This is a genomic window from Lysinibacillus sp. FSL R5-0849 (assembly GCF_038595075.1).
Taxonomy (GTDB): domain Bacteria; phylum Bacillota; class Bacilli; order Bacillales_A; family Planococcaceae; genus Lysinibacillus; species Lysinibacillus fusiformis.
This window is the reverse complement of sequence record NZ_CP152004.1, coordinates 3743396-3858738: the sequence shown is the minus strand read 5'-3', so window position 1 is coordinate 3858738 and position 115343 is coordinate 3743396. Positions and strand designations below refer to the sequence as shown.

111 protein-coding genes, 1 tRNA gene and 1 other RNA gene (2 of these 113 running past the window's edge) are annotated in these 115343 nt (G+C 36.6%); 85 read left to right on the top strand and 28 right to left on the bottom strand.

Going from position 1 to position 115343, the window contains the following annotated elements; translation table 11 throughout:
- The 15 genes from MKY80_RS19080 to MKY80_RS19010 form a co-directional block, all read left to right on the top strand.
- Positions 1–446 carry the 3' end of a lipoate--protein ligase gene (locus tag MKY80_RS19080; RefSeq protein ID WP_342530721.1) on the top strand. It extends 547 nt beyond the left edge of the window, so 446 of the gene's 993 nt are visible here — the last part of the coding sequence; the start codon falls outside the window, past its left edge; the stop codon is at positions 444–446.
- Positions 447–546: 100 nt separating this feature from the next.
- Positions 547–1251 (top strand): response regulator transcription factor, encoded by a 705-nt coding sequence (locus MKY80_RS19075; protein ID WP_008173292.1) that lies wholly within the window; start codon positions 547–549, stop codon positions 1249–1251.
- Positions 1251–2234 (top strand): sensor histidine kinase, encoded by a 984-nt coding sequence (locus MKY80_RS19070; protein WP_008173291.1) that lies wholly within the window; start codon positions 1251–1253, stop codon positions 2232–2234. The genes MKY80_RS19075 and MKY80_RS19070 overlap by 1 nt, the downstream gene beginning before the upstream one ends.
- 11 nt (positions 2235–2245) lie before the next feature.
- Positions 2246–2671, top strand: a complete 426-nt coding sequence (locus MKY80_RS19065; protein ID WP_342530718.1) for a hypothetical protein — start codon at positions 2246–2248, stop codon at positions 2669–2671.
- A gap of 12 nt (positions 2672–2683) precedes the next feature.
- Positions 2684–3460 (top strand): ABC transporter ATP-binding protein, encoded by a 777-nt coding sequence (locus MKY80_RS19060; RefSeq protein WP_008173288.1) that lies wholly within the window; start codon positions 2684–2686, stop codon positions 3458–3460.
- On the top strand, positions 3432–5366 hold the full coding sequence (locus MKY80_RS19055) for an ABC transporter permease (RefSeq protein WP_342530717.1): 1935 nt from the start codon (positions 3432–3434) through the stop codon (positions 5364–5366). Before MKY80_RS19060 ends, MKY80_RS19055 begins: the two co-directional genes overlap by 29 nt.
- Positions 5367–5508: 142 nt before the next feature.
- On the top strand, positions 5509–7056 hold the full coding sequence (locus MKY80_RS19050) for a fatty acid--CoA ligase family protein (protein ID WP_342530715.1): 1548 nt from the start codon (positions 5509–5511) through the stop codon (positions 7054–7056).
- Between the two features lie 255 nt (positions 7057–7311).
- Positions 7312–7956 carry a VTT domain-containing protein gene (locus MKY80_RS19045; RefSeq protein ID WP_225316111.1) on the top strand — a complete coding sequence of 215 codons (645 nt, stop codon included), beginning with the start codon at positions 7312–7314 and terminating at the stop codon, positions 7954–7956.
- 171 nt (positions 7957–8127) lie between these two features.
- Positions 8128–9357, top strand: a complete 1230-nt coding sequence (locus tag MKY80_RS19040) for an HDOD domain-containing protein (protein WP_043989566.1) — start codon at positions 8128–8130, stop codon at positions 9355–9357.
- A 172-nt stretch (positions 9358–9529) separates the two neighbouring features.
- Positions 9530–10372, top strand: coding sequence for a YitT family protein (locus tag MKY80_RS19035; protein WP_036120271.1), 843 nt, complete (start codon positions 9530–9532; stop codon positions 10370–10372).
- 51 nt (positions 10373–10423) lie between these two features.
- Positions 10424–10741, top strand: coding sequence for a cytochrome c551 (cccB, locus tag MKY80_RS19030; RefSeq protein ID WP_008173280.1), 318 nt, complete (start codon positions 10424–10426; stop codon positions 10739–10741).
- Positions 10742–10863: 122 nt separating this feature from the next.
- On the top strand, positions 10864–11799 hold the full coding sequence (gene hprK / locus MKY80_RS19025; RefSeq protein ID WP_025116542.1) for an HPr(Ser) kinase/phosphatase: 936 nt from the start codon (positions 10864–10866) through the stop codon (positions 11797–11799).
- A 45-nt stretch (positions 11800–11844) separates the two neighbouring features.
- Positions 11845–12666 (top strand): prolipoprotein diacylglyceryl transferase, encoded by an 822-nt coding sequence (gene lgt, locus MKY80_RS19020; protein ID WP_008173278.1) that lies wholly within the window; start codon positions 11845–11847, stop codon positions 12664–12666.
- Positions 12667–12679: 13 nt separating this feature from the next.
- Complete coding sequence (ppaX, locus tag MKY80_RS19015; RefSeq protein WP_008173275.1) at positions 12680–13321, top strand: pyrophosphatase PpaX; 642 nt, start codon at positions 12680–12682, stop codon at positions 13319–13321.
- Positions 13322–13326: 5 nt separating this feature from the next.
- Positions 13327–13872 (top strand): DapH/DapD/GlmU-related protein, encoded by a 546-nt coding sequence (locus MKY80_RS19010; RefSeq protein WP_008173273.1) that lies wholly within the window; start codon positions 13327–13329, stop codon positions 13870–13872.
- Positions 13873–13947: 75 nt separating this feature from the next.
- On the opposite strand, the gene MKY80_RS19005 is transcribed toward MKY80_RS19010, so the two are convergent.
- Positions 13948–14154, bottom strand: a complete 207-nt coding sequence (locus MKY80_RS19005) for a hypothetical protein (protein WP_008173271.1) — start codon at positions 14152–14154, stop codon at positions 13948–13950.
- A 523-nt stretch (positions 14155–14677) separates the two neighbouring features.
- Here MKY80_RS19005 and MKY80_RS19000 point away from each other — a divergent pair.
- From MKY80_RS19000 to MKY80_RS18935, 14 genes are all read left to right on the top strand, one after another.
- A complete protein-coding gene (locus tag MKY80_RS19000; RefSeq protein ID WP_096364814.1) occupies positions 14678–15850 on the top strand; it encodes an ATP phosphoribosyltransferase regulatory subunit in 1173 nt (390 codons plus the stop codon).
- Complete coding sequence (gene hisG, locus MKY80_RS18995) at positions 15843–16472, top strand: ATP phosphoribosyltransferase (RefSeq protein ID WP_036120252.1); 630 nt, start codon at positions 15843–15845, stop codon at positions 16470–16472. The genes MKY80_RS19000 and hisG overlap by 8 nt, the downstream gene beginning before the upstream one ends.
- A gap of 47 nt (positions 16473–16519) precedes the next feature.
- Positions 16520–17794, top strand: coding sequence for a histidinol dehydrogenase (gene hisD, locus MKY80_RS18990; protein ID WP_090003045.1), 1275 nt, complete (start codon positions 16520–16522; stop codon positions 17792–17794).
- 4 nt (positions 17795–17798) lie between these two features.
- Complete coding sequence (gene hisB, locus MKY80_RS18985; protein ID WP_008173261.1) at positions 17799–18398, top strand: imidazoleglycerol-phosphate dehydratase HisB; 600 nt, start codon at positions 17799–17801, stop codon at positions 18396–18398.
- Positions 18395–19027: an imidazole glycerol phosphate synthase subunit HisH gene (gene hisH / locus MKY80_RS18980; RefSeq protein WP_090003047.1), complete on the top strand. Its 633-nt coding sequence runs from the start codon at positions 18395–18397 to the stop codon at positions 19025–19027. Before hisB ends, hisH begins: the two co-directional genes overlap by 4 nt.
- On the top strand, positions 19021–19782 hold the full coding sequence (gene hisF / locus MKY80_RS18975) for an imidazole glycerol phosphate synthase subunit HisF (RefSeq protein WP_342530702.1): 762 nt from the start codon (positions 19021–19023) through the stop codon (positions 19780–19782). Before hisH ends, hisF begins: the two co-directional genes overlap by 7 nt.
- A complete protein-coding gene (gene hisIE / locus MKY80_RS18970) occupies positions 19779–20396 on the top strand; it encodes a bifunctional phosphoribosyl-AMP cyclohydrolase/phosphoribosyl-ATP diphosphatase HisIE (protein WP_089986254.1) in 618 nt (205 codons plus the stop codon). The genes hisF and hisIE overlap by 4 nt, the downstream gene beginning before the upstream one ends.
- A 90-nt stretch (positions 20397–20486) precedes the next feature.
- Positions 20487–22010, top strand: coding sequence for a tetratricopeptide repeat protein (locus MKY80_RS18965; protein WP_008173255.1), 1524 nt, complete (start codon positions 20487–20489; stop codon positions 22008–22010).
- Positions 22011–22241: 231 nt separating this feature from the next.
- On the top strand, positions 22242–23186 hold the full coding sequence (gene trxB / locus MKY80_RS18960) for a thioredoxin-disulfide reductase (RefSeq protein ID WP_008173253.1): 945 nt from the start codon (positions 22242–22244) through the stop codon (positions 23184–23186).
- Between the two features lie 328 nt (positions 23187–23514).
- Positions 23515–23982: an 8-oxo-dGTP diphosphatase gene (locus MKY80_RS18955; protein WP_008173251.1), complete on the top strand. Its 468-nt coding sequence runs from the start codon at positions 23515–23517 to the stop codon at positions 23980–23982.
- Between the two features lie 9 nt (positions 23983–23991).
- Entirely contained in the window at positions 23992–24885 is an 894-nt protein-coding gene (gene rapZ / locus MKY80_RS18950; RefSeq protein ID WP_008173248.1) for an RNase adapter RapZ, read from the top strand.
- Between the two features lie 4 nt (positions 24886–24889).
- Positions 24890–25858 (top strand): YvcK family protein, encoded by a 969-nt coding sequence (locus MKY80_RS18945; protein WP_008173246.1) that lies wholly within the window; start codon positions 24890–24892, stop codon positions 25856–25858.
- 88 nt (positions 25859–25946) lie between these two features.
- Positions 25947–26894, top strand: coding sequence for a DNA-binding protein WhiA (whiA, locus tag MKY80_RS18940; protein ID WP_008173244.1), 948 nt, complete (start codon positions 25947–25949; stop codon positions 26892–26894).
- A gap of 113 nt (positions 26895–27007) precedes the next feature.
- Positions 27008–27265: an HPr family phosphocarrier protein gene (locus MKY80_RS18935; RefSeq protein ID WP_008173242.1), complete on the top strand. Its 258-nt coding sequence runs from the start codon at positions 27008–27010 to the stop codon at positions 27263–27265.
- Between the two features lie 51 nt (positions 27266–27316).
- Here the strand turns inward: MKY80_RS18935 and clpP are convergent, their stop codons facing one another.
- Positions 27317–27910 carry an ATP-dependent Clp endopeptidase proteolytic subunit ClpP gene (gene clpP, locus MKY80_RS18930; RefSeq protein ID WP_008173241.1) on the bottom strand — a complete coding sequence of 198 codons (594 nt, stop codon included), beginning with the start codon at positions 27908–27910 and terminating at the stop codon, positions 27317–27319.
- A 317-nt stretch (positions 27911–28227) separates the two neighbouring features.
- On the opposite strand from clpP, the gene MKY80_RS18925 reads away from it, so the two are divergent.
- The 4 genes from MKY80_RS18925 to MKY80_RS18910 all read left to right on the top strand — a co-directional run bounded on the left by MKY80_RS18925 (position 28228) and on the right by MKY80_RS18910 (position 31100).
- A tRNA-Arg gene (locus MKY80_RS18925) sits at positions 28228–28302 on the top strand.
- Positions 28303–28801: 499 nt separating this feature from the next.
- Positions 28802–29596, top strand: a complete 795-nt coding sequence (locus MKY80_RS18920) for a basic amino acid ABC transporter substrate-binding protein (protein ID WP_089986253.1) — start codon at positions 28802–28804, stop codon at positions 29594–29596.
- A gap of 80 nt (positions 29597–29676) precedes the next feature.
- Positions 29677–30381, top strand: a complete 705-nt coding sequence (locus MKY80_RS18915) for an amino acid ABC transporter permease (protein ID WP_036120219.1) — start codon at positions 29677–29679, stop codon at positions 30379–30381.
- Complete coding sequence (locus tag MKY80_RS18910) at positions 30378–31100, top strand: amino acid ABC transporter ATP-binding protein (RefSeq protein ID WP_008173232.1); 723 nt, start codon at positions 30378–30380, stop codon at positions 31098–31100. The genes MKY80_RS18915 and MKY80_RS18910 overlap by 4 nt, the downstream gene beginning before the upstream one ends.
- A gap of 54 nt (positions 31101–31154) precedes the next feature.
- Here MKY80_RS18910 and MKY80_RS18905 read toward each other — a convergent pair whose 3' ends face one another.
- A complete protein-coding gene (locus MKY80_RS18905) occupies positions 31155–31772 on the bottom strand; it encodes a spore coat protein (RefSeq protein WP_008173231.1) in 618 nt (205 codons plus the stop codon).
- A 132-nt stretch (positions 31773–31904) separates the two neighbouring features.
- On the opposite strand from MKY80_RS18905, the gene MKY80_RS18900 reads away from it, so the two are divergent.
- The 13 genes from MKY80_RS18900 (at position 31905) to MKY80_RS18840 (ending at position 45351) form a co-directional block, all read left to right on the top strand.
- Positions 31905–32486, top strand: a complete 582-nt coding sequence (locus MKY80_RS18900; protein ID WP_089986252.1) for a LemA family protein — start codon at positions 31905–31907, stop codon at positions 32484–32486.
- A 53-nt stretch (positions 32487–32539) separates the two neighbouring features.
- Positions 32540–33235, top strand: a complete 696-nt coding sequence (locus MKY80_RS18895; protein ID WP_342530695.1) for a TPM domain-containing protein — start codon at positions 32540–32542, stop codon at positions 33233–33235.
- 130 nt (positions 33236–33365) lie between these two features.
- The gene (locus MKY80_RS18890) at positions 33366–35636 is read left to right on the top strand and encodes a S9 family peptidase (protein WP_342530693.1); all 2271 of its coding nucleotides are present in this window, start codon (positions 33366–33368) and stop codon (positions 35634–35636) included.
- Between the two features lie 161 nt (positions 35637–35797).
- Positions 35798–36031, top strand: a complete 234-nt coding sequence (locus MKY80_RS18885; RefSeq protein ID WP_008173221.1) for a glutaredoxin family protein — start codon at positions 35798–35800, stop codon at positions 36029–36031.
- A 256-nt stretch (positions 36032–36287) separates the two neighbouring features.
- A complete protein-coding gene (locus tag MKY80_RS18880) occupies positions 36288–36410 on the top strand; it encodes a hypothetical protein (RefSeq protein WP_255250346.1) in 123 nt (40 codons plus the stop codon).
- A 175-nt stretch (positions 36411–36585) separates the two neighbouring features.
- Positions 36586–37632 (top strand): sugar-binding domain-containing protein, encoded by a 1047-nt coding sequence (locus MKY80_RS18875; RefSeq protein WP_089986249.1) that lies wholly within the window; start codon positions 36586–36588, stop codon positions 37630–37632.
- Between the two features lie 128 nt (positions 37633–37760).
- Positions 37761–38777 carry a type I glyceraldehyde-3-phosphate dehydrogenase gene (gene gap, locus MKY80_RS18870; RefSeq protein WP_090003053.1) on the top strand — a complete coding sequence of 339 codons (1017 nt, stop codon included), beginning with the start codon at positions 37761–37763 and terminating at the stop codon, positions 38775–38777.
- A gap of 510 nt (positions 38778–39287) precedes the next feature.
- Positions 39288–40472 (top strand): phosphoglycerate kinase, encoded by a 1185-nt coding sequence (locus MKY80_RS18865; RefSeq protein WP_342530688.1) that lies wholly within the window; start codon positions 39288–39290, stop codon positions 40470–40472.
- Between the two features lie 27 nt (positions 40473–40499).
- A complete protein-coding gene (gene tpiA / locus MKY80_RS18860; RefSeq protein WP_036120195.1) occupies positions 40500–41261 on the top strand; it encodes a triose-phosphate isomerase in 762 nt (253 codons plus the stop codon).
- Positions 41254–42795 carry a 2,3-bisphosphoglycerate-independent phosphoglycerate mutase gene (gene gpmI / locus MKY80_RS18855; RefSeq protein ID WP_342530685.1) on the top strand — a complete coding sequence of 514 codons (1542 nt, stop codon included), beginning with the start codon at positions 41254–41256 and terminating at the stop codon, positions 42793–42795. Before tpiA ends, gpmI begins: the two co-directional genes overlap by 8 nt.
- Positions 42796–42797: 2 nt before the next feature.
- Positions 42798–44090, top strand: coding sequence for a phosphopyruvate hydratase (gene eno, locus MKY80_RS18850; protein WP_069482559.1), 1293 nt, complete (start codon positions 42798–42800; stop codon positions 44088–44090).
- 147 nt (positions 44091–44237) lie between these two features.
- Positions 44238–44849, top strand: coding sequence for a GNAT family protein (locus MKY80_RS18845; RefSeq protein WP_089986245.1), 612 nt, complete (start codon positions 44238–44240; stop codon positions 44847–44849).
- Positions 44836–45351: a GNAT family N-acetyltransferase gene (locus tag MKY80_RS18840; protein WP_008173208.1), complete on the top strand. Its 516-nt coding sequence runs from the start codon at positions 44836–44838 to the stop codon at positions 45349–45351. Before MKY80_RS18845 ends, MKY80_RS18840 begins: the two co-directional genes overlap by 14 nt.
- A 65-nt stretch (positions 45352–45416) precedes the next feature.
- Here the strand turns inward: MKY80_RS18840 and dltD are convergent, their stop codons facing one another.
- The 7 genes from dltD to MKY80_RS18805 all read right to left on the bottom strand — a co-directional run bounded on the left by dltD (position 45417) and on the right by MKY80_RS18805 (position 53034).
- The gene (dltD, locus tag MKY80_RS18835; protein ID WP_089986244.1) at positions 45417–46592 is read right to left on the bottom strand and encodes a D-alanyl-lipoteichoic acid biosynthesis protein DltD; all 1176 of its coding nucleotides are present in this window, start codon (positions 46590–46592) and stop codon (positions 45417–45419) included.
- Complete coding sequence (gene dltC, locus MKY80_RS18830; protein WP_008173205.1) at positions 46589–46822, bottom strand: D-alanine--poly(phosphoribitol) ligase subunit 2; 234 nt, start codon at positions 46820–46822, stop codon at positions 46589–46591. The genes dltD and dltC overlap by 4 nt, the downstream gene beginning before the upstream one ends.
- A 48-nt stretch (positions 46823–46870) precedes the next feature.
- Positions 46871–48034: a D-alanyl-lipoteichoic acid biosynthesis protein DltB gene (gene dltB, locus MKY80_RS18825; protein WP_036221103.1), complete on the bottom strand. Its 1164-nt coding sequence runs from the start codon at positions 48032–48034 to the stop codon at positions 46871–46873.
- Positions 48031–49506 (bottom strand): D-alanine--poly(phosphoribitol) ligase subunit DltA, encoded by a 1476-nt coding sequence (gene dltA, locus MKY80_RS18820; protein ID WP_089986243.1) that lies wholly within the window; start codon positions 49504–49506, stop codon positions 48031–48033. Before dltA ends, dltB begins: the two co-directional genes overlap by 4 nt.
- Before the next feature lie 17 nt (positions 49507–49523).
- Positions 49524–49661: a teichoic acid D-Ala incorporation-associated protein DltX gene (locus tag MKY80_RS18815; RefSeq protein WP_025116578.1), complete on the bottom strand. Its 138-nt coding sequence runs from the start codon at positions 49659–49661 to the stop codon at positions 49524–49526.
- A 280-nt stretch (positions 49662–49941) separates the two neighbouring features.
- A complete protein-coding gene (locus MKY80_RS18810; protein ID WP_342530676.1) occupies positions 49942–51588 on the bottom strand; it encodes an alkaline phosphatase in 1647 nt (548 codons plus the stop codon).
- A 186-nt stretch (positions 51589–51774) separates the two neighbouring features.
- Positions 51775–53034, bottom strand: a complete 1260-nt coding sequence (locus tag MKY80_RS18805; RefSeq protein ID WP_342530674.1) for a DUF5050 domain-containing protein — start codon at positions 53032–53034, stop codon at positions 51775–51777.
- Positions 53035–53242: 208 nt separating this feature from the next.
- Here MKY80_RS18805 and secG point away from each other — a divergent pair, with 208 nt between their 5' ends.
- The 7 genes from secG to MKY80_RS18770 all read left to right on the top strand — a co-directional run bounded on the left by secG (position 53243) and on the right by MKY80_RS18770 (position 60780).
- Positions 53243–53470 carry a preprotein translocase subunit SecG gene (gene secG / locus MKY80_RS18800; protein WP_008173196.1) on the top strand — a complete coding sequence of 76 codons (228 nt, stop codon included), beginning with the start codon at positions 53243–53245 and terminating at the stop codon, positions 53468–53470.
- 189 nt (positions 53471–53659) lie between these two features.
- Positions 53660–54406: a carboxylesterase gene (locus MKY80_RS18795; protein WP_036120159.1), complete on the top strand. Its 747-nt coding sequence runs from the start codon at positions 53660–53662 to the stop codon at positions 54404–54406.
- A gap of 39 nt (positions 54407–54445) precedes the next feature.
- Complete coding sequence (rnr, locus tag MKY80_RS18790) at positions 54446–56917, top strand: ribonuclease R (protein WP_096364832.1); 2472 nt, start codon at positions 54446–54448, stop codon at positions 56915–56917.
- Between the two features lie 70 nt (positions 56918–56987).
- Positions 56988–57455, top strand: coding sequence for an SsrA-binding protein SmpB (smpB, locus tag MKY80_RS18785; protein ID WP_008181258.1), 468 nt, complete (start codon positions 56988–56990; stop codon positions 57453–57455).
- A 361-nt stretch (positions 57456–57816) separates the two neighbouring features.
- Positions 57817–58172: a transfer-messenger RNA gene (gene ssrA / locus MKY80_RS18780) on the top strand.
- A gap of 162 nt (positions 58173–58334) precedes the next feature.
- On the top strand, positions 58335–59309 hold the full coding sequence (locus MKY80_RS18775) for a site-specific integrase (RefSeq protein WP_342530668.1): 975 nt from the start codon (positions 58335–58337) through the stop codon (positions 59307–59309).
- Between the two features lie 58 nt (positions 59310–59367).
- Entirely contained in the window at positions 59368–60780 is a 1413-nt protein-coding gene (locus MKY80_RS18770; protein WP_342530666.1) for a hypothetical protein, read from the top strand.
- A 528-nt stretch (positions 60781–61308) separates the two neighbouring features.
- Here MKY80_RS18770 and MKY80_RS18765 read toward each other — a convergent pair.
- Complete coding sequence (locus tag MKY80_RS18765) at positions 61309–61476, bottom strand: hypothetical protein (RefSeq protein ID WP_342530664.1); 168 nt, start codon at positions 61474–61476, stop codon at positions 61309–61311.
- Complete coding sequence (locus MKY80_RS18760) at positions 61473–61640, bottom strand: helix-turn-helix domain-containing protein (protein WP_342530662.1); 168 nt, start codon at positions 61638–61640, stop codon at positions 61473–61475. The genes MKY80_RS18765 and MKY80_RS18760 overlap by 4 nt, the downstream gene beginning before the upstream one ends.
- 456 nt (positions 61641–62096) lie before the next feature.
- Here MKY80_RS18760 and MKY80_RS18755 point away from each other — a divergent pair, with 456 nt between their 5' ends.
- Positions 62097–63857 (top strand): hypothetical protein, encoded by a 1761-nt coding sequence (locus tag MKY80_RS18755; RefSeq protein WP_342530660.1) that lies wholly within the window; start codon positions 62097–62099, stop codon positions 63855–63857.
- Positions 63858–64260: 403 nt separating this feature from the next.
- Here MKY80_RS18755 and MKY80_RS18750 read toward each other — a convergent pair whose 3' ends face one another.
- Entirely contained in the window at positions 64261–64824 is a 564-nt protein-coding gene (locus tag MKY80_RS18750; RefSeq protein WP_342530658.1) for a site-specific integrase, read from the bottom strand.
- A gap of 261 nt (positions 64825–65085) precedes the next feature.
- Between MKY80_RS18750 and MKY80_RS18745 the strand changes: the two genes are divergently transcribed.
- Positions 65086–66723 (top strand): DUF2075 domain-containing protein, encoded by a 1638-nt coding sequence (locus tag MKY80_RS18745; RefSeq protein ID WP_342530656.1) that lies wholly within the window; start codon positions 65086–65088, stop codon positions 66721–66723.
- Position 66724: 1 nt separating this feature from the next.
- Positions 66725–67063, top strand: a complete 339-nt coding sequence (locus MKY80_RS18740; RefSeq protein WP_342530654.1) for a nucleotide pyrophosphohydrolase — start codon at positions 66725–66727, stop codon at positions 67061–67063.
- Positions 67064–67144: 81 nt separating this feature from the next.
- Here MKY80_RS18740 and MKY80_RS18735 read toward each other — a convergent pair whose 3' ends face one another.
- A complete protein-coding gene (locus MKY80_RS18735) occupies positions 67145–67498 on the bottom strand; it encodes a helix-turn-helix transcriptional regulator (RefSeq protein ID WP_342530652.1) in 354 nt (117 codons plus the stop codon).
- Positions 67499–67914: 416 nt separating this feature from the next.
- On the opposite strand from MKY80_RS18735, the gene MKY80_RS18730 reads away from it, so the two are divergent.
- Together MKY80_RS18730 and MKY80_RS18725 are read left to right on the top strand one after the other, a co-directional pair.
- Positions 67915–68214: a hypothetical protein gene (locus MKY80_RS18730; protein WP_342530649.1), complete on the top strand. Its 300-nt coding sequence runs from the start codon at positions 67915–67917 to the stop codon at positions 68212–68214.
- A gap of 112 nt (positions 68215–68326) precedes the next feature.
- Positions 68327–69307 carry a hypothetical protein gene (locus MKY80_RS18725; RefSeq protein ID WP_342530647.1) on the top strand — a complete coding sequence of 327 codons (981 nt, stop codon included), beginning with the start codon at positions 68327–68329 and terminating at the stop codon, positions 69305–69307.
- A gap of 163 nt (positions 69308–69470) precedes the next feature.
- Here MKY80_RS18725 and MKY80_RS18720 read toward each other — a convergent pair whose 3' ends face one another.
- From MKY80_RS18720 to MKY80_RS18710, 3 genes are all read right to left on the bottom strand, one after another.
- On the bottom strand, positions 69471–69824 hold the full coding sequence (locus MKY80_RS18720) for a hypothetical protein (protein WP_342530645.1): 354 nt from the start codon (positions 69822–69824) through the stop codon (positions 69471–69473).
- Positions 69825–69887: 63 nt separating this feature from the next.
- The gene (locus tag MKY80_RS18715; RefSeq protein WP_342530644.1) at positions 69888–70292 is read right to left on the bottom strand and encodes a tyrosine-type recombinase/integrase; all 405 of its coding nucleotides are present in this window, start codon (positions 70290–70292) and stop codon (positions 69888–69890) included.
- Complete coding sequence (locus MKY80_RS18710) at positions 70252–70887, bottom strand: site-specific integrase (protein ID WP_342530641.1); 636 nt, start codon at positions 70885–70887, stop codon at positions 70252–70254. The genes MKY80_RS18715 and MKY80_RS18710 overlap by 41 nt, the downstream gene beginning before the upstream one ends.
- A 1295-nt stretch (positions 70888–72182) precedes the next feature.
- On the opposite strand from MKY80_RS18710, the gene MKY80_RS18705 reads away from it, so the two are divergent.
- From MKY80_RS18705 to MKY80_RS18675, 7 genes are all read left to right on the top strand, one after another.
- Positions 72183–74384 (top strand): DEAD/DEAH box helicase family protein, encoded by a 2202-nt coding sequence (locus tag MKY80_RS18705; RefSeq protein ID WP_342530639.1) that lies wholly within the window; start codon positions 72183–72185, stop codon positions 74382–74384.
- Positions 74381–74533, top strand: a complete 153-nt coding sequence (locus MKY80_RS18700) for a hypothetical protein (RefSeq protein ID WP_342530637.1) — start codon at positions 74381–74383, stop codon at positions 74531–74533. The genes MKY80_RS18705 and MKY80_RS18700 overlap by 4 nt, the downstream gene beginning before the upstream one ends.
- On the top strand, positions 74523–76550 hold the full coding sequence (locus MKY80_RS18695; protein ID WP_342530636.1) for an AAA family ATPase: 2028 nt from the start codon (positions 74523–74525) through the stop codon (positions 76548–76550). Before MKY80_RS18700 ends, MKY80_RS18695 begins: the two co-directional genes overlap by 11 nt.
- A 1-nt stretch (position 76551) precedes the next feature.
- Complete coding sequence (locus MKY80_RS18690; protein ID WP_342530634.1) at positions 76552–77073, top strand: hypothetical protein; 522 nt, start codon at positions 76552–76554, stop codon at positions 77071–77073.
- A gap of 196 nt (positions 77074–77269) precedes the next feature.
- A complete protein-coding gene (locus MKY80_RS18685) occupies positions 77270–78169 on the top strand; it encodes a DUF4007 family protein (RefSeq protein ID WP_342530632.1) in 900 nt (299 codons plus the stop codon).
- Entirely contained in the window at positions 78159–81641 is a 3483-nt protein-coding gene (locus tag MKY80_RS18680; RefSeq protein WP_342530630.1) for a hypothetical protein, read from the top strand. Before MKY80_RS18685 ends, MKY80_RS18680 begins: the two co-directional genes overlap by 11 nt.
- Before the next feature lie 17 nt (positions 81642–81658).
- Positions 81659–83185, top strand: coding sequence for a hypothetical protein (locus MKY80_RS18675; RefSeq protein ID WP_342530628.1), 1527 nt, complete (start codon positions 81659–81661; stop codon positions 83183–83185).
- Between the two features lie 862 nt (positions 83186–84047).
- Here the strand turns inward: MKY80_RS18675 and MKY80_RS18670 are convergent.
- Both MKY80_RS18670 and MKY80_RS18665 read right to left on the bottom strand, forming a co-directional pair.
- Entirely contained in the window at positions 84048–84626 is a 579-nt protein-coding gene (locus tag MKY80_RS18670; protein ID WP_342530626.1) for a hypothetical protein, read from the bottom strand.
- A gap of 716 nt (positions 84627–85342) precedes the next feature.
- Entirely contained in the window at positions 85343–87091 is a 1749-nt protein-coding gene (locus tag MKY80_RS18665) for a methyl-accepting chemotaxis protein (protein WP_342530625.1), read from the bottom strand.
- Between the two features lie 430 nt (positions 87092–87521).
- Between MKY80_RS18665 and MKY80_RS18660 the strand changes: the two genes are divergently transcribed.
- Both MKY80_RS18660 and MKY80_RS18655 read left to right on the top strand, forming a co-directional pair.
- Positions 87522–87671 (top strand): hypothetical protein, encoded by a 150-nt coding sequence (locus MKY80_RS18660; RefSeq protein WP_025116598.1) that lies wholly within the window; start codon positions 87522–87524, stop codon positions 87669–87671.
- A 289-nt stretch (positions 87672–87960) separates the two neighbouring features.
- Positions 87961–88902: an alpha/beta hydrolase gene (locus tag MKY80_RS18655; RefSeq protein ID WP_170844121.1), complete on the top strand. Its 942-nt coding sequence runs from the start codon at positions 87961–87963 to the stop codon at positions 88900–88902.
- A 76-nt stretch (positions 88903–88978) separates the two neighbouring features.
- Here MKY80_RS18655 and deoC read toward each other — a convergent pair whose 3' ends face one another.
- Positions 88979–89623: a deoxyribose-phosphate aldolase gene (gene deoC / locus MKY80_RS18650; RefSeq protein WP_089986206.1), complete on the bottom strand. Its 645-nt coding sequence runs from the start codon at positions 89621–89623 to the stop codon at positions 88979–88981.
- Positions 89624–89896: 273 nt separating this feature from the next.
- Between deoC and MKY80_RS18645 the strand changes: the two genes are divergently transcribed.
- The 3 genes from MKY80_RS18645 (at position 89897) to MKY80_RS18635 (ending at position 94065) form a co-directional block, all read left to right on the top strand.
- A complete protein-coding gene (locus MKY80_RS18645) occupies positions 89897–90157 on the top strand; it encodes an amidase family protein (protein WP_338061747.1) in 261 nt (86 codons plus the stop codon).
- A gap of 150 nt (positions 90158–90307) precedes the next feature.
- Positions 90308–91567, top strand: coding sequence for an MFS transporter (locus MKY80_RS18640; protein WP_089986205.1), 1260 nt, complete (start codon positions 90308–90310; stop codon positions 91565–91567).
- Positions 91568–91818: 251 nt separating this feature from the next.
- On the top strand, positions 91819–94065 hold the full coding sequence (locus tag MKY80_RS18635; RefSeq protein ID WP_258954945.1) for a 5'-nucleotidase C-terminal domain-containing protein: 2247 nt from the start codon (positions 91819–91821) through the stop codon (positions 94063–94065).
- A 219-nt stretch (positions 94066–94284) separates the two neighbouring features.
- Here the strand turns inward: MKY80_RS18635 and MKY80_RS18630 are convergent, their stop codons facing one another.
- Entirely contained in the window at positions 94285–94725 is a 441-nt protein-coding gene (locus MKY80_RS18630) for a cell wall hydrolase (RefSeq protein ID WP_025116607.1), read from the bottom strand.
- A gap of 140 nt (positions 94726–94865) precedes the next feature.
- On the bottom strand, positions 94866–95417 hold the full coding sequence (locus tag MKY80_RS18625) for an ECF transporter S component (protein ID WP_089986204.1): 552 nt from the start codon (positions 95415–95417) through the stop codon (positions 94866–94868).
- Between the two features lie 175 nt (positions 95418–95592).
- On the opposite strand from MKY80_RS18625, the gene MKY80_RS18620 reads away from it, so the two are divergent.
- Together MKY80_RS18620 and MKY80_RS18615 are read left to right on the top strand one after the other, a co-directional pair.
- Positions 95593–96441 carry a pyridoxamine kinase gene (locus MKY80_RS18620; protein WP_170844120.1) on the top strand — a complete coding sequence of 283 codons (849 nt, stop codon included), beginning with the start codon at positions 95593–95595 and terminating at the stop codon, positions 96439–96441.
- A gap of 60 nt (positions 96442–96501) precedes the next feature.
- Complete coding sequence (locus MKY80_RS18615; protein WP_008179994.1) at positions 96502–97011, top strand: GNAT family N-acetyltransferase; 510 nt, start codon at positions 96502–96504, stop codon at positions 97009–97011.
- Between the two features lie 29 nt (positions 97012–97040).
- Here the strand turns inward: MKY80_RS18615 and MKY80_RS18610 are convergent, their stop codons facing one another.
- Both MKY80_RS18610 and MKY80_RS18605 read right to left on the bottom strand, forming a co-directional pair.
- Entirely contained in the window at positions 97041–97304 is a 264-nt protein-coding gene (locus MKY80_RS18610) for a hypothetical protein (protein ID WP_237068861.1), read from the bottom strand.
- A gap of 106 nt (positions 97305–97410) precedes the next feature.
- On the bottom strand, positions 97411–97566 hold the full coding sequence (locus MKY80_RS18605; protein WP_081936992.1) for a YvrJ family protein: 156 nt from the start codon (positions 97564–97566) through the stop codon (positions 97411–97413).
- 217 nt (positions 97567–97783) lie between these two features.
- Here MKY80_RS18605 and MKY80_RS18600 point away from each other — a divergent pair, with 217 nt between their 5' ends.
- Both MKY80_RS18600 and MKY80_RS18595 read left to right on the top strand, forming a co-directional pair.
- Positions 97784–98290, top strand: a complete 507-nt coding sequence (locus MKY80_RS18600) for a sigma-70 family RNA polymerase sigma factor (protein WP_052301748.1) — start codon at positions 97784–97786, stop codon at positions 98288–98290.
- Positions 98291–98293: 3 nt separating this feature from the next.
- Positions 98294–98491: a hypothetical protein gene (locus MKY80_RS18595; RefSeq protein WP_008179990.1), complete on the top strand. Its 198-nt coding sequence runs from the start codon at positions 98294–98296 to the stop codon at positions 98489–98491.
- A 50-nt stretch (positions 98492–98541) separates the two neighbouring features.
- Here the strand turns inward: MKY80_RS18595 and MKY80_RS18590 are convergent, their stop codons facing one another.
- Together MKY80_RS18590 and MKY80_RS18585 are read right to left on the bottom strand one after the other, a co-directional pair.
- Positions 98542–99441, bottom strand: a complete 900-nt coding sequence (locus MKY80_RS18590) for a 3-hydroxyacyl-CoA dehydrogenase (protein ID WP_089986201.1) — start codon at positions 99439–99441, stop codon at positions 98542–98544.
- A gap of 227 nt (positions 99442–99668) precedes the next feature.
- Positions 99669–100565 (bottom strand): copper oxidase, encoded by an 897-nt coding sequence (locus MKY80_RS18585; protein WP_107922451.1) that lies wholly within the window; start codon positions 100563–100565, stop codon positions 99669–99671.
- 334 nt (positions 100566–100899) lie between these two features.
- Between MKY80_RS18585 and MKY80_RS18580 the strand changes: the two genes are divergently transcribed.
- Positions 100900–101961 carry an S-layer homology domain-containing protein gene (locus tag MKY80_RS18580; protein ID WP_089986199.1) on the top strand — a complete coding sequence of 354 codons (1062 nt, stop codon included), beginning with the start codon at positions 100900–100902 and terminating at the stop codon, positions 101959–101961.
- 71 nt (positions 101962–102032) lie between these two features.
- Here the strand turns inward: MKY80_RS18580 and MKY80_RS18575 are convergent, their stop codons facing one another.
- Positions 102033–102719, bottom strand: a complete 687-nt coding sequence (locus MKY80_RS18575; RefSeq protein ID WP_233301568.1) for a zinc transporter family protein — start codon at positions 102717–102719, stop codon at positions 102033–102035.
- A 228-nt stretch (positions 102720–102947) separates the two neighbouring features.
- Between MKY80_RS18575 and MKY80_RS18570 the strand changes: the two genes are divergently transcribed.
- Together MKY80_RS18570 and MKY80_RS18565 are read left to right on the top strand one after the other, a co-directional pair.
- Positions 102948–104636 carry an FAD-dependent oxidoreductase gene (locus tag MKY80_RS18570; protein ID WP_107922452.1) on the top strand — a complete coding sequence of 563 codons (1689 nt, stop codon included), beginning with the start codon at positions 102948–102950 and terminating at the stop codon, positions 104634–104636.
- A 148-nt stretch (positions 104637–104784) separates the two neighbouring features.
- A complete protein-coding gene (locus MKY80_RS18565) occupies positions 104785–106398 on the top strand; it encodes a GNAT family N-acetyltransferase (RefSeq protein WP_342530611.1) in 1614 nt (537 codons plus the stop codon).
- A gap of 60 nt (positions 106399–106458) precedes the next feature.
- Here the strand turns inward: MKY80_RS18565 and MKY80_RS18560 are convergent, their stop codons facing one another.
- Positions 106459–107139, bottom strand: coding sequence for a 3-ketosteroid-delta-1-dehydrogenase (locus MKY80_RS18560; protein ID WP_089986196.1), 681 nt, complete (start codon positions 107137–107139; stop codon positions 106459–106461).
- 276 nt (positions 107140–107415) lie between these two features.
- Here MKY80_RS18560 and MKY80_RS18555 point away from each other — a divergent pair, with 276 nt between their 5' ends.
- The 8 genes from MKY80_RS18555 to MKY80_RS18520 all read left to right on the top strand — a co-directional run.
- Positions 107416–107865: an SACOL1771 family peroxiredoxin gene (locus MKY80_RS18555; RefSeq protein WP_008179981.1), complete on the top strand. Its 450-nt coding sequence runs from the start codon at positions 107416–107418 to the stop codon at positions 107863–107865.
- A gap of 141 nt (positions 107866–108006) precedes the next feature.
- Positions 108007–108642, top strand: coding sequence for a sugar transferase (locus MKY80_RS18550; protein ID WP_008179979.1), 636 nt, complete (start codon positions 108007–108009; stop codon positions 108640–108642).
- A 10-nt stretch (positions 108643–108652) separates the two neighbouring features.
- Positions 108653–109783 carry a glycosyltransferase family 4 protein gene (locus MKY80_RS18545; RefSeq protein ID WP_008179977.1) on the top strand — a complete coding sequence of 377 codons (1131 nt, stop codon included), beginning with the start codon at positions 108653–108655 and terminating at the stop codon, positions 109781–109783.
- Position 109784: 1 nt separating this feature from the next.
- The gene (locus MKY80_RS18540) at positions 109785–111458 is read left to right on the top strand and encodes a GNAT family N-acetyltransferase (protein WP_342530607.1); all 1674 of its coding nucleotides are present in this window, start codon (positions 109785–109787) and stop codon (positions 111456–111458) included.
- Positions 111439–112185, top strand: a complete 747-nt coding sequence (locus MKY80_RS18535) for a hypothetical protein (RefSeq protein ID WP_237068862.1) — start codon at positions 111439–111441, stop codon at positions 112183–112185. Before MKY80_RS18540 ends, MKY80_RS18535 begins: the two co-directional genes overlap by 20 nt.
- 4 nt (positions 112186–112189) lie before the next feature.
- The gene (locus MKY80_RS18530) at positions 112190–113182 is read left to right on the top strand and encodes a polysaccharide deacetylase family protein (protein ID WP_089986193.1); all 993 of its coding nucleotides are present in this window, start codon (positions 112190–112192) and stop codon (positions 113180–113182) included.
- Between the two features lie 230 nt (positions 113183–113412).
- Positions 113413–114399: an agmatinase family protein gene (locus MKY80_RS18525; protein ID WP_107922456.1), complete on the top strand. Its 987-nt coding sequence runs from the start codon at positions 113413–113415 to the stop codon at positions 114397–114399.
- A gap of 111 nt (positions 114400–114510) precedes the next feature.
- Positions 114511–115343, top strand: the 5' portion of a protein-coding gene (locus tag MKY80_RS18520) for a 5'-3' exonuclease (protein WP_008179968.1). Its footprint extends 55 nt past the window's final position; only the first 833 of its 888 coding nucleotides appear in the window; its start codon is at positions 114511–114513; the stop codon falls past the right edge of the window.

Genomic DNA, 115343 nt, shown 5'->3' with positions numbered 1-115343 from the left:
TAGCAAACATTTCTGAGTTTTTAAAAGAGAAGATGACGATAGAAGAATTTCGTCTTGAAATTTTAAAATCCATTTTCGGTGGCGAAGCAAACATTCGTTATTATGAACTGACGGATCAAGATTGGGAAAATATTCATAAGCTTTCAGCAGAACGTTATCAAACATGGGAATGGAATTATGGTAAATCACCGCGCTTTAATATTCAAAAGACGCACCGTTTCCCAACAGGAGGCATTGATATTCGCCTTGAAGTTAATCATGGTGTCATCGAAGAGGCACATATTTTTGGTGATTTCTTTGGTGTAGGGGATATGACTGATATAGAACAACGCCTAGTTGGGACAAACCATGATAGAACGGCTATAGCAGAAGCATTAGCAGATATTGATATTCCTACATATTTTGGTGGAATTTCAACAGAAGACTTTTTACAATTAATTTATTAAGAAAAGTTCGATTTCATGTAATGATTTAGCCTAAAGGTTCGCTGACAATTATGTCGTCGAACCTTTTTTTGATACAATATAGTTAGAAAGGAGTGTTGATATGGAAAAGCATCGAATATTCATAGTTGAAGATGATGTGAAGATTGCATCATTACTAGCGGAAACGCTTAGAAAATATCAATACGAGGTTGAAACCATTCAAGAATTTGATCATCTTATAGAAGAATTTACAGCATTTAATCCACATATGGTGCTGCTTGATATAAATTTACCTTCATATGATGGCTACTATTGGTGCCGTCAGCTACGTCAACATACAACGTGTCCAATTATTTTTATTTCTGCTCGCTCAGGGGAAATGGACCAAATTTTTGCACTTGAAAATGGGGGCGATGATTTTATTACAAAGCCCTTTAATTATGAAATTGTCTTGGCTAAAATTCGTAGTCATTTGCGTCGTACATATGGGGAGTATGCTACAAGGCAAGAGGAGCGGACAATTAAGCAAGGGCAGCTTATTCTTCATTTAGAGAGGATGGAGCTGCATAAAAATGAATTAGAAATCCCACTCCAGAAAAAAGAGTGCATTATTTTAGAATTGCTTATGGGGAATGCCCCGAAAGTAGTAACACGGGAGCAACTATTAGAGGAACTCTGGGATGATCAAGCATTTGTCGATGAAAATACGTTGAATGTTAATATGACTCGCGTCCGTAAAAAATTAGCGGATTATCAAATTGCATCAACTATTGAAACTGTGCGTGGCGCAGGCTATCGATTCATATTGAGTGCGGGTGAATTATAGTGGGCTGGAAATTATTTTTACGTGATTATGCATCATTTATTGTATTTCAGCTCTTATTAGTTGGCTTCATCATGGTCTTATATGGACTAGATGGATTCAGAAATATCGATACAGCTATATATTCCTTCTGTATCAGTCTTGTACTGCTCTGTTCATTTTTACTTGTTCGCTATTTAATGCGGCAACGTTATTTGTTGAAAATATCCCAGCTACCAACAGCAATGGAGGATGTGTTACAAAAAAACGCCAAAACGCCAGAAGCAATGCAAACAGAGAAATATATGCATGAGCTATATCGACTCTATCAACATGAGCTGCATTCATTATACGCTAGTCAAAAACGTCATGATCAATTTATGAATCAGTGGGTGCATCAGATGAAAACACCCATATCTGTCATTGAGTTATTGCTGCAGGATGATCGTCCGCTGGATAAGAAAAATGTGCAGGAGGAAATTGATCGTTTACGTAGAGGCTTAGACATGGTGCTTGTAAATGCACGATTAGAAAACTTCGAAGATGATATGCAAGTAGAACAGGTTGCATTAAAGTCCATAGTGACTGCAACTGTTAATGAGAATAAACGTTTATTTATTACGAAAAGAGTATTCCCTGAAATTCATATTGAAGATGATCTTATTGTGGCGAGTGATTCGAAATGGCTTCGCTTCATTCTCGGTCAGTTTGTAACCAATGCAGTGAAATACACATTTGAAGCCAATAAAAAAATAGTCATTTCTGCTATTAAAAAGGATGATTATGTACAGCTAGCCATTTGCGATGAGGGAATCGGTATTCCAGCTTCTGACCTTTCACGTGTTACGAAGGCCTTTTTTACTGGTGAAAATGGACGGAAAACAGGGGAGTCTACTGGGATGGGCCTTTATTTAGCCAAGGAAATTTGCGAGAAGCTTGGACATGAATTGGCTATTTCATCAGAGGTAGGAAAAGGGACGATTGTTACAGTGACTTTTACAAATTAGGGGGAGCTAGGATGACAGAAGTAAGCATTGAAGGTTGGCTATTAAATATCGATAAAGAGAAAACAAAGTCTCTTTTTATGACACATTTGCAAGAGGGCGATCAAGTATCTTATCAAAATTTCGTCATGGCAAATGAAGTGCTAAATGAAGAACTACTGCATTTTTCAAATATCCTTGGGTTAAACTTACAACAACCAACATTATTAAATGCGTTTCCTGTCGATGGTCAACAGATTATGTATAGTGGACATTACACTGTATATGGTGAAATTCTAGAGGGAGAAATGGATGCCTGGGATGTCATTATAGGAGAGCATTGTTTTAGTTTGGTAGCGGAAGAGTCCGTTTTAGAATTAACAGAGCCCCATTTTCAAATCGGCTTTGAAATTGTATTACAGTGGCTTTTACCGCAATCATTAGAATTAATGAAGAAATAAGGTGAATTTAGCATGCCTATATTACAAATTAAAGATGTGACAAAAGTTTATGAAGGCAAGGTCACACATCGTGCCTTAAATCAATTGAGCTTTGACGTGGAAGAAGGCGAATTTTTAGCAGTTATGGGCCCTTCCGGAAGTGGTAAAACAACATTATTGAATATTATTTCTACTATTGATGAACCAACAAGTGGAGAGATAATTTTAGATGGCATGAACCCTCATAAGCTTAATGCAACAGAGCTTGCCTACTTTAGAAGAAGGCAGCTAGGCTTTGTCTTTCAGGACTTCAATCTTCTGCATATGCTAACAGTTGAGGAGAATATTGTGTTGCCGTTAACATTGGACCAGCAACCGTTAGAGGTAATGGAGGAACGGCTGGCTAATATTGTCGATAAGTTAGATTTGACGCCCTTCTTACATAAGCGTCCAAATGAAATTTCGGGTGGACAAGCACAGAGAACCGCCATAGGTCGAGCACTTATTCATAATCCGAGTCTCATTTTAGCAGATGAGCCAACAGGTAATTTAGATTCGAATTCTTCACGAGATGTACTTGAACTTTTAACGAAAGTAAATAAAGATAAACGCACGACGATTGTGATGGTAACGCATGATCCAATTGCAGCAAGTTACTGTGATCGAGTGCTATTCATAAAAGATGGCGAATTTTTCAATGAAATTTATCGAGATGACCGTCGTCAAATGTTTTTCCAACGTATATTAAATGTTTTGAGCTTACTAGGAGGAGGGCAAGTAGGTGACCTTTCGACAATTCGCTTACCGTAATGTCGTACGGAACAGCCGGATATATGGTGCCTTTTTCATGGCGAGCTTTTTTTCTGTGGCTGTATTTTTTATCTATTCAATGCTGATGTTTCATCCTGATATTGAACGCGGAATATTAGGAGAAGTATCACTTATTGGCATGGTGGGTGCTGAAATTGTACTCGTCCTTTTTACATTATTCTTTTTATATTATTCTATGAGTGCCTTTTTAGAGGCTAGATCACATGAATTTGCGATGTTATTGCATCTAGGAATGGAAAAGCGTCAGATGAATAAACTTGTCTTTCTTGAGACAATGATTATTGGGGCAGGCTCCATCATTGTAGGAATTGTTTTTGGCTTTTCTTTTTCAAAATTCTTTTTCATGATTGTGCGAGAAATTTTACATTTGGATGAATTACCATTGTATGTTTCCTGGCAGCCATTCCTACTCACAATAGGCGTATTCACAAGTGCCTTTGTCGTCATTTCTTTTATTAGTGTATATTTTACACGAGAGAGGAAATTACGAGATCTAATTAAAGGTAGCGATTATTTAAATAGTTTAACAACTTATTCCAAAATTCGGGCTATATACGGTATTACTTTAATTTTAGGGACTTATATTCTCGCGTTTGTTGTAGGACATACGTCTTTAATAGGACTAACGCTATTAATACCATTTTCAGCAACATTTGGTACTTATTATTTTTTCAGCGATTCTGTCCCGTGTTTTTTAGACTTAGCACGTGGTAAACGTAAATTTCATTGGCAACGCTATCGTCTGCTCTCACTAGCTGAGCAAACTCATATTATGATGGATAATGTGAAAATGTTTTTTGTCGTTACTATGGTGTCCACACTCGCATTTTTATCTGTAGGTGTATTAGCGACAATGTCTTCTTACACAACCCAATATGATCGTTTAAATCCATTGGGCTTAGTTTATAAGGGGGATATTGATAATCCTTTTGAGCGAGAGCATATAAATTCTTTGCGTCTGCAATTAGAAGAGAAGGGGTTATCCTATCAGCTGTCCCGCTTTGTTGTTGTTAAGCAAACATCTTCTTTCACGCAAAATGAAGTAGAGGTTTTTCGTGAGTCCGATATGAATGTCTTGCTATCTTCCTATAGTTATCCACTTCTAAATCTTGGTCCCGGTGAAGCGGTATTTATTCCTTATTCAGAGGATTCACTAAAAAAATTAAAAAATAGAGTTGTGCATACAGTGCTTGAAGAAAATTCGATACCAATTACAATTGATAGTGTTTATCCTAAGATTGTGTTTCCTGGTTCAATTGTAAGCGTAAACTCGATCGTTATTAGTGATGAGGATTTTGCAAAGCTTATTCTTCCTATTTCTGAGAAAAACATTATTCAACCAAGCTATCATTTATTTACATTTGTTATTCCACAGTGGATGGAAACGAAGGAAGTCGGTAAGGACATCGATTATTTAGAATCCAATTTATATTTTCTTAAAAAGGATAAATTCAGTCCATTCTACTTTGAAAATGCCGGTTTAAATTATTCTTATATATTAGCTACCTACTCATTATTTACATTAGTGGGAGTTCTAGTAGCTACCGTATTCTTACTGGCTGCAGGAAGCTTTATCTATTTCAAATTGCATACATCACTAGAGAGAGAAAAGCGTAAATTTGATGTTTTAATGCGTATGGGTTTAACGGAGATAGAGTTAAAGAAGCTTGTTAACCGCCATTTATTTCCTCAATTTTTCTTGCCATGGGGCGTTGCTATGATGCACAGTGCCTTTGCGTTTCTAATGGTACAGGGCATTTTGAAAGATATCGCGAATATTTCTATTGTAAAAGAAGTATTCTTTGCTTTTGGCTTTTTTGTATTAATTCAAGTAGTGTATTTTTATTTAATTCGTTGGCGATACATTTCTCATATTCGTTCGTAATGTATTTGTTTAAAAGAGAAAAAAATGAATTATTTAACGTAATTTATGACATGAAATAAAAAGACTGATTGTTTTTTACATATATTTCTTATATAATATTACTGAATAACGATTCATTTTATACGATAAGGGGATGGTGTAATTGAATTTAGTTTCACGTGTTCGTCAACAGGCAACAGAACAGCCGGAAAAAGTTGCGTATCATTTTATGGGGAAAGATACGACATACGGAGAATTCGAGCAAACAGTTGGTCGTTTTGCAAAGGGATTACAAGATTTGGGTGTTGAAAAAGGGGATCATGTGGCGTTTTTACTCGGCAATACACCACATTATTTAATTGCTTTGTATGCAACAATGCGTTTAGGGGCAACGGCAATTCCTGTTAACCCTATTTATACACCAGATGAAATTTCTTATATTTTGCATAATGGCGATGTAAAAGCAGTTATTGCGCTGGATCTTTTACTACCATTGGTGGAGAAAGGTGTACAAGCATTTCCGCAGGTTAAAGCATTTGTAGTTTGTGAAACAACGGCAGATATAGCGGAAAAAGTAGCAGCTTTATCACCAAGTGCGCAAGAAAAAACTCATTTATTTACACAAATCATCGCGAATACTTCTCAATCTTTACAACCTGTTAAAGTGGCAGATGATGACAATGCTATTATTTTATATACTTCGGGCACTACTGGCACTCCAAAAGGAGCGATGCTTACGCATGAAAATGTCTATTCAAATGCGCGTGATGTTGCCCATTATTTAGATATCCAAGAAAAGGATCGTGTCATTGCCACATTACCTGTATTCCATGTCTTTGCTTTAACAGTTGTTGTAAACGCGCCATTATTAAGTGGAGCAACAGTTTTACTAGCACCTAGATTTAGCCCTACAGAAATTTTTGCTTTAGCGCGAGAGCAAAAAGCAACAGTCTTTGCTGGGGTACCAACTATGTATAATTTCTTATACCAATTACCTGAAGGCAATCCTGAAGATTTTTCGACAATTCGTTTAGCTATTTCAGGAGGAGCATCTTTACCAGTTGCACTATTACATAATTTCGAGCAGAAATTTAATGTGCGTGTATCAGAAGGATATGGCTTATCAGAGGCATCACCTGTGACGTGTTTTAATCCTTTGGATCGTGACCGTAAAGCTGGATCTATTGGTACATCGATTAGCAATGTGGAAAATAGAGTTGTCGATGTAAACGGTCAGGAAGTACCTGTTGGGGAGGTTGGAGAGTTAATAGTACGTGGCCCTAACGTAATGAAGGGGTATTATAAAATGCCAGAGGAAACGGCAATGACAATCCGTGATGGCTGGCTCTATACAGGCGATTTAGCAAGAGTGGATGACGAAGGCTATTTTTATATTGTCGATCGTAAAAAGGATATGATCATTGTAGGAGGCTTTAATGTCTATCCTAGAGAGGTCGAGGAAGTATTGTTTGCCCATAATAACATTGTAGAGGCAGCGGTAGTTGGATTCCCTGATCCTAACTTAGGAGAGGCAGTTCATGCATATGTGGTATTAAAAGAAGTGGCGGCCACTACGACGGAAGATCTTCTATCGTATTGTGGTAAGCATATGGTGAAATATAAGGTGCCTAAGGTCATTGAAATTATGGATGAATTACCTAAAAATACGACTGGAAAAATACTTCGCCGTTCCTTAAAAGAAAAAGTATAAAGCGAAAAAAGCTACTATTGAAAAATGGTAGCTCTTTTTTTGTGTACATTATTCGTATAATAGTAAAATCAGTTGAGGTAAGTTATCTGTAAGTGATAAAATCAAACTTGTGAAATCTTCTACATACTTTTCAATAGCTTGTCATATAGTGAGGAAGTAATGTAAAAAGACGTACAAAACTGGAACCCTTTGATGTAAGGCTACGTCAAAGCTTTTAGGTAAAAATACTATTGAAAGAGAGCATACAAAAACATGATAGAACTCATTCAGGAGTTAATAAGCTTTATTGTGCATATCGATGTGCATTTAGAAGAAATCATTCGTGATTTTGGTAATTGGAGTTATCTTATTTTATTTGCCATTGTTTTTGTAGAAACAGGCGTCGTTATTTTCCCATTCTTACCAGGTGATTCATTACTATTCGCAAGTGGTACATTGGCTGCTGCAATGGGAGCCTTTGATATGTGGATATTAATACCAGTATTTTTAGCAGCGGCCATTTTAGGTGATACAATGAATTATCATATTGGTCATAAAGTTGGAACGTCGATTCCTCCAAAGAGCCTTCTCGGAAGAGTTGTAAAAAAAGAACGTATGGAAGCAGCTGAAAAATTCTTCAATACACATGGTGGAAAAACAATTGTAATAGCCCGTTTTATGCCGTTTATTCGTACATTTATCCCATTCGTAGCGGGAGCAAGTAAAATGAATTATAGCTACTTCTTACTTTATAATATTTTAGGTGCTATTTTATGGGTATTCAGCTGTACATTACTTGGTTATTTCTTTGGTAATATTCCTATTATTAAAGATAACTTCTCAGTTGTGCTTATATTGATTATTTTTATCTCTGTCGTTCCAGCAGTAATTGGTGCGATAAAAGCCAAAGTTAGCAAATAATTTGGACAGTCCTAACGTGATGCCACATCACTGGGACTGTCTTTTTTTAGGTAGAAAAAAGAACTAGTAAATCTATAATGATGATGATAAATTATATTGAAGTATAAGCATCAGGTCGTAAAAAATGCTATACTATTAATTACTAGAATGTGGAGAAATGGGGGCAACGAAATGGAAGTATTTATTGGCAGGCAGCCTATTTTTAATCTTCACGAACAGGTCGTTGCATATGAATTATTATATCGTGGCAAAAACGTTAATGCCTTTCCAATGGTTGATTCAGATGCAGCAACTATTGATGTACTGGTGAACTCATTTCTTTCAATTGGTTTTGAAGAAGTAACAAAAGGTAAGCCAGGTTTTGTTAATTTTACTGATAACTTATTAATGAGCTCCATTCATGAATTTTTAAATCCTTCACAAGTTGTCATTGAAATTTTAGAGGATGTTCCACTGACATCACAATTAGTGAAACGGGTGGTGGAGCTAAAAAAATATGGATTTCAAATTGCGTTAGATGATTTTATTATGGATGAACATGTTGAAATCTATGATGAATTATTTGAACAAGTTGATTATATAAAAGTAGATTTTCTAGCAACATCGATGGTTAAAAGAATGGAGATTGAAAATAAAGTAAAGGGAAATTATCCACATATTCAATTGCTCGCTGAAAAAGTAGAGACTCGTCATCAATTTGAAGTGGCTAAGTCTTCTGGATACGTCTTATTTCAAGGCTATTTCTTTGAACAACCTCAAATTATAAAAGCAACAGATATACCTGCTAATACGATTCAGTATATTCATATCATCTCCTTGCTAAAAGAAGAAGAACCAAATATTCAATTATTAGCAGAAAATATCGAACGAGATATTTCTTTGACGTATAAATTATTACAAATGATCAATAATTCTTCTAAGCGTTCAAAATCTAAAGTACGCTCCATTAAACAAGCAATCGTGTTATTAGGTATATCCAATTTACGAAAATGGATTTATCTATTAGCGATGCGAGAAATTGATATTGATGCGGATTCAGATCTTTTCAAAGAAGTGATGTGTATGTCCTTGTTTCGAGCAAAAGTTTGTGAGAAGTTAGCGAAGCTGTCTTACAAAAAGAATTTTTCGGAATATTTCCTTGTAGGTATGTTTTCGCTCATTGACACATTACTGCAAAGACCTATGAGCAGCATATTACATCAGCTACCATTTTCAGAAGATATTACAAATACAATTTTAGGGCATGAAACAGAGATGACACCATTTCTAGAATTTAGTATCGCTCTAGGCAAATTGGATTGGCCCCGATTAGAGGAGCTAGGTGCTCAATTAAATATCCCGCTTAATGATATGGATCTTCTATATTATGAGGCAATGGAATGGGCAGAAAAATCATTTTAAGTAAGTGCCAATATTTCGTACAAAAAGCTATCTTACATTCGTATAAGATAGCTTATTTTTATCCTCTACAATAGCTAATCTCTTCATCAAGATGAAGTTCTCAATGTATAAAGTATTTGCTATAATCATCTCGTCTTAAAAAAATTCTGATAGTTGAAGTGGGCGTGGGGAAATGAAACATGATGTTAGGGAAAACATTGTGGACTATGTGTATGTTATTGTAGGAGCAGCAGTAATTGCTATTGGTTTTAATGTCTTTTTATTACCAAATCAGGTTGCCTCCGGAGGGGTAAGTGGAATTAGTACGATTTTGCATGGGTTATTTGGCTGGAATCCGGGTATTGTACAATATGCCTTTAATATTCCACTATTTATTGCTGGTGTTTTATTACTCGGCAAAAAATTTGGCATTAAATCATTTATTGGTACGATTACATTACCGTTTATTGTCTTGCTAACAAATAGCTGGGAGCCATGGACGGACAATCCTTTGCTTGGAGCTCTTTTTGGCGGAATTGTAGTGGGATTAGGAATAGGACTGGTCTTTAAAGGGAATGCTTCTACTGGTGGCACTGATTTACTAGCGCAAATCATTACGAAGTATACTGGATTAACGCTTGGTACAAGTGTACTGTTAATAGATGGAATCATAGCGATTAGTGCAGCAGTTGTTTTTGATTTAGAGAAAGGTTTGTATGCCCTAATTGGACTTTATGTAACAACCAAAACGATTGATATTATTCAGCTAGGTTTTAGCCAATCCAAAATGGTCTATATTATTACGTTGAAACAAGATGAAGTACGTGAAGCCATTTATGCAGAAGTCAATCGGGGTGTAACTAAGTTACAAGCATTTGGGGGCTATACAGGAGAGGCACGACCAGTTCTTATGGTTGTTGTTTATCAGACAGAATTCACAAAGCTGAAACAACTCATTAAAAGCGTTGACCCATCAGCGTTTGTCATCGTTTCGGATGCCTATGAGGTATTAGGAGAAGGTTTCAAACGTGCATAATTTTGGTATAATGGCGGCGTAAGGTATTATCTATTATGAGGAGGGGTACTAATGAAAAAAGCAATGTTAACATTAGTGTTCGGTTCAGCAATTTTCTTAGCAGCTTGTGGAGGCGGAGATAAAGAGGCAACTAACAATGAAGGTGCCACTGCTCCAGATGGAGAAGCTATCGCAATGAAATCATGTGTGACATGTCATGGTGGCGAGCTACAAGGTGCCAATGGACCAGCATTAAACGATGTAGGTTCTCGTTTATCAGAATCGGAAATTTTAGATATTATTAATAATGGTAAAGGTGGCATGCCTGGAGGAATTGTAAAAGGCGCAGATGCTGAAGCAGTTGCTAAATGGTTAGCTACTAAAAAATAATACTTCAAAAACTAGCGGACTGGAGAGCCGCTAGTTTTTTTTGTGAAGAGTAAATACATTTCTTTTATACATAGACATGCTAAAATAAGGAGAACCTTATCCATTGATTGGAGGCTTTTTCATTGGTCGTAGTATTAACGAGAGATGTTATGGAGAAATTTAAGTTAGAGTTATTAGCAGGTGAGGAAGGAATCGGCAGAACAATTGTGACAAGTGATATTTCAAGACCAGGACTTGAAATGGCAGGGTATTTTACACATTATCCAGCCAATAGAGTACAATTGCTTGGCAAAACAGAGCTGTCGTTTTTTGAAATGTTACCAACAGATATCAAGCTTGAGCGGATGCGCTTACTTTGTTCTCAGGATACACCTGCAATTATAATTTCTCGGGATTTAGAAGTACCTGAGGAGCTGATTCAAGCTTCCAACGAAAAGCATGTTCCAGTTTTTAAAACACATATGACAACAACCAAGTTTTCAAGTAGATTGACGAACTATTTAGAGGGTCGTTTAGCACCAATGACAGCTGCACATGGTGTCCTTGTTGATGTGTATGGCATTGGTATACTGATTATTGGTAAAAGTGGCGTAGGTAAAAGTGAAACAGCTCTTGAGCTTGTCAAAAAAGGTCACCGTTTAGTAGCCGACGATTGTGTTGAGATTCGACAAGAATCAGAAAATTTATTAATTGGTAGTCCACCTCCTCTTTTAGAGCATTTACTGGAAATACGAGGCATCGGCATTATTGATATTATGACACTATTTGGTGCAAGTGCAGTCCGCCCGTATAAACGTATTACACTTATTATTGAGCTGGAAATTTGGGACCCTCAAAAAGTGTATGATCGATTAGGCTTAGAAGAAGAAAAGATGAAAATCATTGATACGGAATTGACGAAATTAACAATTCCTGTAAGGCCAGGACGAAATGTATCTGTAATTATCGAAGTGGCAGCGATGAATTATCGATTGAAGAAAATGGGTGTAAATGCGGCTGAAGAATTTTCAAGACGTTTAGATGAAGTTATTTCGTCAAACGATGTATTAGATGATTAAAAGTTAACCGTTCTTTGGTAACAGATAGTTGGAGAGGAGCAAAAGATGGATTTATTACTTTTACAAATTAACCCGATTGCCTTTCACTTAGGGCCAATTCCAGTCCGTTGGTATGGATTGCTCATCGTATCGGGTATTATTTTAGCGTATGTGGTGGGCCAACGAGAGGCTGTAAAACGAGGATTGCCTGAAGATTTTTTGGCAGACTTATTATTGTGGGCGGTTCCGATTTCCATCATTTGTGCGCGCATTTATTATGTATCAATGCGCTGGGATTACTATAGTGAAAATCCAGGTAAAATCATTGAGATATGGAATGGCGGTATTGCTATACACGGTGCGTTAATAGGTGCATTTGTGACGGCTTACATATTTACTCGTATTAAAAATGTAAGCTTTTTACGAGTAGCGGATATTGCAGCGCCTAGTATTTTAATTGGACAAATTATCGGTCGCTGGGGCAACTTTATGAATCAAGAGGCTTATGGTGGTCCTGTATCAAAGGAATTTTTAGAAAATTTAATGTTACCAGATTGGATTATCAATCAAATGTATATTGAAGAATTAGGTACTTATGTACATCCTACGTTTTTGTATGAATCCGTGTGGAATCTAATAGGGCTCATTATCTTACTAGTATTACGTAAGGTAAATTTAAATCGTGGGGAAATTTTCTTCAGTTATTTAATTTGGTATTCTATTGGTCGTTTCTTCATTGAAGGCATGCGTACAGATAGTCTTTACCTAGTTGGTGATTTACGCTCAGCACAGATTGTATCTATTATAAGTATTGTAGTAGGTCTTGGGGCCATTATTTATCGTAGAATAAAGGTTAAACCAGCCATGAAATACTTAGATAATAAATAAGGGGATGTAACATATGGCTGTAAAGGCACTACTATTTGATTTTGATGGAACTTTACTGAATACAAATGAATTAATCATTCAAACATTTATGCATGTTTTAAATGAGAGATTTCCCGGGCAATTTTCGCCAAAAGATTGCTTGAAATTCATTGGTCCATCCCTCAAGCAGACATTTAATGACATTGCACCAGGTGAAGAGGAAGCTTTAATAGCCAAATATCGAGCTTGGAATTTAGAGCATCATGATGAACTTGTTAGTCAATACCCTGATGTTGTTTCGACATTAGAGCAATTAAAAGCGCAAGGAATATTATTGGCGATTGTTTCGACAAAACGGAATGATACGATTGATCGCGGGCTATCTATCCTTGGAGCAACTCACCTATTTGATGTGCGTATTGGAACAGATAATGTGAAAAATGTGAAACCCGATCCTGAACCAGTATTACTTGCATTGGAACGTCTAGGTGTCGACAAAGCTGATGCCATTATGATTGGAGATAATTCGCATGATATAGAAGCCGGACATCGTGCAGGAGTCAGAGCAGCTGGTGTCGCTTGGGCGATTAAAGGCGAGGCGTACTTACAGCAGTATCAACCGGAATTTATTTTGCATCATATGACGGATTTATTGGATATTGTGAAAGAGGGGTAAGTTAGATGGCGCGTAAAACAGAACGTTACCGTGTCGAAGGGGCGAATTCTCTTTGGAAAATCTACGATACGGTGTCCTTTTGGAAGGTGATGAAGTGTTTCATTATCATTCAAATTGGACGCTTCACACCATTTTTACGTGTGAAAAACTGGCTTTATCGAACATTTTTAAGAATGACCATTGGTGAAAAAACATCATTAGCCTTAATGGTTATGCCAGACACTATGTATCCTGAACGTATTTTTATTGGAGATAATACAGTGATTGGCTTTAATACGACCATTTTAGCCCATGAATATTTAATAGAGGAATATCGTTTAGGGGATGTTCATATTGGTCATGAAGTAATGGTTGGTGCGAATTCTACCATTTTACCTGGTGTGACAATTGGAGATGGCGCCATTGTTTCGGCCGCTACTCTTGTACATAAGGATGTGCCGGCTGGTTGCCTAGCAGGAGGAAACCCGATGCAAATTATTTATACAGCAGAGCAAATGGCAGAGCGTAAGCGTCATGAAATTGTGCAATGGTGTACACCTAAAAAACAATAAACGTTCAATAAGTTTAAAAAGCTACTCCCAACAATTTTTGGGAGTAGCTTTTGTTTTTAGTATTATGAAGCCGATTTATGCGTGTACAGCATCATATTCTGATTTGAATTCACAATTACTATGATCGCCTAAGCAAGTTGATTCAACGAAAGTTGATTTGATTGCAGTACCATCAATATCTTCTGTTGTATGCAGTGTAATTTTATCACCAGGATAAAAATCTCCCTTACAAATACTAACGATCATTTGCTCACTAAGTTGTACGAATGGACATGCCATCATAAATCCCTCCAATGTGTATTATAACTGTTGTTTTATTTATTAATGCTATTCTATATGAAGGATTTTGAATTGTAAAAGTAAAAGTAGAATGAGAGTAATAATCATCGTAAATACTGATAGTATAGTAATTTTATTGATAATGAGATTGAGAATCATTTTAATTTTACATGGCTATTAAGTTATATTGATATAATTTTATAATGGGTCGTATTGAGAATAGATGATGGAGTTGTCGATATTTCAGTCCACTCGAGAATCATTATCAATTTTTTACAGACAAGTTAACAGCGTCCATGATTTGCTTGTCACATTTTAGACATATTCTCATTCTCAATCTTTAAGTTTGTAGATTTTCTTCAACTTGCCTCTTGCCTCTCTATATTATTCAAATGAAAAGTAAATTAAAGATTTAGATAATTAAGGGGAATTGCGTTGACTGTTGAAAAGAAATAAGTTAGAATTCTTTCATAATCTAATTCTCTAATACTCTAGTGAATTAAAGTGAATGTGAGGAAGTGTTCATATGTCGTCAATAAAAATGTTTGAAAAACCACTTGGAATGCGTGATACATTTCCGCAGATCTTTGAAAAAGTTGAAGCAGTAAGACAGACTGGCAAAGATTTCTTATGTAAAAGAGGATATGAGTTTATCAAAACGCCAGCTGTTGAATATTTTGATACAGTCGGAAAAGCTTCCGCGATCGCTGATACTCATTTATTTAAACTTGTGGATAGTCAAGGAAATACATTAGTGCTACGACCGGATATGACGACCCCCATTGCTCGGGTGGCCACTTCAAAATTATTGAAAGAAATGATTCCTCAACGTTTAGCGTACTTCGCAAGTGTTTTTCGTGCACAAGAAGCAGAAGGTGGGAGACCAGCAGAATTCGATCAAATGGGCATTGAATTAATAGGCGACCAATCCGTATTTGCTGATGCAGAAGTCATAGTGACAGCAATGGAGCTTTTGAAACACTTACAATTAGTAGCGTTTAAAGTGACGATTGGGCATGCAGGAATCCTAAACTGCATTTTACAAGATTACACAGAGAGTATTGAACAGCAAGCTACACTCAGAACTTTACTTGTCCAGCGAAATTATGTTGGATTTGAAGAAGCGGTAGAGTCATTTAATTTACCGAAAGCTAAAGCGGATGCTCTTCTCCAGTTTATTGAAGAAGCAATGGATGTGAAGGATATTCGTGATATTGAACAATATGTTCGCAAAAATGATGCATTAGTATATATGCAACAGCTTGCTCAGCTATTGGAGATGGCTGACTTAGCTGATTATGTTACGTTTGATTTTACACTTTCGAGTCATATGAGTTACTACACAGGTATGCTTTTTGAAATATTTGCCTTAGGCAGTGGTTTTCCATTAGGAAATGGTGGCCGTTACGATGGATTGTTAGAGGTGTTTGGATCAAAAGCTGGTGCGACAGGCTTTAGCATTCGTGTCGATCGTTTATTGGAAACATTAAATGGACAATCAGAGGGGCAGCAAGAAGCAACTGTTGTGCTGTTTGAGGAAGAACAATTTGAGGCAGCTTTATTACAGGTAAACACATTACGAGGAGCAGGAAAATTTGCTACCTTACAGTTGCGTAGTAGCCTAGTCGATGAAGAAGCCTTTTTAGCACACTTTACTGAAGTAGTTGTAGTTGGACAGGAGGAAGTTGGCGGTGAATGAATTAACAATTGCAATGCCAAAGGGGCGAATCTTTGAAGAAGCCTACCAAATGCTATTAGAGGCAGGATTTAATTTACCAGAAGAGGTCGAAATGTCGCGTAAATTAATGATTGAAATACCAGAAGAGAAAATTCGTTTTATTTTATCAAAGCCAATGGATGTACCTGTTTACGTTGAACATGGTGTAGCGGATATCGGTATTGCTGGGAAGGATGTTTTGTTAGAGCAGCAGAGAGAGGTACATGAATTACTGGATTTAAAAATTAGTAATTGCTATATCGCATCAGCGGGTTTACCCCATACAGAGATGAATGAGATTGCTCCTAGAATTGCAACGAAATATCCGAATATTGCGATGAAATATTATAAAGGCATTGGGGAGCAAGTCGAAATCATTGAGCTTAATGGATCTATTGAATTAGCTCCTATGATTGGCTTAGCTGATCGAATTGTCGATATTGTTTCTACAGGACGCACATTAAAAGAGAACGGCTTAGTGGAATATGAATTTATTTCGGCTGTCTCATCTCGGTTAATTGCCAATCCAGTCAGTTATCGCATGAAAGGTGAGCGTATTATTGACCTTGTAAGGCGACTAAAGAAGTGTGTGAATGAACAATAAAGTAATCATATCTCGCTACATATGAGTAACTGAAGGGGTTTAATTGTATGAAAATAGCAAAACTAGCAAAGGGTATTTCCTTAAAAAGACCACTTGAAGGAGGAAATGAGGAACAGTTAACAGTTGTAAGACAGGTGCTAGCAGATGTCAGGACACAGGGAGACATAGCATTACGTGCCTATACAGAGCGGTGGGACGGATATATGCCTACAAGCTTGCAGGTCACAAAGGAAGAAATACAAAAAGCCGTAAATGATCTTGACCAACAACTCTATCAGGATTTGGCAGAAGCGGCCAAGAATATTCGCCTTTATCATGAACAACAGTCACGACACGGCTATCGCTTAGAGCTTGGAGACGGTTCTTGGCTAGGACAACGTGTAACAGCTCTAGATGCAGTAGGGTTATATGTTCCTGGCGGTACAGCAGCATACCCATCATCCGTGCTAATGAATGTGATTCCAGCACAGGTAGCTGGTGTGAAGCGAATCGTGATTGCTTCACCAGCAGGCCGCGATGGAAGACTACCAGCAGGTGTCCTAGTGGCGGCTCAGCTTTTAGGGATTGATGAAATCTATAAAATAGGTGGGGCACAAGCGATTGCTGCTCTTGCATATGGCACAGAGACCATCGCCCCAGTCGATAAAATTACAGGCCCAGGAAATATTTTTGTAGCCCTTGCTAAACGGGAGGTATTTGGAGAGGTTGCAATTGATATGATTGCGGGACCAAGCGAAATTGCAGTACTAGCTGATGACACTGCGTTTCCAGACGAAATTGCTGCAGATCTATTATCACAAGCAGAACATGACCCTTTAGCTTGTGCTATTCTCGTCACGACCTCAGAGCAATTGGCCAAAAAGGTAGCTGAAGAAGTTGAAAAGCAATTGGAGATTTTACCGCGTCAAGAAGTGGCCCGTGCTTCAATCGAAAATTTTGGGGTCATTTATGTAGCTGAAACAGTATCAGATGCAGTGGAAGCGATTAATTCATTAGCACCGGAGCATTTAGAGATTATGACAAATAATGCTGAGGCGATCGCTGAACAAATAAGGCATGCAGGTGGTATTTTTATTGGTCGTTATAGTTCAGAGCCTGTTGGTGATTATTTTGCGGGGACCAATCATGTGTTACCAACCAATAGTACAGCACGTTTTGCTAGTGGCTTAAACGTAGATGATTTTGTGAAAAAATCAAGTATAGTTTATTACAGTGAAAAAACTTGGCAAGACAATGCACCAAAAATTGCCCGTCTCGCACGTATGGAAGGTTTAGAGGGGCATGCACGTGCGGTGGAATCTCGCGGATGGAAGAAGGAATAATACAATGACGGAAAAGAAACGATTTGCACAAGTAGAGCGAACAACTAATGAAACGCAAATTTCAATAGCTATCAATTTAGATGGTGAAGGGAAGGCAAACATTAAAACAGGCGTAGGTTTTATGGACCATATGCTGGATTTATTTATCAAGCATGGTCTTTTTGACGGGACCATCCATGCGAATGGGGATACCTATATCGATGATCACCATACTACGGAGGATCTTGGCATTGTGTTAGGGCAAGCAATTCGAGAAGCACTTGGCGATAAGAAGGGCATTAAACGCTATGGAACGGCATTTGTGCCAATGGATGATGCACTTGCGCAGGTGGTGGTTGATTGCTCGAATCGTCCACACTTAGAATACCGTGTGCCCGCTTTAAAAGAAAAGGTGGGAACTTTTGATACAGAATTAGTGCATGAGTTTTTGTGGAAATTTGCCTTGGAAGCACGAATGAATGTACATGTGATTGTACCCTATGGACATAATACGCACCATATCATTGAGGCGATTTTTAAAGCATTAGCTAGAGCGATTGATGCTGCCGTAGAAATTGATCCACGTGTTAAAGGAGTACCATCGACTAAGGGGCTGTTAACGTGAAAATAGGTGTGATTGATTATGGTATGGGGAATTTATTTAGCGTGGTACAAGCATTAAATCGACTGGGCTGTGAGGTGGTTGTGACAGCTGATGAACAGAAGCTAGATGCTACAGATGCATTACTATTACCAGGAGTTGGGGCATTCCCGGATGCTAGAAAGCGTTTAGCAGAGACTAAATTAGATCGTTATCTAATAAAAGCCCAAAGCCAAAATCGCCCTCTTTTAGGCATTTGTTTAGGGATGCAATTATTATTTGAACAAAGTGATGAGGTCACATCAACAAATGGCTTAGGTTTCTTTAAAGGACAAATTAAGCGATTTAGTGGAACAAATGAGGGGCGGGCATATCGAGTGCCACATATGGGCTGGAACCAATTGGTGATGGCGAATCGTCCTGCTTGGTTAGAAAATAGTGCCCCTGCAAAGCATGTCTATTTCGTTCATTCGTTTTATGCCACTCATATTGAGGAGTCTGAGCTTGTTGCTTATGCAGACTATTGTGGCGTACGAGTTCCCGGTATTGTAACGAAAGGTTCCGTGACAGGTATGCAATTTCACCCTGAAAAATCAGGTGAGCTGGGCGTATATTTATTGGAGCAATGGCTGAAAGGTGTGAAAGCATGCTAACGAAACGAATTATTCCCTGTCTAGATGTCAAGGAGGGCCGTGTTGTAAAAGGGATACAATTTGTATCCATTCGTGATGCTGGTGACCCAGTGGAACTAGCAAAATTCTATGATGAACAAGGGGCAGATGAGCTCGTATTTTTAGATATATCTGCTTCACATGAAGGTCGCGAAACAATGATAGATGTAGTTCGACAAAGTGCAGCCACATTAGCGATTCCTTTTACAGTTGGTGGAGGTATTCGGACGTTGGATGATATGAAGCGTATTTTACGCGCTGGTGCGGATAAAGTTTCTGTTAATACTTCCGCTTTAGAGCGTCCTGCCCTTATTCAAGAAGGCTCCGATTTCTTTGGTGCCCAATGCATCGTTGTGGCCATCGATGCTCGCTATAGTGAAGAGGACGGTACATGGATGGTTTATACCCATGGTGGGCGCAACAAAACTACTTGGTCAGCTATTGACTGGGCAAAGGAAGCGGTGCGCTTAGGAGCAGGTGAGATTTTATTAACTAGTATGAATCAAGATGGAGAAAAATCTGGCTTTGATTTGGGATTAACAAAAGCGGTACGAGAGGCTGTGACAGTCCCTGTTATTGCAAGTGGTGGGGCAGGAAATGCCGAACATTTTTACGAAGTATTAGCAGAAGAAGTTGATGTAGATGCAGCACTTGCAGCTTCCATCTTCCATTATAAAGAAACAAGCGTAGCCCAAGTGAAAGAATACTTACGGGAAAAAGGAGTGGCAGTACGATGATAGAACGTATTCGATTTGATGAGAAAGGTCTTGTACCGGCAGTTGTACAGGATGCCAATACGAAAGAAGTACTAACAGTGGCTTATATGAATAAAGAGTCATTAGTTAAAACGATAGAATCAGGTGAAACTTGGTTTTATTCTCGTTCACGTCAAGAGCTTTGGCATAAGGGCGCGACAAGTGGTCATACACAAAAGGTTGTCACCATTAAAACAGACTGCGATCAAGATGCATTAGTTGTGGAGGTTTTACCAGATGGTCCAGCCTGTCATAATGGTACAACTTCTTGCTTTACAGAGGTGGTACAGCAAAATGCTGAAGTCGGCTCTGTAGAAATGATTGCAAAACTTGTAAGTGTTATTGAAAAGCGAGAACAGGAAATGCCTGTAGGAGCTTATACTACATATCTATTTGACAAGGGTATCGATAAAATCTGTAAAAAGGTTGGGGAGGAAGCGACAGAGGTTGTTATTGGGGCCAAAAATCGGGATGCAGAAGAAGTAAAGTGGGAGGCTGCTGATTTAATTTATCACCTACTAGTATTACTGCAAGAACAAAAGGTAAGTATATATGATGTTCTTCATGTGTTGAAAAAACGTCACGAGGAGAAATAACAGCATATTATTAATTGTATGGTATAATAGGGTTTACTGTGTAAAGGAACGTTTAATACGTTCCTTATTTCTTGTTTCGGAGGAAATATATTGGAAAAGAAACGTCAAAATAAGAACCAATCAAATATAGTGTCGTTCATTCCAACAGGCGACTATTATTATAAAAAATCAATTCAAGCTATGAACAGTGGACAAATGAATAAAGCCTATAAATATTTGCAGCGTGCAGTTGATCTTAGCCCAGATGATCCTATGATAATCTTGCAGCTTGCTATTGTAGAGTTAGAAGGTCAACGTTTTGAAGAAGCGTATGATCTGCTTCGTCGTTCCTATCAAATTGACCCCGATAATCCGGAAATTATTTTTTACATGGCGGAAGTGTCGGGTTGTGTAGGCATCATGCAGGATGCAAAACGCTTTGCTGAAGAGTATTTGCAGCTAGAGCCTGAAGGTGCATATGCAGATGAAGCAGCAGAAATTTTAGAATTTGTCGCATTCGAGCAGGATGAATTTGAGGAGCTTGAAGGATCTGGTGAGGATTTATATCGTCAGGAACAGGCTCGCCGACATATGGAGAAGGGCGACTTTCCTGAAGCTATTACTATTTTAGAAGATTTAATTGAAGATCGACCAGCCTTTTGGTCGGCCTATAATAATCTTGCACTTGCTTATTTTTATGTTGGAGAAGAGGAACAGGCGAAGGCTCTCTTACATACAGTACTACGTGAAAATAAGGGAAACTTACATGCACTTTGTAACTTAACGGTGATTGCGTATTACGAAAAGAATGAAGAAGATTTGCAAGAGCTATTAAATATCCTTGTTAAAATTCAGCCATATACATGGGAGCATCGTTATAAACTAGGTGCTACATTAGCTTTAATAGGGCAATATGAATTAGCCTATAAATGGTTGCGCAGTATGCAAAAAAGAGGCTATGTAGGCGACGCAGGTTTTTATTTCTGGTTATCCCATGCTGCTTATTTTTCAGGGCATGAGGAAGTTTCTAAAAGTGCTTGGGGTCAACTGCTAGAGGTAGACCCAGATAAAGAGGGCTTTGAACCTTGGCGCCAACAAGACAACGAATTTGCACTGGATGCGTTGGAACATGATCGAAATTTTATTGTTGAAAAATTAGAAAGTAGCTATTCAAGTGAGCGTATCTTTGGCTTATTTTTATTGAAGGATACGGCTCATAAGCAAGAAATAATCGCCCATCCTAAATGGGTCAATATCGAGCAATTCGGTGCGTTTGAGAAATTGTTTTTAGCCTATGCACTTGGTCATGAATTTGATAAGAAAAACAAAGTAGAGGCCAGCTTTTTACGTGCTGTAAATGTGCCGGAAATTTTATTAGAGCAGTATGGCAAATTATCATCATTGATTGTACCTATGTTTCAAATGTGGTTTGTCCTGTGTGAACAAGCTTTAATTCAAAATTATCGTTTTACAAATCCTGTAGCGATTGCAGGAGCAAATGATTATTTATTTAGATCTTCTCAAATGCTTAAGGTGACAAAAAAAGAAATAGCTCAACAATATGGAGTATCTGTTGCCACTTTATCGAAGTATATTGAAGAAATTTTAGCTTTTTTACCAGACAGTCATAATTAGTGTGTGAGCAACATAGTTGAATAACTTTATACTTTCACATACGATGAACATACTAACGTTATCAAGAATTTGCCCTGGCAACATTGCGTTTGAGTGTTACTCCTTGCTAGTTGCCAATGGTTTATCTTCATCCCCTCTATTGTAAGTTGGGATCATATGTAGGTGACGTTACACTTTCACTACTATTTGTTGAATGAAGATAAAAAGTATTCTGTTTAGGGGGAAGTATTTATGTCGGAAGAAAAAATTTATGATGTGGTCATTATTGGTGCAGGTCCTGCGGGGATGACTGCTGCTGTTTATACATCACGTGCTAATTTGGCAACGCTTATGATTGAACGAGGAATCCCTGGTGGACAAATGGCCAACACTGAAGAAGTAGAAAACTATCCTGGTTTCGATACAATTTTAGGGCCTGAGCTTTCTACAAAAATGTTTGACCATGCTAAAAAATTCGGTGCTGAATATGCCTATGGCGATGTAACAGAAATCATCGACGGGGAAGAATTTAAAACAATTAAATCAGGTACAAAAGAATATAAAACACGTGCTATTATTATTACAACTGGTGCAGAGTATAAAAAAATGGGTGTGCCTGGTGAAAAAGAACTTGGCGGCCGTGGTGTCAGCTACTGTGCAGTTTGTGATGGCGCGTTCTTTAAACAAAAAAATCTTGTAGTTGTTGGCGGAGGAGATTCAGCTGTAGAAGAGGGCGTATATTTAACACGCTTTGCTGATAAAGTAACAATTGTCCACCGTCGTGATAAATTACGTGCACAAAAAATCCTCCAAGATCGTGCATTTGCAAATGACAAAATTGATTTCATTTGGAATGCTACAGTAAAAGAAATTAATGAAGCTAATGGTAAAGTGGGTAGTGTTACACTACAATCAACTGTGGATGGAACTGAATCAGAGTTTACAACAGATGGTGTGTTTGTGTATATCGGTATGCTACCTTTAACAAAGCCATTTGAATCTTTAGGTATTTTAAATGATGCTGGTTATATTTTGACAAATGATAATATGGAAACAACAATTCCAGGAATCTTTGCAGCTGGAGATGTACGTGAAAAATCACTACGTCAAATTGTTACAGCAACTGGTGATGGCAGTATTGCAGCTCAAGCTGTACAGCATTATGTAGAAGAGCTATTAGAGAAAATTAATGCATAACTTGGCTATTTTAAGGAAAAAAATACAATTTTAATGTGGTTTTAATATTGTTGTAACTTGAATGACATATAAAAGGTGTATGATTAAAAGTGTAATTAGCAATCCCCCTTTTATTTTGTTTAGTAGGTTGTTTCCGCCTCAATTAGGTGGGAACAACCTACTTTTTTATTTGTATAGATCATGAAAAGAGCATGAGCTTTTTTTCAATAAATTCTTCGATAAAACTAAATTGTTAAATGTCTACGTATGAGAGTTGTAAATGAGGACAAATCTTGCTGTGTCTTGCTATAATGGAGAGTAGAATGCAAAAGTGATTAGAGGTGTGCCTATGCAAAGAATTGCAAATTTAATTGCCGTAAAAGACGGTAAAGTATTATTACTTCAGAAACCAAGACGAGGTTGGTACGTTGCTCCGGGTGGAAAAATGGAAAGCGGTGAGTCCATCTTTGAGGCTGCTATTCGTGAATTTCAGGAAGAGACAAATGTTATACCTTTACATGTACACCTAAAGGGTGTTTATACGATGGTCATTAAAGAAAATGATGAAGTTGTAGATGAATGGATGCTTTATACATTTGTTGCTAAGGATGTAGACGGTATACCGTTTGTAGAAACTAGAGAAGGTAAACTTGCATGGCACCCAGTAGAGGATTTAGCACATTTGCCAATGGCTGAAGGAGATCGCACTAATTTACAATTTGCTATTTCGCAATCAGGTATTCAGTATGGCACGTTTGACTATACAACGAATTTTGAATTACTTCATCAGAAAATACAAATATCAAAAGAACAATAAAGGAGTTGCATGACAGTGGTGGTTGAAGGCCAACAAAGTACACATGAATTGGTTATTATTACAGGAATGTCTGGAGCTGGGAAGACAGTAGCTATTCAAAGCTTTGAAGATTTAGGGTATTACTGTATTGATAATTTACCACCTGCGTTACTTACAACTTTTTTAACTCTGCTAAGAGATTCTGGAAAGAATAGTACACGTATTGCGGCAGTGATGGATATGCGTGGAGGTAACTTTTTTGATGCGCTTATTGGGGCGTTAGACCATATACTAAAAGAAGGCGACATTGTAGCTCGTATTTTATTTTTAGATGCAGATGATGCCACATTAGTAAGACGCTATAAAGAAACAAGAAGAGCCCATCCATTGGCAGTAAGTGGCTTACCTTTAGATGGTATAAAGCAAGAGCGAGCGCTTTTATCGGAAGTAAAAGGCCGTGCTAATTTTGTTTATAACACATCTAACATGAAACCAAAGCAATTACGTGAAAAGATCGTTAAAGAATTTGCCAGTGAAGCAGATACTATTTTTACCGTAAACATTATGTCTTTTGGCTTCAAGCATGGTATGCCAATTGATGCAGACTTAGTGTTCGATGTTCGTTTTCTTAAAAATCCGTATTATGTAGAAGAGCTACGCCCAAAGACGGGACTTCAAACAGAAGTTTCCTCCTATGTTTTAGCCTTGGAAGATACGCAAATACTTATACAAAAACTAACGGATTTGTTCGACTTTATGATTCCTCTTTATCGACAAGAAGGTAAATCACAACTCGTTATCGCTTTTGGTTGTACAGGTGGTCAGCATCGTTCAGTAACTTTAGCAGAGTTTTTTGGGGCTTATTTAGCCAACAAAGAGAATACGGTTATTACGCATCGTGATATTAATCGTAGAAAGGAATGAGTGAATGGGGAAAAAGCAAACAAAGCTTGTGGTAATTGGTGGTGGAACAGGACTATCTACATTACTTCGTGGGCTCAAGCACCATCCATTTGATATTACTGCTATTGTGACGGTAGCAGACGATGGCGGCTCTTCAGGGCGTTTACGAGATGATTATGATATTCCACCACCAGGTGATGTTCGTAATGTCATTGCGGCATTATCAGATATTGAACCGCTAGTGGAGCAAATGTTTCAATACCGTTTTTCAGCGTCAGAGGATTTACGTGGCCATTCCTTAGGGAACTTAATGCTAACAGCACTTACTGATATTACTGGTGATTTTAACCATGCTATAAGTGAGATGGGGAAGGTATTAAAAGTACATGGCCGTGTAATACCAGCAGCCAATAAAAAAATTAACTTACATGCTGTGTTAGAGGATGGTTCAATCATTGAAGGTGAATCAAAAGTCCCGACAGCGACAAAACGCATTGATCGCGTTTTTTTAGTACCCGAAAACGTGCAACCGTTACCAGAAGCTATTCGGGCAATTCAGCGTGCAGACTATATATTAATTGGCCCAGGAAGCTTATACACAAGTATTATTCCAAATCTCCTTGTCAAAGAGATTGGGGAAGCTGTTGTGAAAGCAAAAGGAAGAAAAATATATGTTTGTAATTTAATGACACAAAAAGGTGAAACCATTTCTTATACAGCAGGTGATCATGTATCGGCCATACATAAGCATGTTGGCGCATCCTTTATTGATTCGATTTTAGTTAATGATGAAGAATTGCCGAATCCAGTAAAAGAATTGTATAAAGAAGAAAGAGCAGAGCCAGTGACATTTGATGTGGCAAAGCTTGAAAGTATGGGATTAGAGGTTATAAGACGCGATATTGCTACAATTCGATCAGATGGTACGGTTCGACATAATGCTACGAATGTTGCAGAGTGGCTGGTAGATTATGCCGGTATTTATGATCGGTAAGAGAACCGATAATAGAAACATAAAGTGTTTATTGTATATGGTAAGATGAACATATACATAGAAATTATGATTGAAAGGGGGGCGTGATATGTCTTTTGCTTCTGAAACGAAAAAGGAATTAACCCAAATAGAAGCGGACAATCATTGTATGAAAGCAGAAGTTTCTGCCCTAATTCGTATGAATGGTTCATTATCCTTTGCGAATAAACAACTAAGCTTGGACGTGCAAACTGAAAACGCTGCAATTGCAAGAAGACTATATACGATTATGAAAAAATTGTATCCGTACAATGTGGAATTACTAGTTCGTAAGAAAATGCGATTGAAAAAAAATAACGTATATATTTGCCGTGTAAGAGAAGGAGCGCGCGAGCTGTTAATTGATTTAGAAATCATCTCAGACGACTTTCAATTTAATCATACGATCTCAAGAAAGCTCATTAAAAAAAATGGTCAAAAAAGAGCCTATTTAAGAGGTGCATTTTTGGCAGGAGGCTCTGTCAATAACCCAGAAACGTCCGCCTACCATTTAGAAATTTATTCTTTATATAAAGAACATGGTGAAGCATTGATGGATTTAATGAATGAATTTGAACTCAATGCCAAAACAATTGAACGCAAAAAAGGCTTTGTTACTTATTTAAAGGAAGCGGAAAAAATTTCTGATTTCCTTAATATTGTAGGCGCCCATCAGGCAATGATGAAATTTGAGGATGTTCGGATATTGCGAGACATGCGCAATAGTGTCAATCGTATTGTGAACTGTGAAACAGCCAATCTAAACAAAACAATTGGAGCAGCATTACGGCAGGTAGAGAATATTCGATTTATTGAAAATTCTATTGGACTTGACCAACTACCAGAAAAGCTTCGTGAAATTGCACGATTACGAGTAGAGTATCAAGATGTTACGTTAAAAGAACTTGGTGAAATGGTATCCAGTGGTACCGTCAGCAAATCAGGTGTCAACCATCGTTTAAGAAAAATAGACGAAATAGCAGATGCATTAAGACGCGGTGAAAAAATAGGTGGTTAAGTTTTCATACTTTTCAGGTATGAATGTCATGCGTAATCGCTTATTGTTCTTTTGCTAGTAAGTAAGGTAAGATAAAACTAATAGATGAACGGTAGTGAAGGGGAGTTTTGAGAATGATCGAGAGAAGAGTCCAGGTTAAATTAAAATTAGGACTACAAGCTAGACAAGCGGCACTATTTGTGCAGGAGGCCAATCGTTTCAGTGCGGATATCTTTCTAGAAAAAGATGAAAAAAAAGTGAATGCCAAATCGATAATGGGTGTCATGAGCTTAGCGGTTGCGAAAGGTACCGAAGTAACGTTAAGTAGTGAAGGCAATGATGCCGAGCAAGCGGTTACAGCATTAGCTGCAATTATTGAAAATGAAGATTAACAAACAAATAAAAATGCCTCTCAGAGTAATTTTCTGGGAGGCTTTTTAGTATTATTTATTATCCGTACTACGGTGCATAATGTGATCGATTAAACCATATTCTTTTGCACGTTCAGCTGTCATGAAGTTATCACGATCTGTGTCTCTTGCAATGACTTCAAGTGGTTGACCAGTGCGTTCAGATAAAATGCCGTTTAATTTTTCACGTAAGAATAAAATACGTTTAGCAGCAATTTCAATTTCTGTCGCTTGACCTTGTGCGCCACCTAGTGGTTGGTGAATCATTACTTCCGCATTTGGTAATGCAAAACGTTTACCAGGTTCACCCGCAGCAAGTAAGAAAGCTCCCATTGATGCAGCCATACCAATACAAATCGTTTGAACTTTTGGCTTAATAATTTGCATTGTGTCATAAATAGCCATACCAGCCGTAATTGATCCACCTGGCGAATTAATGTAAAGAGAAATGTCTTTGTCTGGATCTTCTGCTTGTAGGAAAAGTAGCTGTGCGACAATGGAGTTCGCCACATTGTCATCGATAGCACTTCCTAAAAGGATAATGCGGTCTTTAAGTAGACGTGAATAAATGTCATATGCACGCTCACCACGGCTTGTTTGTTCAATAACTGTAGGAATTAAATTCATGTTAAATCCTCCTTCAAAAAACTAAATTCGATTACCTTTGCTGAAATCTACATTGTTTATTTCAGCTGTAACCTTATCATACACATTATAGTCAGGGAAGGTCAAATATTAACCCTGCTAAAGTGAAATTAATTAAAATAAAAAAAATAAATTCTTTTTGCATTCTATGGTTGAATTATATGTGATACGTTTGTATAATAGGTAAGGTTATAAGTTTGAAAGTACAGGACACTATTTTGCAGGTATGCTTCAAAAGAGGATTATCTACATCATGCTTTTCGTAAGCCTAGGGTGAGTACTTTTTTTTTGTGTTTTTTGCCCTCGTGGTGTAATGGATAACACGTAAGATTCCGGTTCTTGCACTGGGGGTTCGATTCCCTCCGAGGGCGCCATTTTACTGAATATTGATATACTGTAATAGCTCAATCTCCTAATAAGTAGTTTAGCAGCCTGCTTAGTGGGGATAGAGAGGAAAAGTAATGGGAATACTGTCCTAGTTGGCATTATTCCCCTATTTATGCCTTTCAAACCTTCAAGAAAGCAACAACTCCAAATTATTTTTTAGTGAACATACTGTCCGTGAAGGCTAGTAATAGCCGAAAAAAGAATCCTTTCTGAGGGGATTCTTTTTTTTTTGTTTAAATTTATCGAAATTTGACATCGCTTCTATTGTATATATATTAGTTTTAGGTTCGATATCTTGTTATTAATGCTTATTTTTTCTATATAAATGGTTTTGCCATTAATTAATATGAAAAAATATTTAGTTTTATGCGAAAAGTTGTTGTGCAAATACTATAATATTAATATAATTGACCTAATAGTCTAACATTTCCGAATTGCGAAAAATAATACGCAGGATGGAAAATTATCGAAATAGGGGGAAATGCAATGAAAAAAACAGCTTGGATGTTACTTATGATGATAGCAGCGCTAACTTTAGCACTTGCAGGATGTGGCACAAAGGACAATGCCTCTTCTGGTAGCACACCTTCAGAAGGTGCGGATGGCAAGAAAGTATATAAAGTAGGTACAGAAGCAACTTTTGCACCGTTTGAATCTGTTGACGATAAAGGGAAAATTGTGGGGATTGATGTCGATATTTTAAAAGCAATTGCTGATGAAATGAATTTCGAAGTAGAGTGGAATAATATTGGTTGGGAACCCGTTTTCCAAACAATTAAAAACGGTGAAACACATATTGGTGCTTCAGGGATTACAATTACAGATGAGCGCAAAGAATCATTCGATTTTACTGAGCCATACTATGAATCTCAATTATTAATTGTTGTGAAAGAAGATTCAAAGATTAAATCATTAGATGAATTAAAAGACAAAAAGGTGTCCGTACAAATTAATGCTACTGGCCATATGGCAGCTAAAAAGCTACAAGGTGAAGCAAGTACAAATATTATGGCTTTTGAAAGTCAGCCAATCGCAATTCAAGAAATGCTAAATGGTAATGTTGATGCAGCTATTGGAGACAATGCGGTAGTATACGAATATATTAAAGCGCATCCAGATCAAAAAATTAAAGTCATTCAAGATGACGCATTCGAAAAAGAATATTATGGCTTTATGGTTCAAAAGGGGAATAAAGAGCTTTTAGATAAATTAAATGAAGGTCTGAAAAAGATTAAAGAAAACGGTAAATTAAAAGAAATTACAGGTACTGATTTCGAATAATATGGTAATGCCACTCGCCAAGCAGTATGCTAGCGACTCATTTAATTGATGTAACTTTAAAGGGGAAATGGGGTTTTCGGATGGACATCTTTGACCTACGCTGGGACATTGTCTGGAACTACCGAGATATGTTTATACGAGGTATTGGCGTAACACTTATTTTGACACTTAGTGGTTATTTTGGCGGTATTCTTTTAGGACTGTTTTTAGGACTAGGGAAATTATCAAGTAAAAAATGGATATATTGGCCATCAAAATTATATGTTGATTTATTCCGCGGAACACCAATGCTTGTTCAAATTTTATTAATACACTTAGCCGTTATTCCAACCATTTTTGGACATTCTTTAGGGTATATGGTTTCAGGGATTACCGCGCTTATTTTAAACTGTGCTGCTTACAATGCAGAAATTTTCCGTGCAGGTATCCAAAGTATTGCAAAGGGGCAAATGGAGGCCGCTCGTTCTCTTGGTCTTACACATAACCAAGCGATGCGTAAGGTTATTTTACCGCAGGCCTTTAGACGCATGATCCCGCCATTAGGGAATGAATTCATAGCATTATTAAAGGATTCCTCACTAGTAACAGTCATCGCTGCACCAGATATTCTATATGCTAGTAAAGTTGTTGCAGGTGCAAGCTTCCGTTTCTGGGAACCGTATATTGTTGCTGCATTACTATATTTAATATTAACGTATGGTGTAACGAAGATTGTTGCATTTATTGAGAAACGATTTAGCAATAGTTATGTCCCTCGTAAGGCAGAAGGGCGGGAAGCAAGATGATAAGAATTGAGAACCTACACAAATATTTTGGTAAGCTAGAAGTATTAAAAGGGATTGATTATGAAATCCAAGAAAAACAAGTTGTATGTGTCATTGGGCCTTCTGGTTCAGGAAAAAGTACTTTTTTACGTTGCATTAATATGCTAGAAGAAGTAACGGACGGTGCTATTTATATTGAAGATGTGAAGATCAATGATCCGAAAACGAATATCAATGAGATTCGAGCAGAGGTGGGAATGGTGTTTCAACAATTTAACTTATTCCCTCATATGAACGTCATCGATAATGTCACGATGGCTCCCATGCAAATTCGTAAAATGAGTCGTCCAGAAGCTGAAGAGCTTGGGCATGAGCTGTTAAAAAAGGTGGGTCTCGACAGTAAAGCCTATAATTATCCTGAACAGCTATCAGGTGGACAACAGCAGCGTGTAGCTATTGCACGTGCATTAGCAATGAAGCCAAAGGCCATTCTATTTGATGAGCCTACTTCAGCTCTTGATCCTGAAATGGTAAAAGAGGTGTTAGATGTAATGAAAAATCTAGCGGCTGAAGGGATGACAATGATTGTAGTCACACATGAAATGGGCTTTGCTCGTGAGGTTGGTGATCGAGTAGTCTTTATGGATGGTGGCTATATTGTGGAAGAGGGGTTGCCTGAGGAATTATTCGGAAACCCACAAAGTGAACGTACGAAAGCATTTTTAGGAAAAGTATTATAATGAGAAAAGGCAGTCCATGATGAGAATTCATCACCATGGACTGCCTTTTGATTTTTAATGAAGGGGATTAGAGGTTGTATCGTATGCATTAAGCATCGTTTGCATATCTTGTTGAGAGTACTGAGGCACTTGATAATAGCCATGTTTATTTTGGTAAATGGATAATTCATAGGCCATTTCAATGCAGTTGGGAATACTATCAGCAACAACACGACGAACAACAGGGTTTGTCGTTTCTGTTGCAGCAGCCGTCATACATTTTGCTGCTCCCTTTTGAGCGCCTAGTAAGAAACCAGAAATGGCTTCATCATTAATTTCATTAGCGTTTTGCATTGGTTTTTTTGGTTGGCCTGGAGTTAAGCCATATTTAAAGTCATTGCCTGTTTCCATTTGGTAACGTCCCGTAGGAACAGATGGATCATGACCTGTTTTAAAGGACTCAACAATCGTATTATACATACCCAATGTAAAATTATATTGGCGATCCAAAATGCTGAGTAATTCTTGATCCTTTACTTGTGGACGTAAAATGATCGCTTGGTTCATACCAGCGATAATTTCACCAATTGCTTCATGCATGTCCATCATTTCGTGTCCACCATGATTTAGACTATGTTGTTGATTGAAATTTGTTTGATTGGATGATGATTCATTGTAAAACGATTGTGACAAAAAAAACGCCTCCTCATATAATTTTTGATGCAGTATTTAGTATGTCAAGCCAAATGATTTTCATACGGTATAAATGCAAAGGCAAAAATGTAGACTAACAAAAGGAAATGCAAGTCAAGGAGGTTTTAGAAAATGAAGAAATGGTTTGGACCAATTGGGATAATTGTTATCATTCTTATCGTGTTAGCCTTAGTATTGATTCCTAAATATAACAGTTTAGTAACAGCTGAGGAAAATGTAGATTCCAAATGGGCGCAAGTTGAAAACCAGCTCCAACGCCGCTACGATTTAATTCCCAATTTGGTTGAATCTGTGAAAGGGTATGCGAATCACGAGCAACAGATCATTGCGGATATTACTAACGCACGTGCTCAAATGGGCAATGCTAATACTCCTGAACAGCAAGCTGTTGCGAATGATGCTTTATCTGGTGCGCTTAGTCGTTTACTAGTAGTCGTGGAAAACTACCCGAACTTAAAGGCAGATGCAAATTTTCGTCAGTTAATGGATGAGCTTGCTGGCACAGAAAATCGCTTGGCAGTTGCGCGCGAGGATTATAATAATGAAGTACAACAATTTAATAAGCATGTTAAACGCTTTCCTGGCAATTTAATGGCAGGGATGTTTGGATTTGAACAAAAAGAATACTTTAAAGCCGCTGCGGGTGCCGAACAAGCACCGTCTATTGATTTTAGTCAATCGGGTACACAGTGATGAAGCGTTGTATTATACAGCTGCTTATCGTTTGCTCAGTGCTTCTTTTTAGCATGACTATGACGAAAGCAGCAATACCTTCACCAATGAAAAATACGTATATCCATGATTTTGCGAATGTCTTATCTTTAGATGTAAAACAGGAGCTAAACCATTATTCAGAGCAATTAGATAAAGGGACAGGTGCTGAAATCATGGTCGTAACCGTTGATAGCCTTCATGGGCAGGAGGCGAAAATGTATGCGACAAAGATGATTCGTTCCTGGGGCATTGGGGACAAAGAGAAAAATAATGGTGTCCTTATACTCGCTACATTTGGACAGGGCGAAGGCCAAAATGATGTGGTGATAGCTGTAGGTCAAGGCTTAGAAGGAGCATTACCAGACGGTAAATTAGGGCGTATTTTAGATAATGCATTTTATCCCTTTGCAAGTGAAGGTGATAATGATCAAGCCTTTCTAGCTACATATGCGGAGGTCTTTCGTACTGTAGCTGAAGAGCATAATTGGAATGGTGAATTACCTGCAGGTGCAAAGGAGGAGGAAGGAATGCCCATCTGGCTCATTATTGTCATCGTTATAATAGTCCTCATTTTTTCTTCTTTTTCAAAAGGCGGAAGAGGCGGACCTCGTGGGAGAGGCTACGGCGGTTATCCTGGTGGCTTTGGTGGCGGACGTTCAGGTGGTGGCGGTTTTGGAGGGTTTGGTGGCGGCTCTTCAGCAGGTGGAGGGGCAAGCCGAAAATTTTAATACTAACGACAAGCGAGCTAATTATTTAGTTCGCTTTTAATATGAAAATATTGACAAAAATACAAATAATGGTATAATTTGAATATATCGACTATCGATATAACGTAAACTGATATAGGGAGGAATCATTTTGAAAAAAAGATTTTTAACTGCATCATTAGCAATTATTTTAACAACTGCTACGGTTATTCCTGCAACATTGCAAGAAGTACGTGCTGCCAATGAAACAAATGTTGTATTAGCACAAGAGGAACATCTTTCAGCACAGGAATTTCTGGATTTAGCAGTAACAGCTTTAACATTCCAGCATGGCTCTGATTCAATGCGTCAACAAATTAAGGATCAATGGGTAAAGGCTGGAGAGATTTCAGACTTAAGCGCTATTATTAAACGTGATCAAGCAGCTAGGATTTTAGTTAGAGCTGCCAATAAAGAAGGAAAAGAAAAGTCACTACCAGAGTATTTAAAGAAGGCCAATAAGCTTGGTTTCTTTAAGGGAGTATCTTCAAGTACAGATTTTATTACGAAACAAGATGCTGGCAAACTCCTTAACAATGTTAAACATATAAAAAATGGTTCCAATAATAAAGGAGTAAAAGAAATTTCTGTGGAAGATTTTATGAAAAATCCAGGGAATTTTGGCTACGAACTTTCCCCTGATGGTAATTATATTACATTTGCCTCTGAATGGGAGAACCGCTCGAATGTATTCGTGAAAAAAATGAATGATAATAGTGAGCCTGTTCGTGTATCAAGCTCAAAGGATCGAGATATTGCAGGTTTTTTCTGGAAGGATGATGCTTTACTTTATTTGAAAGATAAAGGTGGAGATGAAAACTTCCATATTTATTCTACAACCTTTAACGGTTCTGTGGAAAAAGATTTAACGCCATATCCTAACGTAACGGTAGGAATATTGGATAGCTTACAGGGTGTAAAAGACGAAATTCTTATTATGATGAACAAAGAGGATGCTACTGTTTTTGATGTGTACAAGCTAAATGTAAAGACGGGTAAAACGACTCACGTCGCCAAAAATCCTGGCAATATTACGAACTGGTTAGCAGATCGTAACGGCAATGTACGTGTAGCTGTGGCTACTGATGGGGTGGAAGGTACTGTCCTTTATCGAGATTCAGAAAAGGATGAATTCAGATCATTTATTAAAATCGGTGCTGGGGATGAAGTGATGCCGATAGCTTTCTCGAAGGACAATAAGTTTATTTATGCTACATCCAATAAAGGCCGGGATAAAGTAGAAGTGGTGAAGTATGACTTACAAGGGAAAGAAGAAGTAATCATGTCCAATGATGAAGTGGATGTTTCGGGTGTATTGTATAATGCTGAAAAAGATAAATTATTGTATGGTGCGTATGCTACGGATAAAATCCATTATCAATTCTTTGATAAAAATTTTGAAAAGTTATTCCGTAAAATTCAAAACAAGCTTGGTGTTCAAGAAAGCCAATTGGGCATAAACGATTACAATAAAGAGATGACAAAATTTATTGTAAGTGTATCGAGTGACACCATCTATGGAAAATATTATTACTATGATTCAACAACAGATGAATTAACAGAATTAGCAACATTGAGCCCTTGGTTGAAATCTTCAGAGCTTGCAGAAATGCATCCTATCTCTTATAAGAGTCGTGATGGATTAATTATAAATGGTTATTTAACATTGCCGAAAAATAAAAATGCTAAAGATCTACCTCTTATTGTAAACCCACATGGTGGACCGTGGGCTCGTGATATGTGGGGATTCAATCCAGAAGTACAGCTATTAGCAAATCGTGGCTATGCAGTGCTACAAGTAAACTTCCGTTCCTCGACTGGATATGGGAAGGAATTCCTTCAAGCTGGTAATAAGCAATGGGGCTTGAAAATTCAAGATGATATAACGGATGGCGTTCAATGGGCGATTGACCAGGGTATTGCAGATCCTAAACGTATCGGTATTTACGGTGCTTCATTTGGCGGTTATGCTACATTAGCTGGCATTACGTATACACCAGATTTATATGCGGCAGCAGTTGATTATGTTGGTGTATCTAATATTTTCACACTATTAGATACAATTCCACCATACTGGGAAACTATGCGAGACATTTTTTATGAACGAGTAGGTCATCCAGAGAAAGATAAAGAATTATTATCAGCGGTTTCTCCGGTCTTCCATGCAGATAAAATTAAAACACCTTTATTTGTTGCACAAGGCGCAAATGATCCACGTGTCAACAAAGCGGAATCCGACCAAATTGTCGAAGCTTTACGTGCTAGAGGTGTAGATGTAGAGTATATGTTAAAGGATAATGAGGGCCATGGCTTCGCGAATGAAGAAAACAGAATCGAATTCTATAATGCCATGTTGAAATTCCTTGATCATCATTTAAAATAACATAATAGCCAAAAGGCATTGATGTGCTTGTTATTCGCACTCAATGCCTTTCATTTTTCTAGTAAGCTTTTGAATGAATCCACCACATAGTTTACAATCGTTGTAGCTAGCATTGTCATCGTTCAACGATGAAGAAATAATAGAAACAGGAGGTGCCATCCATGATTGTTCAATTTTTTAGTCGAGCTAATTGTCCATTATGTGTAGAGGGCTTACATACATTAAAGCTTGTACAGGAAGATGTAGCGTTCGATATTGAAATAGTTAATATTGAAGAGGATGATCTCATACACGAAAAATATATGTTAATGATACCTGTAGTAGAAAAGGATGGGGTCGTTATCCAATACGGTAATCTGGATTATGCTACATTGATGGAGTACTTGGGCAGTTAAGTTCTATGTCTTTAAAAAGATAATAACGGCGTAAATCGCTCTATTGTTAGTTGTCATTCATACAATTCACAAATTGTTCAATGAAAGCGGTTTGAATTTGAACAGTTTGTGAAGACCTTCACATTAGTCTTTTATTTTATAAAAATCGGAGTAGAATAGGTATCAAGTAAGACGTTGTTATAAAACAGATAATGAAAAGTATCACAAATTCTAGTGGTTGTTATATTACAAAAGCGATGTGAAGGGAGATTTTACAATGTGGGTTATTACAGTATTTGAAAAAAAGGACGTTCGTATTTTTGAATTTACAAATAAAAATGAAGCAACAAAAGCTTTAGAAGGATTTAAGAAAAACGCAATTTTATCTTTCACAAAATAAGCAAACCAAAGTCCCGTAGCTAATGGCAAAGCTATGGGGCTTTTTTTTAATCCAAAACTATACAATTACTTGCACTTTCCAAATATGCGTATTATAATAAAATCATAAGTGGGACACAAAATAATATAGTGGGACTTAATTGAACCCACCACTATTAACAAGGGAGTAGATAAATATGTTCACTATTCCAGAGGCACAGCAAAGGCTACTTCCTGAAATGTATCCGCTTCTGCAATCTAGATATCGTATTTTGCAAGCCGTTCAACTTATGCAACCTATCGGGCGTCGAACACTCGCAGATTCATTGAAAATGACAGAGAGAGAAATTCGTAAAGAAACTGACATTTTACGTGAACAAGGGTTATTAGATTCGCAAAAGTCGGGTATGGTATGTACAGATGATGGTGAAGAAGTCATTGAAAAACTGAGAGCCATCGTTTATGAATGGTCTGGTTTAACCCAGCTTGCAAAATTGCTTGAACATCATTTTGGTATACAACATGTTGTTGTTGTACCAGGTGACTATAGTGAAGACAATACAATCCTAACCTTGCTTGGCAAGGAAGCAGCATTGCAATTTATGTCTACTGCTTTTGATGAACAAGTTGTAGCGGTCACTGGTGGAAAATCAGTTGCCTCTCTAGCTCAATTTTTACATCCATTAGAGGGACAAAAAGATATTACCTTTGTTGCCGCACGCGGAGGAATTGGTCATGAAATGCAAATGCAAGCGAATACGCTTGTTGCAACATTTGCCATGCAGATGGAGGAACAATACCGTACATTATTTTTACCTGAGCATTTAAGTGAGCAAGCATATCAAGCAATGCTAACAGAGCCTATGGTAACTGAAATGATGGCGTATTATGATCGAGCAGATTGCGTGATCCATGGCATTGGATCGGCAGAGGAAATGGCGATTCGACGTAATTCATCTTCTGAGGATTTGCGAATTCTTGAGGAGAAGGGCGCGGTAAGTGAGGCATTTGGTTATTACTTTAATGCCGATGGTGAAATCGTACATCGTATCCGCACGATTGGTATTCAGCTTGAACAGGTAAAAAATAGCCAGCAAGTTATTGCCGTGGCAGCAGGAAAACAAAAGGTCAATGCGATGCTTTCTTATTTTAAAGTAGCGCCAAAGCAAACGATTTTTATTACAGATGAAGCAGCCGCAAAAGCCATTGCCGCTACTTTATCTACTGACAGCCATTTTGATTGATGGGTGTGAGCATTACCATGTCACTCGATCTCAAAAAATGTTGAAGCATTTTTTGAATGAGCATAAAAGCAATTTAACGTCTCTATTTCAATGGAGGCAGACATTACACATTATTGGAGGAATTAACAATGGCATTAAAATTAGCAATTAATGGATTTGGACGTATTGGACGTTTAGTATTTCGTGAGGCAATGAAGCAAAATGAATTTGAAGTAGTAGCTGTAAACGACTTAACAGACGCAGGTCAGCTTGCACACTTATTGAAATATGATTCAGTCCACGGTATCTATGATGCTGAAGTCAATGCAGATGAAGATTCTTTCGTAGTAAATGGTCAACGTATAAAAGTATATGCTGAAAAAGATCCTTCACAATTACCATGGGGTGAATTAGGAGTAGACGTAGTTCTTGAATGTACTGGTCATTTCCGTTCAGTGGAAGAAGTAGGTAAGCATATTGAAGCAGGAGCTAAAAAAGCAATCCTTTCTGCACCAGCAAAAGGAGAAATGCCTACATTTGTGATGGGTGTTAACCATACAGACTATAACCCAGCAACAGATGATGTTATCTCAAATGCTTCTTGTACAACAAACTGTCTTGCGCCTGTAGCGAAAGTACTTGATGAGAAATTTGGCATTGAACGCGGTATGATGACAACAATCCACTCTTACACAAACGATCAACGAATCTTAGACTTCCCACACTCTGACCCACGTCGTGCACGTGCAGGAGCGGTATCTATGATTCCAACAACAACTGGGGCAGCGGTAGCCGTTTCTAAAGTATTACCACAATTAAAAGGTAAATTAGATGGCTTCTCTATGCGTGTACCAACACCTAACGTATCATGTGTAGACTTAGTTGTAGAATTAAAAGCAGATGTAACGAAAGAAGCAATTAATGCGGTATTAAAAGAAGCATCTGAAAATGAATTAAAAGGCATTTTAGACTACAACGAACTACCATTAGTTTCTATTGATTATAACGGTAACCACCATTCTTCTACTGTTGATGGTCTTTCAACAATGGTATTAGAAAACAAAATGGTGAAGGTTCTAGCTTGGTACGATAACGAAATTGGTTACTCTACTCGCTTAATGGACTTAGCTTTATACATTGCTGAACAAGGGTTAAACAATAAATAAGTATCATATTTCAACATTTTGAGTAAAAAGTGTGACATAATACTGCTTTTTATGCACAAAAAGTATAGCCTTTATAATATCGAATAGATATAATATACAAGGGTAATGGGAGTAAGGGTTAACCCTTACTCCCTTTTTGTCTAAATTCAGCAGGAAATACCCACCTCTATAGGTAATGAGATGAATACACAAATGGCTCTCTTTAATGGAGTGGGTGTCCAAACACCGACTACATCAAGATAATAGCCTAGCGGATGTCACAGATTTTGTTGGGACTCCAACACTAATGCGTAATTCATATATGGTGTTTGCAAGACATAAAAGGGTACTTTTGCTACTATAAAAACAAGTATTAGGGTTCATTATCAAAAGTTGGAGAATCATATGCACATTAGATGGTGACCCCGAAAAGTACCAAGATGACTTTTCGATTTAGGAAGCATGGTGTGGAGCCAAGATGGGTAAAACACAATGATGTAAGACTAAAACAGCTTTGAAGGGAGTTTCTTCATGTTAAATAAGAAGACAATGAAAGATATTGATGTAAAAGGTAAACGCGTTTTTGTACGTGTTGATTTTAATGTTCCAATGGCGGATGGGGCCATTACAGATGAAACACGTATTCGAGCAGCTATTCCAACAATTGAATACTTAGTAGAGCAAGGTGCAAAAGTCATTTTAGCTTCTCATTTAGGTCGTCCAAAGGGTGAAGTAAAAGAGGATATGCGTCTAACAGCAGTTGGTATTCGCTTAGCGGAGCTAATGAGCAAACCAGTTACGAAGCTAGATGAATCTATTGGGCAAGCAGTGGAAGAAGCTGTTGCGAGCATGCAGGATGGAGACATTTTACTTCTTGAAAACGTTCGTTTCCATGCAGGCGAAGAAAAAAATGATCCAGCTTTAGCACAGCAATTTGCTCAGCTAGCAGATATTTATGTCAATGATGCTTTCGGTGCAGCTCACCGAGCACATGCTTCTACAGAAGGAATCGCCAAGCACATTCCTGCAGTATCAGGTTTCCTAATGCAAACGGAATTAGATGTACTTGGTAAAGCGCTATCGAATCCTGAACATCCATTTACAGCGATTATCGGTGGTGCCAAAGTTAAAGATAAAATTGGTGTAATTGAAAGTTTATTAGAAAAAGTAGACCACTTAATTATTGGTGGTGGATTATCATTCACGTTCATTAAGGCACAAGGCTACGATATTGGGAAATCTTTATTAGAAGAAGATAAAATTGAGCTAGCAAAATCATTTATTGAAAAGGCAAAAGCAAAAGGCGTGCAATTACATATGCCAATTGATGCGGTAGTGGCTAATGAATTTTCACAAGATGCGGAAACAAAAGTTGTGGATGTTGATGCTATTCCTGCCGATTGGATGGGGCTAGACATTGGGCCAAAAACAGCAGTTCACTATGCAGAGGTCATTAAAAATTCTAAATTGATTATTTGGAACGGACCAATGGGTGTCTTTGAAATGGATAAATTTGCGAATGGTACAAAAACAGTGGCTGATGCAATGGCAACTACATCCGGTTATACAGTAATCGGTGGCGGTGACTCTGCAGCGGCAGTTGAAAAGTTTAAAATAGCTACTAAAATGGATCACATTTCTACAGGTGGCGGTGCTTCACTTGAGTTAATGGAAGGTAAAGAGCTTCCAGGAATTGTTGCACTAAACGATAAATAAGCCAAATAAAAAATCGGAGGCAAGACGATGCGTAAACCAATTATTGCAGGTAACTGGAAAATGTTTAAGACATTTGAAGAAGCTATACAATTTGTAGATGCCGTACAGGATAAACTTCCTTCTAATGAGAAAGTAGACGCTGTAATTTGCGCACCAGCACTTTACCTACCTACTCTTGTGCAAGTTGCTAGTGAATCAGAGCTAGCTATTGGTGCCCAAACGATGCACTATGAAAATGAAGGTGCCTTTACTGGTGAAATTAGCCCTGCACAGCTAGCAAGTGTGGACGTGGACTATGTTATATTAGGACACTCAGAACGTCGCGAGTACTACAATGAAACAGATGAGGCTATTAATAAAAAAGTAGCAGCAGCACTTGCACATAATATTGTACCGATTATTTGCTGTGGTGAAACGCTAGAGGAACGAGAAGCGGGAACGACAGAGCAAAAGGTTGCGGGCCAAATTAAAGCGGCACTTGCTGGATTCGAAGCGCAGCAAGTAGAGCATATGGTCATTGCCTATGAACCAATTTGGGCAATCGGTACAGGTAAAACGGCTACAGCCGATGATGCCAATCAAGTTTGCGGAGCGATTCGTTCGGTCGTTGAGGAATTATTTGATGCTGAAACGGCCAATGCAGTTCGCATCCAATACGGTGGCAGCGTTAAGCCTGACAACGTTCATGAGCTTTTATCAAAAGAGCATATTGATGGAGCATTAGTAGGTGGAGCAAGCTTACAACCAGAATCTTATTTAACATTATTGGAGGCGGCAGCAAATGCCTAAAAAGCCAGTAGCTTTAATTATTTTAGATGGCTTTGCATTTCGTGATGAAACATTCGGAAATGCAGTAGCACAGGCTAAAAAGCCAAATTTCGATCGATATTGGAGCCAATTCCCACACGCTACATTAACAGCATCTGGAGAAGCCGTTGGGCTACCAGAAGGACAAATGGGTAATTCCGAGGTGGGTCACTTAAACATTGGTGCTGGTCGTATTGTTTATCAAAGCTTAACACGCTTAAATAAATCGATACGTGAAGGAGACTTCTTTACAAATCAAGCATTTTTAGATGCGGTGGCACATGTGAAAGCTCATAATTCTAAATTGCATATTATGGGGCTGTTATCAGATGGTGGTGTTCATAGTCATTATGAGCATATGTTTGCTCTATTAAAGCTTGCAAAGCAGCAAGATGTAACGGACGTTTTAGTTCATGGCTTCTTAGATGGTCGAGATGTTGGACCTACAACAGCTTTAGACTATATTGAAGAAACTGAAAAACAAATGACTGAAATGGGAGTAGGTCAATTTGCATCTATTCACGGTCGTTACTATGCAATGGACCGCGATAAACGATGGGATCGTGTCGCGCTTACTTATAATGTACTGGTAGATGGCGTTGGTCAAACAGCGGAAAGTGCAAAAAGTGGTGTAGCAGCATCGTATGAGCGTGAAGTGACAGATGAATTTGTCATCCCATTTAGCATTCAAGAGCATGGAGAGCCAGTGGCAACGATTGGTGATAACGATGCAGTCATTTTCTTTAACTTCCGTCCGGACCGTGCTATACAGTTGTCAAAAGTATTCACAAATGAAGGCTTTGATGGTTTTGCAGTATCTGCCAAGCATCCAAAAAACTTGAAATTTGTATCCTTTACTCATTATAGTGATGAAGTTAATGCACAGGTTGCTTATGAAAATGACAACCTGAAAAATACAATCGGTGAAGTGTTAGCGATGAATGGTAAAACACAGCTACGCATTGCCGAAACCGAAAAATATCCACATGTTACTTTCTTTATGAGCGGTGGACGTGAGGAGAAATTCTTAGGTGAAGAACGTTTATTAATCGCATCCCCAAAGGTTGCCACATACGATTTAAAACCTGAAATGTCTGCTTATGAGGTGACAGAAGCCTTACTTGCAGAAATTGAGGCTGAAAAATTTGATGGTATTCTTCTTAACTTTGCCAACCCTGATATGGTAGGTCATAGTGGAATGCTTGAACCAACAATTAAGGCCATTGAAGTAGTGGATGAATGCTTAGGGAAAGTAGTAGATGCGCTTCTTGCAAAAGGTGGTGCAGCTATTATTACAGCTGACCATGGGAACTCTGATGAAGTGGTAACACTAGCTGGGGAGCCTATGACAGCTCATACAACAAATCCTGTTCCAGTAATTGTGACAAAACCAAATGTTGTTTTACGAAATGGTGGTATTTTAGCCGATTTGGCTCCAACCATGTTAGAATTATTACAGGTGTCACAGCCTACTGAAATGACAGGTCAATCATTAATTGAAAAAGAGGAGAATTAATTATGCCATTTATTACACAAGTTTATGCTCGCGAAGTTTTAGATTCACGTGGGAACCCAACAGTAGAGGTTGAAGTATTTACAGAGTCAGGCGCTTTCGGACGCTCAATCGTACCATCAGGTGCATCAACAGGTGAATACGAAGCTGTAGAATTACGCGATGGTGACAACTCTCGTTACCTAGGCAAAGGTGTATTAAAAGCAGTTGAAAATGTTAACACAATTATTGCACAAGAATTAGAAGGTAACTATTCTGTTCTTGACCAAGTTGTCATTGACAAAGCTTTAATAGAGCTTGATGGCACAGAAAATAAAGGCAAGCTAGGTGCTAACGCAATTCTAGGTGTATCCATGGCAGTTGCACATGCTGCGGCAGATTATTTAGATGTACCTCTTTATCAATATCTTGGTGGGTTTAATTCTAAACAATTACCAGTACCAATGATGAACATTTTAAATGGTGGAGCACACGCAGATAACAATGTAGACATTCAAGAATTTATGGTTATGCCTGTCGGTGCAGAATCTTTCCGTCATGCACTACGTATTGGTGCTGAAATTTTCCACCACTTAAAGGCAGTACTAAAAGCTAAAGGCTATAATACAGCAGTAGGTGACGAGGGTGGTTTCGCACCAAACCTTGGCTCTAACGAAGAAGCAATTACAGTCATTTTAGAAGCAATTGAAAAAGCAGGCTACAAACCAGGTGAAGAAGTGAAGCTTGCAATGGATGTAGCTTCATCAGAGCTTTTCAATAAAGAAGATGGTAAATACCACTTAGATGGTGAAGGTGTTGTTAAAACTTCAGAAGAGATGGTTGATTGGTACGAAGAGTTAACAAACAAATACCCAATCATTTCAATTGAAGACGGTTTAGATGAAAATGACTGGGCTGGACACAAGCTATTAACTGAACGTATTGGTAGTCGTGTTCAATTAGTAGGTGATGATTTATTTGTAACAAATACAAAAAAATTATCTGCAGGTATTGAGCAAGGAGTTGGAAATTCAATCCTTATCAAAGTGAACCAAATCGGTACATTAACAGAAACATTTGAAGCGATCGAAATGGCGAAACGTGCAGGCTACACAGCAGTTATCTCTCACCGTTCTGGTGAATCAGAGGATGCAACAATTGCTGATATCGCCGTAGCAACAAATGCAGGCCAAATTAAAACGGGTGCGCCATCACGTACAGACCGCGTAGCTAAATACAACCAACTTCTTCGCATCGAAGATCAACTTGGTTCAACGGCTGAGTACCTTGGTTTAAAATCATTCTATAACTTAAAATAAGCGACTAATACGTATTTCGTCCCAAAAGTTAAACATACTTTTGGGGCGATTTTTTATGGATGTTGTCATGAAAAATGAACAAAGCATCCATCGTTTAAAATGATTATAATAATATATATGGAAGAAAGTTATGAAAGGGAAAATACTATGGAGAAAAATATGGAAGTATTTGCTGGAACAGATCGTCTTCTATTAAGAAAATTTCAGACGGATGATATTGAAAGTTTTTACACATATCGGGCTGATCCTGAAATTGCTAAATATCAATCGTGGGAGAATTATCAATATCACGAAGCAAAAACGTTCGTGCATCACCAAATAAATCATGTTCCTAATCAGCCAGGGACATGGTACCAATTCGCCATTGCTTTGAAGGAAACGAATGAGCTTATTGGAGATTGCGCACTTCACACGCCTTTAAGTGAACCACGCATTGTAGAAATTGGATTTACCCTTTCTCCGGAACATCAGGGGAAGGGATATGCAAAGGAAGCGGTTTGCGCGTTAATAAATTATCTTTTCCATTCATTAAAGAAACATAAAGTCATTGCCTTTACGGATGTGAGAAATAACAATTCTATTGCCGTACTTGAGCGTATAGGGATGAGACGCGAAGGTCATTTCTTACAAAACTATATGTCCAAGGGACAATGGGTGGATGAATATCAATATTCTATTTTAGCGTCTGAATGGGAGAGCAGTAAATTTGACTGTAAGCTTCAGACGAAAGGAGAGCAGCGTGACAATGAACATTCTTGAAACAGAACGACTAATATTGCGCTTACAAACAACGGATGATGCGCCATTTATTCTTGAGCTAGTGAATGATCCCTCGTGGATACAATTTATCGGTGACCGCGGTGTGAAGACCGTAGAGGAGGCGGCTCGTTATATAGAAAATGGTGCAATACGGATGTATGAGCAATTCGGATTTTGCCTATATGTAGTGGAAAAAACGGAAGATCAAACCCCGATAGGAATATGCGGTTTCGTCAAAAGAGATAATTTAGAGGATGTAGATATTGGTTTCGCGTTTCTCCCTGATTATTGGGGAAAGGGATATGCCTATGAAGCAGCATCAGCCGTTTTAGCCTATGGTCTAGAGACACTAGGATTTAATCGAATTGTGGCTATTACTACCCAAGATAATCATGCGTCAGCTAAGTTACTCGAAAGAATAGGCTTGCAGTTTGAAAAGGTCATCCAATTTTCCAATGATTCTGAGGAACTTAGACTGTTCTCATTAGATGATGAAAGTTAATGAATATAAAAAGGTCAGTCTGAAGTGTTAGCTCACTACAGACTGACTCTCCATTTGCTATTACATTACTGCTGTGCCCAGTATTTATCCATATTCTGGTCTAAATAAACCCAGCCCTTCCAGCCAATATGAATCGTATCCATTATAAAATAAGGGTCGTACTCATGGTCTGTAAAATCAACATAGTCGACATTGGCATCCTTTAATAGTTGTGCCATCTTCTCATAATATTGTTGTCGTCGTTCTTTAGAATAGCCATTATAATCATACCAATAGCCGTTAACGGGAATAGAGACGAATAATGGCTTAGCACCAGCATCCTTTAACACATCCATAACTAGCTGAAAATCCTTGTACTCAGGAGATTCCGTATAATCTTCATGCTTTCGCATATTCTTAAACTTTGAAAAATTAGCGTTAACCAGTCGCTTGTAAGCTCTATTTTCAATCATATATTCATTGGAGACACGTTTCTCCCCATAGGCTTCAGCATGCTGTATTTGCTGTTCAAAGCTTTGGTCCGCAACGAGCTTATCATTATTTTTTAATGAATGCCCCTTGCGAGGGAATAGCGAATAGTAGAGATCCTTTTTTTCTAGTAATTCCTTGTGAAAGCGGCCCGCTATCATAGCCATACGTCCTGTAACAGGATGTTTTTTGCCATTAGACATTTGATATTGATACATCGTTTTTAAGAGACGATCTCGCTCAACGGTATCAAATTCTAGCAGGCGCTCCATAGCCTGTTTACGGAGATGAGCATCCATGTCACGATTAAACGCTAAGTCATAGGCATGTAACATAGAATAATTCGGTGAAAAATGGAATTCACCCATACCTTTTTCCGTAAACCATTGGGGTGAAATAATAAAAACTAATTTTTTGCCCTCTAAATTTTTCTCTTGCGCAGCAAAATTTAAGAAATGCGTAATGGACTGCATCCCACCACGACCAATCATAAATGTCGTATACGGGGCATCTGTTGCTCGAGCATAATTATAAGGGTGAAACGGGTCAAATCGATTTAATTCAGAGGAACCGTATAAAGGCATGGAAGTAGGCTCCTGTAACATTCGCTCCTGTAAATACGTGCCTTGAAAGACGAGTGGAGACATATTTGTTTTGGCTTGCTCCACATCATCTTCTGATATCCATGCTTTGATCCAAGAATTTGGAAAGAAGACAAAGCCGGAAAACAGGGCTAAGGCAATAAATAGTGATAGAAAGCCTTTTTTTATCATTGTCTTTCAGCTAACTTCCCTGCAATACGATTCGGCGTGTTCCATTCTTCACGATTAAAATCAGTAATAGGTACAGAAATATTAAAACGGTTCTCAATTTCTACCAATAAATTAATGGTACCAAAGGAATCAAGAAGACCTTCCTCGAATAGATCGATATCTGGGTTTTCTACAATAATTTCATCTTCACATAACTCCACTAGCATTTCTAAAACTTGTTGTTTTTCCATTAATAATTCTCCTTTATTGAACAGGCTTTATTTGTAGAAAGCCTTTAGTTAAAATAATTTCCCTGAAAAGATATAGAAGCCAAAACATACGGCATTGAACGTGATAAATACACCAATGGCATGCGTCCATTTATTTTTTGGCCAAAGCTTATGCTTTTTATTCCAGCGTTCGAATTTATCGAAGCTAATAATTAATAAGGCATGATAGAGACCATAAACGACAAAATGCCATTCGAGGCCATGCCAAATGCCCATTAAAAAAAATAATAAAAAGAACCCTATATATGAAATGGCGAATTTATTTTTCAGCCATTTTTTCTTCGTCATCCAAAGAACAAAGCGCATATAAACATAATCTCTGAACCAGAAGGAAAGACTCATATGCCAACGATTCCAAAAGTCTTTAATATTGCGACTGGCAAATGGACGGTTAAAGTTAATAGGTGTTTGAATGCCCATTATTCGGCTTACACCTACTGCGAATGCACTATAGCCTGCAAAATCAAAGAATAAGTAAAAGCTATACATATACATATACGCTAACTGTCCTTGGAAAGGTGTCAAATAGTTATACGTATGGTTTGGCAAATAAATAAGTGTGTAGTTGTAGATTAAATAAGCCAATATAAATTTATATAAAAAGCCCACAAAGATATAGTTAATGCCACTTAGTAACAGCTTTTGATAGTCTTCCGAAGAGGGAACCGAATGAAAATCCTTCGTAAAACGGCGCCAACGATCGATAGGACCCGACGATACTGTAGGAAAGAACAGTAAAAAATAGGCCAGTTCGACGATAGAGACTTTTTCCTTCATTAAGCCGTCGCGTGTTTCTAAAATCATTTGCACTGCTTTAAATGTAATGTAGGACACACCAAGGAAGCCGAATAAATGATGCAGACCAAGGATAGGCAAAATCTTCACTAGCACAAGCGGCAAAATCGACAGGAGCACAGCCATGACAAAAACGGGTCCATTATTTTGCTGCAGTCGATAGCGTTGATAAGCCGTAATAAGCACTATTTGAAAGACCGTAAACAATATTAACGAAATTGATCCGTTCAAGGAGTGTCCAAAGATAAGAGCTAAAACAATCAACGATACCAATAAATTATAATGCTTCGCAGACTTGCCACGTAAACCTAATAAAATAGTAGGTAGCAATAATAGTCCAATAATGAGAAAGAATGCTATATTTCCATAAGGCGTCATACTGTTTCCATAACCGCCAATCCTTTACGATCGACTTTACCATTTGGATTTAGCGGTAAAGCATCCATATATTTAAACGTTCTAGGTATCATATAGGCTGGTAAATACTCCGATAATAGGGTCTTCAACTGCTTAGTCATTTTAAAAGCAGAGTCCGCTAAAGGCTCACGCAAAACGATATGAGCATTTAGAGAAACAATTTCATTATCTTTATGGACAGGAACAACTACACAGCTTGAAACAGGTGGCAGGTTACTAATTTGTTTCTCAATCTCCTCGATCTCTAAGCGATAACCATGTAATTTTACTTGGAAATCCTTGCGACCTAAAAAGAACAAATACCCATCTTGCTCATAGCCCATATCTCCTGTTTGATAGATGCGATGACCAGCTATGGTTGGAAAGGCTTTAGCTGTTAACTCGGGTGCTCCTAAATAGCCTGCACTGACAGTTGGCCCCGAAATAACAATTTCTCCATCATCTAATAAAGAAACGTTTCCCTCAGAAATAGGAGCAATCGGTAATTGCTCAAATTGTTCTATTAATGCTTCAGTTACTTTTACATAGGATACAGCGACAGTCGTTTCCGTAGGTCCGTATAAATTATAAATAGTGGCCTGTGGAAAACGTTGCATGAGCTCTTTAATGACAGGTATTGGTAAAACCTCACCGCAGAATAAAAAGGTATCTAATGCAGGCATGAGCCTTTGCTCCCATTCCTTGTTCATTAAGCACATCTTGGCAAAGGAAGGGGTAGACGTCCAAACACGAGTGTTGGACAACGCTAATGAGTCAAATAAAGCTCGCGGGTTGGCGATTTCTTGTTGTGTAATTGCATAAAGTGTATGCCCTCCTACAAGAGCTGGATAGAGATCCATGACGGATAAGTCAAAAGAATAGGGAGCTTGATTTAAAAATACGCCTGATTCCTGTATGGGAAAATTATCCTGCATCCAAGTAACGAAATGAGCTAAATTATTGGCAGTTATTTGGACGCCCTTTGGCTGCCCAGTTGAGCCAGAAGTGTAAATGATATAATGAATGTCCTCCTGCTGCACCCAGCTTGTTGCTGCTGGACTGTCTTGGAGGGAGGATGAGTCTAACACTTCACTCACTGCTACTACAGGTATGTTTGTTAGCATCTGTAATGGTTCTGTCGTGAATACTAGACAAGCTTTCGATGCCTCCAAAATTAACTGTAATCTTTCAGACGGTGTTGACGAGTCAACGGGTACATATGGGTGTCCCGCCTTTACTGCGCCCAAAAAGGCAGCAATCTGTAAAGGGGACATATGTCCATAAACGACAATGGGCTGCTGTCTCTGCAAATGATGTGCCATGATATAATCGGCTATACAATCCGAATAATGCCAAAGCTCACCATATGTTAAGGAGGCATTGTGGGTTTGATAAGCAGTTTTTTGTGGCTGTTGGATGGCCACACGTTCGATAGCTGCTAAAATACTTAACATCAGTAAAACTCCTTTATTTAAAATTCCGTATATATAAATGGTCCAGCGTTCATATCATGAAAGCCATGTATAAGAAACAACAGCACCAAAACGATCAAATAAAATAACGTGAATCCGATAAAGCGTAGATACTCATTATTTTTGATGGATTCCATTTGTCCACCTCCAATGAAAAAAAGTATAGGATTAAACTTTCAAAAAATACTAATTTACTAGTTAAAAATCCTTACCTTATGTTTTTAACACTGATTTGACGGAATGTGGAGAAAAATGTTGCTGGATTAAGGTGAATTCATTAAATCATAAGATTAATTTAAGGTAAATTTAAGGTTCTGGGGGAATGTACGAGAATTACAAACTGTTGGATGGCTATTTTTATGTAAAAAGGGCACGAACATAAGGGAATAATCTCAACTTATGTTCGTGCCCTTATTTTTATTTCACGGCCTCTATAACTTTTTTAGAAACATAAAATTCAGAACCATTGTAAACATTAATGGTATTGAATGTGTGGGTTTTTGTTGTATTTTTTGAAGTTTGTTCATAAATCATTGCGTTTTTGTTAACAGGAATTTTCACCGTCACATCTGCCTTTTGAGCAACGAAGGTTGGGTTTTCTTTATCGGATAGATCTATTTTTGTTGTAAAGCCTTTCTCTGTAAATGCCTTTGTAGCTGGCACATACAAATCATCTGTTAAAGACTTTAGGTCGAAGCCCATAAATTGCGCCATTGAATGAGCTAAATCCGTGTTTTCAACGAGTCCAGTTAATTTAGAAGGACCAAATGAATAAAGAAAAACATCTTCTCCCGTATGACCACCCGTCGTATAACCAATGTTCGCACGGTTTGCTAGCATTTTTACCATTTCGCTACCGACATCTTTCGCAGATTTTAATGTAGAAAGCTCGTCCTTCGTTAATGGATCTAATCCATACAGAGCAGCTACCTCCACAATGTTGGAACGGTCTTCTTTTAGTTGGCTTAAAGCCCCTTCAACGGTCATGGAAGCCTTTTTTAATGGATCAATATAAGCTGAAACAGGAATGCTTGAATAGGTACTAGTAGTATTGGCGTTCCCCATCGTAATTCCGCTATTTCCATGGTCTGTAACTGCGATGACTAATGTATTCCCATCTTCCTTTGCGAAATCAACGGCTTCTTTTACGGCATCATCAAACGACAAAATATCGCTTATTATACCGATGGTGTCATTGGCATGTGCAGCCCAGTCTACCTTACTACCTTCAACAAAAAGGAAGAAGCCATCCTTATCCTTTTTAAGCGTGTTAATTGCTTTATTCGTCATTTCAGCAAGTGTAGGCTCTGATTTCCTAGTTTTGGCACGATCTAAATCATACGCCAAGGCACTTGGTGCAAAGCTTCCCCAAATTTTCGAAGATGGACTATTTAATAACTCATCACGAGTATGCACTAAATCATATTGATTATCCTTCAATACCTTCATTAAATCCTCGCCGTCCTTGCGGGCATTTTTAGACGTACCTGGTGTCAGCGATTCTAAACCGCCACCTAAGACAACGTCAATATTTTGATAAACCTGTTGTTCCGCAATATCTCCATATTGGCTCCTATTGTTCGCATGTGCTGAGAAACCGGCAGGCGTTGCATGTTGAATTTCAGAGGTAGAGATCAAGCCAGTCGCTTTCCCCTGCTGTTTAGCACCTTCTAATACATTGGCTACGGGTCTAAAGGCTTCCTTCTTATCTATTTGCGCTAATCCAGGTGAAGTAATCTCCGATGGGAGCACCCCTATATATTTATCATTCGATTTATGTCCCGTCGCTAATGCAGTAGCGGCAGGGGCAGAGTCAGTAATGGCTGATTCAGCAGAGTAAGTGCGCATTGCACCCGATAAAATTTCATCCATTGCTAAGCTTTCCCCTTTATACCAACGGGAAAGTGTTACAGCATTATTACTGCTTCCATCCATCACTAGCATGATGACATTTGTCGGTTTTTTTACTTTAGCTGCTTGTACATCTTGCTGTGGAATACTAACTGCGGATAAAGTCACTGCACTTGCTAAAAATAATGAAGCCCATTTTTTTGCGTATTTCATGATTTTCCTCCTTTAGATGAATGAATGATCAACTGTAAGTGTAAAGGAAGGGTGTAAAGCCACCGTTAAAAACTTGTAAATAAAATATGGTAATACTGTAAATGTGAAGGGGAAGCGGTGTGGTTGGCCAACTGAAGCAGAGGGAGATAGAATCTGTGTGAAATCCGCACACAGATTCTATGTAGGTTACAAATTTTGTTGATGCATGGAGCCGTCAAGTGTTTCGTAATACAAAATACCATCTTGGATGTTCAAGTTCAGTACCTCGTCTTCGAATAATACCTCCTCGGAACCGTCCTGGACATTTATTTTTGTTAAATAGCCAGCATTATCATAGTCACTACAATAAATAGATTGTTGGTCAGTCACTAAATAATAGCAGGCAGTTGCAGAAATTTGTTTATGTTCATTTGTCGTTAAGTCATAGGAATAAACGGTACTATCGCTCATGCTGTTATAATAGATCACATTATCTACTGTATTGGCATACCACATATCATGCATAAAATCATAAGCATTACTAGTTGCGGCAAAATAGTTTTCATTGGCCCATAAATGATCTTGACTTAGTTTTTCATCATTGACCAAAAAGTATTCGTAGGAAATTGTAAAGGGCTCGGTAGGTGCAACGTCATTCCAAGTTGTATCGAGATGATACCAATTGCCATTAACCTGGACTAAATTCCAGGCATGTAGCTGATCTTCACTATAGCCATAGACGTATTTCGCATCGAGATTAGATGCTACTAATAGACGGTAAGTAAGTAAAGCATAAGCCTGACATACAGCAGTTTCTTCATTAATTAATTCGAAAACGGATTGACCTTCAGTAGAGCCCTGTTCCGTATATGTGGCTAGCTGTACAACATAATCATTAATGACTTTCGCACGATCAAAGTCTGTCATGTCTTTGGTAATATATTGATTCGCGAACGTCTCCACATATTGGTCTACCTTTTTTTCCTTCTTCGCATCAGTTAAATATTGTATGGACAATTCTACTGAATAACCATTATCGGTTTCCCAAGCGCTCCATTCATAATATAAGAAATAACCAGCTGTATAAGGGTCAACGAAGGTAATCAGGTTATTTAAATCATTGAGCTGTACTTCAAAATCCTCAAAATTCAGCTTCCCTGTATAAGAAACCTCAAAGTGCTCTTCAAATTGAGCAACCTGCTTCTCCACTTTTTTTGCAAATTGTAGTAAAGCGGGATCATCCTTAAATAAAGTGGTTGAAAATAAATCGGTAGGTGAAAATGAGGCAGATAATGCTTTGCTTTCTGGTATTTTTATATCAGTATTTGTTTCATTTGGTTCTTCTGTTAAGGTGGTTGTCATTGTGACATCCTCTTCATCTTGTAGTAGGATGTCGATTGCCTTTGAGCATGCTGTAAAAAAGGGAATGGTGCAGCATAATAAAAGCAGTGCTATTTTTTTATTCAATACATAAATCCTCCAATAAAATATAATTTTTTCCATTATAATCTAAAATTAGAGGAGGTGTTATCCACAAATAGTCGGATAATCCGACAAATAGATGTACGTGAAGAGGAAAAATTCCTACTAAACAGAAAGCTAAGTTTGTCATGGCAACCTTTTTTTGTTATAATATAGTCTGTTGTGATGTTTCAAAGTTCGGGAGGTGCAGTGAATGCATACAGTAGTATTAGTTTCATTAGTTATCGTATCATTAGCGTTGATCGTGGTGGTATTACTTCAATCTAGTAAAAGTGCAGGCTTATCAGGTGCCATCTCGGGTGGAGCTGAGCAACTATTTGGAAAGCAAAAAGCGCGTGGTATGGATTTAATCCTTCACCGTGCAACAATTGTGTTAGCTATACTATTCTTTATTTTAGCAATCGCTATTACAAAAATCTAATAGTTGAAGATCTATCGCCTAACCACATTGGTTGGGCGTTTTCTTTTATCATAACCAAATGGAAAATTTTCTCGATGGAGTAAAAATTGAAATGTAATGTTATAGCCTAATGTTATGCTCGAGGCATCATCGAGAGGGCTATAATGGGTATAGTATATATGAGCGTTTTAGGATGAAGGAGTGCTTACCATGAATAAATCATTATCACAGCCATTTTTCTTTCAAGCAGGACCACGTGCCGTTTTATTACTACATGGCTTTACAGGTAGCTCGGCAGACGTTCGCATGCTTGGTAGATTTTTAGAGAAAAAAGGGTATACTACTTTAGCACCTCACTATAAAGGTCACGGTGTGGAACCTGAGGAACTTATCACAACAGGTCCAGCAGACTGGTGGCAAGATGTCGTGGCCGCCTATAAACAGTTACAGGATGCTGGCTATGAAGAAATTGCTGTTGCTGGCCTTTCATTAGGCGGTGTAATGGCATTAAATGTAGCCTTAAACAACCCTGTTAAAGGAATTGTTACGATGTGTGCACCTATGACTATGCGTACAACAGACGTCATGTTTGAGGGTGTTTTGAAATATGCTAAAGACTATAAAAAGTTCCAAGGTAAACAGGAGGAACAAATCGAAACAGAAGTAGCACTCATTGCTGAAAAAGGCATGCCGTCTCTCCAAGAGTTACGTGAATTTATTACGCGTACTCGTCAAGAAATCGACATGATTTATGCCCCTATTTTTGTCGTTCAAGCTACAAATGATGAGGTAATAGAGACAGAATCTGCCAACATTATATATAATCAAACTGAGTCACTTGATAAGCATATGAAGTGGTATGAAAACTCAAAACATGTTATTACGTTAGATCAAGAAAAAGATCAATTACATGAAGATATTTATCGCTTTTTAGAAAGCCTAAATTGGGCACAATAAAATTATAAATAGGATTTTCTCATGAAGGAGGGAATATGTATGAAAGACCAAAAAGATACACTACAAAGTCGGTTACTCGTTTTTTTCGGCCAAGATGATTACAAACCATTAACTGTCGGTGAAATAGAGGATGAATTTGGCTTTGAGGATGCGGAAGAATTTAAGGAGCTTGTCAAAACATTAGTCCGTATGGAAGGACAGGGCTTAGTTGTTCGTTCTCGCTCCAATCGTTATGGCCTACCAGAACGTATGAATTTACTAAGAGGTAAATTTATCGGTCACGCGAAGGGTTTCGGCTTTGTAGCGCCTGATGTTGAGGGCATGGATGATGTGTTCATTCCACCGCATGAAATTAATGGGGCTATAAATGGAGATATCGTTCTTATTCGTGTGTTAAAAGAATCATTTGGTGATCGCCGTGAAGGGACTGTAACTAAGGTCGTTGAACGTGGTCAAACAAGCTTTGTCGGCACATTCCAAGCTAATCGTGGCTTTGGCTTTGTTGTCTTAGACGATAAAAAGCTGCCAATGGATATCTTTATTGCAAAAGGAGATACATTAGGCGCTGTTGATGGCCATAAGGTTGTGGTCGAAGTAGCCACATGGCCTGAAGATTTAAAATCGGCTACAGGCTATATTACAAAAATTTTAGGGCATAAAAATGATCCAGGCGTGGATATTTTATCAATTTTATATAAGCACGATATTCCACCTGAATTCCCAGACGAAGTCATCGCTGCTGCACAACGTGTGCCAGATGATATTACAGAGGCTGATTTAGTAGGTCGTCGTGATTTACGTCATGAAACGATTGTAACCATCGATGGGGCTGACGCAAAGGACTTGGATGACGCAGTAACCGTCATAAAAAATGTAGATGGTACTTATAAGCTTGGCGTACATATTGCAGACGTTAGTTATTATGTAACGCAAGGCTCTGTCATCGATCTTGAAGCCTATGACCGTGCAACAAGTGTTTATTTAACAGATCGTGTGATCCCAATGATTCCGCATCGACTTTCAAACGGTATTTGTTCATTAAATCCACAGGTTGACCGTTTAACACTATCCTGTGAAATGATTATTGATGCGAGTGGGAATGTTATTTCACATGAAATTTTCCAAAGTGTTATTAAAACAACTGAACGTATGACGTATAAGGATGTCTACAAAATTTTAGAGGAGCAAGATGAAGCGTTAATCAAACGCTACGAGCCACTTGTTCCGATGTTTAAAAATATGGCAGAGCTATCTGGCATTTTACGTCGTAAACGTGAATCTCGAGGTGCCATTGACTTTGACTTTAAAGAATCTAAAGTCATCGTGAATGAGGAAGGTTGGCCAGTTGATATTGAGATACGTGAACGTACAGTAGCGGAGAAGCTAATTGAAGATTTCATGCTAGCTGCTAATGAAACAGTAGCGGAGCACTTCCACTGGATGAATGTACCGTTCATATACCGTATTCACGAAGATCCAAAGCCAGAAAAGCTTCAACGATTCTTTGAATTTGTTACGAACTTCGGGATTTTAATTAAAGGTACAGGCAATACTGTGCATCCTAAAGCATTACAGGATGTTCTGAAAGCCATTGAAGGTATGCCAGAGGAGCCTGTTATTTCAACGATGCTGCTACGCTCGATGCAACAGGCGAAATATTACCCAGAAAGCCTAGGTCACTTTGGCCTATCAACTGATTTCTATACACACTTCACATCACCAATTCGCCGTTATCCGGACTTAATCGTACACCGATTAATCCGTACGTATTTAATTAATAAGGATACTTCTCGAGAAACGGTTGCACAGTGGGGAATGGCAATGGATGAAATTGCTGACCACACATCCGAGCGTGAACGCCGTGCGGTTGATGCAGAACGTGATACAGATGCTTTGAAAAAGGCACAATATATGTCTGATAAAATTGGCGAAGAATTCGAAGGAATCGTATCATCCATTACCAACTTCGGTATTTTCGTGGAGTTGCCAAACACGATTGAAGGACTTGTCCATATTAGTAATATGACAGATGATTACTACCGTTTCGATGATCGTCAAATGATCATGATCGGTGAACGTACAAATCGTCAATTCCGTATTGGTGATGAAGTAACAGTCCGTGTTGCCAATGTCATTATTGAGGAGTCATCCATTGACTTTGAAATCGTTGGAATGGTAACTTCATATGGACGAACACGCAAAGCCGCGCCGACTGTTATTCACGCACGTAAAAATTATAACGACAATAAAGGTGAACGCAGTCGCAGAAGCACACGTAGCGATGACGAAAAAGGCGGGCGTGGTGGCAGCCGTAGAAGCAGTCGCCAAGAAGAGGAAAGCGGAAGTCGAGATACTAAACGCGGTGAACGCCGTGAAGGTGACCGTGATCCACGTGGACGTCGCAAAGATGACTCTAGCAGCCCAGGTCCTAAAAAACGCGTGAAACAAAAGCAAAAATTCTATGAAGGCATTGCAAAGAAAAACAAAAAGAAAAAATCAAAACGTAAATAAGCATGAGCGAAAGTGTCCTAAGTACGGATACTTTCGCTCAAGCTCAACCTTTAAGTAGAGGGTGAATCAAATGGCAAAAGGTTCAGGAAAAGTATTAGCACAAAACAAAAAAGCTGGACATGATTACTTTATTGAAGAGACAATCGAAGCAGGCATGGTCCTAACCGGTACAGAAATCAAATCCATTCGTGCAGGCAAGGCCCAGCTAAAAGACTCCTACGTCCGCATTACCAATGGCGAAGCATGGATTAGCAATATGCATGTCAGCCCGTTCGATCAAGGGAACCGTTTCAACCACGACCCACTACGCGCCCGCAAATTGCTTCTCCATAAAAAGCAAATCGGCGAGCTAGTCGGTGCCGTCAAACGTGACGGCTACACAATCGTCCCATTGAAAATGTACATCAAGGACGGCTATGCCAAGCTCTTAATCGGCGTCGGCAAAGGGAAAAAAGACTACGATAAACGCAACGACATGCGCAAAAAAGAAGCCAAACGCGAAATGGAACGCACCTTCAAATCCAATAACCAATATTAATAGATTATCAGAAAGCTCACCTAGTTGTTGGTGAGCTTTTTGTTTTGGTTGGGGGAGTTGCGGGGGGCGGGGTGAGCTGGAGTAGTGGATAGGATTGGGGAAGTGATGGATAGAATCGTGAAAGTGACGGATAGAAGTTAAAGTATGGTGGAATAGAACAGAGAAAGCGATGGATAGCCTCTAAGTCCAAGCCCATGTTTCCTACTAGAGCGGTACACTTGAACTATCGCTCATTATGTTTTATAATATGAATTACTGATTGCCAGATTTCATGGAAGCGTACTTTTAAGCTCCCACCGTACTAGAAGCAATTCTAGCTCTTTGTTTGAACGAGGCTCAACCGCTTCGATTCATATATCAAGGGGACGTTACGGATTCGACAGGGATGGTTCAAGCTTTAGTCGCGCGTCGGAGGGCTCGGCTCCGTCATCAACGACAGTTATATAATAACTGGCAAACAACAAAACTTAGCTTTCGCAGCGTAAGCTCGTAAGCGCTCTGCCTCTCTATCGCCCATGTAGAGAACGTGGGGCCCAACTTTAGTGGGATACGGTCGATGGTGCCACCTGAGTCATCGGCAAGAGATTTCCAGGTTAGCGTACAGGACGCCTGTTTGTCGGCATAATGTTACGCGAATCGTAAATAGGCAAACTACACGCGTAGAAGCTGAAGTATTGGAGTCTTTGGACGCGGGTTCGACTCCCGCCGTCTCCATAAAATTTCAATGTAAAACGTTGATATATCAGCGTTTATAAGACTAGGGATATTGAACGGGAGTTGAACTCTTGGGCAATATCCCTTTTCTTATCCCTATGGAAAATTAGCATATGTGAGCTTATTCAAAGACCTTCTAATAAAACATATTAGGAGGTTTTTTCTATGGCAAATAGAAAGCGAAAACACGGCATATTCGCGGTAAATAGTGAGGTAGTATTGCTATCTAGTAGTGAAGGTGAAGAAAGAGAAGGTACGCACATTAGCATTGCACTTGAAACAATCTTTAAACAAATGCGTATAGCGGGGAACCGACCGCGCACAATTGAGAGTTATGAGTACATCTTTAAACAGTTTGTAGAGGTTTGTGGAATTGAAGTAGTAGAGGATATTGATTTAGATAATCTCTATCATTACTTAGATGTTTTACAGGTTACTCCCGCGACTAAACTAATACGCTTAAAGTCGATTAAAGCGGTACTAAGCAAGTTTTATAATAACAGTTGGTTAAAAGACCGCTTCTGGAGCAATATTCAAATTAAGATTGATAAGGAAGTAAAGAAGGGAGCACGGGAGTCTGATATAGAGAAGCTCTTACAGCTAATAGACCAAACAACATTTATCGGCTTTAGAGACGCCGCCGCGATTAAAGTAATGTATAAGACAGGTATTCTTATTCGTACATTAGGAGAGCTTAGAGAACGTCATATAGACTTTGAAAATCTATGCTTAAACTTAGATGGCTCTACGCTAAAGAATCACAAGTTTTTAAAGCTCCCTATTGATACGGAACTAGCGGAAATGTTAAAGCTACTTATTCAGTTAAACAATGGTATCCGCGCTCATTTTGGTACAGACAACCACCATATCTTTATTACTCAAAACGGTACACCGATGAATAATAGTAAATCGTCTAATTGTGCCATTTCTAAGCAATTAAGTAAGTATTCGAAGCGGTATGGTTTAGAGAACATTAATGCACACGCAATTCGCCGCGCATATGCGAAGAATCTTCTGGAGAAGGGTGCTAGTATTGCTTTAATTAGTAAAGCACTTGGGCACAGTGATTTAGCAGTAACTACACAGTATTTAGAGCTAGGTATAGAGGAAGTCGCGAAGGATTTAAGGGAGTATCTTTAATCATTATATTTGTGTATAATATTTACAAATTGGAAGGTGAGAGTTAAGGAGATAAACAATGGATGTAACTGAAATAAAGTCATATTTATATAGTAAAATTGATGATTATTCTAGAAGGGAAAATCAAAATAAGCATTTATTTCAATATATTATGTACGCATATCCTTTTATATATGAGGGGAAAACACATTGGTTTTTAAGTCATTTATTCGAGACATTAGCGTATATTGATAAATTTGTAGAGGGTTATTCTAAAATTACTATTGATAAAATTGCTTCGATTGATAAGAAAAATCCAGAACAAATTTTTCAAATATTAGGTGAAGTACTGGTTCTGTTTAATTTATTGAAATTGGATGAAACTGATAAAAACAGTGTTGAATTAGAGCCAGTTCCGTATAAAGGCGCAAAAAATCCAGAGTTTAGATTAAAAATTGGTAACGAGTGGTTTGCTATAGAAGTTAAAACACCTGATTTATCATCTTTTAATGATATAAGGCATAATGGGGTTCAAATTACTTCTAGATTAAAAAAAGAAGAAATTAAAGTCTTAAAAGAAAATAGGGAAATTGTATTTAGTAAAGATTTGAAAATACAAGATTACTTGAAGAGTGCTGAAGAAAAATTCTTTGTAAATAGGGGGGAAGAAAAGTACAAAAATGATAAAACTATTTTAGTAATTGTTTGGGATGACTTTATAAATGAATGTATAAGCACATTAGTAAATCCACATTCAGGATTACTTACAAATGAAAGCTTTTATAAAGATAGCAAGTTTGAAAATGTTGATTCAGTGATTACTTTTAGACACTTACATCATCTAAAACATTTATTTTATTTTGGGGAATTACTAATATATAGTCCTAAAGATAAGCCAAGTAAAAATGTTTTTGACTTAGATGAGTATTCTCTTACTACAGGAGTATATTTTAAAAATCCAAATGCTTATAAAGAAGTTCAATTTGATTTTTTTAAAATCGCTTATCCAATTAGTGAGAATGAGAATTCGATTAATTTTGTCGCGGAGTATCAACCAACGGATATTATAGATTGGACAATTGCCTTTGGAGTTAGTGGGCTAAGTTTTTGTTCAGAAGAGCTGAGATACAATATAATAAGCTTGTTTAAGGATAAAAGAGAATTTAAATTAGAGAATTCTAAAATAACAGCGGATTTAACTGTATTGTCGTTAAAGAGAATTGTAGAAGATTATAAAGATGAAAAAGAAGTATTAGAAGTGGTTAAAAGGATTATAAAAATTAATGAATCAGTATGTATTTCTAATATAGGCAAAATTGAAAGTGATTGGAATACTATAAATGAGATTAATACCAATGCAAAAAGAAAATGGAATGAATTAAAAAAAGTAAGAATTGATAAAAGTTGTTTATGTAAATCAGGTAAAAAATATTATGAATGCTGTTATCATCATTTGAGGTACTTTAAGTTTACGAAATATTATACACCATAATTTTAAATAGATTTTTATTTGTTTTATGACTCGATGTTCGCTAACGCTCACACCGAGTGTGCTTCGCTACGCTCGCACTAATTTTTATTTAATAATTTTTATTTTGCTAGCTATGTAATTCGAGGACACAGACCACCCCTTGTAAAAGGGATGGCGATACGGATACGTAATCCTGAGGTATCTTCATAACATTCAACGTGCCCAGGTGTAGCTTTACCACGTATATTCTCAATAACTCTGTTATGCCACCTAGCCAAAAGGCTACTACGACGGTGTGTTCTGGGAAAAGATAACACCATCTAACGGTGAATCACCGCTAAGGAAGGCGGGCTAGTTTTTAAAGTGTTCTCCTAGATAACCACTTGTGAAACGTATATATTATTTTTGATAAGCGGCTCATTCTTTCTGAGCCGCTATTATAGTTTAATTGTAAAGTTTGGAACGTATGTTTGCAATTGGTAGCTCTAAAAAGCTACCATTATGCTATATACTTCACGTTCACTTAGATTTAGGTTAAATAGGAACCTTTCAAAAGAACCTTTCAAAAGAACCTTCTGTAATACAATAACTGTAGTCACTAAAAAGACTATCAGTTTGAACAATTTCAAGTTCTTTTGCTTCGATAGCTCTTCGGACTATTGAAGGGCGGTATCCTAATTGCTCCATAATACGTTCTGCTAGCTCTACTCTAATCATTTTTTAACCTCTCCTTTTCTTATATACCTCAATATTTCATCTTCGGCAAAGCGAATACATCTACCGATTCCATAACTTGGTATTTCCCCTTTTCTAGCTAATCTGTAAATAGTGAAAATGGATACGTTCAATAATTCTGCTACCTGTTTAACACTAAGCATCATAGTGAAAATAACCTCCTTAATAACTTTCTACTCTTAGTATAAGTAGTACTAATGGGAGTATTAACGAGCTTACGTAAAGCAAAAGGAGCTTCGTTTTATTAGACAAGGAGAGAAAGTGAAGCTAAGTAAAAAATAGTTTAAAGCGGAGGTGTCTGAAATATTTGCAAAAATTTCTTGCGCGTATTACGAGAGTTACTCCATTTTAGAAGTCCTTAAAGGGAACATTCGGCATGGGGTGGGTAATAAAAATCCTTTTTGTTACCGTTTGTTCCCTTAAAAATAAATTATGCTATATTAGTAAAAAAGAGTGATTATGGGGGTGTTAGAAGGTCACTGATAATAACTATGGGGTTGTTTAAGGGAGAAAATTCAGGTCGGGAGATATTTGAATCAAAATGAAATTAGCTTTATAAATAAAAATATATTAAAGAAATAGGTGTATTTTACTTGGTATGTATGAGATGTAACAAAGGGAAAATATTAAATAAAATAATAAATCAAGAGAATAATTGTGATGAATGCAAGATACTCCAAAAGGTTACAGATATAATATTAGAAGATGTATATTTATTTTATACTTCGAATCTACTTGATATATTTAAAAGTCTTGTACCTATAGAGATAGATGGACAATTAATTATTGTCAATCCAACTTATATTAACGATTTATCTGCAGATGAAATATTAAGAGAAAAGACAAATTACATAGGGATTAATGGGGAAGTTTATCACGATAAAAAAGAGATAGCTAATAAATGTAACCTAATAATGGGGTTAATACTAGATGATGTAAAAAACCTAATAGAAGATAATCCTAAACAATATATAATTGCATTATTGTCTATGTTAGAGTATTGCAATCATTTAGTATCAAGTTTAGTTATATGGCTAAACAGCAATATGGATGAAATTGAAAATCCAAATGATGATGTAGCCTTTATGATAAAACAATTAAATAATGTAAAGAAATACTCTAAAGAACAGTTTCCATATATTTATAAAACATGGGAAGGTGAATTAAGCTCTGAAAAATATGGAATACAAAATATGATTGAAATTCTAAATTATTTTAGTAGTGATAAGGAATTAATTATAGAAAAAATAAACTCATTGAAATTACAAAAACTATTGCAATATACTAGAGCCCTGCAGCAACTTCTTTATATTAAAGATGAGGCAATTAATGGTGGTGAATTGGAGATTAATGGTCTTGGAGATTTATTAGCCAGTAATAAATATGACTACGATGAATTTACTAAATATTATGTTGATTCTATGGCTAAGCAAAATAGAGACAATCTAAATGATGAAGCAAAAAAAAGATTTAATAAAATTTGTAAAAGATATATAGGTTTACAACTAGAAGAAATATTTTGTATCTTAAAAAATTTTAGTAAATATTTTTATAATAACGATGAGTTTATAATTTGTGATGTACAAAATTTCTCACGAATAATTGAGGACATATTACCTGAAGTACCTAAAGAAAATATTACTAAATTTATTAATTATTTAGTCTATGATGTAAATACATTTAAATTTCCTCAAGATGCCAATTTAAATGACAATAGAGTTCTAAGAAAATGTCTTATGCCTATTTTAAATAATGTTTTTGCATCTCCAGCTGGTATTATAAAGCATAGTTTGCTAGGTTTATATATGGATATTATAAATGCAAACATACCAAAAGGTGATTTTCAAAAGGAGCTATTTAAGGTTAAATCTGATTATATTGATAAAAAGTTTGAAGTCCAAGTTGGTCAATTCTTAAAAGAAAATTTAAATGGAGTTTATGTGAAGTGGGGAATTGAAAAAGACGAAGTTCCGGATATAAATAATAAGGGAAAGTTCATTGATTTATATGGTGAAATTGATGTAATCCTTATAATAAAGGGTAAAATGATTGTAATAGAGTGTAAGAACCCTATTTTAAAATTAACTCCAAAAGAAATTAATAATGAAACTAACAGATTTGAAAAAGAAAGTCCGAAGTTTTTTCAAACAAAGTTACAAAAAAAAATTAATAAAATATATTTGAATTGGGATTCAGTTATTGAATATTTAAATGTGCCGAATACAATTAAAATAGAAAAGGATTTACCTATGGGGGTAATAGTAACTAGTACATTTAATTTAAGTTTGATGAATGAGAATTTGAAGTTCCCAGTATTATTACTTAATGATTTGATTGAATGGTTAGATAAAAACATTATTTAAATCTAAGGTTTAAGGTTTTGTTTATAATTTTATTTATAGTATTATATATTACAAAGGTCTTTGAACCAAGTTCGTAAATATGTAATACTCCCTAGTGGATTAAATAGTTGAAATGAGCGCGGCGTTAAAGTTTACAATCCCTTGTGGTTCTAAGTGTCGGCATAAGGAATCGCGAATTGTAAATAGGTAGACTACACGCGTAGAAGCCGGCGTATTGGAGCTTCTGGACGCGGGTTCGACTCCCGCCGTCTCCATACATTGGAAACAATATAGTTTCAAAAAGTGTCAAATTCCTTGGTATATCAAGGGTTTGGCGCTTTTTTTATTTCAAAAACTTTCAACTGATATCAAACGGTTTTGGGTCATTTTTGGGGTCAAACTAGGTCAAAATTGGGTCAAAGAATTAGCGTGAATTGATGTATGCATCAAACTTTTCAATTGTGCTAGCTTTGGTTTTCTTGGTTACATGCGTATAAATGTCCATTGTCGTTTTAACATCTGTATGTCCTAGCCTCTCCTGTACTTCTTTAATACTTGCACCCGCTTCAAATAATAATGAGCAATGGGTATGTCGTAAACCATGTGTAGTAATAGGCTGAAGCTTGTATTTATCAATTACTTTATGGAGCCACTTTTGCGTTTGAACAGGTTGGATGAAGCGGTTATGTTTATTGCTAAATACGAGTTGTTTTTTATTAGATGTATTAATGCCCTTTTCTAAATAAATCTTACTTTGCTGTAACTTCCATTTTAATAGTAAAGACATTGACGTTTCATCCATTTTAATTGTTCGCACTACACCATTTTTAGTTGTCTTTAGGTACAATTGACAATCCTTGCCGCGATCGTAAAACTCGGAAATTAACTTTTTCCCATCAAATGTTTTTTTTGCAGGCTTTACACGTAAATAAAAACGTGTGATAGGTGATGTATCTTCACCATTGAGATCTGCAGTATTATTAAACATTTCAACACCATTAAAGAGGGTTCTAGTAAACTGAAGGTAATAGCTGAAGGATATAAAGAAGCAGATGGGGGATAGGTGTTTATGTACCTGTAAGATTTGATAAACCCCTAGTATGTAATTTGTGCGAATATATTAGCTTCCATTTGGTCAGCAGTCTATTACAAGTAAAAAGGGATAATTATGATAAAATAGTAATATAAATTATGTTTAGTTAAATTATATATACGTTTTAACCAGAGTATTGTGATAAGGAGAAAAGAAATGACAGGTATCGAAATACTATCATGGCCTTTTATACAAGAAAGCATCAATCAAATCAACAACAAAGAGCAGTATTTAAATTATCCAGTCATTTATGTTTTGAATGGCAATAAAGAAGCTTATATTGGTGAAACGGTTTATTTTAAAAATCGTATGAAAGCACATTTAAAAGCACGTAAAAATATTAAACAAGTAAATTTGATTAAGCACGAACACTTCAATCGTTCAGCAACCTTTCATCTAGAGACAAAGCTGATTAACTACTTCCTTGGTGATGAAAAATATACGCTTCAAAATAAAAGTAAGACGGCTAACGATTTTACTCATAACTACTACAATAAACCTTATTACGATCAACAACTATTTAAAGAACTTTGGCAAAAACTATATGAACAAAAGCTTGTTGACAATGAGTTACATGTAATTGAAAACAAAGATATTTTTAAATTATCTCCTTTCAAAGATTTATCTTTAGAACAACTTGAATTAAAAGATAAAGTACTCGAGTTTTGTGAGAAACGAGTTACTCAAAACTCAAGTGAATATGGAAGTCTATTAGTCATTGAAGGTGAAGCGGGCGTTGGAAAAAGCGTTGTGTTAAGTTCTATTTTCAATACGATTCAAGAAAGAGTAGAAGAAGCATCCTCATATTTATATCGTACAGAAAATTATTTAGCTGTGAACCATGAGGAAATGTTTAAAACATATAAAAATATAGCAAAACAAGTGAAACATTTAAAAGGGAAAAACTTTGCAAAACCTACATCTCTGATTAATATGTTGCAAAAAGAGGGAAAAAAGGCTGATATCATTTTCGTAGATGAAGCACATTTATTACTAACAAAGCCAGATACTTATAATGGCTTCCACGGCAATAATCATTTAGAGGAGTTTTTGAAGCTAGCAAAGGTAGTTGTCATTATTTATGATCAAGATCAAGTATTAAAACTGAAGAGTCTATGGGGAGCAGCAACACTAGAAGGGCTTAAGAAATTAAGTACTTTTCACGAAGAATACCAGTTAACAAATCAATTCCGCATGCAAGCAAATGATGACGTAATCAAATGGATAAACGAATTCAAGCGAAAAAAATTATTGCCGCTTCCTAAAGATAAAAACTATGAATTTAAAGTATTTGAATCTTTGAAGGACATGCATGATGAAATTAAATCCCAAAATATTCAGCACGGTTTAAGTCGTGTTGTATCAACGTTTGATTACATACATAAAAAAGATGGTGGGACCTACTACGTGAAAGAATCAAATGGTGAATACCAACTGCTATGGAATACAACAAGTACGAAATATACATGGGCAGAAAAAGCAGAAACCGTTCACGAGGCTGGATCAATTTATACAATACAGGGCTTTGATTTAAATTATGTTGGTGTCGTGCTTGGGCCATCTGTTCAATATGACGCTGCTAAAGATGAAATCAGCATTGATACGAGTAAGTATATGGATAAAGGTGCATATACAGGTATGGACGGAATTGAAAATGTAAATGAAGCAAAGGAAAAAATCGTCCTAAATTCAATCAATATCTTGATGAAGCGTGGAATTAGGGGTCTGTACATTTATTCAAGTGATGGAGCGTTGCGCAATAAACTTTTAGAATATCAAAAAGCAGGTGAATAGTATGAGTGAGTTAGAACAACTACGTAAAAGTATTATGCAATTCCGAGACCAACGTAACTGGCAGCAATTTCATAATCCTAAGGATCTAGCACTCTCCTTATCATTAGAAGCAAGTGAATTATTAGAGCTATTTCAATGGAAAACGAGTGAGGAAGCAGTTGAAAAGAATTTAGATAAGATGAAGGAGGAGCTAGCGGATGTTTTGATTTATGCGATATTGTTTGCGAATGAAACGGATTTGGACTTAGTAAAAATAATAAATAATAAACTTCAAAAAAATAATGAAAAATATCCAATTGAAAAGTTTGCTGGAAAAAATACTAAATACAATGAGATATAAATTTATAAAACATTTAAAAGGCAATCTAAAAACCTTAGTTTTCGTTTGAATACAAGAAACTAAGGTTTTTCTTATGGAAATTTATCTGATATAGGGAAGTAATAGTACATATAATCCCTTTTTTTGTTCCTCTGATAAATTTTTAATGATATTAAATAATTCATCATCTATATTTTCACTTTGTAGAAATTTATCTTGTGGAATCTTAATAGTTGTATCAACTTTGTTTTCCAGTAATAAAAAGAATGAGCTAAGCGTTAGTCCAAATTGCTCGCAAATTTCACCTAACAGTGTATAATTCGCTTCCTGAATGCCGCTTTCTATCCGTGAAATAGATGCTTGAGAAATATCTAATTTTTGAGCAAGATCACTCATACTTAAATTATTTTCTTTGCGTAATGAACGTATTAACTGTCCTATTTGCAAGTTATTCATATATGTTATTTCAACTCCACTTTTATCGTTTAATTAATCGTACAGTTATTGTATTTTACAATCAATAGAAAATAAAATATACTTAAAACGTAAATATACATAATAAGTAATGAATGGGGTTGAACGTTATCGGAAACTTTGAATCGGCACTTATTTTATTAATAGATGAAAGGATTGATGTGCTTTATCATAATAAAGTTTTTAGGAATCACCAAAATGAAATGGTTAAAGATGTTAAACAGAAATTATCCAAAACTCTTTCAGGCATAAGTGAAATAGAAGTTAAAGAGATTTCTGAGTCGATACAGATATCAATTCTTAATTATCAGCACTTATTATTTCAAGATATATATATAAGCAAGGCTTTTTAGATGGGATTGTACTCAGAGAAAAAATATCAGGGGGATCGATAAACGATGAAAGCACTTTTTAAAGGTCAACTCACGATGGATGTATACAAAATTGTAGAGAGTTTAGGGGATGAAGAAGCTACACGAAATTTTGCACATGAAGATATTACATCTGAATTGTTAAAAGAACTAAGGACATTAGTCGAAGCAAAAGGCTATCGCGTTCCTTACGTGGGGATAAATTTAGAATATGAGGGTGTACCTACTACACAATATGTATCAATAGTAAATAAAGCTATTAAAGAAGCTAAGAATAGTGAAATATATATTCGTGGAAAAGGGACTATAACAAATATAACTTTTTAAATAGCATTTAATTGTGCAGTTTTTTTGGTAAGTAAAATTCTTCTAAAAAACTGCATTTTTTTATAACTTGTAAATTCAATTTGGAAATCCTTGTATACAAGAGGTGACGTAATTGAATAATGACAACATAGAAATTGAGAAATTTAAATCATTATTTTTAGAAGATAAAATCTATAATGCGCTAACAAAGTATGGTTATAAGGAAGAGGTGCTTTTTCCTGAGTTTATTAAAACTTTAAATGCTAAAAGGCTTTATACTTCTTTAGAAGTCTCTACAATGCTTAATATGAATGTTAGTAGTTTCCGCTATTATGTTACAAACCTTTGTAAATTTGAGTATCTTGAGAATGTAAGAGAGGGGAGAAATTATAAGTTTAATTATATAAGTATTTATAAATTGTATTTAGTGCAGCAGTTTTTAAAGAGGCAAGGTAAAAATTTGAATAATGTTAAGCTATTGTTAAATGAAAACGTTGATAGTTATCAAAAAGAAATTAAATTAATAAAGAATGCGATAAAAAGACTGGATCAATATATTGGCTTCCTTTTTAAGTTTGAAAAAGGGAATATGCAAACCAATGAAGAAGTCCAAGTATTAAATAAAAAAATGAGGATAATTGAAAAAGTAATATTGTCTTGGAATGAAAATCAAGAAGAAATTTTTAGAATAGAGCAGTCCTTATATATATTGCATAAGAAAGCTTTTGGGATAAACGACGAGATAAATATATGTTTGAGAAAGTTACTTTATCTTGAAAGTGATTTTAATATTTTGTTGTTGAAAAATGACTATTGTTCGAAAATTCATGAGCATAAAGATTTTATAAAGCAAACAAAGAATGGCTTATTTAAAAGGTTATTAAATATCAGTCCATTGGATGTAAGAGATAGGGAATGTACATCAAATTTAAGTAAACAGATTCAAGATTTGAAAAACGAAATTATTGTTGAACAAGAACGTAAAAGTAATTTAGAAAAAGAACTCTTTCTACTATATAAAGAAATTGAGAGAGAAACTACTAAGAAAATGGAGTTTACTGAAAGAAATAGAGAGTTTATAAATACTTTTTTATTGAATTTAAAATCTACTTAGAGATATCAGAATTAGAGTAGAGAGTGATATTTTGATAGGGTTTAAAGATGCAAAACCTTATACCTTATTAATGACTAAATAATACAAAACATAAAGAGATGGAATAATCTCCTTTCTTCGTGTTTTGTATTATTTTGTTTTGATTTTTATGGAAAATGAATTTTTAATTTTGACTATAGTATTTCATTAAAAAATCTGTTTCTAGTTGCATTTGTTTATTTAAAGTTCTTTCTACTTCCATTAACCAGCCTTTATAGCGTCGTGAAAAATCCACCTTTCGAAAAGTAAAGGGATATAAGTCTTCTAACACTTTATAATGTGTTCCTCTTTCAGAATTGAAGCCTTCTCTAATAGAGTCTTTACGTAACCCTCTTCCCTCAATTTTACGTCTCCATGCTCCAATGGCTTCTTTTAATCGATGTCTTTCAGTTTTTAATAAGCGTTCTAACGAATTAATTTTTTTTTCAAGTTCTACAATTTGTTCATTTTCTTCATATTGATTTCGTATTTTAACCACATCCTTTGATATTTTAAAACATTATATCTGCAAAAAATGATATTACTAGAGTAATTACAAATTTTATTCAGCTAAATAAATTTGTGTAACATCCTCACGGTTGTGACCAATTAATTTAGAGACTGCTAATCGTGCATCTCCTTCTGTATAACCTTTTTCAATAAAGAGTTCATATTGCTCTTTTGCATAGGCATGTCTAAAACTATGCATTGTAATTTCAACACCCTTTGGCCGAGTGTTGAGTGGGTCTAATACTTTTTGGCGATTATGCCTAATAAAATCTTGCACACGTTGAATTACTTGATGTGCTTTCTGATCTCGCAAAACAAAAAGTTTCTCTCCGCGATTGACCTGTTGCATTGCATCTTGTAAAACGCTAAAGGATTGTGTTTTTAAGGGAATTTGTCGTATTAGTCCACCTTTTCCTTTAACAGTTAGAAAGCCCTTCACGTAATGCTTTTTCAGCATCTAAACGGCTTAATCTAACCGCTTCATGTACACGTAAGCCCTGTTCACGACATAACATAATAATAAGTGCAAGGGAAGGAGAATTTGATTGTTGTGCCAATGTTACTAAGGCTTGATATTCCAGTTCGCTAGGACGACGATCAACACCACCAAAGCGCCTTCTTTCTAAATGGAATTCATTATAATTTTCTTTTAAAATTTGATTGCTACTTAGCTGATAACGAGGATTAGGGATTTGATCATGAAAATATCTGATAGCAGCTAAATCATTTTTAATTGTAGAAGCGGATTTGCCCTCGCTTTGTCGTTCACTTACATAATCTACGAGATGCTTATTTTGAATGTTAGCAAGGGTTTTTAAATTATAGTTGTCCGCTACGAAGCGGCAAAATAAGTCCATATGATTGTAGTATTGAGGTAGTGTTTTATTCACACTAACACCTTTTGCATGTCTAGCAATTTTATTTAATTGCAACATCAAGTTTAAATAGGCTCCTTTATTGCTCACATCTTCATTAGTAGATATGGCCACACGAATTTCTCTTTCTGTTTTAATCCATCCTCGATTTCCGATAACAAGCATTCCTTTCTTCATAGCTGTATAAAAAAGGGCAGACCTCACCCATATATGAAATTAGCTTATCCTTATGAGATTTATATAGTGGGATATAGAAAAAGCCTGCAATAGCAAGCGTTCTTTTTTCGTAATACATACTGTCTATATGGTCTTATAAAATTTCATAACGATATTAAAAGTGTTAAGTAATAATTTGCACAACTTTAAGCAATAATGCTTAACGCTAATTTAGCGGGTGCAGCTCACTTATGCTTACTCTAAAGTAAGATTCATTTTAAAAATGAGAAGTGAGGTCAATGTCCGCAGACAAAAAATCCAATGACTAAATGTAACAAGTAACCTACTTTATAAAGTAGTCGCTAATGCACTTGGCGATATTTCTGTCACTCCTGCCCATTGAGTGTTAGCCCCTTATATTTTTAGGTGTACTATCACCATTTAATATTTATCTCCAAGCTAAATTTGAGATAAGTTTTTGAAACAACTGGTATCGAGCAACAGCTATGTGATCCAGACCAAATCAGAGGTAGGCATCAGCACGATCTGATATTGGACTTTTTCCTCTATAAAAACGCTGTGTTGGTTCTGTTAGAGCAAAAAATCAGCGTTCTTTTTTGCTCAATACTACAAAGATTGATGGGTAAAATCCTAAACAAAAAATAATTGGATTGTTCGGTATATGAAAATAAGCTCAAAAGTGAGTATGAGGATATTTTTGAGGGACGTTCAATGAGTTTTGTTAGTTAAATAGCTTTTAAGTCTAAGAGACCGTTTGAAATTTTTGATAGATAAAAATAAATGAATAAAAGAAATGTTTTTATATATGTTAGCAGCTAGTTTATTCTATTCGAATAGATGTAAGGGGATATTCGGTAAAAAATTCAGATTTATTTTATATTAGAGTGGTTTATTTGCTAATAATTCACCAATTTTCAATTTATTATTTCAAATTGAAAATTGGTGACCATTAAAAGTAACCAACACGAAAAAATCTTTATATGCAACTTGGTGGTCGCATCAAAAACGATTAGTATATGAGGCTACCGCTAGTATTAAGTTTCGTTACTTTAAATCGACACTAATATTGGTTACTCTTTTATGGAATAATGCAACAGAAGAGGATAATGAACGAAAGCGTCAAGATTTATTAAACTCAAATGAAAATAAGTAAAAATAACTATAATTGATTAAATGTTTGTTTTTTTTGTAAGAAAATTGTATTACAATAATAGGAAGTTGGGTTCTCTTACTGTTAAGCAGACTCAACTAATATCTTTGCTATAAAAATAGAATCAGCATTAGGAGTTGGTACTTTGAGTTTTAAGGATTTAAATTACCATGATGAATATATAAGCCATAAGATGGACTTATTAAATGTATTTTATCTGCCAGTTTTACGTAATACGGTTCATCTCGATAGGGCGGTAGGCTATTTCAGGGGAGATTTTCTATACGAAATCTCAAAGGGGATGTCGGCTTTAATAAGGAACAACGGAAAAATGAGAATTATTACTTCACCAGATTTGACTGAAGAGGACATAATAAAAATTGAAGATGGGTATGAATTGCGTAAGTTAATAGAAGAAAAGCTTCAGAAGGCTATACATCCTCCAGTTACTTTTGAAGAACAAGAAAGAGCTAATTATATAGCCCATTTAATAGCTTCCAAGCATTTAGATATAAAAATTGCCGTATTCAAGGATTTGAGGAATAATGGATTGTTTCATGAAAAGTGGGGAATATTTACTGATTTAGATGGAAACAAGATTTCTATGGTGGGATCTAACAACGACACTTACAGTGGGTTATTAAAGAATCATGAATCGTTTGAATTAAATTACTCATGGCTAGCTGAAACAGACAAGCGAAAAATAGAGGCAAAGGAAGAGCGGTTTAAGATGATGTGGGAAGACATTGATGAGGATTTATACATTTGTGATCTCCCTGAAGGAATTAAGGAAGACATACTCAAATACAAGAAAGAAAATATCGTACCAGAAGAGCATCTAGTCGTTATACCTAGAAATGTCATAGAAAGGAGATTACAATACTTGCAGCAAAACCAAATAATAAAACCAACTATACCGAATGTCCCATACGTACCCGAAGAAATTAACGTAAGAGATTATCAATGGGAAGCTCATACAAACTGGAAAAATAATGGTTATCATGGGATTTACTCAATGGCTACCGGTACTGGTAAAACAATCAGTGCGTTGAACTCAGTTGTCCAATTGTATAACGATAAAAAAAACCTATTTGTAATTATTGTTTGTCCTTATCAACATTTAGTGGAGCAATGGGTGGAGGATTTAGAACAGTTTAATATTACTCCAATAATCGGCCATTCAAAATCTAGACAAAGATCATGGAAAACAACTCTAAGAAATCAGATTTCTTTATTTAATTTGAATAAAAAGGATAAATTTTGTTGCTTTATTACTACAAATGCTACTTATAGTAAGGATGAGACACGAGAGGTATTATCCAAATTAAAAGGAGAAGTACTATTTATTGTAGATGAAGCACATAACATCGGTTCAGAGGCAGGCTTAAAGGGACTTTTAGACAGTTATAAGTATAGATTAGCACTATCAGCAACTTTTAAACGAAAATATGATGAAGAGGGTACTAATCAAATTAGAGAATACTTTGGCGATGTTGTATATCATATTGGGATAAAAGAGGCGATTTTTGAAAAAAAATGTCTTGTAGAGTATGAATACCATCCTATATTAACCTTTTTAACAGAGGAAGAATTTGGAAAGTATAGGGAACTAACCTTTAAAATTGCGAAAGGGACTTCAACAGATAAAAGCGGGATTGCATCCCTTAATATGGCTGGTAAGCTTGCTGCTAACGAAAGATCTCTATTAATAGCAAAGTCTTCAGATAAAATTACAAAGTTAAATACATTTATACCAGACATAAAAAAAACAAGTAACAACCTTATTTATTGTGGTGCTGCTAAGGTTTCCCAAGAGGATATGCCAGAAATCATCGAATCAGATCATGGTGAGTATAGGCAAGTTGATTTAGTAGTTAATATGCTTGTAAAAAATGGGATTATAGCTACTCGTTTTACTGCAGATGAAGATATTCATCAAAGACAAATGATAAAAAATCAGTTTTCAAATGGGACAATCGGTACTGTAGTTGCAATTAAGTGTCTTGACGAAGGTGTAAATATTCCTTCTATAGAAAGAGCGTATATTCTAGCAAGCTCAAAGGATGAGAAGCAATATATCCAAAGGCGAGGTCGTGTACTACGTAAATTTGAAAAATGGGGATATAAAAAAGAAAAAGCCGTTATTTATGATTTTGTTTCTCTCCCATTCTTTGTAGATTATGCTACTGGATTATCAGAAACTGACTATAAAATTGGGAAAACACTTGTAAGAGATGAATTGGAAAGAATTAGGGACTTTTACGAAACGTGTTCAAATAAGGATGATGTAGAAAAAATCATTACAGAGCTTCTTGAAACATATCAGGTGGAGGATGAAGAAGAATGACTAAAGACGAATTAAAAAAGAACATAATAAAGTCCGTTATAGAAATTGAGAAAAAAAATATTAATAATGGTTTTCCTCTTACGAAGGATGAAATGATTATTCAAATAGAAGAGTTAATTATTAGGGAGGTAGACAAGTATGAAAATTAAAAAGCTAAAGCTTGAGAATTTTAGGCTATACTACGGAGAACAGTTTATAGAGTTCTCAACCGATGAAGAGAAAAATTTAACTCTCTGCCTAGCTAAAAACAATGGTGGGAAAACAACCCTTGCACAAAGTTTAATATGGTGTTTATATGACTATACCACTCTTAATGAGCCGAAAGATATACTAAATAAAGACGTTAAATTGTCAATGGCAGTTGGAGAGAAGCGACAGGTATCTGTTACTCTAGAAATCGTTCATAAAGGCCAGCTGTATATTATCCGTAGAGAGCAGGAATTTACTAAACAAAACACGCAACTTATAGCTAATGATTCGACTCAAACAATCATTACTTACGATGCTTATAATGTACTTCAGGATGTAAGTAACAAAGACATTAACGAAATACTTCCTCGTTCGCTATCACGTTTCTTTATATTCGACGGAGAACGTATGTTGCATATGGGTACTAATAATAATAATCACAAACAAGAGCTAGAAAAGGACATACAAACCATTTTAGGTCTAGATGTTCTAGAGCAAGCAGTTTCCCATCTTGGAGGATGGAACAATACAGGTGGTGTATTAAACTCACTGAATAAAAAGATTGATACTGGAAATGATAAAGAAATTTCAGAAACTAAAACAAAGATTGATGAAATTAATGATACTATTACTGAACTGGATGAGCAAATTAAAGAAACGACCATTTCACATGCTGAAACTGAAACTCAGTTAGTGAAGATATCTGATTATTTAGAGCAAAACAAACATATACAAGAGAAGCAATTACAGCGGAAAAACTTAGATAATGAGGTTAATGCACTTTTTGATCGGAAAGAAAAGTTAAAGAAGCAATTACTAAGAAAATTTTCGGGTTCCTTTTCGTACCTCCTTCTGCAAAAACTGTTTGACAAAACGATATCTTTTGTTGGTAACTCAACTGATCTTGAAGAAGCTGCACCAGATGTTACATCTGCAACTATTGATTATATCTTAGAAAAGCAGGAGTGTATTTGTGGTACGAAATTTATTGAAAATGATCCTACATTTAGTTTACTAAGAGACAACAAGAAGTTTTATCCACCAGAATCAATTGGTACAACAACCAAACGCTATCTTGATGCAGTTAGGGGTATAACCAAGTCAAACGAGGAAACTAGACAAGAAATCGAAGAAATGTTTGCGGAATACCTTGAAATAGATTTGGAAATACATGGTAAGAATGCGCAACTTGATGGTATTAGCAGAGGAATTCAGGAATCTTCAGAAGAAGAAATTAGAAAAGCCGAAGAAAAGTATCAAGTACTCAAACAAGCTACAACTGACCTTAGTATTAGTTTAACTGAGTTAAAGACCGAGCAGAAGTTTCAATTACAAACCCAGTCAGGTCTTCAAGACAAGCTAGATGCTTTATCTAATACCAATGAACAAAATAGGAAAATTATTAACTATCGAGAGATTACAAGAGAAATACTGAACACCCTAAAAGAATATTATAATTTTGAAAAAGATAAGGTTCGTCAAGAGCTTCAAAAAGAAGTTCAGAAAGTATATGAAGATATAAACAGAGGGAAAGGAAAACTGAAAATAACCGAAAAGTTTGATTTTGAGCTTTATACAGAAAGTAACGGTCAGCAGATTAAGGATAATTCTAAAGGTCAAGGTCTTTCTACTGTTGCAGCATTTGCTTTTGTCTGTGGAATAACAAAATTGGTTAGGGAGAAAAAGCTAAAGGATGAATTAGGTTTCAGTAATGAACCTTATCCATTGGTTATTGACGCACCATACTCCGTAATGGATACTGACTATATTGAAAAGGTTTCACGAGTACTGCCAAAGTATGCGGAACAAGTTATTATTCTTGTAAAAGATGACAATTATGAAACAGCAAAATCAATTTTTGATGAAATGGGGGTTGTCGGAAAAGAGTATAAAATGGAGTTAATAAAAGATGCTGCTGGAAGTGAAAACCAATTCCGGACAAATATATCAAAAAATGAAAAAGTGGTAGGTGTCTAGTATGTTTGAGGGAGATTTCAGATATTTCGGCGATCATGCTGAATTAACGAATGATTTATTATTTGAGAACGGTGGAACAGATGGTGTTTTTTCGACTGCTTACGATGTATTTTTTTCAGCAGCAATAATAGGTTTTTTATCAGGAGAATGTACAAAGGAAAAGGGTGACAAAAGTCAGGATAAAACAATTTTTAGTGATAAGTTGTCAAGAGAATTTGAAAAAACAAATATCATTGAACGGACGTTGATTCTTGCTAACCCTAATCTCGATTTAAAAGAGGAACAAACGCGTATTAATAGAGCGCTTAGAAATTTCACTGATGTAACAACAAAAAAAATTAATAAAGATTATGTGATTGGTTACGCATTAAAAGGTATCGAAATTTTACATGATAAACTTAAAGAAGCAAAGAATGAAAAGAAAGATGTTGTCATACTAGCAAATGAGTTAATAGAGGAGTTTACATCTGATGAAAAAAATTATGAAGGTTTATTTGATTTAATTCACGAATTAGCTAGATAAAATTAATAGAATTAAGAAAAGTACTTTGGTTTTGTCCAAAGTACTTTTTTTTCTGGAGGCAGTTAACCAGTGATTAAAAAGAACGTTTGTTTCTATATTTGAGTAACTTTTACTTAACGAATGTGGTTATATAATATATAATTGTTCTGGAGATAGTCATCCAGAAGTGTTTGGTATCTAGAAAGGATGTTTAGTAATGGCGTATGGAAGGCATGAAAGTTTCTATTTAAGAGATAAGTGGATTAGTAAAGGTATGAAATCGATAAATAATGATCCGCGATTTTTTTATGATAATGATGGCTTTGAGAAGATCGGCCTCGGAAAAAACATGGTCAGATCATTAAGATTTTGGTTATTAGCAATGGATATAATGACGGAAACCGAAGAAAAAACACACGTCTTAACAGAACTTGGTCAGCTTGTTTATGAATCTGACCGACTGCTTCAAAAGAATGAGACCGTATCAATTCTCCATTATCATTTAGTTTGTAACTATAATGATCTAGCAACAGTATTTTATTGGTATTTTAATGTTTATAAAGAGACTCTTACGCAAAGACCTGATCTAAAAAAATCATTTAGAACGTGGGTCAAAAATAATGAGCCTAAACAGGTTTCTGAAAAGTCCCTAGATAGAGATATTGATGTATTAATTCAACTTTATACTAAAAATGCAAATGAAAATGATCCGGAGGATTTCATTTTTAGTCCGTTTACAAAAATCAATCTCATAAAAGAAGAACCATCAGAAGATAAATATGAGAATATTAGAAAGATATCTCCGGAAGTCGAAAACATAGGATTAATAGCTTTGTATTATGTTTTATTAAGATATGCTTTTGAAAATGATATTGAACTTATTAGTCTCGACGAAATTATTAACGAGAATTTCTTATGGGGGAAAGTATTTAACCTTTCGAGAAATAGAATTATTGAAGCATTAAACAAATTGACAAATCACGAAACATTTCCTATTGAATACGTAAGAACAAACAATTTGGATAATGTTAAAGTTTCAAAGATAAATCCAATTGATTATCTTTGCCATGAATTTAATAAAGATATCGAGAGGATGGCATCAACAAATGGCGTTTAAGACAAGTGTAAATATTAGATTTGATGTGGGTAAGGATGAATTTATTAATAGGTACATTCCTACCCCTTCTCATACAGAAGTATTAAAGGGGTTATTAGACGGGTTTGTTAAAGAAGGTAATAGATCTCATATTATTGTTGGGGCATATGGGACGGGTAAATCGCTGATTGCAACGGTTATTAGTAGTATTATGTCCAAGAATGCTTCGTCAAAAGGATTAGAAAAATTAATTAATAAGTTTACTCATTTTGATGATTATATTGCTGATCAACTCCGTACAGCTAGCAGTCTAGAAAAGAAGTATCTCCCTGTACTATTGACAGGTAATGAAGGAAGATTTAGACAAGCTATATTATTAAATATTATTAAAACTTTAAAATCTGAAGGTATAGAAGTTGTCCTTCCAGGGATCAGTGAAAAAATTATAGAATCTATTGATAAGTGGCAAAAACAGTTTCCTGATACCTATAAATCATTCACAAAATTAATAGTGTCAAAAGGTAAAAACATTGAAAAATGGATAGAAGATATTAAAAATCAAAATGAAGATGAAATAGCTTACTTTAATGCTATTTATCCTACACTTACTTCAGGCGCTACATTTGAAATTGGCTATAATGAAAGCTTTTTAACCCAAATGGAGTATATAGCCGATGTCTTATCTAAGAATAACTTAGGATTGATTATTGTACATGATGAATTCGGTAGATTTTTGCAAGGTTTAAACAATTCAAGCTTAAATGAAACAATGCAAGATATCCAAGATTTAGCTGAAATAACTGATCGTGAAAATTCATTACAATTTATGCTGATTACTCATAAAAGTCTTCGACAGTACTTTAAAGGTATGCACGAAGATATAGCAAGGGAATTTCAGCGTATAGAGAAAAGATTTAGACAGTATAACATTACAAGTGATCAAGCGACTTTCTTGAAAATTGCTGAAGTAATTCTAACTGAAAATATTCAGGAAAAACCTGAAATCTCAAAAGAAACGTATGAAAATACATTAACAAAATTAAAAAGTTATCCTCTGTTTCCAAGTCTGAATCCATCTGAGAGGGAACGAATAATCGCTAAATCAATGTACCCACTACATCCAGTTTCGTTATTTATGCTCCCTCATTTATCAAGTGTATTTGGTCAAAATGAGAGAACTCTTTTTACATTTTTAGAAAGTGAAGAAACTGGTGGGTTAATCAATCATATTAGAAAAAGTAACTTATATTACAAACCACATCAATTATTTGATTACTTCTTTTCGGATGCCACAGAAAATGATATTGATGTTGAAATATCAAGGAACCTACTTCTTTATAAAAAGGCAGTAGCCAGAATTCCAGATACTTTAGTTGATAAGAGGCATGCACTAAATTTACTTAAATTTATTTCAATTTGGAATCTATGTAGTTTGCAAAAAGAACAAAAGCTTTCAACTGAATTTTTGATGTTTGCAATGCAAATGGATCATATAGAACTAGAACCGTATTTGAACGTTTTATCAAAACAAAAAGTAATTAGATTCAATAGATTAGGGGAATATTGGGAGATTCATACAGGTAGCGCTGTAGATATTAATGAAAAAATATCTAGTAAAAAGTTGGATTATATTCCTAGTGAAATTGAGATACAAAAAATCTTGTTAAAAAATCTTGATAGGAAATATTACTTCCCAGAAAAGTACAATGATGATAAGGAAATGACCCGATTTGCTAATGTAGAGCTTCTCCTTGAATCTAATATCGATAAAATTAATATGCTAATGATGAAGAATAGTGATACAGATTTAACTCTTTATTATGTTATACCTGAAAACAAAAGTTCAGAAGAAATTTCGAAAAAACTTATACGACTTTCTCGTTCTGAAAAAGATATTTTTTCAGTGCATCCTACCCCTCTTTCTTCAATTAAGCAGGAACTGTATGAGAGTATTATTATCGAGGAGTTATCCTCTGATAAAGCTTTACTCTCAGAAGATAAAGGTATAAAGGAAGAGTTATCAATTTTAGGGAAAGAGGCAAACCATGTTATAAAAAAATATTTATCGGCCCTTTCCAATTTTGATAAAAATATCATCTGGATTTCTTCTAAAGATAGATTAACAATTAATCGCCTAATTGATTTATCAGAATTGTTAACTAAAAAGTGTTTTCAATTATATGGAGATACACCAAAAATAATAAATGATTCATTCAATCGAATGAATTGTTCTTCACAACAAAAGGTAGGGGCAAAAACACTTATAGACTGTATTATTAAGTCTCCAAATGAAAGTCAGTTTGGAATTGAGGGTAGTGGACCAGCATATGCCATTTATGCTTCAGTATTCAAGAATAATTCCAATTTTGATATAAATGTTAATAAACTTGATTATAAATATATCGAGTATGTACCTTATCGTCTATTACGTAAAAAGCTTATTGACTTATTAGATAAACAACCTAAGGGCAATTTTGCTGATATTATAAATATTTTTACAGAAACACCATTTGGTATCAGAAAACCTGTAGTACCTATTTTATTGGTTGCAATGTTACGTGATCGCTGGAATGAATTTATGCTTTATAGAAATGAAATATTTGTACCAGGACTTAATGGAAGTAAGCTTTATGAAATTTTAGAGGAAGAGGGACCTGAAAACTATCAATATACCTATGAGAAAATTGATGAGGATTATATTCAATTCTTTAATTCACTAGAAAACCACTTTGCTGATTTTATTGAGGAAAGATTAGAGGGACAAAACAACTCCAGACTTATACAAATCTGTGGTACTTTAGTCAAATGGTTAAGATCTCTCCCTCGATTCACCCAAATCTCAAGTACTGTAAGTAGAGACTTTGAACAACTTAGAGATAGAATTAGAAGGACAGAGGTTAAACCACAGCAGAGTATTACTGAATTATTTTATCTTTATAAAGATAATATTATTCAATTATTGTGTCTTAAAGAATATGCTGAAAGCTTTATCGTAGAAGTAGAAAACGATCTTGAACAAGTTATCATAGAAAAATTAAATATAAAAGATTTCACCGATCTCTATAACTGGGCGCAAAGTCAACATGAATATTCAAAGAAAAATAATGATTTGATTAAGACTATTTTAATTACTGAAAATAGATTAAATTGGGTTCCTATATTCATAGAGAATTTCTCTGGTGTTAGAATTGATGACTGGTCTGACAAAACTTATGAAAAGTTCGTAATTGATCTCCAACAAAATTATCAAGATGTTATCAATTTTAACAAAATTGAGGATAGTGAAGAAGATGATGAAGTTAAGGAAATAAACGAATTTATCACTTTAGAAATAGGGAACAAGACTAAGGTAATTTCTAAAGTTGATTTTTCTGTTAAAACCAAGACGGTATATACAAATATTGATAGAATAATTAGAAATGCTGGACGTAATATTCCAAAGAATGAAATGGAATATATGATTTATCTGTTGCTAGAACAATATGTTGAATAATCATAGAGGTGATTAACTTGGACAATACAAATAGTAAACAAATTCATATAGCTGTCCTAACAGGTGGAGTTACAAGCTCATACGTTGCAAAAAATATGGTTAATACCTATGGGCAAGAAAATAGTAGGCTAATTTTCATCGATACTTTTAGCGAAAGTATCGATGACCCTACTTTCGCTGACAATCATCGTTTTATGGATGATGTTGCGAAGTTTATTGGACTTCCAATATTAAAAGTAGAGGGTAATGATTCAGATGAATTATATTACGATTTTTGTAATTATGACGAAGAAACATCAGTATTAAGATATTCAGTAGAAGTGAAATTTAGACAGATACTTGGTTACCTAAAAGATATAAGGGAAAAAGAAAACTTAGAACCTATTCTTTATTTTGGAAATGCTGCTAAAGAAATGTACGATAATAAGTCAATCTGTCTTGAAAGTATAGAAAAAGATCTTGGTATAGTGTCAGATATTGATTCATTTTTTGAGAAAATGATTGAAGACCCAGTAGAAACAAGATTCCCACTAGTTGATAACATAAATAAAGATCTCGATATTAAAGACATCATTCAAAATGAATGGGGTATTGATCTTCCACGTTCAGAACGTAAACGGGTTCATATTGCAATGTTTTCAGGTGGTGCCGGAAGTGCTTACGTTGCATATTATATGGTTCAAGCATACGGAAAAGAAAATTGTAAATTGTTTTTTACAAATACTCTTTGGGAAGATGAAGATAACCTACGTTTTATGGATGAGATTTCAGAATATATTGGTCTTGAAATTACGGAAATTTTAGACGGACGTACTCCAGAGGAAGTATTTTATGACTATAAGTTTTTAGGGAACTCTAGACTTGCAAAATGCTCGGAAGAATTAAAAGTAAGACAAACACTGATTTATCTTGAAGAAATGAGGGATAATGAGAAAGTGGAGCCTATTCTTTACTTTGGGATCGCTCCCCATGAGAAGCATCGTCGAGATGATAGTCATGTAAGACGTAGATCTAACATCATTCAGGAAAATAGTCCAGATATGAATATTAGAAAAGCTGCAGGGATTAGATCATTTTACGAACATTTCCCAATCGAACCAATTGAAACAAGATTTCCATTAATCGAAACTTTACGAGACGATTTAGATGCTAAAGGAATTATCCAATATGAATGGGGCATTCAACTACCTCGTATGTACACGGCTGCAAAAGAAAAAGCTGAAAAAGAAAATGATCCAATTTCTAAAAAGTTAGTGGAAAAGGGGATAAACGGATTCTCCCATGCGAATTGTGGTGGGAGATGTGTACGGGGTGGATTCCAGCATTACGCAACTTTATATTCTATTTGGCCTGATCAATATAAAGAGCAAGAAGAGATGGAAGAACGTTTCCGTAAACACTTTGAAAAAAATGTCTCCATTTTGAAGAAAAACGGTGGGGCATATACTTTGAAACAATTCCGTGAAGATATGGAAAGAGACGGTGTAGAGAAGTATCTGTTTACTCCAGATGATACCATTCCTTGCGTATGTTCTTTCTCATAAGACATCAACATTTAATTGACCTATTAAATATTTGAAAGCACATTGTTAATATTTAGAGGTTATTAAATTGATCGTCAAATTAAAATCTATTGAAATTGTAAATGAAGAGAAACCGTTAACTTTAGAAAGTATCCAATAAGAAATTAAAGAAATATAAGTCTCCGTAAGCAAAAATTTTTGTTTTTTCTCATTTTGGGTCAAACTGAGGGTCAAGCTTTAAAAAAGGTGCTGAAAAGCCATTGAAAACACTGGTATTTCAGCACTTTTTATATTTTCCGTTTCAAGACCCGCCGTCTCCATCTAGTTGCTCAAAATACAGGTGTATCAAGGCTTTTGAAAAGAGTGATAATAATTGCGGTAACCATTCACTTTTCTTTAGCATCAAATTCAATAAATTGAGCAGGCTTGAAGTCGTTTTCCATGTCGAGAACGGCTTCTTTTTCTGTTGTAGGGTATTAATGACTTTAAATGTTTAAGGCTGTCTAAGACATGTCAGCTAAAGGTGCATATGTGAAAAAGCTTCATCCACTAGACAATGACCTTCCGATAGTGAATGAAGCTATTGTTAATTGTTTTCTTAAAGGAATCGATCAGAAGAAACTATGATTAATTGTGCTGAGTTAATCAAATTTCAAAAGTATGTAATGGACATTAACAAATATGATTATGCACGTTATGGTTGAAACGGCTGAAAGAATAAGTATCTCTTGTGTTTGCCAGTGTGGATCTAAGATGTTAGTATGCTACTTTCCTACAATACCGCTACTGCGTTACCATACTTTTTCACAGTAAACGGGGGGATTCTCCGTCCTCCCATCCTGGCAAATAATCTTTAGAATTACTCTCTCCATGTCCTACAGAATCATTGACAATTCTCCCACTTCTGTTTATTTCCGTAGAAGTTATCCAGATCATCAAACGAAGCTTTGAAGATATTTAAATTATAGTCATTCACCTCCACCGTACCCTGAATGAATCCTAGCATGTCATCTGAGACGTTAGAAGCATCCTCAGCCCATTCGTTTACCACTTTGTATACTTCTTTGTCATAAGCCGTTTTATGGGCCATAAGGACCGATGTAGCTAAGTTCTGTGTGATGCCGTTGTAAGCGCCAATTGCATTATCGAAATTTAGTAATCCATCTTCATTAAGCGCTACACGTTTAAAAGCTAGGTAATTTGAATACATTTCGTCTAAAGCTATTGCGTTTTCAGGTGACAGACAGGATTTATCAGTATCGGGCTTGTGGATCACCTCAACTGCTTCTACCTCGTCGGTTTCTACAACCTCTGCATTTTCACCTTCAGCGCTCAAACTTTTTTGTTTGGTCTTTGTAAGATAACTATCGTTTGATACGAGATAACTTATAACTATAATACCCATCACTATAATAGATGTTAAAATTGCAATTATTACTTTGTAAACGTTATTCTTTTCCATTGTCAATAACCTCCGAATTATGCGTTAAAATATAACCAAGATTTGTTTTCTCCTCCAGCACACATCGTCGCTGTCATTATAAGTGCAACTGACAATTCTATAATGCATTGCTTATAGAAGCATAGTGTAAGAGAAATACCTTCCATACTTATCATATTATGTAAATAGTTTGAAGGCAAATTAGATTTTGTTGATAAGTAAATAGATTTAAACTACAACCATTTGGAATGTTATACATGATAAAGATTAAGTCCTAATCAACTTAATGGAATCTACTTTTGTATATTCGAAGTAATTAATAAAGGGAGAGGGTACTTTGAAAGGCTATTGATGGAAATTGCAAATACATAATTAGCGAATTTGATTAAGTATGATACAAGATGATGTTGAAATATTAGAGGGATGATAAAAGAGTATAAAAATGCGTTAGTGTAAATTGCTAACAGTGTAAAATTCACTTCCTGAATGCCGCTTTCTATCGTGAAATAGATGCTTGAGAAATATCTGATTTTTGATCTAGATTGCTCATACTTAAATCTTTTTCTTTGCTTAAAGAACGTACTAACTGCCTAATTGAGAGTTATTCATATATGGTATTTCAACTCCACTTTAAATATCTTCATGCCCTAGAGGGAAAGACGTTAAGTTGTCTTTCTCTCTTTTTTAGAAAATTAATGCTAATCATCAAGGGCAATAATGCAAATGCTTGCTAGCTTTTATATTGTATATCGCTCCATTAAAGAATTTAATTCACGATTTAATTCCGTTAGTTTTTCGGCAGCATGAGCAACATCAGTAATTGCTTTAATGTGCTCATCGATGGAAGAAGCAATTTCCTGTACGGAAGCGGCCGTCTGTTCTGATACGCTGGACGCACTTTCGATTCCTTCACTCATCAACTTATTATAGGAGGTCATCACGTCCATTTCTTTATTAACGGCTAATATGGATTCTACAATTTGTTTAACAGAATCAGACATCTGATTGAATTTACTTTGTGTTAGTACTACATCATCATTTAACTTTTTAGCAGTTTCCATTGTTCCTTCTACAGTTTCTACTGTTTTAGTCGTTTCTGAAACAATGGATGAAACCACGCCTTGTACTTGGTGGGTGGCCATTTTCGATTGTTCAGCTAGTTTTCTTATTTCATCGGCAACCACTGAGAATCCTCTACCATATTCACCTGCTCTAGCAGCTTCAATACTCGCATTTAAAGCTAGTAAATTGGTTTGCTCTGCGATTGTTTCAATTGTTTCCATTACCTGTGTGATTTGATTTATTTGATCATTTAATTTTTTAATTTCATCACTGACTTCTTGTGAGGCTGCTAGTGAAATAGTATTGGACTGTTGTAATTGTTGTACTATTTCAATTCCCTCGGATGATATTTTTTCTGCATGTTTTGTAATGTCGTACATAACTTTACTGTGTTTTTCCGTGGTTTCTATAGAATTTGATAATAGCTCTACTGTTTGGTTTATGTTGTCCAAATCATTGGCTTGTTCCTGTGTACCAGTAGCAATTTCAGTAATTGCTCTACCAACTTCGTCACTACTAGCAGATGTTTCTTCTGAAACGGCTGATAAGTTAGTAGCTGAATCCAATAAATGTTCACTTGTATTTTTAGTCTTTTCGACGAGCGTACGTAATTGCTGTGACATTTTATTAAAAGCGGTCGCAAGTTGTCCAATTTCGTCATTTGATTCAGGTAGATGAGTAACCATTATATGACCATTAGAAATTTTTGTTGCGGCTTCAGCTACTTCTTGTAAAGTATTTAATTTCTTCCGAATACCTAAATAAAACACCATTGAGCTTAAAATAATAAGTACGACTGTTGCACCAAAAATAATATATTGTAAAATGTTTAACCCTTCATAAAATTCATCTTGAAAGACAGCAATTCCAATAGTCCAACCCCAAGGCTCAAAATATTCAGTATAGGCTGTTTTATCTTTAAAAGAACCATCTGGCTGTTTATCAGAGTATACGACATAGCGATCTGATTCATTTTTGGACTTGCCGCCTGCAATGATCATTTCGCGATTACTTCTGTTCAGGTCATCGGCAGGAGCTCCACCTATTTTAGAGGGATGGAGTTGTAACACTAAATCCTCGTCAAAAGCTAATATATATCCATTTTCTTTGTAAGTAAAATTGGATTTTTGATAATCGTACTCTCCAATTTCATTTACGGGTCCATTTAGAAGAATTCTCGCTTGTTCTTTTCCTTCTTCTAGTGTTATTTTGCCACTTTCTACTTCTTCATTAATCAATTCTATTGAAGTATAGGCCCCTTTGACAATGCTTTGGAGTTCTCGTTGACCAGATTCTAAGAGCTGATCTTTGGCAACAAAATAGCTTGTTGAGCCGATAATCACAACTGTTACAAGTATAATAATTGTGATTAGTAGCATTAACTTCCCAGAGATGCTTCGTAACCGTAAATTTTTCTTCATCATTTGCTTCCTCCCACAACTATATATAGATATATTTCGACAGTAATCTTCATAATTCAATGGTATCGAAATTATTTTTTATATGAGGCTAATTGCCCTGCAAACGTCTATTCATTCATCAATCTTTTATAGATTGATATTTTAGTGTGAAAATGATGTGATTACATATTAATATACTGTTGAAATGCCGTTTTCTAATTCAAACTAGAGTATTGTTAAGCGTTCGATACTATATAGATGGTTCTCACTGGTTAGTTTTATCTTTAAAGAAAATAGGCTGTAGACGGGAATACAGTTGCTATAGTAAATGAAGGTTATATATGTAAGATTAGGCGGCACACCAATAAAGTAAAAATGTATACATCAGCAAAATAGGGTATATTATATTTGTTGAATAGATTTTCTTTAAGACAGGAAAAGTAGGTGAACCAAAGTGGGGAAATATCAATTGGATACTAAAGGTAAGGCGGCTGTGGCGAAGTATCATGAGAAACACAAGCCTGCCCAATTTGATAAAAAGCAGCAACTTGAGAAAATACGAGCAGAGTATTTGAAAAAGAAGCAAGAACAAGCAGATCAATAATATGAATGAAAACATAGGGAGGTTAAAATCTCCCTATGTTTTTTCAATTGATTGTAGAGTTTATTTTTCAGGTATCTATTCCTTGTTAATTGAATTTCACACGCCCCAGCATTTCTAATTTGTTCATACTCCGTTCATATTGTTGACATAGGGAGGACATCTTCATTTTGTAAGCTATCCTAAACGGTTTGCGGAAGTGGCCGGATACAAAGTTGATGACGAAAGTGAGGAGTGGCACGAGCTATTAAAGCGGTCTGCACTGGCGGTTTTATATTCTCGTGCAAATAGAATGAAAAAAACGATTACTATTATAGGTAAAATGATAGCGGGTTTAGTGATAGCGCTAGTACTCTTTTTATTAATTGTGTTTGTAGTTAATATTGTTTGCAACAAAATGGAGCAAGGAAAAATAGAATCGTATGGTCAGTCTGTAACAGTAGATGGGAAAAATATGAATATTTTCATTCAGGGGGAGGGCGAGGAAACGGTTGTGCTTTTACCTGGTTATGGGACGGTGGCACCGGGACTTGATTTTCAGCCATTAGTAGATGAACTATCTCCATTTTACAAAGTTGTTGTTGTGGAGCCCTTCGGTTATGGATTAAGTGATTCGACTGACAAGGAACGGAGTACAGAAAATATAGTTAGTGAAGTGCATGAAGCATTACAGCAGCTTCAAATTGAGCAGTATATTGTAATGGGTCACTCAATTTCGGGTCTTTATGGACTGGATTATGTGAATACCTATCCAAATGAAGTGAGTGCATTTGTTGGGCTTGATAGCAGTGTTCCATCAATCAGTGAGAAAAAAATTGGTTCTTCCATCATTAGAACTATAAAGTTTCTTAAACAATCAGGTTTAGCTCGATTGCAGGTGAAGCTGGGTGATGACCCATATGCTGACCTATCGTATGATAAAAAAACAAAGGAACAATTGAGAATGCTTAAGCATAAGAACATGTATAATTCCACTCAGTTAAATGAGGCTGAAATGATGTATGAAAATTTTAAAGCAGCTGAAAGTTTGTCATTCCCTAAAAATCTACCTGTTATTTTCTTTATCCAAGCGGATCATCCAGTCACTGACAGGTGGGTACCTGAACATCATAAGCAAATAAAAGATTCTGTCTATGGGCAAGTGGTGACATTTGATGGGGATCATTATTTATATCGTACTAAGGCAAAAGAAATCGTTGAAGGCTTAAGAAAATTTATGAAAGAGGTCAGATGAATGGTGAGTTCATCTGAAAATGAGACGAGTCAGCTAAGTGATGAAAAACCGCCCATTTGGACGGTTTTTTCACATTTTAACTAAAAATTTTTACAGCCGAGCTTGTGCCTATTCTTGAGGCACCTGCATCTATCATTAATTGAATATCTTCCACGTTACTTACACCGCCTGATGCTTTTACGCCAACATTTGGTCCGACTGCTTGTCTCATGATTGCAACGTCTTTAGCAGTTGCGCCGTGCAGTGAAAAACCTGTGGAGGTTTTTAGATAATCGGCGCCAGCTTTTACGGATAATTCGCATGCACGAATTTTTTCTTCATCCGTTAATAGACAGGCTTCTATAATCACTTTGACTAGCGCTTTCCCTTTTGCAGCGTTTACCACCATTGCAATCTCTTTTTCCACTAGCATATTGTTTTTGTTATTTTTCAATTCTGCAATATTTAATACTACATCGATTTCTGTAGCCCCGTTACCAATGGCATTTAAAGTCTCAAAAACCTTTGCTTCCGTCGTGTTTGCACCTAATGGAAATCCTATTACTGTGCATATATTCACATCCGATTCACGTAATAGTTCTGCAGATAAGCTTACCCATGTAGGATTCACGCATACAGATGCGAAGCCGTATTGTCTTGCTTCCTGGCATAATTGAATGATTTCTTTTTCTGTCGTATTAGGTGAAAGTAAGGTGTGGTCTATTAATTTTGCATAGTCCATATATATATCATCTCCGGCATCAAAATATGTTTCCCTACTAAAAAGCTCTGTGGGGATGTTCAGCTACCCACATGATTTATATTAAAGGATTTCATATTTTTTAGACCATCCAGTTTAATAGATTTTTCACCATCCATTAAGATTCTACATATGCTTTTAGTCTTTTGGTGTTTTTGGGTTCATTATTCTCGACATTAAACATGGTCCATATAGTTCAAACATTTGGCTAGTAGCTGGGTGCGATTCGTTACTTGAAATTTTCGATAGAGGTTCATTTCAGCAGTTGATTGGACGGAGCAAATTTTCACCTATGCGCCATTTACCAATTTAATTAATGCTACTGGGCAGCCTTCAGTATCATTGCCTTTGGCAGAAGGTCAATCAGGTTTACCAATTGGTCTACAAATGACAGGTAAATTTGCAGATGAATTAACATTATTACAGCTCGGTAGACAATTAGAAGAAGCCATACCTTGGAAAGGTCGTAAACCTGCTGTACATGTAAGTACAACACAGCCTCAGCCAGCAGTATAGATGAGCATGAACGCACCCAGTCGAGACAAAAGTAGAGGGGTGCGTTTTCTGTATCCTTTACATCAGCGTATACACTACGACAAGAAACAGGTCTTTCTCCCATCCAGCAATTCATATACATAAAGAAAAAACTAATAGGAGTAGTGATTATTGGACAAACAACATCACAGGTATAGATGGGTTGTGTTTGTTGCTGTATTGTTTACGTATTTGTTAATGGCCAGTCAACGAACTGCTCCGGGGTTAATTACTGATCAATTGATGAGGGATTTTGGGGTGACGGCATCGACGATTGGGCTATTGACGAGTATCCAGTTTTTTGTGTATACGAGTTTACAAATTCCGATGGGGGTTTTAGCTGATCGATTTGGGCCAAACTTTTTTCTTATTATGGGTGCTACCCTAACAGGACTAGGTACGATTCTTTATAGTTTAGGGACACATGAATTCGTCCTATTTTTTTCTAGAATACTTACTGGTGTAGGGGATGCAACCATTTGGGTGAATATGGTGCTTATTTTGGCACAATGGTTTCAGAAGAAGGAATTTGTGCGTTTAATTGGCTTTGCAGGGATGACTGGGAGTCTAGGTTTCTTATTGGCGACGGTTCCCTTTGCTACTTTGATTCTTTTATTTGGTTGGAGAATTTCATTTTTTTCAACGGGACTCTTATTATGTGTATGTGGTGTTCTTCTTTATTTTGTACTTGTTAAAAATACGAAACGTATCTTTTCGGCTAAAGCGATAGTTGAAGCTGAGGTAGTGCAACATGAAAAAACATCTGTTTTATTACGGAGAATATTTTCAAATCGACAAGCTTGGGCTTTATTTTTTTGCCATTTCGGGGTCGTTGGGGGATATGTAGGCTTTATCAGTTCGTGGGCTGTCCCCTATGGAATCAATATGTATGAGATGACACGTTCAGAGGCGAGTCAGCTAATTATGATTGGTCTTATCGGAGCACTTATCGGGGCTCCATTAACGAGTTGGCTTGCTGGTCGGTTAGAAACGATTAAGAAGCTTTATATTGGTGTTCAAATGGCTGTTTTATTGAGCTGGTTATCCTTTCTCTTATGGAAGGGGCATCCGTCCCTAATTCTTCTTATTATACTATTCTTCATCATCGGCTTTGGATATGGAGCAAGTGCCTTAACGTTCGCGGCTGTTCGTCAAACTTTTCCTATCACTGAATCTGGTATCGTTTCTGGTTTTGCGAATACAGGAGGCTTTTTAAGCGCTGCATTACTACCGATTATTTTTGGCTATGTGTTGGATTATTTTCAATCGACTTCAGGTTATATAGGAGATGGGTACTACTATGGATTTATCACCCCAGTTGTATTTTCCGCCATTGGCTTGATGGGAGTACTGTTATTGAAGGAACAGCACATGATAGCCGACCTACAATGACTTGGCGAAACCTCTAGTCGAAGGTAATGTCATATCAATCTTAATTGCTAAATTAGGGGTATTTAAGCGAGCATTAAGCGCTTGTTAAATATCCTTTTACTATAGCTTTTTTCCCCTTAATCACGCTGAAATTTGTTAAAATTATTCATTATTATTACTTTTATGATTAATTTTACCTGGATGGTGATCACCATAAATGCTAAACTGATTAGGAATCTTAAAATTCAGAATTAAAGGGAGCAAACTAGGAAATGAGTAGATTTAGAAAAGTTATATCTATACTAAGTATGGTGGCATTGATACTGGCAACAGGGATTTTCTTTACGCAAACCCCTGTAAATGCACAAGAGGTAGATAAAGATATTCATATTACACTCCTCGCTACATCAGATATTCATGGCCGTTCTATGCCTTGGGATTATGCGGTGGATGGCCCAAATCTCACAGGCAGTTTAACGCAATTATATACAATTATTAAGGATATTCGTAACGATAATCCGAATACAATCTTGCTGGAAAATGGAGATTTAATACAGGATAATTCTGCAGAATTATTCAACAATCAGCCTCAATCACCAATGATGGTCGCTGTTAATGAAATGGGCTATGAGGCTTGGACATATGGAAATCATGAATTCAACTTTGGTTTAGACATCCTTGATAAAGTTTCTAGCCAATTTAATGGTACAAGACTTGCTGGTAATGTTTATAAAGAAAATGGAGATCGTTATTTACCTGCATATACAATTATTGAGCGTGAAGGGGTAAAAATCGGTGTTATCGGGATGGTAACTCCACTGATTACAGAGTATGAAAAAGGCACGGATCATCTAGATGGACTAGTGATCAAAAATCCAATTGAAGAGACTAAAAAAGCGGTCAAAGAATTAGAAGGCAAAGTAGATGTCATGATTGGCCTCATGCATATGGGGCTGGAAAATGAAAATGGTATTCCAGGGACTGGCGTGAAGGAGATGGCAAACGCCATTCCAGAGCTAACAGCTATTTTTGCAGGTCATAATCATGTCCTGATTAATAAAGAAGAAGTGAATGGCGTTTTTATAACAGAGCCTAATAAATATGGAACACATATTTCACGAATTGATTTAACATTTACTCGCCAAGGCGAACAATTGCTGCTAAAAGAAAAAGACGCTTCGGCTATTCCTGTAAAGAACGAAGATGGCACATTTGTTGAATCTGATAAAGAACTAGAAGAAACATTAAAGCCTTACCATGAGTTTGCACGTGAAGATGCCAATATCGAAGTGGCACAGCTGAAAGGAACAAATCTTGTCCCGAAAAATGAAATTAAAGGAATTCCTACAGTACACATTCAAGAAACACCTTTATCAGACTTTTTCCATGAGGTAATGCTGCATTATAGTAAGGCTGATGTAGTAGCGCATCAGATTGATAATGACAAAGCTTCATTGAACATAGGTCCTATCAAGAAAAAGGATATTGCCTATAATTATCAATTTGCTGGCGGAGAAGTATCTGTTTATGAAGTAACAGGAAAAGATTTAAAAGATTATATGGAATGGGCTGTTGGCTATTTTAATAGTACGCGAGATGGAGATGTAACGATTAGTTTTGATAAAACAAGACGTTCATCGAAATATAGTACAAATGACTATTTTGGTCATGTAAAGTATGACATCGATTTAACGGAGCAGCCAGGCAACAGAATCAAAAATCTTCGTAAATTAGATGGAACGCCAATTAAAATGGAAGATCATTTAAAGCTTGGTATGAACGCATATAGAATGGACTTTCTCGTATCAAAAGGTCAGGCGCTTGAAGGGCGTAAGTTCAATATGACTTGGTCCTCTAAAGATGAAAGTGCTTATGGGGAAACAGGTGGAACAATTCGTAATCTAGCAATTCGATACCTGAAAGAAGAGATGAACGGTGTTTATGAGCCAGTCATCCAAAATAACTGGAAAATAATTGGTGTCGATACAAAATCACCAACTCGTGCTGCTGTTGTTGAATTAATTAACCAAGACATTTTAGCAATTCCTACTACGGAAGATGGAAAATATACAAATATTGCATCTATTAATGTCAAGGATGCCATAACAAAGGAAGAAATAGCGGAGCTAGCAGCAAAGGCCAACGTCAAAGAAAGCCGATTTTCTGGAGTAAAAACGACAGGTGAATTTTATCAAAAGCTAGTAAAAGCTATTAATCACCCTAAAGCTGAGGAAGATAAAGTAACAGACAAGCCAGTGGAAAAACCAACAAATCCAAGCAAACCAGAGCCAGATAAATCAAAGCCTTCTGTTAATAAACCACAACCAACTAAAGGCATTGTGACAACGTATCACTTAAATGTTCGTTCGAAACCATCGAATGCAGGTAAAGTATATGGCACAATTTCAAAAAATACTGAAATAACGATTTTAGGGGAAGAACAAGGCTGGTATAAAATTTCTTATAAAGAGAAAACGGGTTATGTGTATAGCCGCTATGTAAAAGTTAAAAGTAAATAATGAAAGGGGCTGAAGTGAAGTAGTTTTATTACTACTCTCTTCAGCCTTTATTATAGGTTGATTTTAATGGTATAGCGTAGGATTAAATAAAGAAACCTTTTTAGTTATTGGCTGAATTGAATAGTGCTAGCATTTTTTTTAATAAGCTGTTGAAATAGATATGAACAAAAAAAGGTAACAGCAGTTATTTAGACAGTCCCTTTAAAAATAAAAACAAAGCTACCCCATATAAACACTTTCACAAGTATCTGGTGCAGGTTCATAGAAGCAATGGTTTTTAAATTGACCTGTGAATGGTTGGCCATACCATGTTGGGGGACATGGGGCGTATGGGTTGAAGTACCAAAGGGCGTATTTGGCTGGGTGCTGACGCCAGAAGTCTAAGTTCTGTTTGGCTAATCTTTTTTCTGTTTCTCTTGCACGTTGGTAAAACATATTGCCCTTTTGGACGGCTTCGAACGAATAGTTTCCTCCTTGTACTTGATAAATGACTTGCTCGATAGTTCTCACGTCGTTGAAGTCCAAGCAAGATGCGACAGCTCGATTGACAATCACATTGCCCACGTATAACATGCCTTGCTGTCCTTCACCTTCAGCCTCAGCTCGCATCATCCTTGCCATTAAAGCAACGTCTGCATCGCGGTATTTTACTCTTGGCATTTTTACCACCTCCACCATATAGTATGAAAATGATCGAGGCGAATGTCACTTTATCCTGAAAATCACCTATTTTTCTATGTAGAAGCAAAGAAAACACTCCATCCGTGCTGCAAAATAATAGAGCAGGATGGCGTGTTTTATTATAAATTCCTTTTGAAATAAGGTGTTTTTTTCAGTACGACACATACGGGGATAGCGATAATTAGGCCAACAACGTTTTGAATAATATCACCTGGAATGGATGCTAACGGTGCAATCCAGCTATTGAACATAATCGCTTGCCCGATATAATAGACGGCAATCATTACGGGCATGGATACTACAGCCCCTAAAATGTTTAAACCAATATGGTCGCCTTTATATCCCTTTGACCAAGCAATTTTACCAACGATAAAGCCTTGTAATGCGCGTGAAATAATAGTAGTGGGTGCCCAAATTAACCAGCCACCTACGATATCGAATAAGCCCATTCCGATGGCTCCAGCAAGTGCCCCCTTTTTAGGTCCAAATAAAATGGCTGAGATGAATAGCATGGACGTCCCTAAGTGAATCAGTCCACCTTGACCAAATGGTAGTTTAAGATTAATAAACATGGTAGCAACGAAAACAAGTGCCGCTAAAATGGCTGTAATGACTAAATCAAATGTTTTCGTGCGTGGTCTTGTATAGGATGATCTTTGTATATTTTGCATCTTTATCTTCCTCACTATGATGAATATTTTGATGATTTTTACTTTAGCAAAGGACTGACTGTTATAAAAGTGTCAATTTTATAAAATAGTTAGAGGTCAGTAGGAGGATATTTTCGCATCTTTCTAATTGTGATACGATGAGGTGAGTATAAACAGGATGAGTTAGGTGGAATGTATGATGAAAAAAGTGGCTGTAATTCAGGATATGTCATCCTTTGGGAAGTGCTCGCTAACGGCTGCCATCCCTGTATTATCTGTGATGGGCGTGCAGGCTGTGCCATTGCCAACTGCCATTCTAACGGCACAAACAGGGTATTCGAGCTTTTATTGTGAGGATTTAACCTCAAAAATGGACTACTTTGTGGATGAGTGGAGCAAACTTGGGGCTAGCTTTGACGGTATTCACACGGGCTTTGTCACAGGTAAAGAGCAAATCGATAATATTTTCCGTTTTTTAGGCGTGTTTCACTCAACGGATACGACCTTGCTAGTTGATCCTGTAATGGGTGATCACGGTGAGGTATATAAAATGTTTACGGGCGACTTACTGGAACGGATGAAGGAGCTAGTAAAGTGTGCAGATATTATTACGCCTAATGTGACGGAATGTTGTTTGCTCACAGGCTTGTCATTTGAGAGGTTGCAAAGCTATCAGCATGAAAGAGATTATATTCAGGCACTAGAAGAGGCGGGGCAGCAGCTCCAGCAGGCCACAGGGGCACATGTCATTATTACTGGCTTAAATCCACCTGTAGTGGAGAGCAAGCGTTATGTCGGGAATATGTTTATCGATGCGAACCGTTCTTTCCATAGCATTCGTGACTATAATGGTGAAAGCTACTCGGGCACGGGTGATTTATTTGCATCTGTTATTATGGGCGGTATGATGCGTGGGCAGGATTTAGTGGAGTCCATGAAGCTAGCAGAATCGTTTTTAGCGGCTGCTATTGAGGCGACATCCAAGGAGCAAGTGCCTCGTGAGGCAGGCGTTCATTTTGAACAGTTTTTACGGCTGTTAGTTTAGAAAGTTTTTACCGTTTTCAAACATTGTTCGTCGATTAGTAAAAAGGGGAGGAGAAAATATATGGAAATTAGGTTATTAACAGCACAAGATGCTGAGGCATATCGTCAATTAAGATTAGAGGGATTACAAACAAATCCTGAGGCATTTGGTTCAAGTTTTGAAGAGGAAAGAGATATGGCGCTTGAGTTGTTTGCAAGTAGACTGGAAGCACAAGGTTCATTTACTTTCGGAGCATTTGATCAGGATGAATTGTTTGGGGTTGCTACATTGGTGCAGGAAAGCAAAATGAAGCTAAAGCATAAGGCGAGTATTTTTGCCGTGTATGTGTCTCCGGAAAAACGAGGGCTTAGCTTAGGTAAACGTTTAATGCAAGCAATAATCAAGCAAGGGAAACAATTAGCAGATGTAGAGCAAATTAATTTAACCGTAGTATCTTCTAATGAATCGGCAAAAGGACTATACACATCATTAGGTTTTCAAATATTTGGGACAGAGAAGAGAGCTTTAAAAATAGCCCAGCAATGCTTTGATGAAGATTATATGGTTCTATATGTAAAGCCTTTGAAGTAATCAAATCTTCAAAGGCTTTTATACGAACTTCAATATAACAATAAAATAAAAATAGTAATGACCGCAAAAGAAAATGCTAATAAACAGCTAACCATGCTTACTTTCTTTGTCAGTAACCATATGCTTAGTGCAACAATAATAATTGATAATGGGAGTATCAGCCAAAATACAAGATTGCCCAAGTATTCAATTTGAATGGGGAATGAATCATAAAAGTAATTATAAGTAATGCCTAGCATGAAAAAAATGGTCATGGCTATATCGGCTGATACCATTGTATTGTGAGTAATCATAATCCCCTCCCATCTCAGAAATATTTATTTTTACATATATTGTATGCACGAGTAGTGCGAAATCACACGGCAGCATTCATTAAAAGAATGTTGCCGTGTTTTTTTACTATTCCTCATTTTTATTTAACCTTCTTATGATGACAGCTTCTAAATTTTCCATTTTCTTTTCAAATCGCACAAAGAGATAGATGGTGATGGCAATTGGGAATCCTGAATTACCAATTAGGTTTATCCACATTTGAATATTTTCGGGTGTTAGCATGACATCTTCCTCCTTCACCAATATTGTGTCTTACGTATGTAAAAGTGATTTTAAGTGACATAAAATCAATATGATTTTGATTTTTAAGAACATTTGTTCTTATTTTGGTTTATAATAGATAGATGATAGTCACTTTATTTAGCAAGAAGGCGTATAGATAGGAGTGATGATGATGAAAAACGATAACTACAAGATCGAAGAGTTTTTTTACAGAAATATGGAACAGATAAAAAATCCAATTATCAAAAGCTTTTTGGCTAATGCTAAAAATCTTTATTTAGTTGAAAAAGCGATTTTATATCCAACCGATTGTAATATGAAAAGGGTTGATGAGACGTTTCAATTACATTATATAAATGTTCAAAAAATAAAATATGTCAGTAATTTAATTTATTTCTATAGCTTGGATTTTGATAAAAAAAGGAGAAGATTGCACGACCGTTTTTTATTAATTGTAGACGATGGACTATTTGAGACTGGGATGATGAGAAAGGACGAAATCATTCAAGAAGGATTACTAGAGGCTGTTGAAAATGAAGAGCTATTTCAATCCTTGAAAGGCTTAACGGATAAGCAGCTTCAAATTTTAGAAATGATTTATGTGAAAGATTATTCGATAAAGGCGATTGCTGAAACATTACAAACAACACCCCAAAATATATCGAATCTTCATCGCAAGGCATTACAAAAACTACAACAAAAGCTTCGTAAAGAGGAGGGATAACGGATGGACAGGGAAAATAACTATAATGAGGAGTCACTTCTATTCATCGAGAATTTTTCACCTAAAATTAAACAATGTCTCCATCAGACAAGCTATCAGGAAAGAGAAGACTTAGAACAGGAGATTAAATTAAAGATTATTGAAAAACTTGCAACGAAGGAATTTATCAATACTCCTAGCTTTTGGGATTTCTTCACATAAGCCAAAAAAAGAGCAATTATCCTTGTTCTCGGACAATTGCTCTTTCTTCATTAACCCTTTAAGAAATCCGGTTCAGCAAAGCTTGGGTTTGGATATGTGTAGAATCCTTCACCTGTTGCACGACCGAGCTTACCTTTTTCGATATACTCTGTTTTCAGTAGGTTGGCTAGCTTTTTCATGTTTTCATCACCAGTAGCCATTGCTTTTGCTTCAACAATATTATAAGCAGTGTTGATACCTACGATGTCTAAGATGGCAAATGGACCAAGTGGTGCGCCTGTGCCAATCATCCATGTTTTATCGATTGTTTCTGGATCTGCCACTTCTTTTACTAATAAAGATTCAGCGGCATCTAAAAATGGTACGAGCAATGAGTTTAAAATATAGCCAGGTTGCTCTTTATATAATGGTAGTGGAACCATGCCGATTGCACGTGCAAATGCAACAACCTCATCGAATACTTTCATATCTGTGCCTGGGTGTTTCATAATTTCAGCTGTGTTGTTTTTCCAAATAGTATTGGCAAAGTGTAGCGCTAAAAACTTCTCAGGACGGCCCGTTGCTTCTGCAAATTGGCTAGGTAATAAAGTAGATGAGTTAGTAGCAAAAATTGTTTTTGCAGGTGCTACTTTGCCAAGGCTCGTATAAAATTCTGTTTTAATTTGGACAACTTCAGGGATTGCTTCAATTACAAGATCAGCATCGGCAACAGCTTGTGCTAAGTCGCTTTTAAATGTTAGTCGAGCATAGGCAGCATCTACTTCTTCTTGTGTAGCTCCTAAGTCTTGTTGATAAAGTGGTTTCAATTTTGTAATACGATCCTGTGCATTTTTCAACGCCTCGTCGTTAATATCGTAAATGGTTACTTGAAAACCTTTAAAAGCAGATTGATAAGCAATTTGACTTCCTAACACACCGCTACCTGCGACCGTAATGTTTTGATAATTCATCGAAATTCCTCCTTTGAAATTGTTACATTAATATAATAGTGTGGATATGTAAAAAATCCTTCGTTACAACTACATACTACTTCTTTAGATAATAAAAAATCAAATGATAGCCTCTATTATTATAATGATATAAAGTTTGTGGGACGGCTCCTTTTCAAGTATGTACCCAAAATCGACTAAACATAACTGTAGAAATAAAAAAGAACAGCAACTAAGCTGTCCATGTCTTAACCATAATTCACTGTTGTAAACATCCCCCCAACACCAGGAGCCCCATTATTGGTAACGTGATGGGGCATATGACAATGGAGAGGCCAAATACCAGGATTATTGGCGAGAAATTCTATATCCCACGTTTCGCCAGATGCCACAAGAATAGTGTTTTTGGCAATTTGTGTATGACGAGCAATCGGAAAGCCATCTGCGCCAACAACATGAAATTGATGACCGTGTAAATGGATGGGATGGTGATGCATTTGAATATTGCCAAAACGAATTTTAACGGTATCACCGAAATTTACGGGGAAGGATTTGGTGGATGGATAGCATTTCCCATTCATTGTAAAAAAATTAAATTCTGGTTTCTTAAAATTTAAAGGATACGTACCCTTTGTAAGAGTTCCCCAAGGCAATTGATGAACTGCCCATTCCTGTAATAAACATAAATAATCTTTATGCTGTGGTAGGTTCTGTTTGCTCGGATCTTCAACAATAAATCCTCCCAATAGCCCAGCATTATCTTGCACAGCTACATTGACATGAGAATGATACATATACGTCCCAGGTGGATTTTTTATCGTAAAGTGATAATCAAAATAATGCCCTGGTTCAATAAAAGGTGATGGTTCAATAGGTGGTACACCATCCATAGCATTCGGCACGATTAAGCCATGCCAATGTACACTTGTTTTTTCAGGTAACCGATTAATAACCCGAATACAAATAGGATCCCCAGGAAAAACGCGAATGGTCGGACCAGGCGTAGAACCATTGTAGCCCCATGCCTGAATAAATATCCCATCTACGAGCTCCCACGTTATTTCCTCTGCAATCAAGGTGAAAAACTTTGTTCCATCCACTTGAACCCTATAAGGCAAATCTGAAATACCAGGGGTAATAACCATTTAGCACCCTCCTGAAAGCTTGATTGCTACTATTGTATGTGGATGGTGATGACATATAGGACCAGTTGCTTTATACCTAATTATTCATATTTATTACATTAGTAGCATATATAGGGGAGTCATGTTTTGTAAATGACCCATCATATACTTAAATCCATAAAAATTTATCTTGTTTCCTCTTTGGTCTTTGTTGTAAGTGAAAAAAAGAGTAGTTCTAATATAATAGGACAAAAATAGGTCTTTTATATAATTATTATTGAATTTACATTTTTTTATAGAAATGCTAACTATTGATTTAGTACACTGAATTTATACATCGAAGGAGGAAATAGTAATGAAAAAAATTATGTTAGCGGGAGCACTAAGTATTGTATGTTTTACAGGAGGACTAGGCGGACAGGCATATGCACAGGAAGCAGTAGGTGTTGCAAATAGTATTCATCAAAAGCAAACTGTTGCAGCTACTGATCAATTACAGGCGATGTCCTATCAGGATATTTATAAAATATTGTTGCTATCTAAAGTAGGCTTTGAAAATAATGAGGTCACAATCGTTACAACGAAAACAAATATAACCGTGAAAATTTCACTAGATGCGATTCTTCAATCCTATAAAGATGGTACAAACCTTTATCCAGAAGGAGAAAAAGAGTTTAAGGAAAACTTTGAAGAAATTAAGAAGGCATTCGGTAATGCAATTCAAATTAAAATTACGCAAACTGGAAATGGCTTTAAGAGTGAAATCTATACAGCAAATAAATGGGAAGTAATTAGTGCGGCAGATTTAAATGAAATGTTGCTAGTATTTGCTCGTGCAGATGTGGAGTTAAAGCCAGGTGGGTACTTCAAGGATGCAATTGGACATTGGGCGGAGAGTTATATTCAATTACTCTATCAAGCAGATATTATTAATGGCTCATCTGCCACAACATTTAATCCAAATGGGCAAGTGACTCGTGGAGAATTGGCAGCAATTATTTTCAGAGCATCGGGCTTAAATGTAAATGAAGATTATGAAGGACCAGCTACATATACGGACCTTAATGGTTTTTGGGGTGCGAAGGAAGTAGCCATTTTAGAAGAGTATGGCTTAATTGATATTTACGATGGTAGTCAATTCGAGCCAAAAAAACCTGTTACACGTGAGGAAATGGCATATGTGACAGCAAGATATTTACAAGCCATGGAAGTGGATCTTTCTCAAGTAAGCAGCAACAATACATTTACAGATAAAAATCAAATGCGCAAGGAAACAGTAGAGGCTATTGGCTTATTGCAGCAATTAGGCATTTTAAATGGTACGAATGGTAAGTTTAATCCGAAAGGAAATCTTACTCGTGCAGAGGTTTCAAAAATTCTTACACTTACTTTAATGAAATTAAGTGACGAGGAATAAAAAGAACAAGCAATCCACTTTATGCTGGTGGATTGCTTGTTCTTTGTCTTTTTTCTCTTACAACTCGTAGCTTATTCAACTAGTGTATGGAAAATATAGCTTAGCATATAGCCTAAAATGAGATACATAAAAAAAGCTTTGAACGAGACATACTTAAGTTGATGTAAAATGAATTCAGAAATGCTGGCTGTGGCAATCAAACCTATAGAAATGCCCATTAAGATACCCTGTGCCTTTTCGGGTAAGGCCCAATATTGCCCAAACCAAATAAAAATACTGAAGAAAATAGAAAAGATAAAGAAATAAATAAAAAGTCTCCATAGTCTTTCGCCTTGAGCAATGAGTGCGGTTGATAGAGCAAAACCTTCAGGAACATGGTGAAGAATAATGGAGGCTGTGAGAGAAATACTTAGTGCTGCATTGCCAAGTAAATTACCGACAGTAAGACTAATCGGTATAGTATGAATAATCATGGCAAGGGTTAGTAGAGAGACAGAGGGATTTTGCGCATGAGAAGCATGAAATAAAGTATCTAATAGTTGGAAAATGAAATAGCCAATAAAAATCCCAAGTATAATTCCGAATGATTGATAGATTTGAAATGAAGAAGGAATAATATCTAGAACGAGTAAGCCTACTAAAAAACCTCCGCATAATAATGACAGCCCTTGAGTTGTATGTTGAAATAGCTTAGAGAAAATCCAGGCAATTGCGCCACCTATGCTCACACTGAAAAATAGAAATCCACCAAGTATCATTGCACTCACCTGTAAAATCCCCCGCCTCATCATAAACTTAAAGTCGTTTTTCCAAATATATGCTATGTAAAGTTGAATATGCTTGTAGCAAACTTTCTTGACATGGAATGCCAGCTTTATGTAGGAAAATGGCGAACATATTAAATTGACTGAAAATTAGTTTAATTCTATACTTTTTAATAGAAAGATTATATTCATCGATTTAGCTCATAGGGGAGGAATGGTTGAATGAAGTGGGATGCAAGTTTTGATGTAATTGTAGTAGGCTCTGGAGCAGCGGGATTGACAGCAGGTTTAACAGCAAAATTACAAGGATTAAAATCAGTAGTGATTGAAAAAACAGATCGTTACGGGGGTGCTTCTGCAATTTCTGGTGGCGCCTTATGGATTCCCAATAATCATGTTATTAAAGGTGAAGGTGTCCCAGATTCACATGAACTCGCACGCCAATATTTAGATTCCACAATAGGTGATCGTGTGCCTGAAGCGTTAAAGGAAGCTTATATTACAAGAGGGCCAGAAATGTTGCGATTTTTATACAATAAAACGAATCATATGCGCTTCCGATATGCCAAGGGCTATTCCGATTATTATCCTGAAAAATTGGGCGGTTTGTCGCAGGGACGCTCCATTGAACCTCTTATTTTCGATTTAACAAAAATGGGCTCACTGGCCGATCATATGCGTCGAGCAACTTTATCCACCAAAGGCTTTACGATGAATAGTTACGAGTTTCATAAGGTCAATATGATGACGCGAACATTCAAAGGGAAAACGACTGCGTTGAAATTAGGAATGCGTTTAGTGAAATCCAAGGTGACCAAGAGCGAGCCCGTAGCGCTAGGTGAAGCATTAGTGGCACGTCTACGATTATCACTTGCTGAAGCAAATGGAGAGCTTTGGTTATCAACGGCCTTTAAAGATTTCATCATGAATAATGGAAGAGTTGTTGGGGTGATAGTTGAACGTAATGGACAAGAGCAGCGGATAGAGGCAAAGCGAGGCGTTGTTTTGTCATCAGGTGGCTTTTCACATAATCAGGCACTGCGTGAAAAATATTTGCCTGCTCCTACTAATGCTGCGTGGACTTCTTCGCCTATGGGGCAAACAGGCGATATCATAGCACCTAGTGTGAAAATTGGAGCTACTCTCGATTTAATGGATAAGGTATGGGGAGCACCATCTGTTATTGATCCACAAGGACAACCATTCTTCCTTGTGGCTGATCGGGGCGTTCCAAATATGATGGTAATAGATAGTGCAGGGCAACGTTTTGTCAATGAAGCAGCACCCTATCATGAGTTTGTAGATACAATGTACAAGCATCAGGAGGAGACGAAACAGGCTGTACCTTCCTGGATTCTTATTGATGCTGCTGCTAAAAGTCGTTATATTTTTACAGGACTGTTTCCAGGACAAGCATTTCCAAAAAGCTGGTATGACCATGGGATCGTGAAAAGTGCCGAAACGATTGACGATCTTGCGAGGCAAATGGATGTGCCAGTAGAAAGCTTAGTAGAAACGGTAGATCGTTTTAACACCTTTGCACAGAATGGTCATGATGATGACTTTTATCGGGGCGATAGTGCTTACGATAATTACTACGGAGACCCGACATTACCGAACCCTAATTTAGCAGAGTTCAAGAAAGCTCCATTTTATGCTGTGCGTCTTTATCCGGGAGATATTGGTACAAAGGGTGGATTAGTAGTGGATGAACTTGCTCGTGTTGTGAAAAAGGATGGCCAACCAATAGAAGGTTTGTATGCATCAGGTAATTGCTCGGCGTCTATTATGGGAGAAACCTATCCTGGACCAGGCGCAACGATTGGACCTGGCATGACACTTAGCTATGTAGCAACGACTCATATGGCCCATGCCGTAAACAAAATAGAGGAGCCACTTTTAAAGGTATAGTGTGGACGAAACCAAAACCCTTCCTATTCAATTGAATGGGGAGGGTTTCACGTTGATGGACTATTCCTGTTCTAATACTTTCTTGCTAGGAATATAGTGGCTACTAAATAAGGGATGATGATAACGGAAAAGGGAGCGATTCAGTGCGTTGCTAGATTATAAAATAATCACTTCAATGGAAACGTTAGAGCCCTATCGAAGGACTTGGTCAGGTATACTCGAACGAGAAAAAAATAATAACCCTTTTATTGAATACGAATGGGTGACAACATGGTGGGCAACGCTTGGTATACACGACAACGTAGAAATAGTTATAGTCGAACATCAAGGTAAAGCAGTGGCATTTTTTCCGTTAGTTCATTCTGTGGGGTTTGGTAAAATTCATCACTTTGGTTTTTTAGGACAAGGGTATGCGACTTATATGGAAGTGATAGCAGAGAAGCAATGGCTGGAGCGGGCTATTCATTATATATTAAAGGTGTTCATGCAAAAATATAAGCGTTATTTGCTCGCATTTCATGGTCTAATTGAAAGTAAAGATACTTCCCAACAGCTTGAGAAATATGCGATAGAATACCAAATGCCTTATTCCATATTTCGAACCGTCACATCATTTATAGATTTTCAATCGATGACACTTAATGATTTTTTGAAAAAGCATCGTAAGACGTTTAAAAGTATTAAGCGTTATGAAAAGAAATTAAAACTACTTGGGCACGTCGACTTTCAGGATGTTGGCGTCAGTCATTTTCATGAAATGTTTACGCTATTTACGCGAAGATGGCGCAAGAAATTGGACAAAAGCAGATTTACCGAAGCACAGACTCGATTGTTTTATGAACGTTTGGCTAATGTCTCTAATGAAGCATTTAGAGTCGAGGTTGATAGCTTGCAATTTGAAGGGCATTGGATTGGTTTTACTATTGATTTATGCTGTAGAGATCGTAATTTTTGTCAGGCTATGGGCCATGAGCCTGATTTCAATAGGTTTGGCCCCGGCAGTTTAATAGAAAAGGAAAATATGCTTAAGGCACGAGATTTAGGCTTCCATTACTATGATTTTGGTAGTGGCTATGAGCCCTATAAGTTTCAATGGTATACCGATATTGATTTTACACGAAAATTTATTATGAGTACGAAAGGCAAAACGGAGCGCTTTATTCGGTCATGGATGGTATTACGAGATCGGGTAAAAGGGAAATTAACAAGCAATCACCAGCTTGTGAAATGGAAGAGAGACAGGTTAGGGGAATTATTGTATTTTCTAAAGCATGCTCGAATAAGACAATGGTTCCGAGTAATAAAAGGAGTCCTTCATCGATTCTTAGCTATTCATATAGTAGACATCTATATCGCGGAGCAAAAACAAGATCAAGGATATAGGCCCTTTCAAGAGCTACAAATGAAGGATATTATGACGATGAATGAGCGGCCTGCTTATATAGCGCATTTTTATAAGGGAGATCAATTTTTTGGTGATGGAGATCAAATCGTCTATAGAAGGCACGATCAAATAGCACGCGAAGAAGAGAGTGGCTATACGTATGAGCTATCTGCCAATATGTCTTTTATTCGAGAATATGACACTCAGCTATTAGAGGCAATAGTTGTGGAAGTGCAGCGTGAAGGGCGATCCGTCTGTACGTTAGTTCCATGGTATGAGCGGCGCAGACGACGAAAGCTGAAGCATGCAGGATTTCATAAAGTGGCTCAAATTAACATCGTGAAGTTGTTCAATTGGCGAAAAGAATTTCATTTATAAACAGTAAACCCTCAGTGTTTTCAACTGAGGGTTGTAGTTTAGACATTTTAGTGAATGAGGTTAAAAATGGATACCAGGTTTATCGATTAGCTTACAACCTGTCCCGTATTTTGCTTTTAAAGCACCTTTGAATTGAGTTTGCTCTAACTCAGGGAATGTTTGTTTCCACAGTTCAAAGACATTATGACTGGAAGCTTTTCCGTCCTTTGTAAGTCGCGCAATATGGAAGCCGTATTCATCATTACAACGAGCTAAAGGACGATTTTCACGTACCGTAATAATGCGACCACTTACTGTCATTTTATATAGATCTTCATAGCCTGCAATCGCACGGCTCTCTTCTGTTTCATCAACGGCCACGACTACTTCTTCTGTTTCATCAACGACTACTGCTACTTTTTCTGTCTCATCAACGACTACTTCTTTTACCTCTGATGCTACAGCTTTCTCTTCGACTGACACTTCGTTTTCAGATGCTTGCGTTTCGGCAACGTTGTTTTGAGTTGGAAGCTGTTCTACAATGACAAAATCCTTATTCGATGCTTTATCACTCATAGTTGCCATAACGTTCATAATAGAACCAACATAACGTAATGGCTTCTCTTTTCCTTCTTCAAAAACAAAAATATTATAATCGGTTTTATTCATCTTTTTCATAATAATATTACCTGTTGTAGTAGTAAAACCGATAAACTTGTTCTTTTTAAGTGCCTGTATTGCTTCTTGCTTTGTTAAAATCATTTTAAAATCTCCTAAAGAATTATTTATTCTATTCTACCATAAAATTTGTCACATTGTTTTTTGTAAAATAATAGTTAGTTTTTGTTTGGTAAAGTAAAATATTCCTATTTTAAAACGGTACGCTTATTCGAGCATACTCTTTAGAATGTGGTAGAGTTAGAGACAGCCGTATCGAAAGTGGATGTGCTATTATCGTTCTAGCGTTTTGCTTATCTTTATTGACGGATAACGGCTCGTCTTCTTTCATGGTCATATGTACGTAAAGGAGGATATAAAATGGTTCAGCATAAATTTACAATGGACTTAACTTGGTCGGATGGAAGAAATGGTACGGGAACGATCAATGCTAGCAATCTGAAAACGCAAATTTCTATTCCTCAGGAGATGGATGGACCAGGCATTGGTACCAATCCAGATGAAATGTTATTAGGGGCTTCAGCGACTTGTTATTTAATTACATTAGCTGCTCTTCTCGAAAGATCTGATGTGGCTGTACACGATTTATTCCTACAGTCTGAAGGGTATGTCAGTGTAGTAAATGGTGTTTTTACGTACGAAAAAATTGTTCATAAGCCTACAATAGTATTGGACAATTTAACAGAAAAACTTGAAACGAAAATTGCTCGCTTCGCACAAAAAGCGGAACAAACATGTATGATTAGCAAGGCATTAAAAGGCAATGTAGTAATCGAATGTGATGCCCAAATTTTAGGAGCGTGCATATAATAAGAAAAAAGGAGTTATTCAGCAAGTGCCGCTGTTATAACTCCTTTTTTTCATCTAGAAGCACTTTTCTTAAAATAGTTCTAGAAATGTTCAAAATGAATATATAGTGTTAAGTAGTAAAAAAATGCAAAGGATGGTGAAGTGCACGTTCCGACAACTAAGAATCTCACATTCTATGGTCAGTATGGCAAAAGAATATTTGATATTATCGGGGCATTATTATTACTTTTTATGACAATTCCTCTAATGCTAGCTGTATTCCTCATTTTACTCATCTCAACGGGTCGCCCCATTTTTTTTAAACAAATACGAACTGGCCTCGATCATCACCGCTTTGTTATTTGGAAGCTACGCACAATGTGTATACAGGCAGTTCCAGTCAATATGCCAGCTATATGTACCAATGGTATTCCCGACGACTATTTTTTTAAAGTAGAGCAGGATACACGGATTACCAAAGTAGGTGCTGTCCTTCGAAAGCTAAGTATTGATGAAATTCCTCAGTTGTTAAATGTATTAAAAGGAGAAATGAGCATTGTGGGGCCTCGTCCGGAGGTTCCAACCATAACAAATGCCTATAACAATTTACAGGCCAGGAGACTAGAGGTAAAACCAGGTTTAACAGGTCTTGCCCAGATTAACGGCCGTTCTAATATTTCCCATGGACAAAAAATTTCATATGACATTGAATATGTGGATCATTACTCCTTTTGGATGGATGTCCAAATTGTTTTGAAAACTCTTTATGTAGTAGTAGCAAGAACGGGTGCCTATTAAATGATGGGGAGTGGCCGTACTGAAAATTGTTCAGCTCATTACACGAATGGATAAAATCGGTGGAGCGCAAAAGCATGTGGAATCTTTAGCGATCCAGCTCAAGCAAGATGGTCATGAAGTGACTGTCGTGACAGGCTCCTATCAGCCATCCCTTTGGCGCTTACAAGAGGAAAAAATTTCAGTTATTCCTATTCCAGCTATGCAACGTGCTATTCATCTAACAAAGGATTTCCAAGCATTTTTACAAGTAAGAACCGTCTTCAAAAGCATACAACCTGATGTGGTTGCCACACATTCCTCCAAGGCAGGTGTGATAGGTCGTATAGTGGGAAGTTTACTGCGTATCCCAACTGTTTTTACCGCACATAGTTGGAGCTTTACAGAAGGTGTTCCTCAAAAGAAACAGGTGCTTTATTATCGAATGGAAAAATCAGTTCAACGATTCACCACAAAAATTATAACGGTATCTGATTATGATCGGGAGCTAGCCCTCATGAAAAAGGTTGCTCCAGCTCATAAACTGCTAACTATTCATAATGGTATTGCCCCAATAGACAGTCATTCATCAACAGAAAAGACCTATATGGAGCAGCCAGTCATAGTGATGGTTGCTCGTTTTGAAGTGCCAAAAAGACAGGATCTATTGCTGGAGGTATTAGCAGAACTGACAGATGTTCCATGGCAGCTTCAATTGATTGGAGATGGTTCTCTACGGCCAGCTTTAGAAGAATTTGTTGCACAGCATAATTTAACAGATCGCATAACATTTTTGGGGGATCAATTCGACGTACACAGCTATTTGGAGAAAAGTGATGTGTTTGTTTTGTTGTCAGATTGGGAGGGTTTGCCCATCTCTATTATTGAAGCGATGCGTATAGGTCTCCCTATAGTTGCAACAAATGTTGGTGGTGTTAAAGAGTTAGTGGTGGATCATGACAATGGTTTTTTAGTGGAGCGTGAGGATAAAGAATTATTGAAGCAGAGGCTCCACCATTTATTAATGGATGCTACCTTAAGTAAAAAAATGGGTAATGCGAGTGAACGACGTTACTTACAGCATTTTACGTTTACTCCGATGTATCAAAAAACATTAATGGTCTATCAGCAAGCTGTTTCAGAACTCGTAAAGAAAGGGGATTGAATTGCAATTAATACGTATTAGAACAGATGATGAGCTCATGTGGTACAAGGAAATTTGGGATGGCATTTTAGAGGAAGAGGACAATGATAATCCATTTATTGAATTTGCTTGGTTTTATAATTGGTGGCAAATAGTAGGGCGTAAAGAACGAGTAGAGCTCTTCGCTGTGGAACATGAAGGAATCATTTTGGCCTTTTTCCCCTTTACGGTGACTAGGCGATGGGGGATTAGGGTGTATACCTTCGCAGGTGAAAGTATTGCCAATTATACAGGGGTTGTTGCCAAAAAAGAATGGTTAATGGACACAACGACCTTTGTGTTCGATGAGCTTCTTAAAAAACATCGGCACGTCATTTTTTCACTGCACGGCTTATTGGAAAGTAAAGAGTCTACTAAAGTCATCGAACAATATTTCGTGGAAAGACAGTTACGAATAAGTATGTTCCGTGTGGTCACTCCATATCTCGCTTTTTCCGAGGTAGACTTTCCTCAACATTTCCAGCAACGCCGAAAAATGCATGGTGTCGATCGGCGGGAAAGAAAGCTCCGGAAGCTAGGCACATTAACAAGAAGAGTCCCTGCACAGGACGAGCTATGGCAAATGTTTCGATTATTTGATCGACGATGGGCAAAAAAACTGGATACGAGTGACTTTACAAAAGGGAAGAAAAGAGATTTTTTTGAGCGCTTAACAATGCTTCATGGGGAGGCGCTACAAGTAGAGGTCGATGCACTTGTCTTTGAAAATCAGTGGATTGCTTTCACATATGGACTTTATTGTCGTGGACGCTATGTAACCTATGCGCTTGCTCACGAACCGACATTTAATGTATTTGGTCCGGGACGTATAGTCAATCAGGAATCTATTCAGCGAACATTCGCGGCTAATTATCGCCTATTTGATATGAGTATTGGCTATGAGCCTTACAAATTTGATTGGCGTACGAATATCGATTTTACTAGACGAATGCTTGCCAGTGGCGGTACGAGACGTGCGAGGCTAGTGACAGGTTCATTGCTACTAAAGGAGCGGCTTAAGGAATATGTAAAAAGTAATCAGCGATTTGTAGATTGGAAGCGTAACAAACTTGGACGATTCCGCTATTTAGTAAAGTATGGAAAGCTTAAAGATTGGCTAGAATATGGACAACAATTCGTAGATAGGTTTATTCGTTTGAAGCAAGTGGAGCTCTATGAATTATCTCCAGCAGAGGATGTGTCACCACAGCAACCTGTGGGCAACTTATTTGAGGAAATGACTATTCAGGAAGCGATGCAGCTTGATCAGGAAGAAGTCATTGCTCTCTATTATAAAGGATACATCGTTTATAAGGATTCCTTTGCGGAAACAAATAAACCAGCATTCGCGTTACACGCTACAAATTGGCGTGTCGATTCACTGCAAATAGTAGAAGCGTTACCGAAGCAAACTTATTTTTTAGACTATGATATGTTCAAGCAAATCGATATTATCACGGCCTATTTCAGAAAAATCAAAACTGGACAAACACTGTGGGTAACGGCAAGCTTTTGGCAATGGCGAAAACGGAAGCGCTTAGCACAGCTCGGCTATAAACCTATTACTCGAATAAAACATTATAAAGTAGCTCGTTTTGAGCGACAACATGTACAAAAAAATACGGAGAGTGGGGGCGATGTTCATTCTGTCCATTAAAAGTAAGCGGTGGAATATTGCGATGCAGCATTTTTATTTTCTAGAAAAGCCAGCCAATGTTCGAAAATCCATGAAAGTAATAGGCTATACAAATTCTCTTGTCCCAAGTCGAAAGCTTGTTAAAAGTGAAACGATTCATATCGATCTTCAAGGGCATGAGCTGTCATTGTACTTAGCACTTTCTGAAGGAAACCGTAAAATATTACGACGCGCACATAAAGAATATTATCAAGTTATTTTATATAAAGAACCTTCTGTCGAAAACTTACGAACTTTTCAGCAATTTTATAATCATTTTGCTAAAAGAAAAAAGCTTGAGGGTATGGGTAAATCTCAAATGGATACGATCATGCTTCTCAACAAACAGGGAGCATTATTATTATCTGAAATTCAAAGTATTTGTGGACAAACATTAAGCTATCGACTGGATATTGTACATGAGAATAAAGCAATGTCTTATTATGAAGCAACTTGTGCGGCATCAGCCATATCTCCACATTTAAAGAGACCACACCGCTATGCCAATCGTTTTTTAATCTGGCATAATCTTCTTCATTTTAAGGAGCAAGGTTTTGTTTTATATGATATGGGTGAATTAACCGATAATCGGAATGTACGTGCATTCAAACTAAGCTTTGGTGGACAGGTTGTCAATGTTTACTCAGGCTACATTACCCAATCAAAAATACGCGCACTGCTACTAGGCGTGCAAAAATGGAGGAAGTAGCAACATGAATGGTGGGGGTCTCGTTATTTCATTAGATTTTGAGCTGAAGTGGGGCGTCCATGATGTATTTCGATATGGACAATACAATAAAAACCTATATGGTGTACGAAAAGCCTTGCCCGGCATACTTGCGTTATTTGAGCAATATGACATTCATGCAACTTGGGCGACAGTCGGACTCTTGTTTGCAGAATCAAAGGCTGAAATGGCTCATTATTTACGAGGTATCCCTGTTAAGTATGACAATATGCGCTATGCAGCACATAGCCAGCTAGCTAAAGTAGGCGAAAACGAACAAGAGGACCTCTTACATTTTGGTAAATCTTTAATAGAGGAGATTAAACGTACACCACATCAGGAAATAGGTAGCCATACCTTTTCTCATTATTATTGCTTGGAAAAAGGTCAAACAGAAGCTGCCTTTTATGCAGATTTAGACGCGACAAAGACCATAAGCGAGGGTTATATTTCGCCAATGAAGTCCATGGTTTTTCCAAGAAATCAAGTGAATAAGGACTATTTTAAAGCATGTGTAGAAGCGGGCTATGTTTGTTACAGAGGAACTGAAAATCATCCATTGTATGATGCTCAAAAGTTTACGAAAAAAGGTAGACTTTTGGGAGCGAAAAAATGGCTTGATAGCTATATCAATCTTACTGGCCATCATATGGCAACGTTGGAGGAAATGCGGGGCGAGCAACTGATTAATATTCGTTCAAGTGCCTTTTTAAGACCCTATTTTCGTCCATTTCACGTATTCGAGGGCTCAAAGGTAAAACGCATAAAGGAAAGTATGCTCGAGGCTGCAAAGGCTCAGGCTTTTTATCATTTATGGTGGCATCCTCATAATTTTGGGAAGAATACAGCTAAAAATTTAGCCATGCTAGAGGACCTCTTACGTTATTTTCAAGAATTACGTAGTCAATACAATTTTCAAAGCTATTCCATGTATGAGGTAGCTGAACTTTGTGAAAATCACTTCAAACAACAAAAGTAGCATCGCCAACTCATAGTGAAATTTGAAGCAAACTGATTTCTAGTTTGCTTTTTTGTGTTTTCCATAGAAAATTTAAAAGAAAAGAGGAAAAGAGAAAAACAATGACGAAGATGAATGTACGAATGGTACTATTAGATAGAGAGAAGATTGGGTAGGACATTTGAGGGGCATGTGAAAAAATATAGGTTAATTTAACTTGAATAGAAAAGATATAAAGGTGGTAGATGTATATGTTTATAGAACCGGAATGCCAATGGAAGCAAGAGAATGGATCGGCCATGCATCAATGGATTAAGCAGCAAACAAACCCAAACCCAAATGATGTGGATATAGTTGTGTATGGAGCTCTGTTATCGTATGCAGGAGAAGCATCTGCAAAAGCGCAATATCCAACTGCGTTTCGTAAAGTATGGCCTAGCTTCCAATCATATAACTTAGATGAGCAAATAAATTTACGTGCACTATCAGTCGTTGATATTGGCGATGTGGCGATTCATGAACAAGATAGAATGCTTTCTGAATCTGCGATCGAGGCGGCGGCAGAAAATTTAAGTATAGCTTTTCAAAAAAGCTTTACTTGCTTGATTGGGGGAGACCATGCCATTACCGCATGTTCATTAAAAGGAATAAAAAATGCCTTTCCGCAGGACCGTATTGGCATCATTCAAATTGACACACACTTAGATGCAAGAAACCAAGAGGAAATTGGGCTGGCTCAAGATTCTCCGATCCATCAATTGATTGCCTCAGGGATTGTGGAAGGGAGACATATCTATAATGTCGGATTGCATGGTTTTTTCAATTCCCCGGAAATGATTCATTATGCAAGAGAACAGGGCATTCATATGATTACATTAAAGCAAATGCGACGTGATGGTATTCAGCTCACAATACGTGAAATGTTACGTCAGCTTATGTATGAGGTTGATCGAATTTATGTTTCAGTGGATCTAGATGCACTTGATATTATGTTTGCACGAGATGTCCCCGCTGCCACACCAGGTGGTCTAACAGCCTATGAATTATTTGATATCCTCAAACTTATAGGTGAAAATGAAGGGGTTCGCCATATTGATTTTGTTTATGCAGATCCTAAGGAAGGAACGCTGCGTCCAGAAACCGTTAAAATTGGTGTAACGGCATTTTTACAATGGCTAACAGGTATTCAGCTAGATCATCGCAATCGCATCTCAAAAAAAGGAAAAGTGACGTTATAAGTAAGCATATTGCCGTGTATTGACAATGCTCATTGTTGAAAGTTTGTTATACTATTCAATAGGTATCAAAAATTTATACAAACTTGTACGGTTATGGAGAGGAAATTTATAATGACAACAAAACCAAAGCTACTGATTGTTGACGGTATGGCATTGTTATTCCGTTCATTTTTCGCTTCGGCTGCCATGGGTCACTTTATTCGCTTGGCGGATGGGACACCAACGAATGGAGCACAAGGCTTTGTACGACATGTACTAACTGCGCAATCTTTAATGAAGCCAACACATATGGCAGTTTGCTGGGATATGGGGGCGCATACATTCCGCAATGATTTATTTGATGGCTATAAAGCAAATCGCCCAGCGCCACCGGAGGAAATGTTGCCTCAATTTGATATGGCAAAAAATTTATCCCTACAAATGGGCTGGCAGAATTTTGGTGTGAAGGGCATGGAGGCTGATGATTTAATTGGCTCTATGATTACCAAATGGCAGGACGAGGCTGAAATTACTGTGATTAGTGGAGATAAAGATTTACTTCAACTTTTGAGACCCTCTACAGAGATTGCCTTTATGAAAAAGGGCTACACAGAATATGATATTTATACACATGGACGTTTTAAAGAGGAGTATAGTATTGAGCCCGCGCAGTTTGCACAAGTAAAGGCTTTTATGGGAGATACAAGTGATGGTTATCCAGGCGTTAAAGGTATTGGTCCTAAGCAAGCACTCACATTAATTCAAACATATGGCTCGATTGATAGTGTACTAGCGTCGCTCGGTGAATTAAAGCCTGGTCAACGAACTAAAATCCAAGACCATATAGATATGCTGAAATTATCGCATGAGCTCGCAACGATTCAAACCGATGTGCCTATTGAAGCAGACCTTACAAGTCTCATATTACCAAACTATGAGCCGCACATATTTAAAGAGATCGAAGA

Coding starts and splice junctions, on each gene's coding strand:
- ppaX (WP_008173275.1), top strand. CDS start 12,680: ATGGCTGTAAAGGCACTACTATTTGATTTTGATGGAACTTTACTGAAT.
- secG (WP_008173196.1), top strand. CDS start 53,243: ATGCATACAGTAGTATTAGTTTCATTAGTTATCGTATCATTAGCGTTG.
- MKY80_RS18610 (WP_237068861.1), bottom strand. CDS start 97,304: ATGATTACTCACAATACAATGGTATCAGCCGATATAGCCATGACCATT.
- MKY80_RS18735 (WP_342530652.1), bottom strand. CDS start 67,498: ATGAATAACTTGCAAATAGGACAGTTAATACGTTCATTACGCAAAGAA.
- MKY80_RS18630 (WP_025116607.1), bottom strand. CDS start 94,725: ATGCCAAGAGTAAAATACCGCGATGCAGACGTTGCTTTAATGGCAAGG.
- MKY80_RS18595 (WP_008179990.1), top strand. CDS start 98,294: ATGGACAGGGAAAATAACTATAATGAGGAGTCACTTCTATTCATCGAG.
- MKY80_RS18740 (WP_342530654.1), top strand. CDS start 66,725: ATGAGTGAGTTAGAACAACTACGTAAAAGTATTATGCAATTCCGAGAC.
- MKY80_RS18865 (WP_342530688.1), top strand. CDS start 39,288: ATGTTAAATAAGAAGACAATGAAAGATATTGATGTAAAAGGTAAACGC.
- gap (WP_090003053.1), top strand. CDS start 37,761: ATGGCATTAAAATTAGCAATTAATGGATTTGGACGTATTGGACGTTTA.
- trxB (WP_008173253.1), top strand. CDS start 22,242: ATGTCGGAAGAAAAAATTTATGATGTGGTCATTATTGGTGCAGGTCCT.
- cccB (WP_008173280.1), top strand. CDS start 10,424: ATGAAAAAAGCAATGTTAACATTAGTGTTCGGTTCAGCAATTTTCTTA.
- MKY80_RS18895 (WP_342530695.1), top strand. CDS start 32,540: ATGACTATGACGAAAGCAGCAATACCTTCACCAATGAAAAATACGTAT.
- MKY80_RS18535 (WP_237068862.1), top strand. CDS start 111,439: ATGTTCATTCTGTCCATTAAAAGTAAGCGGTGGAATATTGCGATGCAG.
- MKY80_RS18530 (WP_089986193.1), top strand. CDS start 112,190: ATGAATGGTGGGGGTCTCGTTATTTCATTAGATTTTGAGCTGAAGTGG.
- MKY80_RS19005 (WP_008173271.1), bottom strand. CDS start 14,154: ATGATGGCATGTCCATTCGTACAACTTAGTGAGCAAATGATCGTTAGT.
- MKY80_RS18580 (WP_089986199.1), top strand. CDS start 100,900: ATGAAAAAAATTATGTTAGCGGGAGCACTAAGTATTGTATGTTTTACA.
- MKY80_RS18910 (WP_008173232.1), top strand. CDS start 30,378: ATGATAAGAATTGAGAACCTACACAAATATTTTGGTAAGCTAGAAGTA.
- smpB (WP_008181258.1), top strand. CDS start 56,988: ATGGCAAAAGGTTCAGGAAAAGTATTAGCACAAAACAAAAAAGCTGGA.
- hisB (WP_008173261.1), top strand. CDS start 17,799: ATGACGGAAAAGAAACGATTTGCACAAGTAGAGCGAACAACTAATGAA.
- MKY80_RS18885 (WP_008173221.1), top strand. CDS start 35,798: ATGATTGTTCAATTTTTTAGTCGAGCTAATTGTCCATTATGTGTAGAG.
- rnr (WP_096364832.1), top strand. CDS start 54,446: ATGAAAGACCAAAAAGATACACTACAAAGTCGGTTACTCGTTTTTTTC.
- MKY80_RS18615 (WP_008179994.1), top strand. CDS start 96,502: ATGGAAATTAGGTTATTAACAGCACAAGATGCTGAGGCATATCGTCAA.
- MKY80_RS18955 (WP_008173251.1), top strand. CDS start 23,515: ATGCAAAGAATTGCAAATTTAATTGCCGTAAAAGACGGTAAAGTATTA.
- MKY80_RS19065 (WP_342530718.1), top strand. CDS start 2,246: ATGACAGAAGTAAGCATTGAAGGTTGGCTATTAAATATCGATAAAGAG.
- MKY80_RS18600 (WP_052301748.1), top strand. CDS start 97,784: ATGGAACAGATAAAAAATCCAATTATCAAAAGCTTTTTGGCTAATGCT.
- MKY80_RS19040 (WP_043989566.1), top strand. CDS start 8,128: ATGGAAGTATTTATTGGCAGGCAGCCTATTTTTAATCTTCACGAACAG.
- MKY80_RS19060 (WP_008173288.1), top strand. CDS start 2,684: ATGCCTATATTACAAATTAAAGATGTGACAAAAGTTTATGAAGGCAAG.
- MKY80_RS18715 (WP_342530644.1), bottom strand. CDS start 70,292: ATGCTGAAAAAGCATTACGTGAAGGGCTTTCTAACTGTTAAAGGAAAA.
- MKY80_RS18655 (WP_170844121.1), top strand. CDS start 87,961: ATGAAAAAAACGATTACTATTATAGGTAAAATGATAGCGGGTTTAGTG.
- MKY80_RS18695 (WP_342530636.1), top strand. CDS start 74,523: ATGAAAATTAAAAAGCTAAAGCTTGAGAATTTTAGGCTATACTACGGA.
- MKY80_RS18605 (WP_081936992.1), bottom strand. CDS start 97,566: ATGCTAACACCCGAAAATATTCAAATGTGGATAAACCTAATTGGTAAT.
- gpmI (WP_342530685.1), top strand. CDS start 41,254: ATGCCTAAAAAGCCAGTAGCTTTAATTATTTTAGATGGCTTTGCATTT.
- clpP (WP_008173241.1), bottom strand. CDS start 27,910: ATGAATTTAATTCCTACAGTTATTGAACAAACAAGCCGTGGTGAGCGT.
- MKY80_RS18920 (WP_089986253.1), top strand. CDS start 28,802: ATGAAAAAAACAGCTTGGATGTTACTTATGATGATAGCAGCGCTAACT.
- MKY80_RS18915 (WP_036120219.1), top strand. CDS start 29,677: ATGGACATCTTTGACCTACGCTGGGACATTGTCTGGAACTACCGAGAT.
- MKY80_RS18815 (WP_025116578.1), bottom strand. CDS start 49,661: ATGGAATCCATCAAAAATAATGAGTATCTACGCTTTATCGGATTCACG.
- MKY80_RS18810 (WP_342530676.1), bottom strand. CDS start 51,588: ATGAAATACGCAAAAAAATGGGCTTCATTATTTTTAGCAAGTGCAGTG.
- MKY80_RS18745 (WP_342530656.1), top strand. CDS start 65,086: ATGACAGGTATCGAAATACTATCATGGCCTTTTATACAAGAAAGCATC.
- MKY80_RS18560 (WP_089986196.1), bottom strand. CDS start 107,139: ATGATTTTAACAAAGCAAGAAGCAATACAGGCACTTAAAAAGAACAAG.
- MKY80_RS18755 (WP_342530660.1), top strand. CDS start 62,097: ATGAGATGTAACAAAGGGAAAATATTAAATAAAATAATAAATCAAGAG.
- MKY80_RS18700 (WP_342530637.1), top strand. CDS start 74,381: ATGACTAAAGACGAATTAAAAAAGAACATAATAAAGTCCGTTATAGAA.
- MKY80_RS18525 (WP_107922456.1), top strand. CDS start 113,413: ATGTTTATAGAACCGGAATGCCAATGGAAGCAAGAGAATGGATCGGCC.
- MKY80_RS18620 (WP_170844120.1), top strand. CDS start 95,593: ATGATGAAAAAAGTGGCTGTAATTCAGGATATGTCATCCTTTGGGAAG.
- MKY80_RS18575 (WP_233301568.1), bottom strand. CDS start 102,719: ATGATACTTGGTGGATTTCTATTTTTCAGTGTGAGCATAGGTGGCGCA.
- MKY80_RS18760 (WP_342530662.1), bottom strand. CDS start 61,640: ATGATGCTTAGTGTTAAACAGGTAGCAGAATTATTGAACGTATCCATT.
- MKY80_RS18685 (WP_342530632.1), top strand. CDS start 77,270: ATGGCGTATGGAAGGCATGAAAGTTTCTATTTAAGAGATAAGTGGATT.
- deoC (WP_089986206.1), bottom strand. CDS start 89,623: ATGGACTATGCAAAATTAATAGACCACACCTTACTTTCACCTAATACG.
- MKY80_RS18670 (WP_342530626.1), bottom strand. CDS start 84,626: ATGGAAAAGAATAACGTTTACAAAGTAATAATTGCAATTTTAACATCT.
- dltA (WP_089986243.1), bottom strand. CDS start 49,506: ATGTTAAGTATTTTAGCAGCTATCGAACGTGTGGCCATCCAACAGCCA.
- MKY80_RS18585 (WP_107922451.1), bottom strand. CDS start 100,565: ATGGTTATTACCCCTGGTATTTCAGATTTGCCTTATAGGGTTCAAGTG.
- MKY80_RS18900 (WP_089986252.1), top strand. CDS start 31,905: ATGAAGAAATGGTTTGGACCAATTGGGATAATTGTTATCATTCTTATC.
- lgt (WP_008173278.1), top strand. CDS start 11,845: ATGGATTTATTACTTTTACAAATTAACCCGATTGCCTTTCACTTAGGG.
- MKY80_RS18945 (WP_008173246.1), top strand. CDS start 24,890: ATGGGGAAAAAGCAAACAAAGCTTGTGGTAATTGGTGGTGGAACAGGA.
- MKY80_RS18845 (WP_089986245.1), top strand. CDS start 44,238: ATGGAGAAAAATATGGAAGTATTTGCTGGAACAGATCGTCTTCTATTA.
- MKY80_RS18570 (WP_107922452.1), top strand. CDS start 102,948: ATGAAGTGGGATGCAAGTTTTGATGTAATTGTAGTAGGCTCTGGAGCA.
- MKY80_RS18690 (WP_342530634.1), top strand. CDS start 76,552: ATGTTTGAGGGAGATTTCAGATATTTCGGCGATCATGCTGAATTAACG.
- MKY80_RS18625 (WP_089986204.1), bottom strand. CDS start 95,417: ATGCAAAATATACAAAGATCATCCTATACAAGACCACGCACGAAAACA.
- hisD (WP_090003045.1), top strand. CDS start 16,520: ATGAAAATAGCAAAACTAGCAAAGGGTATTTCCTTAAAAAGACCACTT.
- MKY80_RS19010 (WP_008173273.1), top strand. CDS start 13,327: ATGGCGCGTAAAACAGAACGTTACCGTGTCGAAGGGGCGAATTCTCTT.
- dltC (WP_008173205.1), bottom strand. CDS start 46,822: ATGGAAAAACAACAAGTTTTAGAAATGCTAGTGGAGTTATGTGAAGAT.
- eno (WP_069482559.1), top strand. CDS start 42,798: ATGCCATTTATTACACAAGTTTATGCTCGCGAAGTTTTAGATTCACGT.
- MKY80_RS18840 (WP_008173208.1), top strand. CDS start 44,836: ATGAACATTCTTGAAACAGAACGACTAATATTGCGCTTACAAACAACG.
- whiA (WP_008173244.1), top strand. CDS start 25,947: ATGTCTTTTGCTTCTGAAACGAAAAAGGAATTAACCCAAATAGAAGCG.
- dltD (WP_089986244.1), bottom strand. CDS start 46,592: ATGATAAAAAAAGGCTTTCTATCACTATTTATTGCCTTAGCCCTGTTT.
- MKY80_RS18635 (WP_258954945.1), top strand. CDS start 91,819: ATGAGTAGATTTAGAAAAGTTATATCTATACTAAGTATGGTGGCATTG.
- MKY80_RS18880 (WP_255250346.1), top strand. CDS start 36,288: ATGTGGGTTATTACAGTATTTGAAAAAAAGGACGTTCGTATTTTTGAA.
- MKY80_RS18590 (WP_089986201.1), bottom strand. CDS start 99,441: ATGAATTATCAAAACATTACGGTCGCAGGTAGCGGTGTGTTAGGAAGT.
- MKY80_RS18555 (WP_008179981.1), top strand. CDS start 107,416: ATGGTTCAGCATAAATTTACAATGGACTTAACTTGGTCGGATGGAAGA.
- MKY80_RS18875 (WP_089986249.1), top strand. CDS start 36,586: ATGTTCACTATTCCAGAGGCACAGCAAAGGCTACTTCCTGAAATGTAT.
- rapZ (WP_008173248.1), top strand. CDS start 23,992: ATGACAGTGGTGGTTGAAGGCCAACAAAGTACACATGAATTGGTTATT.
- MKY80_RS18710 (WP_342530641.1), bottom strand. CDS start 70,887: ATGAAGAAAGGAATGCTTGTTATCGGAAATCGAGGATGGATTAAAACA.
- MKY80_RS18750 (WP_342530658.1), bottom strand. CDS start 64,824: ATGTTTAATAATACTGCAGATCTCAATGGTGAAGATACATCACCTATC.
- tpiA (WP_036120195.1), top strand. CDS start 40,500: ATGCGTAAACCAATTATTGCAGGTAACTGGAAAATGTTTAAGACATTT.
- MKY80_RS18765 (WP_342530664.1), bottom strand. CDS start 61,476: ATGATTAGAGTAGAGCTAGCAGAACGTATTATGGAGCAATTAGGATAC.
- MKY80_RS19035 (WP_036120271.1), top strand. CDS start 9,530: ATGAAACATGATGTTAGGGAAAACATTGTGGACTATGTGTATGTTATT.
- MKY80_RS18770 (WP_342530666.1), top strand. CDS start 59,368: ATGGATGTAACTGAAATAAAGTCATATTTATATAGTAAAATTGATGAT.
- MKY80_RS18665 (WP_342530625.1), bottom strand. CDS start 87,091: ATGATGAAGAAAAATTTACGGTTACGAAGCATCTCTGGGAAGTTAATG.
- MKY80_RS18935 (WP_008173242.1), top strand. CDS start 27,008: ATGATCGAGAGAAGAGTCCAGGTTAAATTAAAATTAGGACTACAAGCT.
- hisF (WP_342530702.1), top strand. CDS start 19,021: ATGCTAACGAAACGAATTATTCCCTGTCTAGATGTCAAGGAGGGCCGT.
- MKY80_RS18795 (WP_036120159.1), top strand. CDS start 53,660: ATGAATAAATCATTATCACAGCCATTTTTCTTTCAAGCAGGACCACGT.
- MKY80_RS19000 (WP_096364814.1), top strand. CDS start 14,678: ATGTCGTCAATAAAAATGTTTGAAAAACCACTTGGAATGCGTGATACA.
- MKY80_RS19075 (WP_008173292.1), top strand. CDS start 547: ATGGAAAAGCATCGAATATTCATAGTTGAAGATGATGTGAAGATTGCA.
- hisIE (WP_089986254.1), top strand. CDS start 19,779: ATGATAGAACGTATTCGATTTGATGAGAAAGGTCTTGTACCGGCAGTT.
- MKY80_RS18730 (WP_342530649.1), top strand. CDS start 67,915: ATGAAAGCACTTTTTAAAGGTCAACTCACGATGGATGTATACAAAATT.
- MKY80_RS18775 (WP_342530668.1), top strand. CDS start 58,335: ATGGCAAATAGAAAGCGAAAACACGGCATATTCGCGGTAAATAGTGAG.
- MKY80_RS18680 (WP_342530630.1), top strand. CDS start 78,159: ATGGCGTTTAAGACAAGTGTAAATATTAGATTTGATGTGGGTAAGGAT.
- dltB (WP_036221103.1), bottom strand. CDS start 48,034: ATGACGCCTTATGGAAATATAGCATTCTTTCTCATTATTGGACTATTA.